We start from the raw sequence: 114,857 nt of genomic DNA, 5'->3' as shown, positions 1-114,857 counted from the left end.
TGCGAGGGGCGACGGGACGAACCGTCGCACCCACGTCCCTCTTCCGCGCGCCGCCTCGCCGCCGATCACGGCCGATGGTCATGGCAGGCGGTCATGGCAGGCGGTCGGAGATCGGTAGGTCCCACAGCACGCCAGGCGCGACGCCCTCCACGGCGTCGATGCCTCCGCGTTCCGGCAGCGCCTTTGGCGGGTGCGGTCCTTGCATCGCCTCCGGTCAGCGCTTACGTGGAGGTCTCCACGCAACAGGACACGCTTTCGCCATGGACCAGCCCCTCGCCGCCCTTCCCCTTTCGGTTTCGCCGCGAGACGTGCTGCCCCATGCCCTCCTCCGTGTCCCTCTCCGGCCTGTCCTGGTCCACGCCTGACGGCACGCCGCTTTTCACCGATCTCGATCTGACCTTCGGGTGCGAACGCACCGGCCTTGTCGGGCGCAACGGCGCGGGCAAGAGCACCCTGCTGCGCCTGATCTCCGGCGACCTGCACCCGTCGGCGGGCACGGTCACCGTGTCCGGCAGCCTCGCGATGGTCCGCCAGGATGCAATTCAGGGGCCCGACGACACGGTCGCGGACCTGTTCGGCATCCGCTCCGCGCTCGATCTGCTTGCGCGTGCCGAAAGCGGTCTTGCCAGTGCCGAAGACCTGGCCGACGCGGACTGGACCCTGCCCGCCCGGGTCGAGACCGCGCTGCAGCGCTGCGGTCTGTCCGTCGATCCGCGGGCGCGGCTGGCGACGCTGTCCGGCGGGCAGCGCAGCCGGGCGGCTTTCGCCGCGTCGATCCTTGCCGATCCGGATATCCTGCTCCTCGACGAACCCACGAACAACCTCGACCGCGACGGACGCCGGGCGGTGACCGACCTCCTGCGGGGCTGGACCGGCGGCGCGATCGTCGTCAGCCACGACCGGGAGCTGCTGGAAGACATGGCCGCCATCGTCGAGCTGACCTCGCTCGGCGTGGCGCGATACGGCGGGAATTACAGCGCGTTCCGGCAACACAGGGACGCGCAGCTGCGCGCGGCCGAACGCGACCTCGCGCATGCGGAAAAGTCCCGCGACGAGGCGGCTCGCCGCGCGCGACAGGCGGCCGAGCGAAAGGCACGCAAGGACGCCGCCGGACACAGGGCGCGCGCGAAAGGCGACCAGCCGAAAATCCTGATGGACGCCGCAAGGGAGCGGGCCGAGGCATCGGGCGGCGCGGGCGCGCGTCTGCGCGATGCCCGACGCGATGCGGCCGAGGCGGAGTTGTCGGCCGCGCGCGAAAAGCTCGAGACGGTGCAGCCCCTGCGCATGACCATACAAGCGACCGGCCTCGCCCCGGGCCGAACCGTGCTGCGGGTCGAGGGCCTGACGGGCGGCCATGACCCGCAGCGCCCGCTCATCCGCGATCTGTCGCTGACCCTCACCGGCCCCGAGCGCGTGGTCATCGCCGGACCCAACGGCTGCGGCAAGACCACGCTCCTCAAGCTCATCACCGGCCAGATCGCGCCGCACCGCGGCCGCATCGACCTCATGGTCCCCTTCGCCTTGCTCGACCAGCCTGTGGGGCTGCTCGATCCGGCGCGCACGCTGCACGAGAATTTCCAGCGCCTCGCCCCGTCGGCGACCGCCCGCATGGCCCATGCGGCGCTGGCCCGCTTCGGCTTTCGCGCGGGTGACGCCCTGCGGCGCGCGGGCACGCTGAGCGGCGGCGAGCGCCTGCGCGCCGGTCTGGCCTGTGCCCTGGGGGCCGTGCCGCCGCCCATGCTGCTGATCCTGGACGAGCCGACCAATCACCTCGACCTCGACGGTCTCGCGGCACTGGAGGCCGCGCTCGACGCCTATGACGGCGCGCTGCTGGCGATCAGTCACGACGCGGCCTTCATCGCCGCGCTCGCGCCGGACAGGACCCTTCATCTGGAAGGATGAGCGGCTGGAAGGATGACCGGCGCGCGCCGCCTTGCCGCCAGTCACGGCCGGCGGTCGGAGATCGGCAGGTCCGCCAGCTTGCCACGCAGGTAGTCGAGGAAGGCCTTTTCCGCCCGGTTGAACTTGGCGCTCCTGTTCCAGATCAGATGAATGTTGACCGGCGCCACGCCTTCGTAGGGCGGCAACTCCCACAAGAGACCGGCGGCGACATCCTGCGCGGCGATGTGCTCGGGCAGCGGACCGATGCCCAGACCGCACACAATCATGCGCCGCACCTCCTCCAGATTGGCCGAAGACCCGACGATCCGTCCCGCGAAGCCCTCCTTGGCGCGAAACACCGCCAGCGGCGACAGTTCCCCGTCGAGCTGGTCGGAGGTGAAGGACACGAAATCCTCGTGACGCAGATCGCCGACCTCGAGGCCGCTCCTGCCGAAGAACCGGTGCTGCGGACCGCAATAGAGCCGGTAGGTCTGATGGATCAGCACCTCGTTCTCCAGCCCCGGGATCGGCTCGCGCAAAAGGCAGATGCCGACCGAGCCGATCTTCTGCTGCACGGCCACATGCACGTCCGTCGACACCATCACGTCGATGCGGAAGGTCACCTGCGGATGCAGCCGGTGAAACTCGTCCAGCGCCTCGTTGAGGATCCGGGTCTGGATGCGGCTGGTCATCACGACCCGCACATGGCCGGAGATCTCCTCGCGCACGTCGCGCACCAGCACCCCGAATCGCGAGATCGTGCCGAAGATCTCCACCACCTCGCGATAGATGTGGTCGCCCACCTCGGTCACGCGGAAGCGGCCGTGGCCACGCTCGATCAGGCGCCGTCCGAGCCGGTCCTCCAGACGCTTGAGCGCCAGACTGACGGCCGGCTGGGTCAGGAACAGCCGCGCGGCCGCGCCGGTGATGCTGCCCTCCTGCACGATCACCATGTAGGTGCGCAGCAGGTTCCAGTCGAGTTCCCGCCCAAGACGGTCGAGCTCCTTCTCAGACGCCATTCAGCCCCCTTCCCGTCCCTTTTCGCGAGGTTTGCCATAAAACCAGAAAAACACAAATGACCGACGTAATACGAATTAGTTTCCTGTTTCTCCTGGATATTCCCGATTTTTCGCGCCGCTCCGCCGGACGACGGGAGCCGACCATTCTTCCCACCCATTAAATTCATTAATATCACAAATCAGCATTAGCTATTTGCCTCCCGCGCCGTTCCGCGCCCCAATGCGCGCCGTCGGCCCCTGCGCTGCCGCCCCCCCGAGGCCTCCCGAGGCCTCATGCCCGGGGCGGGTCCTCCCGGACCCCGACGCGCGACGACCGACGCAGGACATCCGGTGCCGGGCCCCTCGCAGCGCGACCGCCTGCCGGGCGCATCCGGCTCCCCTTGGGAGGCTGAACAGCAATGACCCGACCCGCCCCGGGCGGCGGTGGCGGCGCGCGCGATGGCGCGCGCACGCCCGATGCTGCCCTTGACGATCCCGTCGGCGATGCCGGCCCGGAGGCGCTGCGCGCCGCGCTGATCGAGGCCGCCGACGCCCGCGCCGGCTGGGCGGTGGACCTGCTCTGCGATCTGGTGCGCAAAGCTTCCGTCCTCGGCGCCGAAGCGGGCGCCCAGGCCCTGATGGCCGAGACCTTCGACGCCCTCGGCCTGGACGTCGACCGCTTCGAGGTGGACGAGGACGCCCTTCGCGGCGAACCCGGCTATTCGCCGTCGATCCTCCCCTACGCGGGCCGCGAGAACGTTGTCGGCGTGCACCGCCCGGCCGCGCACACGGGCCGGTCCCTCATCCTCAACGGACATATCGACGTGGTTCCGGCCGGACCGGCGGAGTTGTGGCGCACACCGCCCTTCGAGCCGACGGTGCGCGATGGCCGGCTCTACGGACGCGGCGCCGGCGACATGAAGGCGGGCATCGTCGCCTATACCGCCGCCTTCGCCGCGCTCGGCGATCTGGGGCTTGCGCCGGCCGCGCCGGTCTATCTGCAATCGGTCATCGAGGAGGAATGCACCGGCAACGGCGCGCTCGCCTGCCTGCATCGCGGCTACACGGCGGATGCGGTGATCATTCCCGAGCCTTTCGATCATAGTCTTCTGGTCGCCCAGCTCGGCGTGCTGTGGCTGCGACTGACGGTGACCGGCACGCCCGCCCATGCGCTGGACACGGCGGCCGGCTGCAACGCCATCGACGCCGCGATGCGTCTCGTCGCCCATCTGCGCGATCTGGAAGCGCGGTGGAACACGGACGCGCACAAGCATCCGGCCTTCGCCGACCATCCGCACCCGGTCAACTTCAACCTCGGCGGCATCCAGGGCGGCGAATGGGCCTCCTCGGTGCCGACCCGCTGCACGCTCGACCTGCGGATCGGTTTTTATCCCGGGATGCGCATCCATGAGGTCAAGGAGGCGGTGGCGCGCGAGATCGCGCGCGCGCGGCGCGAGGATCCGCTGGTCGGCAAGGCGGAGATCGCGATCGACTATCGGGGATTCCAGGCGGAGGGCTGCGTCCTCGAGCGCGACCACGCGATGATGGACCTTCTCGCCGACTGCCACCGGCAGGTGCGCGGCGACACCCCCCGGGATCTGGCCGCCACCTGCACGACCGACGCCCGCTTCTTCCGGCTCTACGGCGACATGCCGGTCACCTGCTACGGACCGCAGGCCTCCGACATCCACGGGATCGACGAATCCGTCTCGCTCGACAGCCTGCGTGACGTCACCCGCGTGCTGGCGCTGTTCATCGCGTCCTGGTGCGGCGTCGAGCGTCGCGCCGCCCCCGCCGACGGGCCCCACTCAGACAATCCTCTTCCAGAAAACGGAGTATCCACGTGACCGCGCCAAGCGACACCGCACCGCCGGCGAAACAGGCAAGCGTCAGCCCCGAGGAATGGGCGACGCGCGTCGACCTCGCCGCCGCCTACCGCCTGTTCCACCTGCTCGGCATGACCGATCTGGTCTACACGCACATGTCGGCCCGGGTTCCCGGCGAGCCGGACCGCTTCCTCATCAATCCCTACGGCCTGATGTTTCACGAGGTGACCGCCTCCAATCTGGTCAAGGTCGATGCCGACGGCAATCTCGCGGAAGAGACGGAGTGGGACTGCAATCCGGCCGGCTTCACCATCCACAGCGCGATCCACGACGCGCGGCCCGATGCCGGCAGCGTCATTCACCTGCACACCACGGCCGGCATGGCGGTCAGCGCCCAGAAGGAGGGGCTGCTGCCGCTGACCCAGCACAGCCTGCGCTGGTACAACCGCCTCGCATATCACACCTATGAAGGCATCGCACTCGACCTTGCGGAGCGCGAGCGTCTCGCCGCCGATCTGGGTCGGCATCACACCATGCTGCTGCGCAATCACGGCTATCTCACCGTCGGCCGCGACGTGCGCGAGGCCGCGATCCTCGCCCATTACTTCGAACAAAGCTGCCGCGAGCAGATCGCCGCCCTGTCCGGCGGGCGGGAGCTCGTGTTCCCCGCCGCAGAGGTCTGCGAACACACGGCGCGTCAGTACGAGGAGAAATACCCGCGCGCCGGCACGCTGGAGTGGGAGCCGCTCCTGCGCTGGATCGAACGCGAGGACGGGGACGGCTACCGCAGCTAGCACCCGCCCGCCGTTCCACCGATGTCCCGCCGCGCATGCCGGCACGCGGGATGGACCGGCCAGGTGGCTCGCCCTTCTCGGCGCCACCCGGGCCGGCCGGCATGCAAACGAACCGATAACCACCAAGCCAGATCAGGGAAAAGCACAGCGACCATGAACAGTCATCCGCGACCCTTCCGAAAGATCCTGGCGGCAGCCCTGCTGTCCGCCGCCCTCGTCCCGACCGGGTTTCTCCCGCACACGGCCCCCGCGCAGGCCGCGGAGCAACCGCAGCGCGGCGGCACCCTCAACATCGTCGTCCAGCCCGAGCCGCCGCTGCTCATTCTGGGCCTCAACCAGCAGGGCCCCACGCAGACCGTCGCCGGCAAGATCTACGAGGGCCTCCTGACCTACGACTTCGATCTCAGCCCGAAGCCGGGCCTCGCCAGGAGCTGGGAGGTGTCGGAGGACGGCAAGACCTACACCTTCCATCTGGAGGAAGGTGTGACCTGGCACGACGGCGAGCCCTTCACCGCCGATGACGTGGTGTTCAGCGCCTCGGAGTTCCTGATGGACACCCACCCGCGCGCCCGCGCCAATTTCTCGCGTGCGGAATCGATCACCGCGCTTGACGACCACACCGTCGAGTTCCGCCTGAAGGAGCCCTTCCCGGCGTTCCTGCTGGCCTTCGAGGTGTCCTCCGCGCCGATGATGCCCGCGCATATCTACCAGGGCACGGACTACCGCAACAATCCGATGAACGGGACGCCGATCGGAACCGGTCCGTTCAAGTTCGCGGAGTGGGTCAAGGGCAGCCACATCCATCTGACGCGCAACGACGCCTACTGGCAGGAGGGCAAGCCGTATCTGGACGAGATCTACTTCAAGGTGATCCCCGACGCCGCCTCGCGCGCCGTGGCGCTGGAAAGCGGCAGCATCCAGCAGACGCAGTACAACGCCATCGAGCCGTTCGACGTCCAGCGGCTGGCCGCGCTGCCGCATGTGGAGCTTGAGCTGAAGGGCTACGAATTCGTCGCCCCGATGGCCTGGATCGAGATGAACCACCGGGTCGAACCGCTCAACGACAAGCGCTTCCGGCAGGCCATCCTCTATGCGCTGGACCGCGAATTCATCCGCGACCGCATCTGGTTCGGGCTCGGCCGCGTGCCGACCGGTCCGGTCAACTCGGTCACCAAGTTCTACGAGCCCGACGTCACGCCCTATGCGCTCGATCGCGACAAGGCCGTCGCCCTGCTCGACGAGATGGGCCTCGAGCCGGACGCCGACGGCGTGCGCGCCACCGTCCGCTTCCTGCCCATGCCCTATGGCGAGACCTGGACCCGGCTGGCGGAATACATCAAGCAGTCGCTCGGCAAGGTCGGCATCGAGGTGGTGCTGGAGAGCACCGACGCGGCCGGATGGGTGCAGCGCGTGTCCAACTGGGACTACGAGATGACCACCAACTTCCTGTACCAGTACGGCGATCCGGCGCTGGGCGTGGCCCGCACCTACATCTCGGACAACATCCGCAAGGGCGTGATGTTCTCCAACACCATGGGCTACGACAACCCGGAGGTGGACCGCCTGTTCGCCGAGGCCGCGCAGGAAACCGATCCGGAGAAGCGCCAGGCGCTCTACAGCGCGGTGCAGAAGATCCTGGTCGAGGACGTCCCCGTCGCCTGGCTGATGGAGATGGAGTTCCCGACCCTGAAGGACACCCGCCTCAAGGGCTCGACCACCACCGCGATCGGCGTCAACGAATCCTACGCCGACGCCTGGCTCGACATGAAGTGACGGTCACGACGTGACGGTTGACGGGGGCGGCGGACCGCGCCGCCCCCTGCCCGGCCGCGCCCCGTTTTCTCACGGCACCCGAACAGGAAGACCCGACCTATGGCCGGATACGCCTCCTTTCTCGGACGACGGCTGGTCAAGGCAGTGTTCATTCTGCTGGCCATCGTCATCCTGAATTTCCTTCTGGTCCATGCCGCGCCCGGCGACCCCGCGATGGTGATGGCGGGCGAGGCCGGCGCCGCCGACGAGGAGTTCGTCGCGCAGCTGCGCGAGCAGTTCGGCCTGGACCGTCCCTTGCACGAACAGCTCGTCTCCTATGTCGGCAATGTCGCGCAGGGCGACCTCGGTTTCTCCTACCGCCAGCAGCGCCCGGTCTGGGACCTGATGATGGAGCGCCTGCCGGCGACGCTCGTGCTGACGCTGAGCGCCTTCGTGCTCGCGCTGGTCGGCGGCGTCCTGATGGGCACGCTCGCGGCCATGAACGTCGGGCGCTGGGGCGACACGGCGATCACGGTGATCGCGCTCCTGTCCTACGCCACGCCGATCTACTGGGTCGGGCTGATGCTCGCCCTGCTGTTCTCGGTCAATCTCGGCTGGCTGCCGGCCTTCGGCTACGAGACCATTGGCGCCAATCTCACCGGGTTCGCCCGCGTATGGGACATCGTCCAGCACATGATCCTGCCGGTCGTCACGCTCGGCCTGTTCTACATGGCCGTCTATACGCGGCTCACCCGCGCCTCGATCCTGGAGGTGCGCGACATGGACTTCGTCAAGACGGCCCGGGCCAAGGGTCTGCGCGAAGGCCCCATCGTCGCCCGCCACATCCTGCGCAACGCCATCCTGCCGGTCATCACCTTCGCCGGCATCCAGGCCGGCCATCTGATCGGCGGCTCGATCCTGATCGAGACCGTGTTCGCCTGGCCGGGCCTCGGACGGCTCGCCTTCGACGCGGTGCTGCAACGCGACTACCAGGTGCTGCTCGGCATCTTCTTCATCACCTCGGTGCTGGTGATCGTCTTCAACATCATCACCGACATCCTCTATTCCCTCGTCGACCCGCGCGTGGAGGTCTCCTGATGAGCCGGGACTTCTGGAAAGCCTTCGCCCGCAACAAGGGCGCCGTCGTGGGGCTCGCGATCCTCATCGCGGTGGTGCTGCTCGCCGCCCTTGCCGACGTGCTCTACCCCTTCAGCCCCTGGGACATGACCGCCATGCCCTTCGCCCCGCCGATGTCGGAGGACGCGCTTTTGGGCGCCGACACGCTCGGCCGCGACGTCGCCGCGGGAATCGCGCACGGCGCGCGCGTCTCGCTGCTCGTCGGCCTGACGTCGACGGCCGTGGCGCTCGTCATCGGCGTCGTGCTGGGCGCCATCGCCGGCTATCACGGCGGCTGGGTGGACGATGCCATCATGCGCTTCACCGAATTGTTCCAGACGGTGCCGAACTTCGTGCTGGCGGTGGTGCTTGTGGCGATCTTCACGCCCAGCCTGGAGAGCATCGTGATCTCCATCGCCATCGTCAGCTGGCCACCGCTGGCGCGGCTGGCGCGCGGCGAGTTCATGGCGCTGCGCTCGCGCGAATTCGTGCAGGCGGCCGTCACCAGCGGCCAGTCGAGCGCCACCATCATCCTGCGCCAGATCCTGCCCAACAGCCTGTCGCCGATCATCGTGTCGGCCTCGCTGATGGTCGCGACCGCGATCCTGCTGGAAAGCTCGCTGAGCTTCCTCGGCCTCGGCGACCCCAACGCCATGAGCTGGGGCTACATGGTCGGCGCGGCGCGCACCGTGATCCGTCAGGCCTGGTGGATGAGCTTCTTCCCCGGCATCGCGATCCTGTTGACCGTGATGGCCCTGAATCTGGTCGGCGAGGGGCTCAACGACGCCCTCAACCCGCGCCTGCGCCGCAAAGGGAAATGACCATGACCGAACCGACGCAACCGCTTCTGGACGTGCGCGGGCTCTCCATCGCCCTGCCCGAGGGCGCCGACCGGCCGCATGCGGTCGAGGACGTGACGCTCGCCCTCAATCCCAACGAGATCCTCTGCGTGGTGGGCGAATCCGGCTCGGGCAAGTCGATGACCGCGCATGCGGTGATGGGCCTGCTGCCCCGCCCGCATGTGCGCGTCGTCGCCGGCGAGGCGCGCTTCAAGGGCCGCGACATCGTGACGATGACGGAGGCCGACCAGCGCGCGCTGCGCGGCAGCCGCATCAGCATGATCTTCCAGGAGCCGATGACCGCCCTCAATCCCCTGATGCGGGTCGGCGAGCAGATCGAGGAAGTGTTGCGGGTGCACAGCCCGATGTCCAAGGCGGAGCGCGGCCAGCGCGTGCTGGAGCTCTTCGAGGACGTCGGCCTGCCCAATCCGGATGAATTGCGCCGCAGCTATCCCTTCCGTCTGTCGGGCGGGCAGCGCCAGCGCGTGATGATCGCCATGGCGCTGGCCCTCAAGCCCGATATCCTGATCGCCGACGAGCCGACCACCGCGCTCGACGTGACGACCCAGAAGCAGATCCTGCAGCTGATCAAGACGATCCAGCACGAGCGCCACATGGGGGTGATGTTCATCACCCACGACATCGGCGTGGTGGCGGAAATCGCCGACCGCGTGGCCGTGATGCAGCAGGGCAGGCTGGTGGAGATCGGCCCCGCTGCGAAGGTCCTCAACGATCCGCAGCACCCCTACACCCGCGGCCTGATCGCCTCGGTGCCGCATTACATCGAGCACCGCGACGATTTCGTCCGCCAGGGCGGCGCGCTGCTCAAGGCGGAGAAGGTCAACAAGCGCTTCCACATCGGCGGCGGGCTGTTCGCCAGGGGGCGCGAGGTGGTCGCCGGCGACGACATCTCGCTGACCATCCATCCCGGCGAGACCGTCGGCCTCGTCGGCGAATCCGGTTCGGGCAAGTCGACGCTGGGGCGCAGCCTCGTCGGCCTGAGCGTGCCCGACAGCGGCGTGATCGACTACAAGGGCACCGACCTGCTGCGCCTCTCCAAGCGACAGTTCCGCCCGTTCCGCCGTGACATCCAGATGATCTTCCAGGATCCCTATGCCTCGCTCAATCCCAGGCACAAGGTGGGCGACATCATCTCGCAGGGGCCGGTGGCCTTCGGCGAGGACCGCGATGCGGCCCTCGCCCGCGCCCGCGAACTGCTGGAACTGGTCGGGCTCGATGCCTCGGCCGCCGACCGCTTCCCGCACGAGTTCTCCGGCGGCCAGCGCCAGCGCATCTCGATCGCCCGCGCGCTCGCCATGGAGCCCAAGCTGATCGTCGCCGACGAGCCCGTCTCGGCGCTCGACGTCTCTGTCCAGACGCAGGTGCTGAACCTGCTCGACGACATCCGCCACCGGCTGAACCTGTCGATGCTCTTCATCACCCACGACCTGCGCGTCGCCGCCCAGGTCTGCGACACCATCGCGGTGATGCGGCTCGGCAAGATCGTGGAAATGGACTCCGCCCGCGCGGTGTTCACCAACCCGAAGCACGAGTACACGCGCACGCTGCTCGACGCGATCCCCGGCCGCGACTGGGAGGTGCCGGCGCATCTGCTCGGCGAGGGCGCGCAACGGTCGACCCGGGCGGCGGCACATGCGGCGGCACACGCCGCGCAACCGGGGGAGGCCCGCTGATGCGCATCGCGATCATCGGCGCCGGCGCGGTGGGCAATCTGCTCGCCGCGCGGCTCACGGCCGCGCAAGCCGACGTCACGCTGGTCGCGCGCGCCGCCACCGCCGCGCAGATCCGGCAAAAGGGGCTGCTCGTCGTCTCCCCCGACAACCGCGTCGGCCACCATGAGGTGCGTGTTACCGACGACCCGGTGGCGGCCGGACCGCAGGACGTGATCATCCTCTGCGTCAAGACCTATGCGCTGCCCGGCGTGCTGGCCACCATGGCCAGCCTGTGCGGCCCGCACACGCGCGTCGTGCCGATGATCAACGGCATTCCCTGGTGGTACCCGCATGCCCAGCCGGCCCCGCTGGCCGACCGGCGCATGACTTCGGTCGACCCGGACGGCACGCTGTCGGAGAGCCTCGACGCGCAGCGCATCGTCGGCGCCTGCACCTATGTGGCGGTGGAGAACGACGGCCCGGGGCGCATCCGCCACATCGACGGCCAGCGCTTCGTGTTCGGCGATCCTGCGGGACGCCCCCTGCCGGAGATCGACGCGCTCGCCGACATCTTCGGCAAGGCCGGTTTTCAGGCCCGCGCCACGACCGACATCCGCGCGGAGGTCTGGACCAAGCTCCTCGGCAACATCTGGTACAACCCGACCAGCGTGCTGACCGGGGCCACGCTCACCACGCTGTGCACCGATCCGGGCCTGCGCGAGATCGGCGTCGCCATGATGAGCGAGGCGCGCGCCGTGGCCGAGAGGCTCGGCGTGACCTTCCAGGAAGACATCGAGCAGCGCATGCAAAGTGCCGCCGCCGTCGGGGATTTCAAGACCTCGATGCTGCAGGACTACGAGGCCGGACGCCGGCTGGAGCTTCCCGCCATCCTCGGATCGGTGATCGAGCTGGCGGAGATGGCCGGCGTCGACACGCCGACGCTGCGGTCCGTGCGCGCGCTCGTCTCCCTGCGCGTGCGCACCCGCAACGCCGCCCGCGCCGCCTGACCGCCCCCCCGCCCTCACCTTCCCGCGTCCCGCGCCGCCACACGCCGGCGCATGTCCTTTGCCAGCGAACGAGACAGCCATGACCGTATCCGCCGACGCACTGCCCGTGTTCACCCCCGATCTGCCGATCAATGCGGCCCGCCTGTGGCGCTCCCTGATGGAGATGGCCGCCATCGGCGCGACGCCGAAAGGCGGCAACCGCCGCCTGGCGCTGAGCGACGAGGACAAGGCCGGGCGCGATCTCTTCGTAACCTGGTGCCGCGCCGCCGGCTGCAGCGTCACCGTCGATGCGGTCGGCAACATCGTCGCGCGCCGCGCCGGCACCGATCCGGCCCTTCCCCCCGTGGTGATCGGCAGCCATCTGGACACCCAGCCGACCGGCGGGCGCTTCGACGGGGTCTTCGGCGTGCTCGCCGGGCTGGAGGTGATCCGCACCCTCAACGACGCCGGGATCGCGACCCGTCATCCCGTCGAGGTCGTGTCCTGGACCAACGAGGAAGGCGCGCGCTTCTCGCCGCCGATGATGGGCTCGGGCGTGTACACCGGCGAGTTCACCTTGCAGGAGATCCTCGACAAGGTCGGGCAGGATGGTGCGCGCCTGGGCGACGAGCTGGAGCGCATCGGCTATCGCGGCACGGCCGATCCGACCGACCACCCGATGGCCGCCTATTTCGAGGCGCATATCGAACAGGGGCCGGTGCTGGAAGACTGCGGCCTGCCCATCGGCGTCGTCACCGGCGCCCAGGGGCAGCGCTGGTACGAGGTCACCGTCACCGGACGCGAGGCGCACGCCGGCCCGACGCCGATGCGCCTGCGCAAGGATGCGCTGGTGGGCGCCGCCCGCCTCGTCGAAGCCGTGCGTCAGGTCGCGCTGGACCATGGCGAGGACGCCTGCGGCACGGTCGGCATCCTCGACGTCAGCCCGCATTCGCGCAATGTGATCCCCGGCCAGTGTTTCCTCACCGCCGACCTGCGTCATCCGGACATGGAAGTGCTCGGGCGCATGGACGCGGCGTTGCGCGCCCGCGCGGGCGACATCGGCACGGCGCTCGGGCTCGACGTGGCCGTGCGCGACTTCTGGCAGTTCCCCTCCACCGCCTTCGACGCGACGCTGATCGGCCGGGTGCGGGCGAGCGCCGAGGCGCGCGGCTTCGCCCATCGCGACATCGTGTCCGGCGCCGGCCACGACGCGGTCTATCTGGCGCGCAAGGTGCCGACCGCCATGATCTTCATCCCCTGCGAGGGCGGCATCAGCCACAACGAGCGCGAGAACATCGTCCCCGACCATGGCGCACAGGGCTGCGCGGTGCTGTTCGATGCCGTGCTCGACACGGCCGGGCGCGCCTGACACCACGCAAGCAAGGGAGTTTCGCGCGATGCGGACCGTCTATCACCCCGACGCCGTGCTGCATGAGCCGCCGCGGTTCCTCGTTCGCGGCGAACCCCGGCCGGTGCCGGAAAAGCCGGAGCGCGCGCGCGCCATCGTGGAGCTTCTGAGCGCGCGGGGCCTCGCGCCCGACCTGCCGCCCGACTATGGGCCGGGTCCGCGCGCCGCCGTGCACAGCCGCGACTATCTGGCGTTCCTGGAGACCGCCTACGAGCGGTGGTCGCGGCTTGAGGACGCAAGCCCCGCCGTCATTCCCAATGTGTTTCGCGGACCCGGAATGCAGTCCTACCCGCGCGACGTGGTCGGTCAGGCCGGCTTTCATCTGTCCGACACCGCCTGCCCCATCGCCGCCGGCACCTGGCGGGCGACGGCCTGGTCGGCCAACAGCGCGGTGCATGCCGCCCGCCTCGTCGCCACCGGCGCGGAGGACACCGCCTATGCCGTGTGCCGCCCGCCCGGGCATCACGCCAGCCGCGACCGGGCCGGCGGCTTCTGTTTTCTGAACCACGCGGCCATCGCCGCGCAGGAGTGCCTGAGCCTGCTCACCGCCCGGGGCCAGCGGCCGCGGGTCGCCATCCTCGACGTCGACGTGCACCACGGCAACGGCACGCAGGAGATCTTTTACGACCGCGACGATGTGCTGTTCGCCTCCGTCCATGCGGATCCGGACGGCTTCTATCCCTTCCTGGCCGGCCACGCGCACGAGCGTGGCGAGGGGCGCGGGCTCGGCTACACGTTGAACCGCCCGCTGCCGCTCGGCACGGACGAGGCGACCTTCCTTGCCGAGACTGAGGCCATCTGCGCGGAGATCGGCCGCTTCGGCCCGGAGATCCTGATCCTGTCGCTCGGCTTCGACACCTACATGCACGATCCGCTGGCGGCCTTCGGCGTCACCACGCCCGGTTTCGCCCGCCTTGCGCGGATCTTGCGCGCCATGCGCCTTCCGACCGTGATCATCCAGGAAGGCGGCTACGCCATCGACGCCCTCAACGCCAACCTCGGGAGCTTCCTCGACGGTTGGACCACCCCCGACGGAGAGACAGCATGACCGAGACCGCCCGCCAGCAGGCCACCAGCGTGCATCATCTGGAAAACGGCCTGACCCGCGTCACCGAATGGCGCTTCGCGCCCGGCGCGGAAACCGGGGACCACGTGCACGACTATTCCTATGTGATCGTGCCGCTCACCGCCGGAACCCTGCGTCTGGAGCATCCCGACGGCAGCGTCACCGAGGCCGACCTCGTGCCCGGGCGCAGCTACTGCCGCGCGGCCGGAACCAGCCACAATGTGATCAACGCCTCCGACACCGATCTGGCCTTCGTGGAGGTCGAGTTCCTCGACGCTCCCATCGGAAACCCGAGGTGCTGAACCTTCCAGCGGGCCGCTTCGCGGCGGTCGCCCTGCTCGGGCTCTTCTGGGGCCTCAACTGGCCGGCGGTGAAGATCGCACTGGCCGAGGTGCCGCCGGTTCCGCTGCGCGCCATCGGCTTTTCGGCCGGCGCGCTGATCCTCTTCGCCCTCGCCGTTCTGCGCCGGCGCGGGTTGCTGCCGCGACGCGGCGAGATCCTGCCGATCCTGATGGCGGGGATGCTGAACATCCTCGCCTTCAACCTGTTCACCGCCTTCGGACAGTTGAACATGGCGACCTCGCGCGCCGCGATCATCGCCTTCACCATGCCGGCCTGGGCGGCTCTTCTGGCGTGGCCGCTGCTCGGCGAACGGCCCGGCCTGCGTCAGGCGGTCGGACTGGCCTGCGGCATGGCGGGGCTCGCGGTGCTGCTCGGGGTCGATGCGCTGCGGGGGGCCGCCCTCAGCCCGCTTGGCGTCGGCTTCATGCTCGGCGCGGCGGTGAGCTGGGCGCTCGGCACGGTTGTCATGAAGCGTACCACCTGGACGTCGAGCATGATCGTGGTGACGGGCTGGCAATACGCGGTGGCGGCCCTCCCGATGATCGTGGCGGCCGCGCTCATCGGCGGTCTTCCGTCGCCGGCCGGCCTGTCGGCCCCGGTGCTCGGCGCGCTTGCCTATCACATCGTGTTTTCCATCGGCCTCGCGCAGACCATGTGGTTCCTGATCGTGCGCCGGCTCAGTGTCGGACAGGCGACGCTCGGCACGCTGCTGACCCCCATCGTCGGGGTGAGCGGTTCGGTGCTGCTGCTCGGCGACGCGCTGACATGGAACATGCTCGCCGCGCTCGCGCTGGTGCTCGCCGCCGTCGCCTGCGTCATGGGCCCGGTGCCGAAACGCGCGAAGAAGCCCGCCGTCGCGTGACGGCGGGCTTCTTCACAGGCCAATCGCGCTACTCGGCGACCGCATCCCCCCAGGCGGACATGATCTCGCTCATGCCGTGGCGCCCGGCGGCGTCTTCCAGCACCGCCACCGGACAGGCGAAGGGATAGGGAAACAGCGAGCGGCGCACGGGCGTGACCTCCGCCACCGCGCGAAGCGCCGCCATCACCGGCTCGGGCAGGGCAGCGTCGGCGACGATGCCGGGTCCGCCCGAGACGTCGATGCGCGGGCGGTGGAAGATCTCCTCAAGATCCAGTCCGAAATCGGCGAAGAAGGAGGCCATCTGCACGACCGCCGAAACGATCTTGCGCCCGCCCGACGCGCCCAGCGCGATGCGGCGATCCCCCGCCGCCCCGATGGCCGGGCAGACGTTCATCAGGCACGGCTTGCCCGGCCCGAGCGAATTGGGCCGCCCCTGAACCGGATCGAACCACATGATGCCGTTGTTCATCAGGAACCCGGTGGAGGGCGAGACCACCCGCGCGCCGAAGAGCGACAGCAGCGTCTGGGTGTGGGCGACCATGTTGCCGTCACGGTCGACGACGGAGAAATGCGTCGTCGAGCCCGGCGCCTCGGGGATTTCGCCATCCGCGCCCATGCCCGACAGGCGCGCGCGATAGGCGGACCGCAGGGCGCGCGCATGCGCCGGGCACGCGTCATCGGGTGTGGTCGGCGTTTCATGCGACAGGCGTTCCATGGCGTGGGCGAAGGTCGGCCCGGCCGTCAGACCGGGAAGGACGTGAAACAGCGCGTCCCGGTAGGGCACCGCGAGCGGCGTTTCGAACCGCGCGCGGGTCGTTTCCAGATCCTCGCGCGTCAGATATCCGCCCTTGTCGCGGATATCGCGCGCCATTGCATCTCCGAGATCGCCGCCGTGCAGGGCCTCGGCGCCGTCCCGGGCCAGACTGTCGAGACTGTCGGCCATGCGCGACTGGTCGAGGCGATCCTCGACCGTGGCCGTCCAGGGACAGGGGCGCGGCCACTGGCCGTCGAGCAGGAACAGCGCCGCCGCGTCGGGGTCGCGCGCCAGATCGCGCGTGGCGCTGGCAATGACCAGCGCCGCATACCAGTCGACCGCCATGCCCTCCCGGGCGTGCGCGATGGCGGGGGCTAGCAGATCGCGCCAGGGCAGACGGCCCCAGCGGCGATGCGCCGCCGCGTGGCCGTCGGTGACGCAAGGAACGGCGACGGCCTTGGCACCGAGCACGTTGCGGTCCTCGACCACCCGCTCCCAGGGAAAGAGGTCGCCGGCGACCCCCTCGCCCGACAGCGGGAAGTCCTCGACCTTCAAGCCATCGGGCGCGCGCATGCCGAAATTGAGCGCATGCGCCTCGCCGGTGTCGGCGCGCCAGTGGATCGCGCCGCCGCCGCCGGCGGGGCCCGACATCCACGGTTCCAGCACGCCGCAGACGAAGCCGCAGGCGACCGCCGCATCCACCGCGTCGCCGCCGGCGCGCAGAACCTCCGCCCCGGCCTCGGCCGCCTGCCGGTGCTGCGCCGCGACCACGCCGTGAGGCGTGGTGACGACATGCTTGCGGATCTCCATCGACCGCGACAGGGCCCGCGACATGTCAGGCCCCCAGCCGGCAGTAGAGACCGGCGGCGAGACGCGCGCGCTCCACCAGACTGTCGACATAGATGTGCTCGCCGAGCGTATGCAGGCCCTTGCCCCGCACGCCGATGCTGTCGAGCGTCGGCAGGCCGAGATGGCCGGTGAAATTGCCGTCCGACCCGCCGCCGGCTGAGGCCGCGCTGATCTCGAAGCCGATCTCGCCGGCGACCTCGCGGGCAAGCGCCAGCATCTCCATCGTGCCGGGCTGATCCGGCTCCCAGACGGGCCGCGTCACGCCCCGGCGCACCTCAAGCGTCACCTCGCCCTCGTCGGTGCCGAGCGCCATCATCCGCGCCACGCCCTCGTCGAGAAGCGCCTGGGTCTTGGCCATGGTCAGCACCTCCGCGTCGCACACGGAGGAGACGCAGTTGACCCATTGCCCGGCATGGAAGACGCCGACGGAGAAGGTGCAATCCTCCGTGGTCATGCCCTCGATCTCGGCGACCTTGCGCGCCATCTCGGCGATCGCCGAGCGGCCTTCCGACAATTGCCAGCCGGCATGGCTCGGCCGTCCGCGCGCCTGGAGATTGAAGCGCGCAATCGCATAGCGGCCGATCACCGCGCCGCCGTCGGGCCGCGCCGGCTCGGGCACGAGAATGTATTTGTGACGCTTCGCCTCCGTCTCGATCAGGTCGCGCGTGGCCGGCGTGCCGATCTCCTCGTCGGGCGTGAACAGCACCGTCACCGGCAGCGGCGTCTCGATGCCGGCGGCGAGGATCTTTCGCAGCGCGTCGAGATAGACGTAGTTGCCGCCCTTCATGTCCATCAGGCCGGGGCCGTAGCAGACGTCGCCCTCGCGGCGGAAGGGCAGAACGTCCAGCGTGCCGAGCGGGTGGACGGTGTCCATGTGGCCGAGCAGCAGAATACCGCCCTCGCCGGCGCGCGGATGCGGCATGGTCGCGCGCACGGAATCGCCGAGCCCCAGCCGGCCCGGAATGCGCTCCACCCGCGCGCCCATCGCCGCCATCTCGTATTGCACCAGATCCATCATCCGGTTGACGGCGGCGGCGTCGAAGGTCGGGCTTTCGGTCTCGATCCAGGGCTTGAGGCCCGCGATCATCTCCTCGGTGTCGAAGGGCAGGGAAAGAACGTCGGTCATGGCAAAAACCTCCCGTGTCCGCCGGGCGGAGTGCCCGGCGGTGTCTGAAAATCCTCGAAGAAGAACAGCGCGACGGCGCCGGCGAAATCAGCCGGCTGTGCCCTCGCGCGGCAGGCGGGTCTCGACGATGCGCGCGTAGACCGAGGCCCCGACCGGCAGGATGTCGTCGTCCAGCACGAAGGCCGGATTGTGCAGCGGCACATTGCCGGCGTGGCCGACCCGGCAATAGGCCCCGGGCACCACCTTGAGCATGTCGGCGAAGTCCTCCGAGCCGGTCATCTGATCGTTCGTCAGAGTGGCGTTGTCGGCGCCGACCACGTCGCGGGCCGCCGCCACATAGGCCTCCGACAGCTCCGGATCGTTCATCAGCACGTCGAAGACGTTGCGCAGGTCGACATCGATCTCCACGCCATGCGCCTGCGCCAGTCCGGCGCAGAGATCGCGCATGCGCTGTTCGGCCATGGCGATCACGTCGTCGTGGAAGTAGCGGATCGTGCCGCTGATCGTCGCGCGGTCCGGCACCACATTGTAGGCGCTGCCCGCGTTGATGGTCGTCACCGAGACGACCAGCGGCTTGGTCGGCGGCGCGTTGCGGCTCACCACCGTCTGGATCTGCTGCACCAGCGCGGTCGCGGCGACGATCGGGTCGCGCGACTGGTGCGGCATGGCGGCATGGCTGCCCGTGCCGCGCACCGTGATGTCGAAGAAGCTCGCTCCCGCCATCGCGGGACCCGGCGTCACGGTGACGGTCCCCGGCTCCGCGTTGGGGTCGTTGTGCATGCCGTAGATCTCGTCGCAGGGGAACTGCTCGAAGAGCCCGTCGGCGATCATCCGCCGGGCGCCGCCAAGCCCCTCTTCCGCCGGCTGGAAGACCAGCACCGCCGTGCCGTCGAAATCGCGCGTCGCGGCCAGATGGCGCGCCGCGCCGAGCAGCATGGTCGTGTGACCGTCGTGGCCGCAGGCGTGCATGCGCCCGGGATTGCGCGAGGCATAGGGCACGCCGGAGGTTTCCTCGATGGGCAGCGCGTCCATGTCGGCGCGCAGGCCGATCCGCCGGTTGCCGCCGCCCTTGCCCTTGATGAGGGCGACGACGCCGGTGCCGCCGAGCCCCTCATGCACCTCGTCGACGCCGTACTCGCGCAGTTTCGCCGCGACGATCCCGGCGGTGCGGGTCTCCTCGAAGCCGAGTTCGGGATGGGCGTGCAGGTCGCGGCGGATCTCCGTGAGATCCTCCGCGAAGGCCTGGATGCTGGGAATGACACTCATGCGACACCTCCTGACACACCGGCCGCCGCCTCGACGGGCCGGAAGTTTGCGAAATCCCAGTGCCGGCCAGGCGCCGCCTCGATCAGGCTGCGCGTATAGGCATGGGAGGGACGGGACAGAACCTCGCCGGCGGGACCCTTCTCGACGACCCGGCCCTTTTGCATCACCACCACCTCGTCGCAGATCTGCGCGGCGACGCGCAGGTCGTGGGTGATGAACAGCATGGCGATGCCGAAGGTCTCCTGCACCTCGTCGAGCAGGTCGAGCACCTGGGCCTGGACGCTGACGTCGAGGGCGGAGACCGCCTCGTCGGCGACGAGCAGGTCGGGCCTCATCGCCACCGCGCGGGCGATGGCGATGCGCTGGCGCTGGCCGCCGGAGAACTGGTGCGGATAGCGCTGCAGCGCATCGCGCGGCAGGCTCACCAGATCCATCAGTTCGGCGGCATGCTCCATCGCCTCCGCCTTCGGCGTGCCGAAGTTGATCGGCCCCTCGCACAGGCTGCGGCCGACGGTCCAGCGCGGATTGAGCGAGCGGTAGGGATCCTGAAACACGATCTGGAAGTGGCGCCGGTGCGGCTGGAGCTGGCGGCGCGACAGGCGGGAGATCTCCGAGCCGGCGATGGTGACCTCGCCGCCGCTCGGGTCGATCAGCCGCATGATGCAGCGCGCCACGGTGGACTTGCCCGAGCCGCTTTCGCCGACGATGCCGAGCGTGCGCCCCGCGTCGATGGCGAAGGTGACGTCGCGGGCCGCCGGCACGCCCTCCCTGCGCCGGAAGATCCCGCCGCCGCCATAGGTCTTGTCGAGTTTCTCCACGTCCAGCACGCGGCGGTCCGCCGTGGACGGGCGCGCCGGCCGCGGCGTGAGATTGGGCACGGCCGTCAGCAGCTTGCGGGTGTAGTCTTCCTTCGGCTGGCTCAAGAGCTCGCGGATCGGGGCGGTTTCCACGATGGTGCCGGCCTGCATGACGCTCACCGTGTCGGCGATCTCCGCCACCACGCCCATGTCGTGGGTGATGAACAGCACCGCCGTGCCATGCGCCTCCTGCATCTCCTCGATCAGCTTGAGGATCTGGAGCTGGGTGGTCACGTCGAGCGCGGTGGTCGGCTCGTCGGCGATCAGCAGCGCGGGATCGAGCACCAGCGCCATGGCGATCATGATGCGCTGCCGCTGCCCGCCCGACAGCTGATAGGGATAGGAGGCATAGATGCGCTTCACGTCGGGAAGATGCACCTGATCCATGATGTCGAGCGTGCGCTCGCGCGTCTCGGCCGGCGACAGATCGGTGTGCATCTTGAGCACTTCCTCGATCTGATCGCCGACACGCAGGACCGGGTTGAGCGCCGTCATCGGTTCCTGGAAGATCATCGACATGCGCCTGGCGCGCAGATCGCGCATCTGGGCCGGCGTTGCCGTGGTGATCTCGAAATCGTCGAGGGCGATGCGCCCGCCCGTCACGGCGAGCGCGCCCTTCGGCAGCAGGCCCATCGCGGCGAGCGAGGTGACGGATTTTCCCGACCCGCTCTCGCCGACGAGGCAATGGGTCTCGCCGGCGCGGATGTCGAGGTCGATGCCGTTCAGCACCGGCTGGGCGTCCGGCCGGCCGACGAGGCCGACCTTCAGGTCGCGGATGGTCAGAACCCGGGGGGCTTGCGCGAAATCGCGTTGCTTGAACTGCATTTCAGCCTTCCCGCTTCTTCATGCGCGGATCGAGCAGATCGCGCGCGGTGTCGCCCAGGAGGTTGATCGACAGGATGCACAGCGACAACAGCAGGCCGGGCCAGAAGATCAGGCCGGGCTTGATCTGGAAGTAGCTGCGCCCCTCGGCCATGATGTTGCCCCAGGTGGGGATCTCCGTGGAGACGCCGGCGCCGAGGAAGCTCAGGATCGCCTCGATCAGGATCGCTGAGGCGCAGATGTAGGTGCCCTGCACGATCAGCGGCGCCAGCGTGTTGGGCAACAGGTGCTGCACCAGGATCTTCGGCATGGAGGAGCCCAGTGCGATGGCCGCCTCCACATAGGGTTCCTCGCGCGCCGACAGCACCACCGAGCGCACCAGACGCACCACGCGCGGCACCTCCGGCACGGTGATGGCGATGATCACCGAGCCGAGGCTCGGCCCGTTGAGCGCGACCAGCGCAATGGCCAGCAGGATCGCCGGAATGGCCATCAGACTGTCCATGATGCGCATGATGATGTCGTCGGCGGTGCGGAAGAAGCCCGCGACAAGACCGATCGCCAGACCGATCACGACGCTGGTCACCGCCGCGCCGATGCCGATCAGCAGCGACACGCGGCCGCCGGTCATGACCCGGCTGAAGATGTCGCGGCCGAAGGGATCGGTGCCCAGCAGATGCGCGTCCGACGGTGGCTTCAGCCGCATCATCGAGTTCATCGACAGCGGATCGTAGGGCACGTAGAGCGGCGCGAACAGCGAGGCCAGGACGATGGCGACGAGCACCGCCGCGGCAATCGCCGGGCCGATGCCGAGCCGCGCCCCGGCGGGCAGCGAGAAGAGGCCAGTGAGGACCTGAAACGCGCTGTGGCGGGAGGGAGTTGTCTCGGCCATGTCAGTAGCGGATCCTCGGGTCGAAAAAGGAATAGGAGATGTCGACCAGCAGGTTCACGACCACGTAGATGCCCGCCGTCAGCAGGATCATCGCCTGGATCACCGGATAGTCGCGGGCCAGGATCGCATCCACGGTCAGCCGGCCGATGCCGGGGATGTTGAACACGCTTTCGGTCACGACGACGCCGGAGATCAGCAGCGCGAAGCCGGTGCCGATGATGGTCAGGATGGGCACGGCGGCATTGCGCAGCGCGTGGCGGAACAGCACCACGTTCTCGCGCACCCCCTTGGCGCGGGCGGTGCGGATGTAGTCCTCGCCGAGCACCTCCAGCATCGAGGCGCGGGTCATGCGCGCGATCAGCGCGACATAGATCGTTGCGAGCGTCAGCGAGGGCAGGATCGCGCGGGAGAAGAAGGCACCGATGCCGTCCGAGGGCGGTCGGTAGCCCTGCACCGGAACCCAGCGCAGATCGATGGCGAAGATCTGGATCAGGATGTAGCCGATGACGAAGACCGGCACAGAGAAGCCCAGCACCGAGAAGGACATCACCAGGAAGTCCACCCAGCTCTTGTGCCGCCAGGCGGCAATCACGCCCATCGGCACGGCCAGCGCCACGGAAATGACGATGGTCATCAGCGCGATGTTGATCGTCGGACCCAGCCTGGCGCCGATCATGCCCGACACGGAGGTGTTGGAGATCAGCGAGGTGCCGAGGTCGCCGCGCAGCAACTGCCCCACCCAGGTGACGAACTGCACATAGAGCGGATCGTTGAGCCCGAGCCGGTCGCGGATCCGCTCCAGCTGGGCGGGCGTCGCGGCGTCGCCGGCGAGGATCGCGGCCGGGTCGCCGGGGGTCAGGCGCAGGAGCAGAAAGACGAAGACGGCGACGATCACCATGACCGGTATCGTCGCGAGCACCCGCTTGAGAATATAGCCGAGCATGGACGTGTGCCTTATCCGGACGGTCTTGGACGCGAAACACGCGCGGGGCGCGCGCGCGCGCGGGACCGGGGGCGCGCTGGCGCGCCCCCGGGTGGCGGATCACTCCGCGCTCTTCGTCACGTTCCAGAACACGGGAACCGGGGTCGGCAGGATGCCCTGGATCGTGTTGCGCCGTGCCTGGGGCATCTTGTATTCGCCCAGATGGATGTAATTGACGTTGTCCATCACATGCTTCTGGATCTCGACGGCGACGGCCTTGCGCCCGGCATCGTCGGCCGCCTTGACGAACTCGGCCCGCAGTTCCTCGATCCGCGGGTCGGTCGGCCAGCCGAACCACGCATCGTCGCCGCGTCCGTTGACCATGACGTTGATCAGCGGGTCGGACACCTCCGGCACCATCCAGTTGGTGAAGAAGATGTTCCAGCCGCCGTCGCTCGGCGGGTTCTGCTGGGCGCGACGCTGGACCACCGACTGCCAGTCCATGGGCTGCATGTCGACGTTGAAGCCGGCCTCGCGCAGCGCCTGGGCCGCGACCACGGGCTGGTTGGTCAGCGACACCACGTCGGTCGGTTGCATCAGCACGATCGGGGTGCCGTCATAGCCCGCCTCCTCGAGCAGCGCCTTCGCCTTGTCCGGCTGCGCACCGGCGGTGATCGGCTCCGCGCCCGACTCGTCGCCGAGCGGCGTGTTGCAGCCGAAGATCGCGCCGCAGATGTTGTAGTACTCCTCGCGGCTCATCATGGTGGCGAGCACATCCTGCTGGCTGAGCGCGTAGAGCGCGGCCTGGCGGATCTTCTTGTTGTCGAAGGGCGGATGCAGGAAGTTCGGCCGGCCGATGGTCACATAGCCGAGCGGATCGCGCTGTTCGACGGTGACGTCGGGCGCGCTGTCGAGAATCGGCAGCAGGTCGATCTGCACCTGCTCGAGATAGTCGATCTCGCCGGCGGCCAGCGCGTTGATCGCGGTCAGGCTGTCGGGCATGGTCGTCCACACCACGCGGTCGACGTTGACGCGCTTGCCGCCGGCCATCCAGGACGGCTCCTCCTCGCGCGGCACGTAGTCGTCGAACTTCTCGTAGGTCACCGAGACGCCGGGCTCATACTCGTCCGTGACGAAGACGAAGGGGCCGGAGCCGATGTATTCGGTGATGGTCTCGTCGGGCGAGGTGGCGGCGACGCGCGCCGGCATGATGAAGGGCGGCACGGCCGACTGCTTGGAGATCACGTTCATCAGCGGCGGGAACGGCTCCGACAGCGTCCACACGACGGTCTTGTCGTCCGTGGCCTCGAGGCTTTCGGTCACGTCGAAGATGAGCTGGCCGCCGGAATCGCGCTTGCCCCAGCGCGTCAGCGAGGCCACCACATCCGCGCCCGTGACCGGCGCGCCGTCATGGAACATCAGCCCGTCGCGCAGGGTGAAGGTGTAGGTCAGACCGTCGTCGGACACCGTCCAGTCCGCCATCTGCGGCTGCGGCTGGAAGTTCTCGTCCACGGCCGTCAGCACGTCGTAGATCATGTAGCCGTGGTTGCGGGTGATGTGGGCGGTGGTGATCACCGGGTCCAGCACCCGCAGACCGGAATGCATGACCGCCGTGACGGTCACGTCCTCCGCCTGCGCCGTCGATACCGGCGCGAAGGCGGCGGCGCATGACAGAAGCGCGGCGGCAAGCGCCCGCTTCGGCATAAACGCTTTCATGTATGTGCTCATCTCGAACCTCTGGTTGGAGTTGATCTTCTTTTTCAGTCTTGGATCGCGACCACGGGATCGCGACCGGTGCGTGCCGGCGCGGCACGCGCGTCCCCGAAAGCGGGGCCGAGCGGGGAAAGCCTGAGACCCGGTCTCAGGCGCGTGAAGGCGAGATCAGCCGGATCGACCGGCACCGGCCCGGGCGCCCGCGCGACGAGGATATGCGCGGCGACGGGCGCGAAATCGGCGCGGAAATGCGTCGCGCTCTTGACCGCGAGAATGGCCTGCGCCTCCGGCTCGATGCCGACCATGCGGAACATCTCCCGGTCGGCCATCTGCGCGATACGGCTTGCGACCGCCACCCGCACGCCGCCGATGCGCAGACAGGCCGACGGCCCGAGATCGAGCCGGGTGCCGCCGTAGTAGGGCCCCGTCGCATGCAGGCGGCCGTCGGCGAGATGCTCGACGCTCGCCTCCACCTCGAGCGGCGGCGCGTCGGCGAGATCCGGATGTCCGCCGAGGGAAAACCGCGCCCGCGCGCCGACGCCCAGCTCATGGGCGCGCCGCGCGGCGCGGGGATCGACGATCAACCCGATGGCCGCACCCTGCGCGTCCGCCGCGATCAGGGCACGCAGGAGTCCGGTGGTGGCGGAGACGCCGCCGGCGCCCGGATTGTCCTGGGGATCGGCGATGACGACGGGCCCGTCGGCTTGCCGCGCCAGCCGGATCGCCTGCGCGACCGCATCGTCGGCCTCGGGCGCGCGGGTCGCGAAGCGGGGTTCCGCCGCCTCATAGGCGGTCGCGATCCGCTCGACGGCCCGCTCCGCCTCGGCCTGCGTCGGGGCCAGCGCCACCGCCACCGGACCGCAATCGGGAATGTCGGCGGCCGGGAACCCCATGAACAGTGACGCGGATTGCGCCCCGGCGGCCTCGACCGCGTCGAGGTCCGCATAGAGCGCGTCGCCGGGGGCCATCATCGTCGACTGAAAGGGGATCGGCACCAGATAGGACATGCGGCGCATCGCCTTGGCCGGGCGGACGCCGCTTGTCATGATCGCATGCAGGAGTTCCGCCGCCCGCGCGCCCGTGTCCGCCATGTCGACATGCGGATAGGTGCGGAAGCCGACGAGCGCATCCACGCCCGCGACGAAGCTCTCTGAAATGTTGCCGTGGAGATCCAGCGCGGCGGCAATCGGCACCTGCGGCCCGACGACCGCGCGGATGCGGCGCACCAGTTCGCCCTCGCCGTCGTCCAGATGCTCGGCGACCATGGCGCCGTGCAGGTCGAGAAAGACGCCGTCGAGCCGGCCCGCCCGGGCGATCCCGTCCACGATCTCGCCGGCGATCTCCTCATAGGCGGCACGCGTGACATGGGCGGAGGGGATCGCCCCGGTCCACAGCACCGGCACCCTGTCCCAGCCGCGCGCCTCCGCCACCGCGAGCGCGCCCGAGATGCCGAGATTCACGCCCCGGGCCGCGGACAGCAGCGCCGCCCCGCGCGTCATCGGGATGTAACCTCCGCCATGGCGAAAGGCCTCCCCGTCCGCCGGGGTCGGGGCAAAGGTATTGGTTTCATGCAGAAAGCCGGCCAAAGCGACTCGCATGGTCCCCTCCGTGTGTTCACGGCACTGGATCTGGAAGGCGATTGTTTTTGTTGTTCGCCAGGTCTTGTCGTTCGTGCGCTGTATCGATATACGATACAATCATATTGATTATCGATCATGCTGACCTGTCTTTCGCGGACCTGTCAAGCGGGGGAAGAAAATTGAAGAGCACACTTCGGGCGGATCCGTCGGAGGCAATCGCCTTTCCATCGGCGGAGGGCGACAGCCTCTTCGTGCGGTCGGCGGCGCGAGCGATGCAGGTTCTGAGCGCCTTTCACCATTGCAACGGTCCGCTCAGCCTGACCGAGATCGCCCGGCGTGCCGGTCTCGACCGCTCCGCCAGCCAGCGGCTGGTCCACACGCTGATGAAGCTGGGTTACATCCGGCGTAGCCTCGATGACCGCGGCTATCTTCCCGGCCTGCGCCTGCTCGATCACACGCTCGACGTGCTGCGTCTCGATCCGGTCGTGCAACGGGCGACGCCGGTGCTTCTGGAACTGCGCAAGACGATCCGCGAGCGCGTCGATCTCAGCCTGTTCGACGGTCACCGGCTGATCTACGCCTTGCGGATGCAGAGCAAGCGCGAGACCTTCTTCGCCACGCTCGTGGGGCACAGCGTTCCGCTGTTCTGCACCGCCGGCGGGCGGGCGGTGCTTTCCGCCCTTACGGACGAGGAGGTCCGCGGGCTGCTCAGCCACGCGGAGCTGCCGGCCTATACGCCGCAGACATTGACAGAGCCCGACACCATCCTGGCGCGGGTGCGCGCCGCCCGCCACGACGGACATGCCGTCGTCGTGGACGAATTCGTGCGCGGCGAGGTGGCGCTGGGTGTCCCCGTCAGATGCGACGGCGTGCCGGTCGCCGCCATTCATATCGGCGCCTCGACCCACGAATGGACGCCGGAAGACTTCACGCGCACCGCCGCTCCGGTCGCGATGGAGGCGGCACGCGAAATCATGCGCAGCCTGTGAGGCGCGACACGGAGAAACACTTGCCACACGACACGCACCGGCATGCGGGCCATGACCACGGGCATCGCGAGCACCACGCGCACCACGGGGGACATGCGCATCTCGACCCGCATAGCGGCGACCGCCGGGTGGCGCTCGCCATCTGGGCCAACGCGCTGCTGACGCTGGCGCAGGTGGTCGGCGGCCTGCTGTCCGGCAGTCTCGCCCTGATCGCCGATGCCCTGCACAATCTCTCCGACATGGCCTCGCTGGTCATCGCCTTCGCGGCCCGCAGGATCGCGCGGCGCCCGCCCGACGCGCGCATGACCTTCGGATACGGACGGATCGAGATCGTCGCGGCCCTGATCAACTACACCACGCTGATCCTGGTCGGGCTCTATCTCGTCTATGAAGGCGCGATGCGGCTTGCGGACCCGCCCGAAGTGGCGGGCTGGACCGTCATCCTGCTCGGTGGCGTGGCGCTCGTCGTGGATGCGCTGACGGCCCTGCTCACCTATTCGATGCAGCGCGACAGCGTGAACATCCGCGCGCTCTTCCTGCACAATCTGTCGGATGCCCTGTCCTCCGTCGCCGTCGTGGCGGGCGGGGCGCTGATCCTGCTGTACGACATGCGCTGGGTCGACCCGGCCCTCACCCTCCTGATCGCGCTCTACATTCTCTATCTCGCGGGCTCCGAGATCGGCGGACCGGTGCGCACGCTGATGCTGGGCAGCCCGCCGCACATCGACAGCGGCGCGGTGATCGCCGCCCTGCGCGCCGTCGACGGCGTCGCCGACGTCCATCAGGTCCGTCTCTGGCAGATGCAGGAACACGCCGTCGCGCTCGACACCCATGTCGTTCTGGACGACGACGCCTGGGAGCGGCTGGAGCCGGTCAAGGCCGAGATCAAGATGCTGCTGGCGCAACGCTTCGGAATTGCCCGGTCGACCCTGGAGTTCGAGCGCCGCACCCACCCGCACGCCGACGCCCCGCTCTACGGCGCGGACCGCTGCGGCGACTGAAGCCGCGTCAGTCGATCCAAACCATGCCGGGGGCCACGCCGGCGCAATAGTCGGCGGCGCTGCGCTTGGCCTGACGCACCACCTGGGCGATGAAGTCCTGCCGCAGGCCCGCCTGATAGGAGGCGATGATCTGCATGGCGGGGAAGCGTTTCGTCACCGACAGCGTCTTGAGAAGCCCCATCTCCAGCTCCCGCCAGATGGTGACGGTCGGCACGGCCCCGACGCCGAAGCCGTCGATCATCAGGTTGATGATCGCGAACAGCGAATTGCAGCTGGTCAGCTTGGACGCCAGCGCCTGTTCGTCGTGAAAATAGGGCGCGACCATCTGATAGGGCGGCGAATTCTTGGGAAAGGAGATGATCGGCAGATCGGCGAGTGCCCGCACCGAATAGACGCGCTCGGGATCGATCAGCGTCGGCGAGCCGGCCCAGCTCATCTGGAAGACGCAGGCGCTGTAGCTGCGAAACCCCTCGTCCAGCACCGGGTGCAGACAGAAGATCAGGTCGAACTCGCCCTTGCGCATGCCGGCGACGAGCGGCTTGGTGCCGTCGACGGTCAGCTCGATCTTCAGTCCCGGAAACTGCTGGTGCAGCGCGTCGATGAGCTGCGGCAGCCAGGTCGAGGACACCGAATCGATGGCCCCGAGGCGCAGCGGTTCCTGGCTGCGGTGGTCGGCGCCGGCCAGCGTTTCCTTAAGACTGTCGATGCCGCTCAGCACCGCCTCGAAATGCCTGAGCACCCGCTCGCCGTCCGCCGTCAGCGTGAACCGGCCATCGCCCCGGTTCACCAGCCGCCCGCCCATCTCGCGCTCGATGGCCGCCAGACGGGAGGAAATCGCCGGCTGGGTGGTGTTGAGCTCCTGCGCCGTGCGCCCGAAGTGCCGGTTGCGCGCCAGCACGACGAAGGTCTTCATGTCCACCAGACGCATGGGGCCGTTCCGCTCAGCTGTCGCTCGGGGTCGGGGCCGCAAGCGCGCGCGCCCCGTCCCCGGGCTTGAGACATACTGGACCCGGGCCCGCCACGGAAGATCTCCGCCCGGCCGTGACGCCCGTCAGGACGCGATCATCACGTGCCGGGCCTGGGTGTAGTCGAGCAGCGACTGCATCGACAGGTCCGAGCCATAGCCGGAGTTCTTGGTGCCGCCATGCGGCATCTCTGTGGCGAACACCCCGTGGGTGTTGATCCAGGTGACGCCATAGTCGAGCGCGTTTGCGATGCGCATCGCCGCCTGCCCGTCGCGCGACCACACCGAGGACGCCAGACCGTATTCGGAGGCATTGGCCCAGCCGAGCGCCTGCTCCGGCGTCTCGAAGGGCGTCAGCGTCACCACCGGGCCGAAGACTTCCTTCTGCACGATTTCCGCGTCAATCGGCGCGCGCACCAGCGTCGGCTCGTGGAAAAAGCCGGCGCCCGTGCCCGTGCTGCCGCCGGCGAGGATCTCGGCACCGCCCGCGCGGGCGCGCTCGACGAAGCCGGCGATGCGTTCCTGCTGGCGGGCGCTGATAACGGGGCCGAACTCCACGTCGTCGCGCTCCGGCTCGCCGTAGACGAGGCTGCCGACCATCTCCGTCAGGCGCTCCGCCAGCGGTTCGGCGGCCTCCGTCGCCACCAGCACACGGCAGGCGGCCGTGCAGTCCTGGCCGGCGTTGTAGAAGCTCGCCTCGCGCAGGGTGGCGGCGACCGCGTCGAGATCCGCGTCCTTGAGCACGATCACCGGCGCCTTGCCGCCGAGCTCCAGATGGGTGCGCTTGATGCGCTCACCGGCGGCGGCCTTCAGGATCGCGCGACCCGTGCGCACGTCGCCGGTAAGCGAAATCATGCGCACAAGGTCATGCGAGATCAGATGCTGGCCGACGTCCGGACCGTTGCCGCACACCACGTTGACCGCGCCGCGCGGCAGCAGCGGCTCGAGCAGGCGGGCGAGCGCGATAAGGCTGAGCGGCGTGTTCTCGGACGGCTTGATCACCACGGTGTTGCCGGCGGCCAGCGCCGGCGCCAGCTTCCATGCGGCCATCAGCAGCGGATAGTTCCACGGTGCGATGGAGGCGACGACGCCGATGGGGTCGCGGCGCAACATGGAGGTCATCGTGTCCGAGCGATAGCCGTTCGCCGCGATGCCCGGCATGTTGCGCACGGCCGTCGCGTAGAAGCGGAAGACATCCGCGACATTGGCGAGTTCTCCGGCCAGCACGAAGCGGCGCGGCTTGCCGGCATTGAGCGATTCCACGCGCGCGAGGGCGTCCGCGTTGGCCTCGATGGTGTCGGCGATGGCCCAGAGGATGCGGCTGCGCTCCTTCGGCGTCGTGCGCCGCCAGTCGGCGAAGGCGCGCGCCGCCGCCTCCACCGCCGCGTCGACCTGCCCGCGCGAGGCGGAGGCGACCTCGGCCAGCGGCGTGCCGCGCGCCGGATCGAAGGCGGTTTCCATCGCGCCTTCACCCGCGACGAAGGCACCGTCGATGAACAGGCGGGTCTCGAAATCGGTCATGGCCGGACACTCCGTAAGGCAAGGAAATACAAAAAAGACGAGGGGCCCGCACGCCCACGACGCGGCGGGAGACAGGACTTCAAGCCGCGACCGCGCCGCGCACGGCCGCGCGGGGTCACTCCGGGGGAAGCAGGCGCAAACGGTCGGGATCGACGCTCAGGCCCACGCGCCGACCGGCGGGGAAGGACCCTTCCGTGCTGGTCAGGACCCGAAGTTCCCGGCCCGCGACTTTCACCACGTAGCGGCTGCGGGCGCCGAGATAGATCTGCGCCACGATCTCGCCGGAGAGCTGACCGCCCCCCTCCTCGACGATGGTCACGTCTTCCTGACGCAGCGACAGCGTGGCCTCGGCGCCGAGCGTGCCGTCGACCGCGTCCGACAGCCGTTCGGGCAGCGGCAGGCTCTGCCCATCCGACAGGCGGGCGAAGGCGGTGCCGTCCTGGCGCACGAGCGCGACGGGAAGCAGGTTGGCCGCGCCGAGGAAGCTCGACGCATAGCCGGTCGCCGGATTGGAGTAGATCTCGCTCGGCGCGCCCTCCTGCTCCACCTTGCCGCCCTTGAGCAGCACCACCCGGTCGGACAGGCTCAGCGCCTCTTCCTGATCGTGGGTGACGAAAATGGAGGTCAGCCCGAGACGACGGTGGATCTCGACCAGTTCCACCTGCATGTCCTCGCGCAGCCGCGCATCGAGGTTCGACAGCGGCTCGTCGAGCAACAGCACCTGCGGGCGCGAGACGATGGCGCGGGCCAGCGCCACGCGCTGCTGCTGCCCGCCCGAAAGCTGCGACGGCTTGCGGTCGCCGAGATGGCCGAGCTGGACCGTCTCCAGCGCCTCGCGCACCTTCTCCGCCTGTTCCTCGCGGCTGCCGATCTTGCGCATGCGCAAGGGAAACCGGACGTTTTCCGACACGCTCAGATGCGGCAGCAGCGCGTAGGACTGGAACATCATCGCGATGTCGCGCTTTTCCGGCGGCAGATTGGTGACGTCGCGGCCCGCCAGTTCGACGGTGCCGGTGGTCACGCCCTCCAGACCGGCGACGATGCGCAGCAAGGTGGTCTTGCCGCAGCCCGAGGCGCCGAGCAGGCTGATGAACTCGCCCGAGGCGATGTCGAGCGTGATGCCGTGCAGGACCTCGACTTGGCCGAAGGACTTCTTGATCTGGGACAGGCGCACATCAGCCATGGGTCAGGAACTCGCGAATTTCTGCACGCCCAGAAGGCGGTCGATGATCAGGATCAGGGTGACGGTCAGGGCGATCATGATCGTCGAGACCGCGGCGACGGAGGGGTCGGGGCTGAACTCGAGCTGGCCGTAGATCTGCACCGGCAGGGTCGTCAGGCCCGGCTTGCGCAGGAACAGCGCCAGCACCGCCTCGTCGAAGGAAATGTTGAAGGCGAAGAAGGCGCCGGCGATCAGGCCAGGGCGGCACTGCGGCACCACCACCAGCCAGAGGCGCTGAAACCGGTTCGCCCCCATGGTCTGCGCCGCTTCCTCCAGGAAGGGATTGGATTCCGACAGCACCGCCAGCGTCGTGCGCACCACATAGGGCAGCGTGATCACCGTGTGGCTGATCCACAGCGTGACGATGGACACGGGCCCGAAGATCGCGCTCCACAGCATCAGCATGCCGATGGCGTAGATGATCGTCGGCAGCACCAGCGGCGACAGGAAGACCGTCGCCAGCGCGCCGGAGAAGGGCAGCGCCCGCCGGTGGATGGCAATCGCCGCCGCACCGCCGATCAGCGTCGAGGTCAGCGTCACCAGCACGGCGACGCGCAGGCTGATCCAGGCCGCGTCGACGAAGGCGTCGGACCCGATCACCGCCTCATACCAGCGCAAGGAGAAATCCTTGGGTGGAAAGGCGATGAACTGGCTCTCGGAGACGGAGACGCCGATCACCACGACGAGCGGGGCCAGCAGGAACACCGCCGTCAGCACGACGAAGACGATGGTCGCGAGGCGCAGCGGCAGCGAGATGGACCTAACCATTGGAGCGGCCTCCGGCGAGACGGGCGTAAGGGACGAGGATCAGCAGCACGCCGACGAAGAGGATCACGGCCTGGGCGGCGGCGAAGGGCCAGTCGAGCGTCTGTGTCACCGAGCGGTAGATCGAGGCGGCCAGCACCTGGATCCTTGCGCCGCCGAGCAGGTTCGGCGTGACGAAGGAACTGGCCGACAGCGTGAAGACCAGCAGCGAGCCGGCGATGATGCCCGGCACGGCGAGCGGCAGCACCACGGTGCGCAGGCTCTTGAGGAAGGAACAGCCCATAGTGCGGGCGGCCTCTTCCAGCCGCGGGTCGATGCGGGTGACGACGCCGAGGATCGACAGCGTCATGAAGGGCAGGAGCACCTGCACCATGCCGATGACGATGGCCGCCTCGGTCTGCATGATCGAGAAGTTGCGCCCGGCGAGCCCGAGGTCGCGCAGAATGTCGGGCACGAGGCCGGAGCGGCTCAGCAGCACCATCCATCCGAAGGTGCGCACCACGACGCTGGTCATCAGCGGCAGGATCACCAGCACGATCAGCCACAGCCGAAGGCGCGGGCCGACGCGGGCCATGATGTAGGCCAGCGGAAAGCCGATCGCCACGCAGATCAGCGTGATCAGAACCGACAGCCGCACGGTGCGCCACAGCACGTTGAGATAATAGGGATCGCCGAGGAAGCGGGCGAAATGTTCCAGCGTGAAGCCGGTCTCGCCCGACACGGAGAGGACCAGCATCTGCGCGATGGGCACGAAGAAGGCAAGCGCCAGAAGCAGCAGCCCGGGCAGGAGCAGAAGGGTATTTTCCGCGCGATCGCTCATCCGGCGTCCCCGTTGTGTCTCGCGGTTGTCTTTCGCGGTTGTTTTTGGGCGCGGCCGTCTCGCGCGGCCGGGTTTCGGTCTCGGCCGCGTCGCGGGGCCGCGTCGCAAGGCACAGATGGATCGCCGCGCGGGCGTGCGCGGCGATCCGGTTCCGCGCGCCGTCAGCGCGCGATGGTGCGGTTCCAGGCGTCGACCCAGGCCGCGCGATTGGCCTCGATCTTCGTCGGGTCGAAGCGCAGCAGACCGGCCACGGCCTCCTCGCCATAGGCGACGTCGGCGGCAACCTCGTCGCTCAGCTCGACCGTCCTGTTGGTCGGCGAGTAGCGCAGGGCTTCCGCGAAACAGGCCTGCGCCTCGGCCGAGATCGACATGTCGATGAACTTCAGCGCCAGATCCTGGTTGTCGCGGCCGGCGACGAGATTGGTGGTGATGAAGCTCGCCGGCGTGCCTTCCGCGCCCGGCACGAAGGCCGCCGGAAGGCCCGCCTTGCGCAGGGTGAAGGCGTAGTCGGAGGCATAGGGCGCCACCCAGGCGTCGTTCTGGGCGAATTCCTGCTGGATCTCGGGCGACGTCGTCACGACGAGCGCGCCGTTATCGAGCAATTCGCTCACCGCGTCGAGCCCCGGCTGGATGTCGTCCAACGTTCCGCCGCGCACCTGGTTGAGCATCAGGAAGCCGAGCATCCCGTAGCCGTTGGAGATGTCGGTCAGCACGATGTGGTCGGCATAGGCCTCGTCGAACAGATCGGTCCAGCTGGCCGGCGCCTTGGGGGCGGTTTCCGTGTTGTAGACCAGCCCGATCGCGGCGATGGAATAGGCCGGCCCCTCGCCCTTCTCCAGGTTGACCTTGGCGAAGTCGTAGAGATCGGCGGCATTGCTCAGGCTGGCCGGGTCGATGGGGTCCAGCAGGCCTTCCTGGGCGCCGACGATCTCCTGACCGCCGGAGAAATGGATCACGTCGAACTGCGGCGCGTCCTTCTGAGCCCGCAGCTGGGCGAAGGCATCGGCCGAATAGGCGGTCACGACCTGAACGGTCGCGCCGGTGGCCTCCTCGAAGGGCGTGATGACGCACTGGCGATGCGCCTTTTCGTAAGCGCCGCCGAAGGAGTTGATGGTCAGCGTTTCGCCGGAGGCAAGCGCGCCGGCGGTCGTCAGCGCGGTCACCCCGGCAAGGGCGCCGGCAAGGGCAAGTGTCTTCTTCGACGTCATTGTCAGATCCTCTCCAAGTCCTGTTCCGGATGGTTGTTCTGTCGGCTCTCTCTGGATAACGGTCTCGAGCGACGGGGACATGCGGCCCTTGGTCCGTGCGCCGGTCTCCCGACAGGGGGGCCGCATGTCGCGCCCTCAGGCGAGCCGGCCGAGCTCGATCGTCTTGATGCCTTCCTTGCGGATCAGCTTGCACTGCTCGGCGATGGCGTCGAGGCCCTCGGTCATCCGCGCGAAGTAGGTGCAGGGGATCCAGCCCGTGGGCCCGAAGGTCCGGCCGCCGACGCCGTAGAACATGCCGATTTCCCAGAACTCGTCCGGGTCGATCTTAAAAAAGTTCTTGGGCTGATAGAACCACAACATGTCGCCCGGCTCGGGCAGCACGGTCTGGTTCTCCGGCGGCAGCGCCTTGGGATCGAAGGTCCGCGCGCTTTCCGGCAGACCCATCATGATTTCCGGACCCGAGAAGATGGCGTGGCTGGCGGGAACCGTGATCGGCGCCTCCAGCGCGCCCCACAGCGCCTTGCAGGTCTCCGGCGCGGTCTCCCAATAAAGGGAAATGATACCCTGGACACCGGATTCGACGAATTTCAGATAAAGCTTCTTGTCTGTCATGGCACCTTCACCGTTCTCGAATACAGGCATTTCAAGGCACGGATGCGGCACTGTCCAATTGTAATGCTAAATTCGGACGATAGATAAATTTTATCGAAGCGGTCCGTCCAACGTCAGATTTTCCGAGGTCGGCCGCACGCCGACTGCGCGCGACAAGGGCGCCCGAGGCGCGATTCCGCCCCTTGCCTCAGACGTTTGCGCGGCTTGAGGAAACGACCGATCTCGCCCTGGCGCGTCGTCCGAACAGCGCAACAGGCCCGGCGCCGGAGGCCCGCGACCGGAGCGTCCCGGCTCCGCACCGGGGCGCTCCCGGGCGGCGCGGCGACGGCCCTACCACAACGCCGGGTCGTTCAGCGCGGCAACGCAGTGCGACGGACCCTTGAGCGGGGCAAGCGGCGTCTCGGTCAGCGACTGCCCGATCCAGCCGATCGGCTGGCTGAGCGGAAGGGGCGCGGCGGCGTCGGTCTCCGCCAGCGGGCGGAAGCCCAGCTTGCCGTAGAAGACGGGATCGCCATAAGTGATCGCTGCGTCGACGCCGGCCGCCTTCAGCGCCGAAAGCGCATGCGCGAGAAGCGCCTGACCGTGCCCTGCGCCCTGACGATCCGGCGCCACCGCCATCGGCGACAGGAGGAATACGACGCGCGGATCCTGCGGGTAAGTGAGCCGGGTAAAGATCGCCGCGGCGATCATTTTTCCCGCTTCGACGCCCATGAAGACGTGCATGTCCCGCGCCGGCGTCTCCCGCAGCAGGCGCTGCACGAAGGCGCCGATCAGCGCCCCTTCCTCCGCGCCCTCGGACGCGGTGAACGTATCCTCGAAGAGAGCGACGATCTCCCGCTCCCGACCCCTGACATCCGTTTCGAACTCCATGACCGCCCCCCGCATCGACCGCCCCGGCATCGCGCGACCGGCGTCCCTGAGCCAACTGTCGAGTCGATAGAATACGCCGCCCTCCCCAAGTCAAGCGCGGCCGAAGCCCCCATTGGCCTCACACGTCGATGAGGCCGAGATAGATCGCCTTGGTGACGGCGTGGGTCTTGTTGGCCGCGTCCAGTTTCGACAGCGCGTTTCGCATGTGCCATTCGACCGTATCCTCCGACAACCCGAGCCTCTCGGCGGTCTCCGGCATGGTGAGCCCACGCGCCGCCCAGGCGAGCACGTCCCGCTCGCGGTCGGTGAGGCGCACCGGCTCTGCCTCGCCGGCGGATGTTTTGATGACTGGCTCCCCGGCGCGCGCATCCACCGCCACCAGGTCGATCGCCCGCTGCGCCCAATAGATCATCACCAGGTGCAGATCGCGGGCCGAGGTACCTGTCATGACGCGGAACCGCTGGAGGGGACCGCTCCAGAAGAAACACGTGCAGGAGGAATGCACGCGCCCGATCGGATCGGTGAAGTGAAACGGCACCACCAACCCGTCGCGAAAGCCGTGGTCGCGGGCGGCCTCCATGGTGCGATGGGCGCCGGACTTGCGCCCCCTACTGGCACGCGGCGACGGCAGATCGCTCCAGCAAAACGGCGTGTTCGTCCGCCGCGCCCTGCGCAACACCGGATCGACAGTGACGAAGCCGTTGGTCACATATTCGCTTTCCCAGCGCGCGCCTGTCGTGCCCATCCAGAATGGCGCATCCAGATCCGGTCGGCCGGCATCGATGAAGTTGAAGCCGGCGAATCCGAGATCGGCAGACACGCGGTCGAGCACGATGCGAAGGTCTTCCAGGGACCTTGCCCGTTCGATCTCCGACAGGACGGCCTCGACATTCATGCATTACCCCCCGGGAATCCGTGGCCCTCAGTTTTGTCGTGCATGTCAAAATTCACCATATCGGCATTTTAACTGGTGCCGTTACGGAAAGTGAGAGGCACGGCATATTCGATGAATGCACCCGCTGCACATTACACCGCTCAGATCACGCAGGAAAACGACAACCAGGAACTGGTGCATCACCTGTTCCGTTTCCGGAAAACGTTGTTCGTCGACCTGCTCTGCTGGGATTTGAGATCCGAGGACGGACTGGAGCGTGACGAGTTCGACCGCCCGGACACCCTACATGTCGCGTTGCATCGCAACGGAACCTTGGTCGGCGGGTTTCGCGCGTTGCGCGCCGATCGCCCCTACCTCGCCTCAGAGGTCTTCCCGGAGCTCGCCGTCACGCGGAGCTATCCACGCCAGTCCGACGTTTGGGAAATCAGTCGCTTTGGGATTTTGCCGTTGGACGATCCGCGCGCGCGGCTGGAGGCGGCTCGGGTCAACTACGCAACGATGATTCGCTTCGCGCAATCCCGCAACGCCCGCTCGCTCGTTGCCATCGCGGACGTTACCTACGAACGCTTCCTGAGCAAATTGGGCATCCGCACCCGGCGCTACGGACCGCCCCGCCCGACCGGACGCGACGCCGCCGGCCAACCGCGGGAGCTGCTCGCCGGCGAAATCCCGCTTGCCGACCAGAGCGGCGTCCGGTTCCAGAGATTGCTCGATCTGGCCCAGACTGTGGAGATCATCGATGAAGCACATGTTCTCGGACGTCACGCCATTCCGGCGTAATCCGCTCGACTTCCTGGCGCAGTTCGAGACATGCGACGAGCCGCTCGTGCCGCTCGCGCTGGGGCCGAGGCCGGTGTTGTTACTCACCGACCCTGCGTTCGTCAAGCGGATCCTCAAGACACCGGAACAGGAGGTCAACAAGGGCCGGTTGATCCGGACGTTGCGCAGCGTGATCGGCGACAGCGTCGTGATCCTCAACGGCGCCGAACATCGTCGGCGACGTAAGGTGCTGCACCCGTTTCTCTCCCGCAGCGGAGCGGAGCGCATGGCCCCGACCTTTCTCGCCGAAATCCGCCGCTCGGCAGCGATGGTCGCACGGGACACAGACTTCGATGCGGATTTATTCGGAGCGGCTCTCGCCCTGCGACTAGTCTCGATCGCCGTCTTCGGGCATCGCGTGCTGAGTTCAGGCGACGAGCAAAGCCTCGTGCAGGCCGTACGCCTCATCGAGGACGACGTAGCCGACGAGATCTTCCGTACCCTTCCCGCCATGCCATGGACGGCTTGGGCCCAGCGCCGACGCCGGCGCGCAGCGCGTGAAGCGATGCAGCTCATCGTGGCACGCGTGCGTGGTTCGACGGGCGAGACCAGCGCTATGCAAGCGCTCGCCGCCCTCGATCTCGACGATACCGCCACCGCGAACGAAGTACTTACGCTGCTTCTGGCTGGTCACCACACAACAGGAGCAGCGGTTGCCTGGATGCTGCACGCGCTCGCGACGCAACCGGGTCTGGCACGCGCGCTCGCGGCCGAGGCGCGCGCGATCACATCTTCGACGGGCGAGCTCGATATCGCCCAGCTTGCCACGGCGGTGAAGAGCCTCGCGGCCGCGCGGGAGATCTTGCGGCTCTATCCATCGAGCTGGTGGTTCAGCCGTGAGGTTCAACAACCGATCGAAATCGGCGGCCGGAAACTCAAGCCGGGCACGTCGATCTTGATTTCGCCGTGGCTGTTCCATCGCAGTGCTCGCCACTGGGATGCGCCCGACGAATTCCGCCTTGATCGCGGCTACAATACGCCCGCCTACTGCCCGTTCGGCGCCGGTCCACGTGCCTGCGTCGGAATGGGGCTCGCCTTGCTCGAACTGCAGCTGATCGCCCTTGAAATGGCGGCAAGCTTCGAGTTGAGCGTGTTGCCGGGCCAAAACCTTCGGCCCAATCCGATGGTGATGCTTATGCCCCCACGTATCCGCATGCGCGCTCGGCCAAGGGACTCGGCGACCGCCAACGGCATCTGCGCCGCCTGACCGGCCATCAACGCCCGCGCACCCGCCCGCCCTTATGACGCAACAGGGGACTCCTGCAATGAACAGAGTTTCTCTCATACAAGACACTACAGAGCCTGCCCCGGATCTGCAGGATCTCGAAGCGCTGACCCATTTCCTGCAGTGGGCACGCGAGGAAGCCCGTCGGCTTGGGCTCCACCGCGCCGCCCTCCACATGGACGAGGCAATCGACGAGATCAGCCGTACCGACGGCAAAATGTAGACGCGCGGTCTCGTCCTACCTCCCAGCCGAGCATCGCGCCCGCGTCCGCGCCCAACTGACCTTGGCGGCTCAACACGTGTACAGGACGCCCATCCGGTGCATCGGCGTCTGTAAAGCAAATCAGCGACGCAAAACACTTCGCGCGTGCCACTCGAAGGGATCGACCGCCGGAGGGACCGGTTGGGGGAAACCGGGACGCGGGAAACGACAGGCGCAGGGAATCAGGCCGAGGCGGCGCGGGCCGTCGGCGCCGGCTTGTTCGCGCGCGTCTTGCGCGGCACATCGCGCAGGAGATCGCGGATGGCCGACTTCACACCCTCGTCGCAATCGCGCAGCATCTGGATAATCTCCAGGTCGATGCGGCTGAAGTGCAGCAGTTCCTCGTCGTCCGGCGGGGCTGCCGCCCGGTCGCCGCTGGTGTCGACGCCGACGAAAAACTCCTGAATGTCGGTTTCCAGGAAGCGGGAGATTTCCCAAAGCTTGCTGGCGGACACCCGGTTGGCCCCCTTCTCGTATTTCTGGACCTGCTGAAAGGTGATGCCGATCCCCTTCGCAAGCGCCGTTTGCGAAATCCCCCGCAAAAGGCGCACGCGCCGCAGGTTGTTTCCGACCAGAATATCGACCGCATGCGGCTGGCTTGTGGTTTGGGACACGTCCGACATCTTGTTCTTGCTCGTCGTCTTGAGACTGGTGTGAAAGCTCGGCGGTTCGTCCCGGCCGGGAACTCAACCCATTTCCGTGGACCGCCGACCGGTGTTGGTCCGTGAACCGCTCACCGGTGGTGGTCCGTGAACCGCCGGGCGGTGCTGGCGGCGCGCTCCTGTCGGCGCGCTGTCGCCACGGCGCATGCGGTACAGGTCCACAATTTGCGGGCAGACAATAGTCGGCAAGGAAAGGCACCGCAACCACCAAGAAATCGACCCAACCTGTCGGAGTTCCCGTCATGGTTAGGTTCACGTTACCGTAGGAATACGTATTAGCCCGCATGACGGCCCGCACGCAGTGCGGCAGGCGGCGCGGGCGTCGCTGGTCTCACACCCTGATCTTGGGATCGTAGTCCAGCGTCCCGACGGCCCGCACGCGTGTCGCGCGCGGGTTCGTCCCGCGTTCGCCGACGGGGACGACCAGCGCCACGCTGTCCTTCGTCTTGAGGTCCTCGAACGCTCCGTCGACGACGGCCGTGCGGTGGAAGGAGATCAGCCGATGATCGGTTGCCAGGATCCGGCCGCACCCACGCTCGTGGTCGATTTCCACGATCTTGCCCTGAACATGGCCCTCGTCGGTTTTCGGTTCGCCGTCCATCCTGCGCTCCCGCTCCCTGCGATATGCGTGTTGCGCGCCCGTTCCCGGCCGCTTGCGCCGCCCCCGTCCCCTGCACGCGTCTCCAGGGGCCATGGCGATGCGCCTTTCCAGGCCACGGCGCGATGCCGATGGCGCTGCGGCCCCATCGCTGCGGCCCCCATCGCTGCGGTTCTTGGGCCCGAGGCGCCAGCGCGCGCTGTAGCGGCCTTTCGCGTCTCATGCGTCGCTCAACCGTCGTCGCGGACCACGTCGGGGACGCCCAGGCGTTCGATCAGTCGGTTGGTCTCGCGCTGCACCAGGGCGATGTTGCTGTCGCGCACGGTCGGCAGCATCGCCCGCGCCTTGCGCGTGTCGGCATAGTCGAGCCGCGCGGTGATCAGTTCCTCCTCGCCGCCGGCCTGGGCGAGCACGCGTCCATGTGCGTCCAGAATGCGCGACCCGCCCCAGAAATTCAACGCGCCCTCCCGCCCGACGCGATTCGTCATGATGACCGGAGCGCCGTACATCATGGCATAGAACTGGATCGTGGTGGCCCAGGAGCGGGGATTGTCGAACTCGTCGCCCACCGCCTCCCGGCCGCTGGAAATCGGCGACACGAGAAACGTCGCGCCATGCAGGAAGGCGAGATGGGCAAGCGCGGGATTGTAGAGATCGGCGCAGATCAGCAGGCCCATGACCCAGTCGTCGCTCAGGCTGTGCGTGTCCACGAAGCGGCCATGGGCGTAGTATTTGGTTTCGATCAGCCGGCCGTAGGAGGGGATGTTGATCTTGCGGTGCAGGTAGCGCAGCCGCCCGCGCTTCAGCACCGCGGCCGTGTTGTAGAACTGCGCCCCGCGCGCTTCCTCGATGAAGCCGACGACGATCTCCATGTCGCCCGCCTCGCGGCTCAGGGCGAGCAGCCGCTCATCCTCGCGCGTCATGACCACATCGAGCAGATCCTCCGCGCCATAGTGGCCGACCAGCGACAGCTCGGGAAAGACCAGCACGTCGACGCCCGCGGCCCGCGCGTGGGCGATGTATTCGCGGTGCTTGTCGAGATTGGCCGCGATGTCTCCGGTCTCGGAGGCGAACTGGGCGGCCGCGACGGTCAGGAAACGCGACATGGGAGATCCTCCCCGAAGGTGTGACGATCCTCAGGCGGCATCGCGCGGAGGCGATCACACCGCGACGCGCGCATCGGTCCAGCTGCCCGCGTTGTTCAGAATGCGCCCGGCGTCCTCGAACCGGTCGCGGAGAATGCGCTCGTAGAGCGCGCCTTCGTCCGCGCGGTCGACCGGTGCGCCGCCGCCGCGCCCGAGCAGGCTGCGCAGCGCGCCCTGCAGCGCCTCCACCGTGCCCGACCCTTCGTCGAACTGCGCCTTCTTGCGCCAGACGAGATCTTGCGGAAGCAGATCGGCGCAGGCCTTGCGCAGGATCCATTTCTCCGTCGTCTCGCCGGTCGATTCCACGCTGTCGGGATCGGTGCGGCACAGCTTCAGCGTCGCCGGGATCGACTGGGCGAAGTCGATCAGGTCGCGGTCGAGGAAGGGCGTGCGCGCCTCCAGGCTCTCCGCCATGGTGATGCGGTCGACGCGCTGGAGATTGATGTTGTGCATCGTGCCCAGCGCCCGGGTGAGCTCGTCGGCGAGCGCGCGCGGATCGTCGACATAGGCGTGGTGATAGGCATAGCCGGCAAACAGCTCGTCAGCGCCCTCGCCGGTGAGCACGGCCTTGACGTCGGCCCGCGCCAGCCGCGCGGCGAAGAGCGTGGGGATCGCGCTGCGCACCAGATCCACGTCGGCCGATTCCAGGTGATAGATCACATGCGCCAGGTTCTCCGCCACGTCCCGCGGCGTGAAGACCCGCTCCGCGTGGGTCGAGCCGATGTGCTCGGCGACGGCGCGCGCGGCGAGCAGATCGGGCGAGCCCTCAAGCCCCACCGCGAAGGTCCGCAAGGGGCCGCGCCCGGTCTCGGCCCGCACTTTCTGGGCGATGGCCGCGATGATGGAACTGTCGAGCCCGCCCGACAGGAACGAGCCCACCTCGACGTCGGCCACCATCCATTTCGCGACCGCTTCCTCCAGCACCAGACGCAGCTCGTGCGCGGTGCGCCCGACATCGAGATCGGCTTCGGCCTCCGCCGCGCCATGCGGGGTGCGATACCATTGCCGCCAGCCGTCGCGGGTGTCGTAGAGGCTGCCGGGCGGGATCGCCTCCACCGAAGCGACCGGGATGCCGTCGAAGGCCTTGAGCTCGGAGGCGAAGGCATAGCCCTCGCCGATGCGCGCCACATAGAGCGGCTTGATGCCGAGCGGATCGCGCGCGGCGACGATGCGGTCTCGAGTGGCCAGCACGAAGGCGAACATGCCGTCGAGCTTCGAAATCCAGCGGCTTTCGCCGGAGCGGAAGAGATGCAGGATCGTCTCGCTGTCGCTCGCCGTCTCGAAGGCGCTTTCGCCCAGGATCGCCCGCAGATCCTCGTGATTGTAGATCTCGCCGTTGGCGACGAGAAGGTCGTCGGTCTGGTGGATCGGCTGGGCACCGTCCTGCGTGCCGATGATGGACAGCCGACAATGCGCCATCACCACTGGCGCGCCGGGCAGCCGCGCCACGGCCACGTCGTCGGGACCGCGATGCGCGATCCTGCGGATCATCCGGTCCGCGAGGTCCTCGCTGCCGACGCGCCACAAACAGACAAAGCCACACATATCGACCCTCCTCGCCTGCCCCATGGGTAGCGCATGGGCCGACGCTGCGGAACCCTTGCGGGTCACGCCGCCGCCCGGGGAGACCGCCGCCGCGCGATTCAAGTGGTTATGCACTTGCATAATTTATGCAGTTGCATAATCCTCCGGGACGACAGCAACCGGGCGAAGGAGGAGAAGGCGATGTCGGGTTCGCGAGCAACGACAGGCACGGTGTCGGATCGGGGTGCATGGGGAGGTGAATGGGGAGATGCTGAGCGCGCGCTCTACGGCTGCCACTCCATGGCGGGGCCCATGACCCGCGTGCTGATGCGCCGGCCGGGCGACAGCCTACGCCGCGCCGATCCCGCAGCGTGGAACTACAGCCCGCATTTCGAGGCGGAGCGCGCGATCGACCAGCATGCCGCCTTCACCGAGATGGTCGCCGCCCATGGCGCGGAGATCGTGTGGATGGAGGATGCCGGCGACGGTCTGGCGGACGCCATGTTCACCCGCGACGCCTCGCTGGTGACCCGGGCCGGCGCGGTGCTGCTCAACATGGGCAAGGCGCTGCGCAAGGCGGAACCGGAGGCGCACGGGCGGGCCTATGCGGCCGCCGGGATCCCCGTCCTCGGCGCGCTGTCCGGCGATGCCCTGATCGAGGGCGGCGACACGATCTGGCTCGATGCGCAAACGCTCGTGGTCGGCATGGGCTTTCGCTCCAACCGCGCCGGCGTGCGCCGGCTCGCGGACCTGCTTGCGCCGCAGGGAATCGAGGTCCTGGACTTCGATCTTCCGGTGTGGTCGGGCGAAGCCGCCTGCCTGCACCTGATGTCGGTGATCTCGCCGCTCGCCGACGATCTCTACCTGGTGTACCCCAGGCTCATTCCGGCCGCCCTGTGGCAGCTGATGCGCGCTCGCGGCATCGCGGTCGTCGAGGCGCCGGAGGACGAGTTCCACGCCTCGCTCGGTCTCAGTCTCAACGTGATGCCGCTTGCGCCGAAGGACTGCGTGATGATCGACGGCTTTCCCGAAACGCGCCGGGCGATGGAGACGGCCGGCGTTCGGGTGACCACCTTCGCCGGCGACGCGCTGTGCATGGGCTGCGAGGGCGGGCCGACCTGCCTGACCAATCCCCTTCACCGTGCGGCCTGATGGGCGGCCTGATGCGCGGCCTGATGCGCGGCCGGCCGACATGACCCACCGCAGCGGCAACACGCGGGAGACGGAGCTGATCGCCGCGACGCTGGAAGCGATCGCGGACGAGGGGATCGCCGGTCTCACGGTGCGCGGCATCGCCGAGCGCGCGGGCGTCACCAACGGTCTGATCCGTTTCTATTTCGGCGGCAAGGACGGGCTGCTGCGCGCCGCCTACCGACACTTTCTCGACGGTCTTCTGGAGACCGCCGACAATGCGCTCGCGCGCCGCGACCTGACGGCGGGCGAGCGGCTCGCCGCCTTCGTCGACGCCAACCTGCGCGCGCCGATCGTCGCGCCGGAGACGGTGCTCGTCTGGGCGCATTTCCTGCCGCTCGCCCATCGCGATCCCGAGATGGCCACGATCCGTGACGACGCCTATTCCCGCACCACCGGCCGGCTCGCCCCGCTGATCGCCGCCGCCCTGGCGGAGGCGGGCCGACCGTGCCCCGAGGCCGATATCCGCCGCCTCGCGATCAGCGTGAACGCCCTGATCGACGGACTGTGGCTGGAGGGAGCGCTGTCGCCTGCACCGAGCGCGCGAGAGCCGGCCGGCGCCCCGGTGCGCGACCTCGGCCTCGCGGCCGCCGGGCGCCTCGTCGGGCTCTCCTTGCAGGTACCGACCGAAAGCGCCCCCTGATCCCCGCGCGCCCGGTGCGCCTCCCGGGCGCGCCCCTTGCAAGGTCCGGGCGGTGCGACCACATGAAACGCCGAAGGTTCGCGGCATCGACGATCGCGGACGCTTTCACCGCAACGGAAAGGACCCTGTCCATGTCCGAACGCGACGCCTTTGTCGAGAAAGCCAAGGCTCAGCTCGACGCCTGGAACGCGGAGATCGACAAGCTCTCCGCCCGCATGGAGAAAGCCGACGCGGACGCGCGGCTGGAGTACAACCGCCAGATCCAGCAGATGCGCGAACAGCGCGACGAAGCCGAGCAGAGGCTGAAGGAAATGCAATCGGCCAGCGAAGACGCCTGGACCGACATGAAGGCCGGGTTCGAAGGTGCCTGGGCCAATCTGCAGGCCGCCTTCGACCGCGCCATGTCACGCTACCAGTAGTCTTCGTCCCCGATACCGCGAACGAACCGCAGGAGGCTTCTTTCATGACCGTGTCCACGGCGCTTCGACGTACGGCTTTCGCCGCCGCCCTCATGCTGGCGAGCGCACCGCTTGCGGCGCAGACGCAGGATCCCGGCGAGACGACCTCGCAGGACGTCCGCACCGAGATCTCCGAGGCGATGGACGCCATCGCCAACTATTCCGCCCAGGAGCGCGACAAGGCGCTCAACGAGGCAAGCAAGGCCATGGAACGGCTCGATGCCGAGATCGAGGAGCGCGCGCAGGCGCTGCGCGGCTCCTGGAACGACATGAGCGAAAGCGCCCGCGAGAGCGCCAGCGAGCAGCTGGAAGCCCTGCGCGCCGCGCGCAACCGGCTCGGGGAACGCTATGGCGCCCTGGAAGCGGGCGCGGCCGACGCCTGGGGCGAACTGACCGAAGGCTTCTCCCGGGCCTGGAACGATCTGTCCGAAGCCTGGAAGGCCGTGGACGAGACGGCCGAGGACAGCGCCGAGCGCGATATCTGATCCCCGGGCACCGCCGGATTTCGCTGAACGATCACCGCAAGGAGCATCCCGCTCCTTGCGGTTTTTTCATGCCGCGACGCGCGCGGACACCTGACCTGCGACGGCACCGCAGGACGTTCGGTTAACCATGTTTCTTATGACCATTTTTATCTTTGGCTGAAAGGAGTGGTTAAGCCTTTCCGGCTCGCAAAACCTTTTGAAAGTAAACGAGATGTCCCTCGTCCGGCTGTACGCGCCGTGGTTGTTTTCGACCGCGATCGTCCTCCTGCTCGTCACCCTGCCGCTTGGAACGGATGCCCAGCTCGCCCTCGGCCTGGCGCTGATCGCCGCGCTGATCGCGGTGTGGCGCTTCTGGCCCGGTCCGACGCAGCGCATGCTGATGCTGTCGCTCGGCACGCTGCTGGTGCTGCGCTATCTCTACTGGCGCGCGACCAGCACGCTGCCGGCGCCCGCCGACACGGCCGACTTCATTCCGGGCCTCATCGTCTTCGGCGCGGAACTCTTCTGCATCGCGATGCTGTTCATCAGCCTGTTCGTGGTCGCCGACCCGCTGGAGCGCGCGGAGCCGGCGCCGGTGGCCGACGACGCCCTGCCGAGCGTCGACGTCTTCGTGCCGAGCTACAACGAGGACACGGACATCCTCAGCGCCACGCTGGCGGCGGCCGTGGCGCTCGACTACCCGTCTGACAAGCTGTCGGTCTATCTGCTCGACGACGGCGGCACCGACCAGAAATGCGCCTCCGACGATCCCCTGGCCGCGCGGGCCGCGCGCCGCCGGCGGGCCGAGCTGACCCAATTGTGCGCCGATCTCGGCGTCACCTATCTGACCCGGGCGCAGAACGTGTCGGCCAAGGCCGGCAACCTCAACAACGGCCTCGCCCACTCCGGCGGCGATCTGGTCGTCGTGTTCGACGCCGACCATGCGCCGGTGAAGGAGTTCCTGCGCCGCACCGTCGGCCACTTCCGCGAAGATCCGCGGCTGTTTCTGGTTCAGACGCCGCATTTCTTTCTCAATCCCGATCCGGTGGAGAAGAACCTGTCGACCTGGCTGCGGATGCCGTCGGAAAACGAGATGTTCTACTCCGTCGTGCAGCGCGGGCTCGACCGCTGGAACGCCGCCTTCTTCTGCGGCTCGGCGGCGGTGTTGCGGCGCGCGGCCCTCGTCGAGGCCGGCGGCTTCTCCGGCATCTCGATCACCGAGGACTGCGAGACGGCGCTGGAGCTGCACGCGCGTGGCTGGACCAGCCGCTATGTCGACACGCCGCTGATCGCCGGCCTGCAGCCGGAAACCTTCGCCACCTTCATCGGCCAGCGCTCGCGCTGGTGTCGCGGCATGATGCAGATCCTGCTGCTCAAGAACCCGCTGTTCAAGCGCGGCCTCACGCCCGCGCAGCGCCTGTGCTACCTGTCGTCGGCGCTGTTCTGGGCCTTTCCGATCCCCCGACTGGTGTTCCTGATCGCGCCGCTTCTCTACATTTTCTTCGATCTGCGCATCTTCATCGCCAACGGCGTGGAATTCGTCGCCTATGCGCTGACCTATCTCGCCGCCAACATGATCCTGCAGAACTACCTGTTCGGCCGGGTGCGCTGGCCCTGGGTGTCCGAGCTCTACGAATACATCCAGTCGTTCTATCTGGCGCCGGCCATGGCCAGCGTGCTTCTCAATCCGCGCAAGCCAACGTTCAACGTCACCGAAAAGGGCGTGACGACCAGCCGCGATTTCCTGTCGTCGCTCGCCCTGCCCTATTTCGCGGTCTTCGGCGTGCTGCTGGCCGCCATGGGCGTGGCCATGTGGCGGCTGTCCTCGCAGACCGTCGACGCCGACCTGCTAATCGTCGTCAGTTGCTGGAACGCGGTCAATCTGGCGCTCGCGGCGGTCGCGCTCGGCGTCGTCTCGGAACGCTCCGAACGCCGGCGCACGCAGCGCCTGGCGATCAACCGCACGGGCCGGCTGACCATCGGCGGACGGGTTCTTACCGTGAAGATCGAGGACGCCTCGACCACCGGAACGCGCGCCAGGATCCTGGAGCCCGACGCCCGCCTGCCGGCCGGCGACGCGCTCGGGATCGGCGACCTGCAGGTCGCCGGCATCGACGGGCACGGCGACGCCGGCACGCTGCCGGTCGTCGTCCGGCGCACCATCGCACAGGCCGACGGGCTGGTCGTCGGTCTGCAGTTCCATCAGCCGTCCGCGGCGCATTACCGGGTCATTGCCGACCTGATGTACGGACAGGCGCAGCCGCTTGCCGACTTCTGGCGCGACCGCCGCGCCGGCAAGGGGCTGGTGGGCGGCACCGCCGGCTTCGTCGGGCTCGGCCTGCGCCAGGCCCTGCGCGGCCTGCGCTTCGCCTGGATGGACCGCGTCAAACGCCCCCCCGTCGTACCGGCGAACGATACCGCGCCATCCGGCGAAACCGCCTCGGCCGGGAGCGCCGCCTGACCATGGTCCCTTCGCTCTCGAGCTCCGCCCCCGTTCTGCCCGGTCGCACGCTGCCACTTCGCGCCCTTCCCGTCCTGGCGCTGGCCGCCACGCTTCTGGCGACGGCGCCGTCGCTCGCCGATCCGCGCGACACCATGCAACCCCCTCTCCCGCCGCCCCCGCTGCCGGCGGCCACCGCGCCCGCCGGGACCGCGCGCGATACGGTGCTGCGGCCGATGCCCGCCCATGCGCAGGGCCTGCGGCTCGCCGGCGAGACGGACCATCGCGAATGGCCCGTCTATCTGACCGAGCATCAGGTGCGTGCCGCGCTCGCCTTCGATCTCGCCCTGACCTCCGCCGTTTCGGTGATGCCGGAGGGCTCGCGGGTGACCGTTCGGCTCAACGATCATGTCGTCGGGATGCGGCCGATCGAGGCCTTCGGACGCCAGCAACGGCTGAGCTTCGAGGTGCCCCCGGACGTGCTGCGCCCCGGTCTGAACGCCGTGCGCATTTCCGTGCGCCAGCGCCACCGCGTGGCCTGCGACGTCGGCGCGACCTATGAGCTGTGGAGCGATATCGACCCGGCGCGCACGGGGCTGCGCCTGACCGACACCGGCAGCGGCCTGTCTTCGCTCGCCGATCTCGCCGCGCTCGCCCCGGACACGCGCGGCGCGGTGCCCCTTCGAGCCATCGTCGGCGATCTGCGCGACACGCGCGCGCTCGACCGGCTGGTGACCGGTCTGTCGCGGATCGCCCGCGATGCGGGCTTCAGCCACTCGGTCGTCGAGCTGCGCGACGCGCCGACGGGCGGACCGGGACTGGAACTGATCGCCGGCACGCCGGAGGATCTCGCCACGCTCGGCGCCCCGGCGACACCCGAGCCCGGGTCGCTCATGCTGGTGGAGAATGCCGCGCACGGCGGCGCGACGCTCATCGTGTCGGGACGCGACGGCGCCGAGCTCGACCGGCTGATCGGCCGCCTCGGCACGGATGGCCTGGCAATCGCGCCGCGCACGGGCACGCCGGCGGGCCTGCGCGCGCGCGACAGCCTCGCGCGCCCCGCCCTGAGTGCCGGCGACCGTCTGACGCTGGCCGATCTCGGCCATCGCAGCGTCGAGTTCAACGGGCGCCTGCATCGCACGCGCTTCGACCTGCGCCTGCCTGCCGACTTCTATCCGGCGGAGACCGGCAGCGTGGATCTGCATCTCGCCGGCGGCTACGCGCCGGGGCTGCTGCCGACCAGCCAGGTGGTGGTGCGGGTCAACGGAAAGGTCGCGGCCGGGCTGCCGCTCAACGATCCCGACGGCGAGGTCTTCACCGACCGTACGATCCGCCTGTCGCTTGCCGCCTTCCGCCCCGGACGCAACCGGGTGGAGATCGCCGCCCAACTCGATACCGCGCGGGACAGCGACTGCGACACGCTGGCCGCGATCGACGCCCCGCCGCGCTTCCTGCTGCTCGATGCGACGGAAATCCGGATCCCGAGCTTTCCGCGCCTCCTGGCGCTGCCGGCGCTGGACGCGAGTTTCGCCGGCGGACTGGCCCGGCTCGGCGGCGGCGCGCTGACGCTTCGGGTGCCCCATGCCAATGCCGACGTGCTCTCGGCGGCGGCAACGCTTGCCGTGCGGCTGAACGCGGATGCCGACCGCGCCCTTCCCGTGCGCCTGCGCTTCGGTCGGCCGTCGGCCGAGGATGGGGACACGGGTGCGGCGCTGGTCGTCGGGGCCTTCGCCGATCTGCCGCCGACGACGCTTGCCAGCGTCGGTCTCGCGCCCGACCGGCTGCGCACCGCGTGGCGCGCGCCCGCCGGCCCCGACACCGGACGGGATCTTGCGCGCGGCACCGATCCGGTCCTGCGCCGCGTCACGACCCTCCAGACCCTCAACGACAGCGATCCGATCACCACCGCTTCGGTGCCGCAGGCCGGCGCGGCCGGCACACGGGCCGTCGCGGACCCCGTCACAGATCCGGAAGGCGGGGCCGATGGCACGCGCGACGAGCTCCTGCGCCGCTGGGAGGACAGCCTGCGCGGCGACGGTCCGGTGACGCGGATCATGACGCGGATCGAGGACGGCGTCGCCGGGCTCTGGCGCGACGGCGATCCGGCGCCGACCACGCTCGCCAGCGGCACCAGCCTGGTGATGGCCCAGGCCCATGCCGAGGGGCTGCGCGGCGGGTTGCGCACCGTCATCACCGCCCCGACCACGGCGGCCCTCGCGATTTCCATGCAGGACCTCGTGGCGCCCGCGCGCTGGCGCGCGGTCGGCGGGGGCGAAACCCGCTACGACATGCTCGCCGGACTGGTCGAGACGACGCCGGCCGCCGCGACCCGCTTCGTCGTGTCGGACCCCACCTCGCTCGCCAACTGGCGTCTGGTGGCCGCCGGCTGGTTCTCGCACAATCCGCTGGCCTATGTGGCGCTGATCCTGTGCACGGCGGCGCTGCTCGCCTTCGCGACCCGCCACGCGCTCGCCGGCAACGCACGGGAGCGGACGTGATGCGCCTCGCTCCCCTGGTCGCGCTCTCCTGCCTCGTCGCCGCCGGCGGCTTCCTGGCCGGACGCCTGATGCTGCCCCTGCCGCTCGCCGACGGCGCGGCCCCGCTTGGCGCGCGCGAGAGTGCACCGGCGCCGCGCGTGGCCACGATCGTCGCCGAGACGCGCCCGGAGGTCGATATGGACCCGCGCCTGGCCGGCAGCCTCGACCTGCCGGAGCTGTGGGCGGATTACCGCAGCCGCTTCGTGAGCGAGGCGGGCCGTGTGATCGACACGGCCAATGGCGACATCTCCCATTCCGAGGGACAGGGCTACGGCCTGGTGATGGCGCTTGCCGCCGGGGACCGCCCCACCTTCGAGCGCATCTGGGCCTGGACCCGGGCCAATCTCGACACCCGCGACGACGGACTGGCCGCCTGGCGCTGGGACCCGGCGAGCGACCCCAACGTCACCGACCCCAACAACGCCAGCGACGGCGATCTGCTGATCGCCTGGGCGTTGGCCGAGGCCGGCGAGCACTGGCGCGCCCCCGCCTTCACCCGGGCGGCCGAGGCGCGCATCGCCGCCCTGATCCCGCTGGTCGGCGAAGCCCCGGACGGGACGCCGGTGCTGTCCCCCGCCGTTCACGGGTTTTCCGCCGCGGATCGGCCGGACGGGCCGGTCGTGAACCTCTCCTATTGGGTGTTCCCGGCGTTGCAGGCGCTCGACCGGGTGGACGGGGACGGCCCCTGGACGGCCCTGATCGCCAGCGGGCTCGAACTTCTCGCGCAAAGCCGCTTCGGGCCGCGCAACCTGCCGCCCGAATGGTTGGCGCTCGCCGGCGAGACGCCCGCCCCGGCCGCCGGCTTCGATCCGGTCTTTGGCTACAATGCGGTGCGCGTGCCGCTGTATCTCGCCTGGGCGGGGATCGGCGCGCGCCATCAGCTCGCGCCCTTCGCCGCCGAATGGGCGCATGCGGCGCCTGCAACGGTGGACCTCACGGGCGGCGCCCGGAAACCGTCGATGGGCGAACCCGGCTATCGGGTCGTCGCCGATCTGGTCGCCTGCGCGATGGAGGGCGTGCCGCTGCCCGCCACCGCGCGCCGGCCGGCGGGGGACTCCTACTATCCCGCAACCTTGCGCATTCTCTCGATCATTGCCGTCAAGCAGAGGTACCCGGAATGCTGGTGACCCCTCGTCTGGCAGGACCCGCCGCACGGCGCGGCAGGGCCCGTGCGCTCGCCGCCGCTCTCGTCCCAACCCTGGCAATGGGACTGCTCGTCTGTCCGCCGGCGGCCACGGCCAATGTGCCGCCCACCCGCACGGTCGACGAAAGCGCCTTGCGCTACTATGCCGCCCAGCAGAACGCGGAGCGGGTGGAGGCGGAAATCCGTCGGCTCAAGACCCTGCATCCGGGCTGGACGCCGCCAGAGGGGCTGTATTCGGGCCAAGGCTGGTCGAACCCGGAGCAGGACCTTTGGGATCTCTTCGCCGCCGATCGGCTCGACGCGCTGCGCCGGGAAATCTCGCGGCGGCAGGCGGAGGATCCAGCCTGGCAGCCGTCCGAGGAGCTGCTCGCCAAGCTCGCGCGCAAGGAAGCCCGGTCGCGGCTGATCGCGGCGTCCGAGGCGGACGACGCGCCGGAAGTCCTCGCCATCGTCGGGGCCGATCCGATGCTGCTGACGGTCGAGGATCTCGACGTTCTGTGGCGGGTCGCGGCGGCCTATGCGCGGACCGGTGACGCACGACGGGCCCGCGAGCTGTTCCAGCTGCCGCTGTCGGGCGACGTGTCGCCGGACCTGAAACGGACCAGCGCGCAAAAGGCCATCGCCGCCCTGCCGCCGCAGGAGGCGGCGGTGCTCATTGCACAGATGCGCGACCGGTCGGCCGATGCGCGCCCGCCCCATCTGGCCGCCGCCGATCCCGATGCCGCCGATCTCGACGACCTGGAGACGGCGCTCGCGCGGCGCTGGATCGGAGCGCGGCTCGACGACGCCGGCACCCCGCCGGTGCCGGCCGCGCTCGTGGAACGGCTGGCGCGCACGGCGGCCGAGACGCCGGCGGACGCGCATCTGCTCGGCTGGCATGCGCGCGCCAACGGCGATCATGCGGCAGCCCTTGCCCGCTTCGAGCGCGCCGACCCCTCCGGCAACGACCCCGAAGCCACGCTCGGACGGGTGCTGTCGCTGAACGATCTGGGGCGCGACGGCGAGGCCATCGCGCTCGCCCATGCCGGGCGCACCGCCTCGCAGCCGCTGGCCGACATTTTCCTCGCGCTGGTCACGGCCCGCCTCACCGAGGACCCGCCGCAACCGATCGGCGACGGCAAACTCGCCGATTTCGCCCAGGCGGTGAAGACCCGGCGCTCGGCCGAGGGAGCGCAGGCGCTCGGGTGGTACGCCTATCGCGCGGGCCAGCCCCGTCCGGCGGCGGCCTGGTTCCGGCTGGCGATGGACTGGCAGGGCGACGCCAAGACCGCGGAAGGCCATGTGCTGGCGACCCTCGCGGCCGGCGATGCCGGGCAAGCCCGGACGCTGATCTCCACCTATGGCGCGAGGTTTCCGCAGGTCGCGAAGCTGGGCCGGCCGACCGCGCCCGCCTCCGCATCCTCCACCGGCACCGCCGGCCCGCTCGCGGCCGCGCATCGCGCCTACAAGAGCGGCGATGCGAGCGGATGCCTCAGGCGGCTCGACGCGGCGGCGCGCCGGTCGTCGGAGGCGGAGCTGCTGCGCGGCTGGTGCCTGATGGATCTCGACCGGCCGCGCGAGGCGGCGCGCGCCTTTGCCCGGGCCGGCGACGCCAAGGGCCGCATCGGGCGCGATGCCGCCTATGGTCGCTCCCTCGCCCTGCTGCGTCTCGGCGACACCTTCGAGGCGGTGGAGGCGGCCCGGCGGCCCGATCTCGAAACCGGGCGTCAAACGGAGATCGCCCGCGCCGCGCTCGCGCAGACGGCGGCGCGCGCCTTTCAGGCCGGCGACTATCGCGCGACGCTTGCCGCGCTGGACAAGCGGCGCACGCTCACCGCCGAGCCGCGCGACCTGATGCTGCTGCGCGGCTGGGCCCTGCTGCGCACGGGCGCGCCGGACGCCGCGCGCGCGGTGTTCACCACGCTCGACCGACAATTGTCGACGCGCGAGACGCGGGCCGGCCTGGCCGCGCTCGCCGATGGCAACCGCACGGCCGCACGGTCGGTGCTGCGCCGATAGGCACGTGGGTCAAGAGAGGCAGACAGGGGCATGCACATGCGCACAAGAACCCGGTTTCCCGCCATCGTGGCGCTGACGCTCACCGCGTCGCTGGCGCTCGCCGGCTGCACGCAGTTCGACCCGGGCCTGAGCGGCACCCATGACACGCTCGACCGGACGCTGTTTTCGGACACGCCGCTGACCGTTTCACCCGACCGGGCGATCGCGCGTCTGCCGGCACAGGCGGGGGACGTCGTCTCGGTGACGCAGGGGCGACGAGCCGGGCAGGCGGGCGAGCGCAGCGTGCTCGCCGGCGACGCCACGACGCGGGGCGAGAACACGCTCGACCTGCGCGTCGTCGAAGGCGAAAACGCGGGCAGACCGCTCGACGCGCGGGCGCTGCGGCGCGAACTGGCACGCCGCTTTCCCGACCGTCGTCTGTCGCTGGTCGACAAGGTGACGGTCAATGCCTACGGCCCCTACGGTCTCGCCCACGACGGGCGGGGGTGCGCCTTCGCCTGGCAGACCATCGCGCTCGCCGATCGCGGCACCGCGTCGTTCTGGACGCCGCAGGCCCGACGTGCGCTGTCGCTGCGCATGCGCCTGTGCCGCAAGGACCTGAGCGCGGACGATGCGATTGCCGCCTTCTCCCGCCTGCGTCTTGCCATGTCGGGGCTGGCGACGGCCACGCCGCCGGCCCTTGCCGGGGTGGAGGCGCTGCTGGACGACACAAGGGCGGCCGCACGCGGGCTCCTGCCCGCCGCCGAACCGGCACGCGCGCCGAAAACGACGCCGACCCGCCGTGCGACACCGGCAAAGGTCGCGAATAGGGCGACGCGCGAGACCACCGGCCGACGGCCCGCCGCGGCGCTGCCCGCGGTGCCCATGCCCGACACGCTCGATGGGCCTGCAGCCGACGCCCCCGAAACCCGGGAGGCGCAACAGGGCGACGACACGACGCCGACCGCTCCGCCGGCCCGATCCACGACGCCGGAGGGCGACGCGGTGCTGGCCCGCTCCGCGACCGCCCCGGACGATCCGGCGACCACCGCGAGCCTGGGTCCGCGCCCGGCGCGCGTCCCCCTTCCCTGAGGGTCGTGCCCGGGCACCGCCTGTCCCCCGGGAAGATTGGGTCTAGGCGGCGCGATGCGTTTCCCTTATGAGGGGCCCACGCTGCGGCGACACGTCGAGACTGCCCAGATGAGGGACGCCCCTTGGACACTTTGGACACCGGAACCGTCATCACGAGCGAGACCCCCTGCCGGATCTGCGAGGGGCGGGAGCGGCGCGTCGTCTCCGGGATCGGCCGGAACTTCGAGAAGCTGACGACGGTGATCTGCACCGGCTGCGGTCTGGTTCATTCGCATCCGATCCCGACGAAGGACGAGCTCGACCGCTTCTATGCGGTGGACTACCGCAAGAAGTACAAGTCGACCTACGAGCCGAAGCTCAAGCACATCTATCGCTACGCGCCCGGCGCCTATCACCGGGTGGCGCAGATCCTGACGCATGTCCGCCCGGGCCAGACCCGCTTTCTCGACATCGGCTCGGGCAGCGGCGAATTCCTCTACATGGCCGGCAAGATGGGCTTCGAGATCTCCGGAATCGAGCCTAACGAGGGCTACGCGCAGTACACCCGGCGCGAGCTCGGCCTGCCGGTGGAGAACTGCACCTATGAGACGGCGGATCTGGCGCCGGGCCACTACGACGTGATCAATCTCAATCACGTGCTGGAGCATCTGCCCGATCCGCTGGCCTCGCTGCGCTTCATCAACACCCTGCTGCGGCCCGACGGCCTGTTCTCGGTCAGCGTCCCCGACATCGAGCAGAACCGGCATGCGCCGTGGACCCGCTTCCATTTCGCGCATATCTACAATTTCTGCGGCGACACGCTGCGCGCCATGCTGGCCAAATCCGGCTTCGAGGTGATCCCGGAGGCCTCCGCCGCGACGGAAGTGCTCGCCCGCAAGGTGTCGGAAACCTTCGACGACGCGCCGCGCGCCATGCCGGAGACCTACGAACGGCTGTGGACCCTGCTCTCCGCGCCGGAGACGGCGAGCCATGTGGTCGGCAAGAAGGGCCTCGGCCGTCTGCTGTCGAAGGCCTACCGCTACCCGCGCGAATATCTGCTGGCCCGCTCGCACGGTTCAGCGAAGCAGATCCTCGATCACGTGCATGCGCGCATGAGCCGCACCGACCCGACCGCCCGGCCCAACGGCCGCTGACGGCCCGCGCATCCCGCGCCGCACAGCCCCGGGATCCGCCGCGATGCCCCGCGACCCCGCCCGCACCGCTTCTCCGCCCGATGGCCCCGGCACCGGTCCGGCCGCAGGCACGGTGGTTCTCTTCGACACCCATCGCGACACGGCGATGTGGTTCGAACGTCCCCGCGACGTGGTGACCGCGACACGGTTGGATGCGGTGGGCGATGCGCTCGCCGCCGCCGAGCGGGCGGTCGCCTCGGGCGCCCATGTGGCGGGCTATCTGGCCTATGAGGCGGGCTTCGCCTTCGAGGCCAAGCTGCGCGCCCGCTCACCCCGCCTCCCCGAGGTTCCGCTCGTCTGGTTCGGCCTCTACGACGCGCCCGAGACGCTCGACGTGCCAAGCGCGCTGGCCCGGCTCGCCCCGCGTGCCGAGGCCAAGGCGGCCGCCGCCGAGGTCGCGCGGTTCGACATGTCGGAGGCGGACTATCTGCGCGCCTTCGAGCGGGTGCGGGCGCATCTCGCGTGCGGCGACATCTATCAGGCCAATGTGACGCTGCGCGCGCGGGGGCACCTCGCCGGCACGCCGGCCGCACTCTTTCGCCGGCTCATGACCGCACAGCCCGTGGGCCATGCCGCCTTTCTGGCACTGGAGAAGCACAGCGTGCTGTCCCTGTCGCCGGAGCTCTTTCTGGAGCGCGAGGGCCCGCGCATCCGCACCCGGCCGATGAAGGGCACTGCGCCGCGCGGGAGCACGCCGCAGGAAGACCGCGAGGCGGCCGCCCTGCTGCGCGAGGACCCGAAGTCGCAGGCCGAAAACGTCATGATCGTCGACCTGATGCGCAACGACCTGTCGCGGATCGCGCGCGCCGGCAGCGTGACCGTGCCCACCCTCTTCGAGGTCGAGCCCTATCAGACCCTCTTCCAGATGACCTCGACGGTGGAGGCCGAGCTGGCCGCCGGCACCGGCTTCGCCGACGCCATGGCGCATCTCTTTCCCTGCGGCTCGATCACCGGCGCGCCGAAACTGCGGGCGATGGAGATCCTGCACGATCTGGAGACCTCCCCGCGCGGGCTCTACACCGGCGCCATCGGTCATCTCGCGCCGGGCGGCGATTTCCGCTTCAACGTGGCGATCCGCACGCTGGTCGCCGGGGCGGACGGGCGTTTCGAGGCCGGCGCCGGGTCCGGCGTCGTCTTCGACAGCGAGCCACGGCCGGAATATGCCGAAACCCGTCTGAAACTCGCCTTTCTGGACCGCCGACCGCCCGATTTCGCGCTGTTCGAGACGATGGCCTGGCACCGCCAAGAGGGCTATCTGCTGCTGGAGCGTCATCTCGCGCGGTTGGCGGCCAGTGCCGCGCGCCTCGGCTTCCTGATGCCGCGCCGGGCGATCGAGGCGATGCTTGCGGCCCGCGCGGAGACGTTTTCCGCGCCGCGCCGCGTGCGGCTGGAACTGGCCGCCGACGGCGCGTTCGAGATCGCCGACGTGGCGCTTTCCGCGACGCCAACCCACTGGCGGATCGGCGTGGCCCCGACGCCGGTCGATGCGCGCGATCCGCTGCTCGCCCACAAGACCACCCGTCGGCAGCTCTACGACGGAACGCGCAAGGCGATGGCCGCCGAACAGGGCTGCGACGAGGTCGTCTTCGTCAACGCAGACGGCTTCGTCACCGAAGGCAGTTTCACCAATGTCTTCGTGTCGAAAGGCGGTCGTCTGCTGACGCCGGCGCTGGCGCACGGCCTGCTGCCCGGCACGCTGCGCGCCGCGCTTCTGGAGACGGGACGCGCGCATGAAGCCGACCTGACGCTCGCCGATCTCGCAACCGCCGACCGGCTCTACTTCGGCAACTCGGTGCGCGGGCTGGTGGACAGCGTGATCCAGTCGCGTGCCGGATCCGCCGGGTCGTGAGATCCCGGCGGGGTCGGCGCGGGTGCGGGTGACGTCGGTGCCGACGGGGCGGTCGCTCCGGGCGCGTCGCCGGCGTCTTTGGCCGGGGTATCGCCCCCGGCGGTCTCCCCGGCCTCGAGCGCGCCGTCCCGGCCCGCCGTCGCGTGCGGCCAGGGCAGGATCTCGATCTCCGGCCAGGTCGCCTTCATCCTGAGCGCCTTTTCGGTGTAGGTGGCGGAATTGTCGAGGACCGGATTGGGCACCAGCCGCATGGCGAAGACGTCCGCCAATCCGAAGGGCGCGGCGATGCTCAGCCGGTTGTCCGCCTCCAGACGCACACCGACGGCATGGGTGCGCGCGGCGTAATAGAGCAGGGCCTCGTCGGTGCAGGCGAGCCGGGGATAGGGCTGGCCGAAGCGCGCCTCGTACCAGCGGTGCACACGCGCCTGATTGCGCACCTCGACCGGCGGCTCGACCCCCGCCATGACGGCCCCGGCCCGCGCAATCGCCGCGTCCTCGGCCTCATAGCCAAGATCGCCGCCGTCGAAATAGACGAGGTCGATGTCCTTGATCCCGTGCCCGGAAGGGCGGCCGGTCAGCGCGTTCCACACGCTTTGATAGACCGCGCCGCTGACGAGCCGCCAATCGGGAAGGGCCAGACACCGGGCGGCGCGCAGCACGGGCATCAGCAGCGGATCGGTGCGGATCAGGAGTTCCAGAACCCGCCGCCGGTCGTCCTCGCTCGTCAGCGAGGGATCGCCAAGCGTCGTGCGCCCGAAGGCGAACCCGCTCTGAAGGTCGGCGACGGCCCTCGGTTTCGGGGTCATCGGGCTTTCGGGGTCATGACGATCCCTCCGCAAGCGGTGGCCGCACGGCGGCCGAAGACACGGGAGGTGCCGATCCCGGCAACTCCCGCCCCCCGGCCGCCATGAAAGCGCGAAACGGCCTAGCCGCGCAAGCTGCCGCCGGTCGCCTTTTCCACCGCCGCGCGGATCTTGGCCGCCACCGCGTCGATTTCCTCGTCGGTGAGCGTCTTGTCGCGCGGTTGAAGCGTCACGTCGATGGCAAGCGACTTCTGCCCCTCGCCAATCCCTGTGCCGCGATAGACATCGAACAGCGTCACGTCCGTGATCAGCTTCTTGTCCGCCCCGCGCGCCGCCTTGAGCAGCTTGTCGGCGCTCACGCCCTCGTCGACCACGAAGGCGAAGTCGCGGCGCACCGGCATCAGGTCGCTGACGTCGAAGGCGCCCTTGGACCGGCCGGCCTTCGCCTTCGGCTCCGGCACCGCATCGAGATAGACCTCGAAGGCGACCATCGGACCGTCGAGATCGAGCGCGCGCAGGGTGCGCGGGTGCAGCTCGCCGAAGCGCGCCAGCACCGTCTTCGGCCCCAGACGCAACTCGCCGGAGCGGCCCGGATGCAGCCAGTCCGGCGCCTCGGCGAAGACCATCAGCTTGTCGACCGGCGCGCCGATCGCCGCCAGAACGGCTTCCGCGTCGGCCTTGGCATCGAACACCGAGACGGGCTGCGCGTTGCCGGTCCAGTGCCGGTCGGCACCGGCGAGACCGGCCGTGCCGCGCCGCACGCCGGCGGCCACCATGCTCTGCCCCTTCGGCGTGTCGTCGGCGAAGACCTGCCCCACCTCGAACTGCGCGCTGTCGGGAAAGCCGCGGTCGGCATTGCGCTGCGCGGCCGCCGCCAGCCCCGGCACGAGGCTCGGGCGCATGTCGGACAGCTCCGGCGAGATCGGATTGGCCAGTTCCAGCACGCGCGCACCGCCGCCGAAGGCCTCCGCCTGCGCCTTGGAGATGAAGGACCAGGTCACGGCTTCCTTCATGCCGCGCACGGCGAGCGTGCGCCGGGCCTGCGAGCGGCGCGACTGCGACACCGTCAGCATCTTGCCGGCGACATGCCGGTTGCGCGGCAGGGGCACGGAGGCGATCTCGTCGAGCCCGACGATGCGCACCACCTCTTCCACCAGATCGGCCTTGCCGTGAACGTCCGGCCGCCAGGACGGGGGCGCGACCTTGGCCGTCTCGCCGGTGCCGGCGACCCAGAAGCCGAGCCGGGAGAGCACGCCCCGGATCTCCGGCGGCGACAGGTCCAGACCGGACAGGCGCTTCACCTCCGACATCGGCAGGTCGATGGTGCGGTCGGTGTCGGGGATCGCGCCCGCGAGCGTCATCTCGCTGGCGCTGCCACCGCACAGGTCGATCACCATCCGGGTCGCGAGATCGAGGCCCGGCACGCAGAACTGCGGGTCGACGCCGCGCTCGAAGCGATAGCGCGCATCGGTGTTGATGCCGAGCGCGCGGCCCGTGCGGGCGATGTTGGTCTCGTCCCACAGCGCCGACTCGATCAGCACGTCGGTGGTCTCTTCGGTGCAGCCGGAATGCTCGCCGCCCATGATGCCGGCGATGGATTCCACACCGGTGTCATCGGCGATCACGCACATCGTGTCGTCGAAGCCGTAGGTCCTGCCGTCGAGGCCGAGCAACTCCTCGCCCTTGCGGCCCCGGCGCACCACGAGATCGCCCTTGACCTTGGCCGCGTCGAAGACGTGCAGCGGACGCCCGCGGTCGAAGGTGATGTAATTGGTGATGTCGACCAGCGCGTTGATCGGGCGCAGGCCGATGGCCACCAGGCGCTTCTGCATCCACTCCGGCGACGGGCCGTTTTTCACGCCGCGCACCAGCCGCAGCGCGAAGGCGGGACACAGCGAGGGCGTGTCGCCGAAGTCGAGCGTGACCCCGACCGGACAGGCGCCCTCGCCGGCGACGGCCGCGGGGCGATTTTCCTTCAGCTTGCCGAGGCCGGCGGCGGCAAGATCGCGGGCAATGCCGGAAACGCCCGCGCAATCGGGCCGGTTCGGCGTCAGGCCGATCTCGATCACCGGGTCGTCGAGGCCCGCGTAGTCGGCGAAGGAGGCACCGACCGGCGCGTCCTCGGGCAGGTCGATGATGCCGCTGTGCGCGTCGGAGAGCTCCAGCTCGCGCTCCGAGCACATCATGCCGAAGCTTTCCACGTCGCGGATCTTGCCGACCGACAACGTCACGTCGATGCCCGGCACATAGTCGCCGGGCCGCGCCAGAACGCCGACGAGCCCGGCCCGCGCATTGGGCGCGCCGCAGACGATCTGCAGCGGCTCGCCGCCGTCGCCGGCATCGACGCTCAAGACCTTCAGCCGGTCGGCGTTGGGATGCGGACGCGCGTCGATCACGCGCGCGATGGTGAAGGCCGTCAGCCGCTCGGCCGGATTGCTGACCTCCTCGACCTCGAGGCCGATCCGCGTCAGCGTCTCGACGATCTCGTCCAGACCGGCATCGGTTTCCAGGTGATCCTTGAGCCAGGACAGGGTGAATTTCATGGCATCGGTCTCTCGTGGTTCGCTCCGGCCCGGTGGACGGGGGAGCGGGCATTCAGATCCTAAGGGCGGGTCCAGCGGGCGGTCCCAAAGCGCGGGTCCAGCGGGCCGGCCTCGCGCCATCGCGCTCAGTCGGAGGGTTGGAACCGGTCCAGGTCCGGGATCGGCGAGGAGCTTCCATAATTCCGGGCGAAGCGCAGGCCGATCTCGTGCAGGCGGTCGTTCCAGCGCCGCAGCAGCGCGGCATCGATCTCGCCGCCGCTGGCGATGACCTGCGCCGCTTCCGTCTCGATCTGGTCGCGCAACAGCCCCAGTTCCAGCATCGCCGCGTCCTCGGCCCGGTACTTCTCCAGCCAGCCCATGGTCATCGTGGCGATGATCACCAGAAGCGCGGCCGTCGCGGTCGCCGACGACCATTTGGCGATGCCCGTGATGCGCCTCTCGCTGACCACCAGGATCATCGTCGCGATCGACAGGAAGGCGACGATGGCCACCGCCGTCAGGAAGCTCTCGTAGTTCTCCGCCGCACTGGCTTCCTGGCTGGCGCGCAGGCTGGTGATGCGGTCGCGCAGATAGAGCACCGGATCGGCCGCCGGACCGAGCGCGTCGCGAAAGTAGTCGTCGCAATAGCGCAGCCGTCCGCGCTCCGCGCTCTTTTCCGCACAGACCTCGAGGAAGGACTGCGGCTGGGCCGGTGTCTGGGCGACGGCCGAGGGCGCGCCCGGCACCGCCAGCAGCGCGAGCAGAAGCGCCCCCAGCAGCACCGCGAGGCCGGACAGCCGCCGGCCCGTGTACGTCGGCCTTGCGCTCATCGCGACAGTCCCCCGAACAGCGTCGGCAGGTCGAGCGGGCGGAAGCCGTAATGCTCGATCCAGCGCACATCGGCGTCGAAGAAGGCGCGCAGGTCCGGCATGCCGTATTTCAGCATGGCGATGCGGTCGATACCCATGCCCCAGGCGAAGCCCTGATAGACGTCCGGGTCGAGCCCACAGTTGCGGATGACGTTGGGATGCACCATGCCGCAGCCGAGGATCTCCAGCCAGTCGTCGCCCTCGCCGATCTTCACCTCGTTGCCGGAGCGGTCGCAGCCGATGTCGACCTCCATCGATGGCTCGGTGAAGGGGAAGAACGACGGGCGGAAGCGCATCTTGATCTCGTCGACCTCGAAGAAGGCCTTGCAGAATTCCTCGAGAATCCACTTCAGATGGCCGATGTGGCTGCCGGTGTCGATCACCAGCCCCTCGACCTGATGGAACATCGGCGTGTGGGTCTGGTCGCTGTCGCAGCGATAGGTGCGGCCCGGCGTGATCACCCGGATCGGCGGCTTCTGGTCCATCATCGCGCGGATCTGCACCGGCGAGGTATGCGTGCGCAGCAGCATGCGCTCGCCGTCGTCCTTCGCGTGCAGGAAGAACGTGTCGTGCATGTCGCGCGCCGGGTGATCCTCGGGGAAGTTCAGCGCCGTGAAATTGAGATAATCCGTCTCGATGTCCGGGCCTTCTGCGATGGAAAAGCCCATGTCGGCGAAGATCGCGGTGAGTTCGTCGATCACCTGGCTGACCGGGTGGATGCGGCCGGTGATCGAGGGCGCGGGGCGCAGCGGCAGCGTCACGTCGACGCGCTCCGCCTCCAGCCGCGCGTTGAGGGCGGCCTCCTGCAGCACCGCCTTGCGGGCCGCGATGGCCTCGCCGACGCGCGTCTTCAGGCCGTTGATCGCCGGGCCCATCTCGCGGCGCTCCTCGGGAGAGAGCTTGCCGAGCGTCTTGAGCTTCTCGGAGATCGAGCCCTTCTTGCCGAGCGCGGCAACGCGCACCTCGTCGAGTTCCGGTTCGGTGGCGGCCGCGTCGATGGCCGCGAGGATCTCGGATTCCAGGGTTTCGAGTTCGGACATGGTACCGTCGCGCTTTTGCGGCGCGCGGCCGGTCGGTCGGCGGCACACCGCGGGGAAGGATCTTGAGGCTCGCAAAAGCCGGGTTCTTTTAGCAGGTTTTCCGCCGGTTTCCAGTCACCGGCCACGCCGGAAGGTCGGCCGGACGGCGGGTCGGACGGCGCGGGGACGGCAGCGCCCGGCGGGCCATGGGGCGACCTCGGATCGCCCGCCCCTAGGCGGCTCTGGCACGGCCGGCCAACGGCCGTCGTGTCAGCGGGTAAATCGTCCGCAGGCCGGGCCTTGCGCGCGCACACGGGCACGCGCGGACGCTCCCGGGCGGGCCGCGGCGGCGGCGGTCATCATATGGTTCGACGGCTCGGTCATGGCCTGATGCGACGCCTGCGGTGACGGCCCCGCGTCACGATGCGCGTGGACGAGGCTTGCGTGAGGTAGGCCCGACCGGTGAGCCGATCGGGGCCTGGGATGGCGCGCGAGGGCCGGCGACGGCCACGGCACGCTCCTGTTTCATGGCAGATCGCGCGCGCCAAGACAAGAGTGCGGCCGGCGGGACACTCACTTGGTCAGCAGCAGCTTCTCGAAACGCGTGATCGACAGGCGGTAGACGCTGTCCTTGTGCCGGATCAGCACTTCGCGCGCGCCCTGGAACAACGCCGTGCTGTCGAGTTCGAGCGGCTCGGGCTCCGCCGCACGCGTCGCGTCCTTCGGGAGATGAAGCCGGGGACGACCGGCCGGGCGGCGCGGGGAGCGGACGGGGCGGGAGAAGGACGCTTCGGACATGGGTCGGACCTCGTGTATGGCGAAGGTGACAAACGGCGCGCGGGGCGCCGGCGGATTGCCGGATTTATCTTGACTCGATTACTCAAGTTTTATACCCAAGGCAATGCCCGTCAACGCCGTCGCTGTGCCCCGACGGTCGGCGGGCGTGGTCCAAGCGCCAGCAAGCCACGCCGGTAACTCCCTCATCGGCCAGCGAGCCACGCCTTGCTGTCCAGCGGTCTCCCGACCGCGCGGGCGGTGTCTTCCAAGCGGCACCGCCCGCGCCCGGGGCCCGCCGGGCTTTCCACGATCTTCGATGAGGTTCCCATGTGCGCCCGCTCCCACACCCTGACCGACGCGATCCGTTCGGCCATCGCGGAGCAGGCGCGCCCCGAGGACCCGGCGCCGCCCGCCGAGCCGGCGCGCCGGCGCATCGCGTTGTGGGAACAGACCGACAGCGTCCACTGCTCGCTGCTCGGCACCTGCGCAAGCGTCGGCGATCTGCGGCGGGTCGCCCGCCGTGTCGGCCTCGAGGTGGCCGACGGCACGCCGGATTACGACGTGCACGGCCATTTCGTCCGGATGTCGACCACCGACACTCCGTTCTCCCGCGCCTTCCAGAAGCTGCTCGACCAGCGCTTCGAAGGCGCCTTGCGCAAGGTTGCGCGCCGGCGCTGCGACAGCGCGCTCGCCGATCTGTGGACCGAAATGTGCGACCGGGGTCAGGTGGCCGGCGCCTATTGGGCTTTCATGACCAGTACGCATGTGCCCGCCGCGCTGCGCGTGCGGATCTTCGGCGAGGTGCATATGTGGTCGCATCTGGCCGGAGCGTCCTTCCGGCAGAAAACCGTGGAAAACGCCACGCTTCACGACCGGCTGCAGGCGCATGAGGAGCGCGCCCGACGGATCGAGAGCGGATTGCGCGACGCGCTTGCCGAGCGCGACCGGGACATCGCCCGCCTTCGGGCGCAGATCGTGGCGCTGCGCGGCCAACGTCCGAGCCGGGACACGACCGAGGAGACCGGCGCATCCGCGCGCGACGCCGCCGCGCTTCGCCGCCGTCTCGCCAAGGCGCAGCGCGCCGTCGCCTCGGCCCGGGCCCGCGCCCGCATGGCGGAAGGCCGCCTCGCGGAGCTTGAGCGACGGCCCGTGCGGGAGAACCACGCGGCCACCCCGTCCGCGCCCGCCCCTTCCGCGCCCACGCCCGATGGCGAAAACGCTCCGGAGCCCGCGCTACAGGTGCCCCGCACCGTGCTCTATGTCGGCGGGCTCAATGCCCAGCGCGCCCGTCTCGGCCGCATTGCCGCGCGCTTCAACGCCACGGTCCTGCATCATGACGGCGGCGTGGAGGACGCGCCGCAGCGCCTCGACCGGCTGCTGCCCTCCGTCGATTGCGTCTTTTGTCCGGTGAGTTGCGTGAGCCACGACGCGTGCCTGCGCGCCAAACGCGGCTGCCACAAGCTCAACAAACCCTTCGTGCCGTTGCGCAGCGCCGGCCAGGGCGCCTTTCAGCGCGCCTTGCGCGACCTTGTCGCGGCGCGGGAGAAAGACCAGATACCGCACGACAGTCACGCAGACGACGCTCGAACGGGCGACACGCCTTCGCACGACGGGCACACGCAGGGGGAGACACATCCATGTACATCGCCATGAACCGGTTTCGCGTGAAGCCCGGCAGCGAGGAGGCCTTCGAAACGGTCTGGCGCAACCGCGAACGCAAGCTCGCCGACGTGGAGGGCTTCGTGGAGTTCCATCTGCTGCGCGGCCCCAGCGGCGAGGAGCACACGCTCTTCGCCTCGCACACGATCTGGGAGAGCGAGGCGGCCTTCATCGCCTGGACCAAGAGCCAGGCGTTCCGCGACGCGCACAAGAATGCCGGCGACAACAAGCCGCTCTATCTCGGCCCGCCGGAGTTCGAGGGCTTCACCGTGGTGCTCGCCGAACGCGCCTGAGCGGCTCGCCCGTGTGAACCGCCAGTGCGCGTGAACCGCCTGTGCAAGCGGGCAGCCCGGGCGGTTCCGCCGCGCCCCCCGGGCGTGATACGCTCAGGCCAAGTGACCGCAACCGGAGCGAGACCTTCCCCATGAAGATCGACGGAACGCCCTATCGCGCCATCTGGCCGAGCGCCGACGGCGCGGCCGCCGGCATCATCGACCAGACGCGCCTGCCGCACGAATTCGTGACGGTGGAGCTGCGCAGTCTGGAGGACGCGGCGACCGCGATCCGCGACATGTGGGTGCGCGGCGCCCCGCTGATCGGGGCGACGGCGGCCTACGGGCTGGCGCTCGCCATGCGGCGCGATCCCGGCGACGCGGCCCTTGCCGACGCCTACGACCGGCTGATCGCCACGCGCCCGACCGCCATCAACCTGAAATGGGCGCTCGATGCCGCCCGCGCCCGCCTCGCGCCGCTGGAGCCGTCGGCGCGCGCGGAGGCCGCCTGGGCGTTCGCCGGCACCCTGTGCGACGAGGATGTCGCGGTCAATCACGCCATCGGCCGGCACGGGCTGGATCTGATCCGCGAGATCGCCGCCGGCAAGGCGCCCGGCGCGCCGGTCAACGTGCTCACCCATTGCAACGCCGGCTGGATCGCCACCGTCGACTGGGGCACGGCGACCTCGCCGATCTATCAGGCGCATGACGCCGGCATTCCCGTGCATGTCTATGTCGACGAAACGCGCCCGCGCAATCAGGGCGCCAGCCTCACCGCCTGGGAGCTTGGCAAGCACGGCGTCCCGCACACGCTGATCGTGGACAATGCCGGCGGTCATCTGATGCAGCACGGCAAGGTCGATCTGGTCATCACCGGCACCGACCGCACCACGGCGCGCGGCGATGTGTGCAACAAGATCGGCACCTATCTGAAGGCGCTCGCGGCCAGGGACAACGGCGTGCCCTTCTATGTCGCGCTGCCGTCCTCCACCATCGACTGGAGCGTGCAGGACGGGGTGAGGGAAATCCCGATCGAGGAACGCGGCGCGGAGGAAGTCATCTGGCTCCAGGGCCGGCGCGCCGACGGAACCCTCGACAAGGTGCTGATCTGCCCGCCCGAGACGCCGGCCGCCAATCCGGCCTTCGACGTGACCCCGGCGCGGCTCGTCACCGGGCTGATCACCGAACGCGGGATCTGCGACGCGAGTGCCGAAGGTCTTGCCGGACTCTTTCCCGAGCGCGCGGTGGCCTGACAGCCGGCGCCGGAGCGCACCGGCCTCTTGCGCGAGACGCTGTGCGGCGGCAACACTTTCGCGCATCCGTTTCGTCAGGAGCCCCGAATGCCCCCTTCCCGCGTTCCCGTTTTCGACGGGCACAATGACACGCTCTTGAAACTCGAACTCGGCGAGGGAACGGCGCGGGCCCGCTCCTTCTTCGACCGCGCCCGGCGCGATCACATCGACCTGCCGCGCGCCCGCGAGGGCGGCTTCGCCGGCGGGCTCTTCGCCATGTTCGTGCCCTCTCAGGCCGATTTCGATCTCAACAGCCGCTACGACCCGAACGATCCGGCGCATTTCGCGCCCGTCGAGCAGCCCCGCGCGCTCGCCATGACCCTGCGCATGGCCGCCCGCGCGCGGCGGATCGAGCGCGCCTCGGACGGCGCCGTGGCGATCTGCCGGAGTGTTTCGGAGATCCGCGCGGCGATGGCGCGCGACGCGCTCGCCCTGGTGCTGCACATCGAGGGCGCGGAGGCGATCGACCCCGATTTCACCGCGCTGGAGGTGCTGCACGCCGCCGGCCTGCGCTCGCTTGGGCCCGTGTGGAGCCGCGACAATATCTTCGGCCACGGCGTGCCGATGGCCTTTCCCTCGGGGCCGGACCTCGGGCCCGGGCTCACCGACGCCGGCAAGGCGCTGGTGCGCGCCTGCAACGGGCTGAAGATCCTCGTCGATCTGTCGCACATCACGGAAAAGGGCTTCTGGGACGTGGCGGCCACGACGGAGGCGCCGCTGGTGGCGAGCCACTCCAACGCCCATGCACTGTGCGCCTCGGCACGCAACCTGACCGACCGCCAGCTCGACGCCATCGCCGAGAGCGGCGGGCTCGTCGGGCTCAACTTCCACACCGCCTTCCTGCGCGAGGACGGGCGGGACCGCAGCGACACGCCGCTGGAGACCATGGTGCGCCATCTCGACCATCTGCTTGCCCGGCTCGGCGAGGACGGCGTGGCGCTCGGCTCGGATTTCGACGGGTGTCTGGTGCCCCGGGCCATCGGCGACGTCGCCGGCCTGCCGCATCTGATCGAGGCGATGCGCGCGGCCGGCTACGGCGAGGCGCTGATCGAGAAGATCGCCTGGCGCAACTGGCTCTCGGTGCTGGAGCGCACCTGGTCCTGAGGTTCGGCGCCCGGCCCGCCCGCGCGTTTCCGCGGCCAGGAGGCCCCGCCGGCGCGTTGCGCGGCTAGGAGGCGACGTCCGGCGCGTTGCGCGGCTAGGAAGCGACGTCCGGCGCCTCGGCCTCGATGCGTTCTTCCAGATAGTGGGCGATGCTCGTCGCCACCGCATGCAGCCGGCGCAACTCCGCCTCGCGCCGCGTGGTGGCCAGCACCTCGCTCGGCCGGCTGCTGCGCGCCCCGTTGCCGAAGCGGCCCGCCCCGCGGACGATGAAGCGGTAGGGCGCCCCGTCCGGCGATTTCGGCGTGTAGAGAATATCGCCGACATGCTGTTCGGCGAAGCGCAGGGAATCGTCCAGCGTGGGAAGGGCGGTCTCGAATCGGGTCATGCGGTGTCCCTGCTCCAAACGTGCCGGCCGCCCCGCATCGGACGGTCCTGAAATGGTTAACAAAAAGTTTGCGCCGATTCGCTCCGGAATCAAATGCCCGGCCGCGCGATGGAAATTGCGCGATTGACCTTGCGCCGGCGCTGCGCTCTTGTCCCCCCATGACGCGCGATGCCGACACAGCGGACGAGGCTCCGTCCCCCACCCTCCTGCAGGCGTTTCGCGCCCGCGTGCGGCGGCTCTACTACGGCATGACGCCGGGCGCGCGGGCCTGGCGGATCGCCCTGCTGTGCTTCGACGTCGCCACGATCGTCTATTTCATCGTGTCGTCGATGCTCGAGCCGGATCGCATCGACCACAGGCTCGACTACGCCATCGCGGCGGTGCTGAGCCTCGATTACGTGCTGCGCCTGTTCGCCGCCCATCGACCGCTGCGGATGGTGTTCGAATTCACCAATATCGCGGATCTGATCGTCATCTTCTCGCTGTTCGCCAGCGCGCTGGTGGAAAACCTCGCCTTCCTGCGGGTGGTGCGCATGCTGCGGCTGCTGCGCTCCTATCACCTGCTGAAGGAGCTCCGCGACATGTCGTTCTTCTTCCGGCGCAACGAGGAGATCATCCAGTCGGCCATCAACCTGATGGTCTTCGTCTTCGTCGTCACCGCGATCGTCTATGTGACCGAAGGGCATCGCAACCCGTCGATCAACACCTATCTCGACGCGCTCTATTTCACCGTGACGACGCTGACGACGACCGGCTTCGGCGACATCACGATGACCGACAGCTTCGGCCGGCTGCTGACCGTGGTGATCATGATCTTCGGCGTCGGCCTGTTCCTGCGGCTCGTGCAGACGATCTTCCGCCCGCAGAAGGTGAGCTACCGCTGTCCCGACTGCGGGCTGTCGAAACACGACACCGACGCCGTCCACTGCAAGCACTGCGGCCGCACGATCAAGATCCCGACCGAGGGCGAATGGGCCTGAGATCTCCGCTGCCGCGCGAAACCGCGCGCGAGGATCAGCCGCGCCCGGCGGGCTCCTTTACCCGGGCCTGCTGCGACGCGGGCGCGCGGCGCTTCCACGGCGTGCTCTTGAACCAGCCGACGGTATAGGCGACCGCGATCAGCGCGGCGAACCCGCCGAGGTTGGCCAGCGCCTCGAGAAACATGTCGCCGCGCCCCCATACCATGTCGCGCAGGATGCCGACGGCCTGGGCGATCACCAGGCTCGCCAGGAACACGGCGAGCGACTGCTGCCCGACCTTCTGCACCACGCGCACGACCGAGCCCCAGAGATTGTCGACCACGAGATAGCGCCCCTGCGCGCCGACCGCGATCCAGGCGAGATAGGCGAGCGCCAGAAAGTGGACGTAGCGCAGGATGCCGAAATGGGTCTTGTCCCACAGCGGGCGGATCGCCTCGCGCGCCCGCTCCAGCGTCTCGAACTCGAGATAGAGGCGGAAATAGGCGAAGGGCACCGACACGAGCACGATGAGGGCGGCGACCACGATCAGGTCGCGGCGCACGGGCGGGGCCGGGATCCAGCCCTTCATCAGCGCGAACCCGGTGAAGAAGACGAGCTGCCAGGCGAAGGGATTGAAGAACCAGGGACGCTGCGACCAAGGTTCGGCCGGCAGGTCGAGCAGCCCGAAGGTGGCCGCGAGCCAGAGCCCGGCCATCGCCGCGAAGACCGCCCGCCGGTCGACGCGCGCCAGCGCCATCATCACCGGCAGGAGCACCAGGATGACGATATACATCGGCAGAATGTCGAAATAGTTGGGCACATAGGTGAGCGTCAGCAGGGCCGGCAGGGTCTGCTCGGTCTTCTCGAAGAAATGCCAGAGGTTGAGCGAGGTCACATAGTCCTGCGTCAGCCCGCAACAGGCCTCCAGATAGCCGCTGCGCTGCACGGCGACGAGGGCGGCGGCGAGCAGCAGGAACTGGCAGATATGAGCCCAGTAGACCTGCCACACACGGTGGCTCACCCGGGCCGCGCCCATGGCCCAGCCGCGCTCCTCGAACACCTTGCCGAAGGCGATCGCCGAGGCCATGCCGGAGCAGAAGACGAACATTTCCGTCGCATCGGAAAAGCCGAAACGGGCCGGAATCCAGAGCGTCCAAGTGTTGTTCGGCAAATGCGCCACGAAAATGATGAACATGCCGATGCCGCGAAAGAAATCGAGACGCGGATCCCGGGGGCGGGCGGGCGGCGAAGGCGGTGCGGAATGCACGGTCACGGGCAAGGGTCCTGCTGGTTGCAACTGCCGGGCCGACCGGTCGCGCGGCGAAACGGAGCCCGCGACGGTCGTGTCCGGCGCCGTTTTGGCACGACGGCTGGGAGAAACGAAGGCCCTTTCGCGGCGTTTTGACAACCGAGCCCGGGAAGCGGGCGCCCAACCGGCTCCCGCGTCAGACCGGCACGGCGCGCAGGCCCTCGTCCTGCATGATGTGCGCGGCGCGTTTCAGGCTCTCCACCTTCTCCAGACGCTCGCAGGCGAAGCGGTCGAGCGCCCCGCGCAGCGCGAGGCGTTCGCGGATCAGCCGCTCCGCCTCGCCGGCGAGCCCGGCGCGCAGCGCGGCGTCGATGGCGAGCCGCTCGAACACATCGCGCTGCGCGTGGCTGCCGCCGACCGAGGCAAGGCGCGGGCGCGCGCGGTTCAGGTGGTGGAAGGCCGAGAAGTAGTTTCCGCGAAAATAGGCGTCGAGCCCGCTCGCCGCCGGCACGCCCGCTTCGGCGGCGACGCGGCCCATGTCGCTTGCCTCCTCGGCGTGAAGCGCGATGGAGGAAATCAGTGCATCCGCCTCAGCCCGGCGTCCGCCGCCGCCGAGCGACAGCATGGAATGCAGATCGGCGAAGACGTTGCAGCGGTCGTCGATCCGCGTCTCGGCGAGGCGGGCCAGCTCTTCCCAGCGTCCGCCGACGTTGACGCCCTCGATCTCCAGCCGCATCAGCAGCGAGGCGGCGTTGGAGATGTCGCGGTAGTCGTCGGTGCGCTCGCGCCGGATCTCCTCGTCATAGAGCGCGATCACCCGGTCGGTGTCGCCCTTGTCGAGATACATCAGCGCCAGATGCCACCAGACGTGAAAGCGGAAGTTGTTGCAATGGGCGAAGGCGGCCGTGTTGCCCTCCAGCCAGACGCGCCCGGCCTCCGCACGGCCGGTCATGTCGTAGACATGGGCCACCGCATGCAGGCCCCAGGCATCGTCCGGGCACAGTTCGACCGCTCGGCGGCCGATGCGCTCGGCCGCGTCATAGGCGCCGGTTTCCTCCAGCGCGAAGGCATGGCAGCCGAGCAGGAACCCGAGCGCGGGATGGTCGGCGTCATAGGCACCGCGCACGGTCTCGATGGAGGCGCGCATGCCGGCCGCATCCCCCAGCACGAAGCGGATGGCGTGGACGAGCTTCATCAGGAAGGCATCGCGCGGATGGTCGGCGAGCGTCGCATCGAGCCGGGCGGCGGCACGCGACGGCGCGCCGTCGAGCCAGTCGCGCAGGGCATCGACGACGGCGGCCTCGCAAGGATGCGCCCCGGCGGCGTGGCGGGCGGCTTCGGCGCGGCGCCAGTCCTCCTCGGCCACGGCGACCAGTTCGCGCCGGGCGAGCAGCAGGCAGAACAGGCCATGCGCCGCATGTCCCATGGCGAAATCCGGGGCGCGCTCCAGCGTGTCCGCAAGCCGTTCTGGCGTCTGCGTGCCATGCGCGAGAAAGGCCCGCACCGTCGCGGACCAGGCAGCCCGCGCCTCAGCGTCCGGCAGAGTCAGGGCATCACCCGCGCGGGCCTCGAGAAGATCGGCATTCGGATCGGGCATTGCATCGGGCATCGCGTCGGTTGGGGGCATTCGGCTCTCTTTCCGCCGGCCGGCGTTCCCGCGGATGTTCTCACCGGGTGCGGCACGTGGCTATCGTGCCACCAGTGTTTTGATCCCCGCGCTGACGTGCAACACACAATAAGGTGTGCCGCATGTGTTCCGCCCCGCCGCCAGAAGGCTGTATTTTTCGAAAATGCCCCGGGCCGGGCAAAGCATTTGCGTGACGGCGCGGTCCGGCGCAATGCAGTGTCTTATGCCCGCAGCATCGAGCCGGTAGACATGACGTCATGACAGCCCTCGTCCAGACCCTGATTGCGTCCAATCGCATCGCGTTGCTGCTCGCGCTTGCGGGCCTCACCGCGACCACGCTGCTCGCCAACCATTTCGGCGGCGCCCGGCTCGGCTATGCCGTTCTCATCGGCGGGCTCGCGGGCCTTGCCCTCTATCACGCGAGCTTCGGTTTCACAGCCGCATGGCGACGCATCGTGACCGAAAAGCGCGGCGGGGGCCTGCGCGCGCAGTTCCTGCTTCTGGGACTGACGGCGGCGATCTCCTTCCCGCTGATCGCCTGGGGCGCCGACTATGGCGTGCCGGCGGGCGGCTTCGTGTTTCCCTTCGGCGTCGCGGCCGCCTTCGGTGCGTTTCTCTTCGGCATCGGCATGCAGCTCGGCGGCGGCTGCGCCTCCGGCACGCTGTTCACCGCCGGCGGCGGCTCGACGCGCATGATGGTGACGCTCGCCGCCTTCATCTTCGGCTCGGTCGCGGCCACGCCGCATATCCACCTGTGGGGGCAACTGCCGAAGCTGCCGGCGGTCTCCTTCGTGACCGAATTCGGCCCCGTCGCCGCCTTCCTCGGCACGGCGGCCGTGCTGGCGCTCATCGGCCTGTGGAGCGTGCGCATCGAAAAACGCGCCCACGGATCGCTCGCGCCGGTCAAGAAGACCGAGTCGCTGCTCACCGGCCCGTGGTCGCTGGTGCTCGGCGCCGTGATGATCGCCGTCGTCTCGATCCTGACGCTGATCGTGCTCGGCCGCCCCTGGGGCATCACCTCCGGCTTCGCGCTGTGGGGCGGCAAGATCTGGCAGGCGCTCGGCGTGCCCGTGACCGACTGGCCCTACTGGCAGTGGCAGACGGAAGCGCTGGAACGGTCCGTCTTCGCCGACGCCACCTCGGTGATGAATTTCGGCCTGCTCTTCGGCGCGATGGGCGCGGCCGCCCTCGCCGGCAAGTTCGCCCCGGTCTGGAAGCTGTCGACGCGCGATCTCGTGACCGCCATCATTGGCGGGCTGCTGATGGGCTATGGCGCGCGGCTCGCCTATGGCTGCAACATCGGCGCCTACCTCGGCGGCATCATCTCCGGCTCGCTGCACGGTTGGCTGTGGCTCGTCTTCGCCTTTGCCGGCAGCCTGCTCGGCACGCGGCTGCGCCTCAAGCTCGGCATGGGCTGAGGCCGCACCTCTTCAAAACTTGCCGTCGTAGGCCCGCCGGCCGATGCGGCAGGCAAGCAGCGTGAAGGTGTCGCGCGCAAGCGCCGCCTTCGCCTCGCGGGCGAGCGTGTCGGCGTCTTCCACCCACACGCCATGTCCGCCGAAGAGGCGGGCGAGGCCCGCGAAATCCGTGCCTGCGAAATCCACGCCGACATTGGCGCGCTGACCGGCGCGCTGCTTGAGCTCGATCAGCGCCAGGCTTTCATCGACCAGCACGCAGACGATCACCGGCAGGCGCAGGTCGCGCAGGGTCGCCAGTTCCCCAAGCCCCATTTCCAGTCCCGCATCGCCGACGAAGACGACGACGGGCCGCCCGGGGTCGGCGAGCCGCTGGCCGATGCCGAGCGGCAGGGCGCAGGCCATGGTGCACAGCGCCGAGGATTGCAACATGCCGCGCGGCACCGCCGTCCGCCAGATCTGCGACACGAGAATGCGATGCGCCCCGCTGTCGGCGGTCGCGACGGTCTCCGCCGGCAGGGCATCGCGCAGGGTGTGAAACACGCAAGACGGCCCCCAGCCCTCAGGCTCCGGCGCGAACTGCCGGGCGAGCGCCGACCGCGCTGCCGCAATCTCGCCATCCGGCCAGGTCGGGCGGGGCGACGCGCCGCCCGCGAGCGCCGATACTCCGGCTGCAACGCCACAGGGCAACAGATGCCGCAGGCCGTGCATGCCATGCCGGCGCTCGGTGGCGGCGATCTCGATCACCGGCGCATCCGGATCCCAGGGATCGCGCCAGTTGATGCGCATTTCGATGGGGTCGTAGCCGAGCAGCAGGATGCAGTCGGAGGCTTTCAGAAGCGGCAGCAGATGGGCGTCGGCGCGCGGCGAGAGGCCCGCCCCGCCGAGCGCCAGCGGATCGTCCTCGTCCAGCAGCCCCTTGGCCTTGTAGGTGGTGATCAGCGGGACATTGTGGCGCCGGCAGAAGGCCGCGATCTGCGCGCCGGCGTCCTCGTTCACCGCATCGACCCCGGCGATGGCAATCGGGCGTTGCGCGCGGGCAAAGAGCGCGCGCGCCGCGTCGAGCTCCGGTCCCGCCGGTGTGACCTTGCCGGGCGCGGGCGGCAGCGGCCGGGCGGTCTCTTCCGTCTCGCCTTCCGCCACGCCGATGGGCACATCGATATGCACCGGGCCCGGCTGACCGTCGAGGGCGGTGCGGATCGCCTTGTCCATCATCCGGTCGAGCGCGCCCGGCGCGGCGCGGAAGCTCGCCTTGACGATGGGGCGCAGGAGCTGCTGATGGTCGAAGACCTGATGCGTGTAGGTCTCCGCCTCGGCCGCGTCGACACAGCCGGTCAGGAAGATCAGCGGCACCCGATCCTGCCAGGCGTTGGCCACGACGTTGACCGCATTGGCCACGCCGGGACCGAGTGTTGCGAGCAAGACGCCGGGCGCGCCCGCGCCCTGCCGCGCCTCGGCGTGCCAGACCCCTTCGGCCATGAAGCCGCCGGCGTTCTCGTGCTTCACCAGATGAAAGGCGATGCCGGCCGCATTCAGCGCGCCCATCAGTGCCAGAACCTCGCCGCCGGGAATGCCGAAGGCGTGCCGGCAGCCGGCCATGGCCAGTTTCTCGGCGATCAGATCGGCACCGCGCGTCATGTCCCGTCTCCGCTTTTTCCCACGTTGCCGGTGGCGATCGTCCCGGCCGCCTCGAGTCGGGCGATCTCGTCGTCGCTCAGGCCCAGCGCCTCGGCGAGCACGGCTTGCGTGTCGGCGGCAAGGCGCGGCGGCGCATGGCGGTAGCTCACCGGCGTTTCGGAGAACTTCAGCGGGTTGCCGATGAGCGCGACCGTGCCCCCAGCGGCCGTCTCATGCGGCATCGCGATCCGCATGCCGCGATGGCGCACCTGCGGATCGTCGAAGACCTGCGCCAGATCGTTGATCGGCCCGCAGGGCACGCCTTCGGCCTCCAGCGCCGCGATCCAGTCGGCGGTGTCGCGTGTCTTCGTCAGCGCGACGATCTCGGGCTCCAGCGCCTCCCGGTTGCGCACCCGCTCGGCATTGGTCGCAAACCGCGGATCGGCGGCGAGATGGTCCGCGCCGGCAACCGCGCAGAAGCGGGCGAATTGCGCGTCGTTGCCAACGGCGAGGATGAAGGCGCCGTCGCGCGCCGGATAGGCGTTATAGGGCACGATGGTCGGATGCGCGTTGCCCCGGCGCGGCGGCACCGCGCCGGAGGTCAGATAGCCGACCCCCTGATTGATCAGCCAGGACACCTGGGTGTCGAGCAGGGCCACGTCGATATGCTGCCCGCGCCCGGTTTGCGTGCGGCGATGCAGCGCCGCGAGGATCGCGTTGGAGGCATACATGCCGCACATCACGTCGGCGATGCCGACGCCGGCCTTGGTCGGCTCGCCGCCGTCCGCGTCCGCACGGCCGGTGAGCGACATCAGCCCGCCCATGCCCTGAATGAGGAAGTCGTAGCCCGCCCGCTTCGCATAGGGTCCGGTCTGGCCGAACCCGGAGATGGAACAATAGATGAGGCCCGGATTGAGCGGCTTCAGGTCGTCGTATCCGAGCCCCTTGCGGGCGAGATCGCCGACCTTGAAATTCTCCACCAGCACATCGGCGCGCTCGGCCAGCGCGCGCACCAGATCGCGGCCTGCCGCGCTGGCAAGATCGATGGCGAGCGAGCGCTTGTTGCGGTTGGCGGAGAGGTAATAGGCGCTTTCGCCCGTCTCGCGGCCTGCGTCGTCGCGCAGGAAGGGCGGTCCCCAGCCGCGCGTGTCGTCGCCGGTGCCCGGCCGCTCGATCTTCCACACGGTGGCGCCGAGATCGCCGAGCAGCTGGGTGGCCGTCGGTCCGGCGAGAATGCGCGACAGGTCCAGCACGACGAGCCCGGCGAGAGGACCGGCCAGAGGACCCGCAACGGGGCCGGGCGACGTCTCGCCTGCCGGACCGGGATCGTGCGCGCTCACCTTGCGCCCCCTGGGGACCGGGTCGGCGGGCGCCTCACGCGTCCGCCTTTTCCGGCTCCGGCTCGAAGAAGCTCGCGACCGGCGCGAAGCTCACGCCGATGGCCGCATGGGCCGGCAGGCGCAGCGGAAGCAGGCATTCGGGCGGACGCAATTCCTCCGGCAGGCGCCACAGCTGCGTTGCCAACGCCAGACGACCGACGCCCCGGCCCGAGGTGCCGACCGCCATGGCGATCGCAATCGCTGGCCCCAGGATCACCGGAAGCAGCGGCCAGATCATGCCCGGCGCGAGGCTCAAGGCCCAGGCGAAGCCGGCGAGGCCGAAGAGCGTCTGCGGCCAGAGCTTGGCCGCCGACAGCGCCAGCGGCAGGCGCCGCGTGTCGCGAATCTGCGCGCCCCAGCCCATCGCCTTGCCGAAGGGCAGGCCGGCGATGAAGAGCGTCACCGCGACCGCGATCACCGGCGCGAGCAGGGCCGCGAAGACGATCTCCGTCAGCGAGCCGAGCACCACGCGCAGCGGACCGCCGAAAGCGCGGCGCAGGCGCCGGTTGGCGAGGATATCCAGAACGGTCGCGATCTTCGGCGCGAAGATCATGGTCAGAATGGCGGCGAACAGGGCGAGCCCCGAGGTCTGTTCGAACTGGATCAGTTCCGATCCGCCGAGGGTCGACAGGCCCGCGCCCAGCACCATGAAGGCCATCCAGGCCGGCGCGGAGACGAACATCAGGATCGCGAGCACCAGCTGGATGCGGCTGACCGGCAGGAGCCCCGGCATGGCCAGCAGCTTGAGGTACTGCAGATTGCCCTGGCACCAGCGCAATTCGCGACGGATGAACTCCAGCAGGTTGGGCGGGTTTTCCTCGAAACTCTCGGTCTCGGCCGGGATCACGCGGACTTCGTAGCCGGCGCGGCGCATCAGCACCGCCTCGACCTGGTCGTGGCTCAGGATCCAGCCCGACAGCGGTCCCTCGCCGGGAAGCTTGGGCAGATGGCAGGCCTCGATGAAGGGCTTGAGACGCAACAGCGCATTGTGACCCCAATAGGGACCGCAATCGCCCTGCCACCAGGTGCTGCCCAGCGTGTAGGAGCGCATGCCGAGCCGCATGCCGAACTGGAAGATGCGGGCGAAGGCGCTGTCGCTCGGCATGCCGACAACCAGCGTCTGCAGGATGCCGAGACGCGGGTTGGCGTCCATCTTCGCGACGAGATCGAGGATCGCGGCGCCCGACATGAAACTGTCGGCGTCGAGCACCAGCGCGTAGTCGTGGCGGTCGCCCCAGCGCAGGCAGAAATCGCGGATGTTGCCCGCCTTGAATCCGGGATTGTCGGTACGGCGGCGGTACACGACCTCCATGAGACCCGACCAGCGGTCGCGCAGCGCCGCGAAGACCGTCTCCTCCTGGCGCGCGATCGTCGCGTCGTTGGTGTCGCTCAGCACATAGAGCGTGAAGCCACCCGTGCGCCGCGCGCGATGCAGATCCGCCAGGATCGCATCGAGATGGGTGCCGACCTGCTCCGCGTCCTCGTTGCGAATGCACGACAGGATCGCGGTCGAGGACGGGCTCGCCCCGGCGGCGTCGCCAGGCGCGAGGGGACAGACCTGTGCCACCGGATCGCGGGTGCCGCGCATCAGCGCAAGGCCGATGACCGCGTTCCAGAAACCGATCACCGTCCACGGCAGCGTCAGCAGGAAGCAGACGACCATGGCCGCCTCGCCCCAGCTGATGCCGTTGGCGGAAAAGCTGACGATGAGCAGGGCGGTCAGAAGCGCCATGGTTGTGGCGACGAGCCCGGCGAAGACCGCGCGACGCCAGGCGAGCCGGCGCGCGTCCACGGGCGTGTGCGCTGCAGCGACCGCCGGGGCCGGATGTCCGAGCCCCGCAGGATCGGGGATGAGAAAGTTCGAATTGTTTCTTTGAAACATGCAACAACCTTCGCATAGAAACGATGGCGCAGGGCCGCTGTCGGCCGATCGTCGGGGATGTCCGTCAACCGCCCTATACGTTCTCCGGCACTAAGGAGGATTTGTGACGCAACGCAACATGAGCGATTTTTTTTCGCGCCCCGCGCAGGCTCTGTGGACGCTCGAAGCGGGCCGGATCGAGCGTCGCAGCGCGCACGTGCCGCCGCCGGGACCGGGCGAGGTGTGCGTGCGCGCGCTTGCAAGCGCCGTCAGCCTCGGCACGGAGCGGCTCGTGTTCTCCGGCAAGGTGCCGGAGAGCGAATGGGCGCGCATGCGCGCGCCGTTTCAGGAGGGCGATTTTCCGTTTCCGGTCAAATACGGCTACGCCTGCGTCGGGGAAATTGTCGCCGGCGATCCCGACCGGCTGGGTGAGATCGTGTTCACGCTGCATCCGCACCAGTCCCTGTTCACGCTTCCCGCCGAAGCCGCCTGCCCCGTGCCGACCGACGTGCCCGTGCGCCGGGCGGTGCTCTCGGCCAACATGGAGACGGCGCTCAACGGGTTATGGGATGCAAACGCCTCACCGGGGGATCACATTGCCGTGGTCGGCGGCGGCGTCGTCGGCCTGTTGATCGCCCGCCTCGCCGCGCGCCTGCCGGCCACCACGGTCACGCTGGTGGACGTGGATCCGGCGCGCGCCGAGGCGGCCGCCGGGCTGGGGCTCGCCTTCGCCACGCCGGACACGGCACCCGGCGAACAGGACATCGTGATCCATGCGAGCGGACACGCCGAAGGGCTCGACACCGCGCTGTCGCTCGCCGGGATGGAAGCGCGGGTGGTGGAAATGAGCTGGTACGGGACCGCTCCGGTGACCGCGCATTTCGGCGGCGCCTTCCACTCCCGCCGGCTCACGCTGGTCTCCAGCCAGGTCGGTCAGCTGCCCCCGGCGCGGCGCAGCCGCTGGACCTATCGTCGTCGGCTCGCGACGGCCCTGTCACTTTTGCGTGATCCGGCACTCGACGCGCTGATTTCCGATCCGATCCCCTTTACCGAGGCGCCCGATACCCTGCCCGCCGTGTTTCAGGCGCCCTCGCAAGGGCAGGCCCCGCTCATCGTCTACGACGCGGCGACCGACTGACCGGCGCCGCCGTTCCGCCTCTCCCTCAGCATCATCCGGAGACCCAAGCCCATGCATTCCGTCGAAGTCCGCGACCACATCATGATTGCCCACTCCTTTCGCGGCGCCGTCTTCGGCCCCGCCCAGAAGCTGCACGGCGCGACCTTCGTGGTCGATGCCGCCTTTCAGGCCGAAACGCTGGACGAGAACGGCATCGTGATCGACATCGGCCGCGCGCATGAGGTGCTCAAGGAGGTGCTCGCGCCCCTCGCCTTCCAGAACCTCGACGACCTGCCAGAGTTCGCCGGCAAGAACACGACGACCGAATTCCTGACCCGGCACATTTTCGACAAGCTGGCGGAGGCCGCGCGCGCCGACCGTCTCGGCCGGCCGGGCGGGGAGCTCGCCTCCATTCGCGTGACGCTGCATGAATCGCATGTCGCCCGCGCCTGGTACGAGGCCGCGATTTGAGCGACGGCGCGATCTCCGGCGACGCGGGACCGCCCGCCCCGCTCGTCTTTCTCTATCCCGGCGACCTCGACGCGCCGACCGGCGGCTATGTCTACGACCGGCTGCTGATCGACGCGCTGCGCCGCGCCGGACGGACGGTCGAGACGCACACGCTCGGCGCGGGCTATCCCGATCCGGCAGCGGACACGCTGCGGCATGCGGAGGCGCTCCTCGCCGGGCTTGCGGACGGCAGCGCGGTGATGATCGACGGGCTTGCCTACGGTGTGCTCGGCGATGTGGTCGCCCCGCATGCCGGACGTCTGCGGCTGATCGCGCTCGTCCATCATCCGCTCGCCGAGGAGGCCGGCCTGTCGCCCGACAGGGCGCAGACCCTGCGCCGCGCCGAACGCGCGGCCCTCTCGCAGGCCCGTCTGGTGGTGACGACCAGCCGGGCGACCGCCGATCTCGTCGCCCGCGACTACGCCGTGCCCCGGGATCGTCTCGCGGTGCTCGAACCCGGTCGCGCGCCGATGCCCTCATCGACCACCGACCGTCCGACCGGTGACACGATGCGTCTGCTGGCCGTCGGCTCGCTGATCCCGCGCAAGGATTATCCGACGCTGCTCGCCGCCCTGGCCCGGCTTGGCGACCGGCGCATCCATCTGGACATCGCCGGCAGCGCCGCCTTCGACCCGCGCCACGCGGATCATCTGGCCTGCGAGGTCGAACGCCTGGGTCTGGCCGACCGCGTGACCTTTCACGGCGCGCTGGCGCGCCGTGATCTCGAGCGACTTTACGCAAGCGCCGATCTCTTCGTGCTGACAACGCTTTACGAGGGCTATGGCATGGCCTTCGTCGAGGCGATGGCGCATGGGCTTCCCGTCGTCGCCACCGGAACCGGCGCCGTCGCCGACACTGTTCCCCAGGCGGCGGGCCTCGGGCACGCGCCGGACAAAGAAGCGGCGGGCTTGAAGCACGCGCCAAACAATGAAGCGGCCGGCGTCGTGCACGCGCCCGGCGATGTGGCGGCGGTCGCCGCCTCCCTTTGCCGGCTGATCGACGATCCCGCCCTGCGCGCGGCTATGGGTCGGGCCGCGCGGGCGCATGTGGTGGCCCTGCCCGACTGGGACGCACAGGCCGCCCGGCTTGGCGCGATGCTTGAGGAGATCTCCCGATGAGCGGTTTCGATGCGGACTGGCTTTCGGCCCGCGAGCCGGTCGATCTGCGCGCGCGCAACGTGGCGGTGCGCGAGGCTTTCGTGGCGTTCCTGGCCCGTCGTCACGGCGCGGGCCCCGTGACCCTGCTCGATCTGGGCGCGGGCACGGGCGCGACCCTGCGCGCGCTCAAACCTCATCTGCCCATGCCCTGCCGCTGGCGGCTCGCCGAATACGATCCCGCGCTGATCGCGGCGGCACGCGCGCATCCGGGCGACGCGGATTCGCAGGTGGAAATCGTCGAGACCGATCTGGCCGGCGGCCTGTCGGACGATCTGCTCGCCGGCGTCGACGCGGTGACGACCTCGGCGTTTCTCGATCTGGTGTCGGCGACCTGGGTCGATGCGCTCGCCGAGCGGCTGGCGGCACACGGTCTGCCGTTTCTCGCCATGCTGAGCTACGACGGGCGCATGACGCTCACGCCCGCGGACCCGCTCGACGCGCCCGTGCGCGCGGCGATGAACGCGCATCAGCGCGGCGACAAGGGGTTCGGTCCCGCGCTCGGGCCCTCGGCCGCCGATCACACCCGCGAGACCTTCGCCCGGCACGGCTTCGGCGTCGAGGACGGCGCCTCCGACTGGATCGCCCGGCCGGAGGAAACCGCGTTTCAGGAGATGCTGGTCGGCGGATGGGTCGAGGCCGCGCGCGACATGGGGGTCGACGCGCAGGCCCTCGAAACCTGGCACACGCTGCGTCGGGCGCAGATCGCGGCGGGCGAGCTCGTCACCCGGGTGGGCCATCGCGATCTGGCCGCCTTGCCAGAGTGAAAAGATCGCCTCGGCTGGCCAATCCGGCCGGTCAACGTCAGGCGCGTCCCACGCGCCTGACGGGGACGTCTCGCGGGATCAGGCGCGTTCGATGGCGCAGGCGATGCCCTGACCGACACCGATGCACATGGTCGCCAGTGCCCGTGTCGCGCCGCGCTCCGCCAGTTCCAGCGCCGCCGTGCCGGCGATGCGCGCGCCCGACATGCCGAGTGGATGGCCGAGCGCGATGGCGCCGCCGTTCGGATTGACGTGCTCCGCGTCGTCGGCAAGACCGAGGTCGCGCATCACCGCCAGCCCCTGCGCGGCGAAGGCCTCGTTGAGTTCCACCACATCGAAATCGGAGATGGTCAGCCCGAGCCGCGCCATCAGCTTGCGCGTGGCGGGTGCCGGACCGATGCCCATGATGCGCGGCGGCACGCCGGCGGTCGCCCCCCCGGTCACCCGCGCGATCGGCGTCAGCCCATAGGCCTTGACCGCCTCTTCCGAGGCAATCAGGAGTGCTGCCGCGCCGTCGTTGACGCCGGACGCGTTGCCGGCGGTCACCGATCCGCCCTCGCGGAAGGGCGTCGGCAGCCTGGCGAGCGTCTCGGCGGTCGTTCCGGCACGCGGATGTTCGTCGCGCTCCACCACGACCGGATCGCCCTTGCGCTGCGGGATGGTGACGGCCACGATCTCCTTCGCCAGCCGGCCGTTTTCCTGCGCGGCAACGGCACGGGCCTGGGAACGCGCCGCGAAGGCATCCTGATCGGCCCGCGCCACGGAAAAGTCCTCGGCGACGTTTTCCGCCGTCTCGGGCATGGAGTCGATGCCATACTGCTTTTTCATCAAGGGATTGACGAAGCGCCAACCGATGGTGGTGTCGTGGATCTCCGCCTTGCGGGAAAAGGCCGCATCGGCCTTCGGCAGGACGAAGGGCGCGCGCGACATGCTTTCCACACCGCCGGCGATCATCAGATCGGCCTCGCCGGTGCGAATGGCGCGCGCCGCCATGATCAGCGCGTCCATGCCCGAGCCGCACAGACGGTTGACGGTGGTGCCCGGCACCTCGACCGGCAGGCCGGCAAGAAGCGCCGCCATGCGCGCGACGTTGCGGTTGTCCTCGCCCGCCTGGTTGGCGCAGCCATAGATCACGTCGTCGACCCGCGCCCAGTCCACCTGCGCGTTGCGCTCCATCAGGGCCTTGAGCGGCACGGCGCCGAGATCATCGGCCCGCACCGCGCTCAGCGCGCCGCCGAAGCGCCCGATTGGCGTGCGGATATAGTCGACAATATAGGCGTGACGCATGACAGCCCCTCCCGCGGGCAATGATTCCTGACACGTTCGACGGCCTTGTCGGCGCGCGCGGGCGCGAGGTCAAGGCACCGCCGCGTTCATATAATAATTGATCGACCGGACGGTCAATTAAAAGAGTCCTTCGGGCCAGGTGCTCGCGGGACACTCCGGGCGGGGCGTCCCGCACGGCAGGGCGAGAGGTCTCGCAAGGCGGCCGCGAAGAGCCGGCCGGCGTGCGATGCGCTGCCGCAAACCCGGTTGGCGAAGGACACCCCTCGTGAAAAGTCCCGATTAACCTTACCGAAAAACAACCGAGGCCTGCAAAAACAACTTCAGATATTGTCAATACACACGTGCAATACCTTCGTTCCAGCACAGTCGGGCGGGAAACCGGCCCGACGCCAAGAAGACACGTTCAAAAAGACACGCTCAACGTCGAACAGGAGATGGGTCATGGCCACGGCAGAGACCATTCGCGATATCGTCGCAAAGCACGGCAAGCTCCCGGTTGAGGTCTCGACGCTCGCCGACGACGGCGACCTTTACGCCGCCGGCCTCTCGTCCTTCGCCTCGGTGCAGCTGATGCTGGCGATCGAGGAGGAATTCGACATCGAGTTCCCCGAAAACCGGCTGAACCGCAAGACCTTCCAGACCATCGCGGCCATCGCCGAGGCCGTCGACGAGCTGACCCGCGATCAGCAGGCCGCATGATGACCATTCACACCCGCACCCCGACGGGCGACCTGAGCGCGCGCATGCGCCGCGTCGCCGATATCGCCGCAGCCCATGCCGACAGCGTCGACCGGGAGGGCCGCTTCCCTCAGGAGGCGGTCGACGCGCTGCGCGCCGAACGGCTGATGGGCATCCAGATCCCGGCCGAGCTGGGGGGCGAGAGCGCCTCGACCGCCGAGATCGCGGAACTGTGCTCGATCCTGGGGCGGGCGTGCTCCGCATCGGCGATGATCTTCGCCATGCATCAGATCAAGGCCTCCAGTCTGGTCACCCACGGCGGCGAGGCGCCGTGGCATCAGGCCTTCATGGCGCGCGTCGCCGGCGAGCAGCTGCTGCTCGGCTCGGCCACCACCGAGGGCGGGATCGGCGGCAACCTGCGCAACTCCATCTGCGCCATCGCGGTCGACGGCGACACCTGCCGGCTGGAGAAGAACGCGACCGTCATCTCCTACGGCGACCAGTCGGACGCGATCCTCATCACCTCGCGCAGTCACGCCGACGCGGCGCCCAGCGATCAGGTGATGACCGTCTTCCTGAAGGACCAGTACACGCTGGAGAAGACCCATACCTGGGACGCGCTCGGCATGCGCGGTACCTGTTCCGACGGTTATGTCTTCAAGGGCGAGGCGCCGGCGGAACAGATCCTGCCGCGTCCCTTCGCCGAGATCGCCGCCCAGTCCATGCTGGCGCATGCCCACATCCTGTGGAGCGCGGTGTGGTACGGGATCGCCGCCGACGCCTTCGCCAAGGCGCAGGCCTTCGTGCGCGCCGCCGCCCGCAAGTCGCCCGAGGCCGCCCCGCCGGGCGCGATCCGCGTGGCGGAAGCCTCCAGCCTGCTGCAGGGCGTCAAGGCGAGCATCGTCGCGGCCCTTGAGGCCTACGAACAGGCGAAGACCGACGACGACAAGCTGTCGTCGATGAGCTTCGCGGTGGCGATGAACAACCTCAAGATCGCCAGTTCCCAGACGATCCTGACGATCATCAACCACTGCATGCTGATCTGCGGCATCCTGGCCTACAAGAACGGCACGCCCTTCAGCCTCGGCCGGCATCTGCGCGACGCCCATTCGGCGCAGCTGATGATCTCCAACGACCGCATTCTCGGCAATACGTCGACCATGCTCCTGATCCACAAGCAGGACACCAGCCTGCTCAGCTGACCGGAGACCGCACGTCATGGACATGCAGACCTCGCTGCTCGACCGGCTGTTCGCCGCCGGGCACCTGATCGACACCGGCGTCGACGGTCTTTACGGCCGCGGCGGCGCCTTCGAGGACGTCATCGCCCGCTTCGAGGCGCTGATCGACGCCCATGCGCCCGCCGACGCCAAGCCCGAGGTGATCCGCTTTCCGCCGGGCATGAACAAGGCCCATTTCGAGGGCTCCGGCTACATGAAGAGCTTTCCGCAGCTCGCCGGCACGGTGCACAGCTTCTGCGGCTGTGAGCTCGACCACATGAACCTGCTGCAATGCATGGCGGAGGGCGAGGACTGGACGAAGGAACAGAAGGCGACCGACGTGGTGCTGACGCCGGCGGCCTGCTATCCGCTCTATCCGACCATCGCTCGGCGCGGACCGCTTGGCGAGGGCGGCGGGCTCTTCGACCTTCAGTCCTACTGCTTCCGCCACGAGCCCTCCAAGGACCCGGCCCGCATGCAGCTCTTCCGCATGCGCGAATTCGTGCGCATCGGCACGCCGGACGAGGTGATGGCGTTTCGCGCCGACTGGATGGAGCGCGGCCAGCGGCTGATCGAGGCCGTCGGGCTCGACGTGGAGCTGGACACGGCGAACGATCCCTTCTTCGGCCGCGCCGGCAAGATGATGGGCAACTCGCAGCGCGAACAGAAGCTCAAGTTCGAGCTTCTGATCCCGGTCACCTCCCAGGCGAAGAAGACCGCCTGCCTGAGCTTCAACTACCACCAGGACCATTTCGGCGAGACCTGGGGACTGCAGACATCCGACGGCGCGGTGGCGCACACGGGCTGCGTCGGTTTCGGGCTGGAACGCATCGCGCTCGCGTTGTTCGCCCGGCACGGACTGGAGACCGCCGACTGGCCGGCGCCGGTGCGCGCCGCCCTGTGGGGCTGACACGTGGAGGCAGGATGTTCGACAAACTCGCGCGCCTGAGCGCCGACGCCCACACGCCGCATGCCCTGCACGCCGCGACGCGCATCTGGCCGGAAACCAATTGCTACGTGGATCTGTGGATCGAGGTGCTCTCGGCCCTCGATCTGGAGCCGCGCGCCATGCTCGGCTTCACGCTGACGCAGGATTTCGAAGGCGACCAGTTCACCTTCTTCAAGGTGCCGCTGGAGGATCTCGAGGCGCTCTACGGCATCCGCGCCACGGAGCTTGCCGTCTACGAGCCGGTCGAGCGCCATGTCGCGACCCAGATCGCGCGCGGACGGCTGTGCCTCGTCGAGGTCGACAGCTACTTCCTGCCCGACACCCACGGCGTGACCTATCGCAGCGAGCACGGCAAGACCACCATCGCGCCGACCGCGCTGGACGCCGAGCGCCGCAGGCTGTCCTACTTCCACAATGGCGGCTTCTTCGCGCTTGAAGGCGAGGATTTCGACGGTGTGTTCCAGCGCGGGGATCACGCACAGGCCCTGCCGTTCCTGCCCTACACGGAATTCGCCAAGTTTCCCGAAACGGCGCCGGACGCGGCAGCGACACGGGAAATGGCTGAGGCGCTGCTCGCCCGCCATTTCGCCCGGCGTCCCGCGTCGAACCCGCTTGCCGCCTTCGCCGCTCACTTCGCCGAGGATGTGGCAGCGCTCGCCGAACGCCCCTTCGAGGCATTTCACGCCTATGCCTTCAACACGCTGCGGCAGGTGGGGGCGAATTTCGAGCTGGCGGGCGACCATCTCGACTGGATCGCCCCGGACGGCCGCTTCGCCGAGGAGGCGGCGGCGGCGCGCGCCATCGCGGAGACGGCAAAGAGCCTGCAGTTCCAGCTCGCTCGTGCGCTGGCGCGCAAGCGCTTTTCCGGGCTCGACGCCGGGCTGACGCCGGCCATGGAGGCCTGGGACAGGCTGATGGACGGCCTCGGGCGCAAGCTCGCGGATCACGCCGGGCGGACCCGCGCCGCCTGAGGGGCATCCGCCCCCCGCCCCTTTCGCCCCTTCGGCCTGCCGTCGTGTCGTCGTGTCGTCCAACCAGCGGTTTGCCCCGATGCTCGATCTCCGCCTTCTCGATCCCCATCACGACCTGCTGGCCGAGGCGGTCTGGGAGATGTGCGTCACCGAGGCCAGCGCCTGGAGCGGGCCACAGGCGTGCAACGACACCGCCGGGTGGATCGCAGCCACGGTGCCCGGCACCGCGGCCGCCGCCCTGGCCGAGGCGGGCCGCTTCGACCCGGCCGCGCCGCAGCCGCTGCACGACCGCGACGTGTGGTATCGCACCCGCCTCGCCCCGCGGGCCAGCGGCGCGCATCGGCTCGTCTCCGGCGGGCTTGCGACCATCTGCGAGGCCTGGCTCGACGGCGCGCCGATCCTGATTTCCGACGACATGTTCGCGACTCATGAGATCGCGCTCGACCTCGACGGTCCGGCCGAGCTGCTCCTGTGCTTTCGCGCGCTGACACCGCATCTCGCCCGCAAGGGGCCGCGCGCGCGCTGGCGCACGCAGCTCGCCGATCATGCGGGCCTGCGGCTGGTGCGTACCACATTGCTCGGGCGCATGCCCGGCTGGTGCCCGTCGATCCACGCCGTCGGCACTTGGCGGCCGCTCGCGCTCGTGCCCGAGACCGTTGTCGAAGTCGAGGACGTGCGGCTCGACAGCGCGCTGGAGGAAGACGGCACCGGCCGGCTGACCGTCTCCCTGCGCCTTGCCGAAAGACCCGCAGGGGGCCAAGCGGAGATCGTTTGCGCCGGCTGGCGCGCGCCGCTGGACCCCGCCGGCGACGGGGTCTGGCGCGCCGAGATGCTGCTGCCCGGCATCGAGGCGTGGTGGCCGCACACCCATGGCACGCCGCATCTGCACGAGGTCACGCTCGATCTCGGCGACCGGACGCTTGCGTTGGGTCGCACCGGCTTTCGCCGTCTGACGGTCGATCGCGGCCCGGACGGCGACGGCTTCGGTCTCCTCGTCAACGGCGTGCCGGTGTTCTGTCGCGGGGCGGTGTGGACCAATGCCGACCTTTTGCGCCTTCCCTGCGACGCCGACGACTACCGGCCCTGGCTCGCGCTCGCCCGCGAGGCGGGCATGAACATGCTGCGCATCGGCGGCACCATGGCACCGGAAGGCCCGGCCTTCTTCGACCTGTGCGATGAACTCGGCCTGCTCGTCTGGCAGGATCTTCCCTTCGCGAATTTCGACTATCCGGTCAAGGACGAGGGTTTCGTCGAGGCGGTTGCGCGCGAGACCCGCGACCTGATGGGACTCGCGGGCGCGGCGCCCTCGCTCGCCGTGGTCTGCGGCGGCAGCGAGATGTATCAGCAGGGCGCCATGACCGGCGTCGGCGAGGACCGCTGGCGGGGCCCACTGACCACCGAAATCCTGCCCGCCACCGTCGCCGAGGTGCGTCCCGACGCGGTCTATGTGGAAAATTCGCCGTCCGGCGGGGCGCTGCCGTTTTCGCCGAATGCCGGCATTGCGCATTACTATGGCGTCGGCGCCTATCGCCGCCCGCTGGAGGACGCGCGCCGCGCCAATGTGCGCTTCGCCGCCGAATGTCTCGCCTTTTCCAACGTGCCCGAGGCCGACGATCTGCCGGGCGCCGCCGCGCCGGGACACGATCCGGCCTGGAAAGGCGGCGTGCCGCGCGACCGGGGCGTGGGCTGGGACTTCGAGGATGTCCGCGACCACTATGTGCAGGTGCTCTACGGCGTGGACCCGCGCGATCTGCGCTATGGCGACCCGCAGGCCTATCTCGACCACGGCCGCGCGGCCGTTGCGGAGGTGATGGACGCGACATTCGCCGAGTGGCGGCGGCCGGGCTCCTCCTGTCGCGGGGCGCTGGTGTGGACCTTTCAGGACCTCGCGCCCGGTGCCGGCTGGGGCGTGGTCGACCATGCGGGTCGCCCGAAATCCGCCTGGTACGCGCTGAAGCGCGCCTTTCGCCCGCTCAAGGTGAGCGTGACCGACGAGGGCACCAACGGGCTCGCCCTTCATCTGGCGAACGACACGGGCGAGGCGAGGCCGGTGCGTGTCGAGATCGCCTGCCTGCGCGAAGGGCGGCTCGCCGTCGCATCCGGAGCGACCGATCTCACGCTCGCGGCCCATGACGCCCGCACGCTGGCGGCGACCGATCTGATCGGCGCCTTCTTCGACGTGACCCATGCCTATCGCTTCGGCCCGCCGTCCCATGACACGGTGCATGTGCGCCTCGCCGATCCCGACACCGACGCAACGCTCGACGAGGCGTTTCACTTCCCGCTCGGCCGGGGTCGGATCGCGCCCGGAGCCGCACTTTCAGTGCAGCTGCGCGATCTGGGCGACGCGGGCTTCGCGCTCGATCTGGAGACCGACCGGGTCGCGCAATCGGTGGCGATCCGCGACGATGCCCTGCGGCCGGAGGACAACTGGTTCCATCTCGCGCCGGGCCGGGTGAAAACGGTGCGCCTGCTGCCGGCGGGCGATGCCACGCCGGGCGGCCATGTGGTCGCGCTCGGCGGAACGCCGGTGTTCTATTCCGCCGCCTGAGCGGCCTGCACCGAGGCCCGCGCGGCAGCCGCGACATGCTCCAGCACCTGAGCGCGCGCCGCGCGCGGCGTCAGATTGTGATCCGTATCGGGAATACGGGTCACGGCAAGGTTGCGATAGTCCGCCATGCGCCGCGCTCCCGAACCGAAAAAGGCCCGCAACTGGGCAAGACCCGGATCGCCCTCGCTGAAGAGCAGGTCCAGCCGCACATCGCGTTGGGCGAGCACCCACAGGTTCGTGTGGACCTCGTTGTACAGCCGGGAAAACGGCGACAGGCCGAACAGCCAGGGCGCCAGGGCGCGCTCGCCCTTGCGCCAGGCGCGCAGCGCGAGGTTGCGGGCGATGCCGAGCGGATCGCTCTTGCCGGCGATCACGCGGCGCCACTTGTCGGCCTCGAACAGCTTGCGCCCGTAGCCTTGCGCCGAGGTATGGCCGAACTTGAGCACCGCCGCGACGTCGTCACGCGGGTCCCACAGGAAGCGCTGAAGGTTCACCGCCACCACATGCGCGATCCGCCGGTCCGCCACCGCGCCGTTGAGCGCCAGATAGGCCCCGCTGCAGGCGCCCACGACCACCGTGCCGCCGCTGGCGCCGGCGCGCAGGCCGATCACGTCGAGCGCGCTGGCGAGATCGGCGATCTGGGCGGCATCGTAATGAACGATCTCCGCCCGTCCCGGCACCGGGCGGGCATCGCCGATGTCGGCGGCATCCATGCGCAGCGACGCGACCCCGCGCGTCGCCAGGGCCCGCGCCATCTCCACGTTGCCGCGCGCCCAACCGACATGCGGCGTCGCGCCGGCATTGAGCAGCAGGACGGGGCGGGCGTAGGGCACGGCGCGCGCCGGCGCGCACCAGACGCCGAACAGCCGGTCCTGCGGGCCGAACAGGATCGGCGTTTCGCGAAAGGCATCGCCGCGCAGATGCAATTCGCCGGCCTCGACGATGCGGGCCTCGGGCCCCGCGCCCTGTCCGCAGGGCACGGCGGCCGATAGCCAGTCGATCAGCCGGTCGAAGGCCAGCTCCGGCGGTTGCGATCCGGTCGGATCGCCCATCATCTCGTCATAGCCCTCGAAGGGGATCGTCGCGTCGCCCGCCTCCGTCGCAAGGCGTCCGGCGAGGCGGTCCTCGCCGGTCTTGCCCGCGCGCGGCATCACCAGGACCGGCCCCGCCTGCGGGCGGGCGAGGGTCGAGAGGTCCTGCGCGCGCATTGTGTCCGCAAGACGCGTCGACATCGCCAGACCCGCGATCTCCAGCGCATCGTCGGAACCGGGTCGGGGCGGCGCACCGGTGATTTCACCGATCAGCGCGGCCCGGGCCTGAAGCTCGCGCAGCCACGTCCGCCCCTTGACCAAGGGCGCCATCAGCACCAGCCCGGCCAGAGGCTCCGGCGCGCGCTCCGCCGCGCGAAGCGCCAACAGGGCGCCGAAGCCGAGGCCGATCAGGACGACCGCCTCGACCCGCGTCTCGCGCCTCAGCCGGGCAATCGCCTCGTCGAGCGCGGCATCGCACAGCCCCAGCGGATCGGCGTCCCCGGGGACATCCAGGGCGTCGCCCGTGCCCGGCCAGTCGAAGCGCAGGCTCGGATAGCCCGCCTCCGCCAGCCGGTCGCCCAGGATGCGCAGGCTGCGGCGCGCGCACAGCGCGTCATAGCCCCAGGCATCGCAGATGACGACGCCGACGCGGCCCCTGCCATGGGTGACGAGGGCCGGTCCGGCGGTCAGCGCAAGCGCGCGGCGGCTGCCGGCGATCAGGGTCATTGCGTGCCCTCCCCGGCGGCGGACGGATCCTCGGGTCGCTGTTCGGGCCGGTCTCCGGGTCTGGCGAGCGCGGGACAGGCCCGCGCGGCCGCGCTGCGGCGCGGGATCTGGCGCTCGATCGCGACCAGCTGCGGCCGGTCCTTGCCGTCGCGCGGCTGGATCGACAGCGGATAGTCCCCCCAGGCATCGCCCGCCGCCCAGATCGCCCAGCCGATCCACACGTCGGGGCGCGAATTGATATGCGCGACCATGGCGTTGAGCCCGCGATAGCAATCGGGGCGGGCGTGTCCGCCGAACTCGCCGAGAAAGCCGCGATTGCCGGTTTCCTCCAGCCAGTCCGTCACACGCGAGACGAAGCCCAGCGCTTCCTCGGCCCGGTCGCAGGCCTCCCAGGTGCCGGAGAAGTTTCCGTCCATATACTGATGGATATCGAAGGCGTAGTGGTCGAGCGGATCCTCCACCCGGGTGAAGACCTCGGCGTTGGAACCGCCGTCTTGCGCCGTGAACCAGTTGACGGCCGCGCTCCACTCGGTGCCCGGCACCATGATCAGATTGTCGGCGCCGGTCTCGCGGATCGCGGCGATCGCGGCGTTGACCGAGCCGAGCCAGTCGCGCGCCGTCACATGGATCGGCTCGTTCATCAGCAGGAAGATCACGTCCTCGCGCCCCGCGTAGAGCGCGGACAGGCGCCGCCAGAGATCGACGAAGGCGGCGCGCGGCACCTGCGGCGATCCGACCACATTGCCGAAGTATTTGGCGTGGTTGTGCGGATCGAGAATGACGGTCAGCCCGAGGCCGGTGGCGGTCTCCACCGCCGTTGTCAGCCGCTCCAGTTCCACCGGCTCGAACGGCCGGTTCAGGGCCGGCTGCAGGTGCTCCCAGCGAAACGGAAGGCGCACGACGTTCATGCCCTTTGAGCGCAGATAGGCAAAGGTCGCGCGCGAGGGCCAGAAATAGGTCCGCCCGTGCTCGCCCGGCACCACGCCGAAATCCGCTCCGGCGGCATTCGCGCCACGCAGGCATTCGGCGGCCGCCGGGGCGAGGACGCCGCTGGCCGCCGTCCAGATCAGGGCCAGCGCGACGAGCCATGCCGCGCCGCGTCCCGTTCGGCGCCGGTCACGAGCGTGCATGGGCGCTCTCCTGCGGGCGGTCTTGTCCTTGCATCCGGTGACGGTTGCGCCACAGCCAAAGCGCCGAGGTCGCCATGTTGTCGACCTGCCAGCGGTTCATCACCCACCGCCGGGACAGGGCATGCACGACCACGAGCTGTGCCCAGCTGGCGATGGCGACGCCGGCCAGACCGAAGGCCACGCCGAGACCGAGCAGCCCGGCCACATAGACCAGGAAGACGACGCTGCGCATCTTCAGCAGGTAGGTCTCGCCGCCGCCGATCATCGCAAGCCAGGTGCCGGGGCCGAAGAAGGCGTGGCTGATCGCGGCGAGCGACAGCAACACCAGAACGTCCTCATGCTCCACGAAGGCCGGATCGAACAGGTGCAGCACGAACGGGCCGACGACGAAGAGGAACACCCCGCCGAGCACGGCGAGCGCGAAACTGCCGGCCGACAGCATCGACACCAGACGCTGCGCGCCGGGCCGGTCGTCCTCCTGGAACTTCGCGGCGATCAGCGGCACGCCGACCGTGTCGATGGCGAGCACCGGCAGGGTCAGGAGCATCGCGATGCGATAGGCCACGAAGTAGAAGGCCGCCGCCTCCAGCCCGATGGCCAGACCGATGACGATCGTCTCGAAATAGACCGCCGCGGCCAGAAAGAAGCCGTTGGCGGAAAACACCATGGTCTCGCGGGTCCACGCCCCCCAGGGGATCGCGGGTTCGCCGGGGCGCGCGCGCAGAAAGGTCATCCCCTCGCGCATGAGGAAACAGGCCGTCTGGAACCCGACGAGCACGAACAGAAGGGCCGTCACCACCTCCATCGCCATCACGCCGCCGCTCAGCAGACCGGCATAGGCGACGGCCGGAAGCGCCAGGGCGCTCAGCGCCCGCCACAGGTTCTCGCGCGGCACGAGCGCCATCACGATCTGGCCGTGGATGCGGAAATAATTCTGCAGATACTCGCCGAGCGTGAAGACCGCCCCGAACACCAGCGCGACCGGCAGCGCGTCATAGGGCGCGGGCAGCCGGTCGGACACCAGCCAGACACCGAGGGCCGCGATCAGTTGCAGTCCGCAGCCGGCGCCGAGCCACAGCGCGTTGACCCGCAGCAGCCGCTGGTTGGTCTTGCCGCGCCGATGGTCCTGCACGCGGAAATGCTTCACCAGCAGGACGTGCTGACCGAAGGTGAAGATCAGGCCGAGCGAGGTGCCGACCGAGAACAGGAAGATGTAGAGGCCATAGTCGGCCGTCTCCAGCGAGCGGCTGGCGGCGAACAGCACGACGAAGCTCAGCACCGTGCTGCCGAGCCGGCTGCCGAGCGACCACGACAGACGCTTGAAGTTCTTTCCCTTGATCAAGGCGCGCACGCGCGTCACAGCGCCACCTCGCGTTCGTCGGTCGTGATCGGACGGGCGTGGTGATGGGTCATCGTATCCTGCAGGAATTGCGTGTAGAGGCCGGCGATCGTCGGCCGGAGGTAGGCATGCGCGGCCGCATGCGCACCGCGCGACAGGGTGTCGTAGAGGTCGGGATCGCGCGCGACGCGGGTCAGACGGTCGGCCAGGGCCGCATCGTCGGCGGCGGGAAACAGCAGGCCGTTGACGCCGTCACGCACCGTTTCGGCGATGCCGCCGAGATCGGAGCCGACCACGGGAACGGCATGGGCGAACGCCTCGACGGCGACCCGCCCGAAGGCTTCGTGACCGACCGACGGGAACACCAGCAGATCGATCTCGGGAAAGAAGTCCTGCGGATCGACCCAGCCCCAGAAGCGGGTGTGATCCCTTGGGAAATCGGCGGTGAGACGGGCTTCGTCCTCCGCGTTGCCGGTGCCGGCGACATGAAACGCGACCGAGGCCTCCGGCAGCGTCTCGACCAGGCGGGCGGCGGCCCGGCCGAACACGTCGAGCCCCTTGAAGCGGGTGTGAACGCCGATGAAGCCGATCCTCAGCGGCCGGTCGCGCGGCGCCGCGCGGGGGCCCTCGGCGACGATGCGCTCGATGGCGCCCGGGATACGGCGCACCAGCGCGTTGGGAAAATAGCCGCGCTCGACATGCCGCGAGATCACGTCGTCGGATTCCCCACAGACGCCGTCGACGAAGCGGCTGAAGAAGCGCTTGCCCAGCGCCGACGTCCAGCAGGTGAGGCACTGGCCGTCGCAGTTCACCCCCTGGCGCTGCATCACCCCGCGCCAGCACAACAGGAAGGCGCTGCGGATCGTGTGCGCCACCGGAACGCCGAGCGACCGGGCGGCGGCCCAGGTGGCGACATTGATGTTCTCGATGCTGTCGGTCAGCAGGATATCCGGCGCAAAGGCGCGGATTTCCCGGCGCATCGCGGAGAAGGCGCGCGGGTTGCCGTTTTCCAGACCGTGCCAGACGAGCTTCTTCCAGGTCGGACGCGGCACCCGGTAATTCCAGTAGACATTGGGCGCGGCGATGCGGCGGACGGGCACGCCTTCGATCATCTCGTCGGCGTCGTGGTCGCCGGCGTTGAGCACGCGCACGTCATGCCCCTCGTCCTGCAGCATGCGGGCGAGCAGAAGGGCGGAGATCGGACCGCCCCCGTCGATGAAGGGCGGAAAGGCGGCACAGGCCATCAGGATGCGCATGCGAAACCGTTTCCTGCGATAGCGTGGCGACCGGATGACCGGCGCCCTGTCAGTGTCTCCGTGTAACGCAAATATCTTAATTCGCGGTGATCCCGATCACACACAGCCGCACCGGGCATCCGCCGCACCGCTGTTAACCACCGAATAACCACGACCTCAAGTAACCGCCGCCGCAGCCGGATTTTCAACCGTGCATTCAGGGACCGCGGTGCAATCTGAACGGGCGCGTCGGCGACATGCGCCCGCGCCCGAAACGCTCACACCGATCGTTCGCGACAATGGCCCGTTGCACGGGCGAGGAAAAGAAGCCAGGACGGATGACACCGCTCCAGACCGTGATACCGCGTACCGGCCTTTTCGGACGCGCCAAACGCAGGATCAAGACGCTCGGCCTGCGGGGCTTGCGCGCGACCGGCGCCTCCGCGCTGATCGGACGCATCTACGGCGGGCGCGGCGTGATCCTGATGTTTCACGATTTCACGCGAGATCCGCACGCGAACCTCGATCAGGGGTGCCACATCGAGGACCTCGACCGCATTCTCGACCGTCTGCGGCGCCGGGGCCGCGACATCGTCACGCTGGACGAGGCGATGGCGCGGCTCGCCGATCCGCGGGCGCGCCCCTTCGCGGTCCTGACCTTCGACGACGGCTATCGGTCGAACCGCGATCTGGCGCTCCCCGTTCTCGAACGGCACGAGGCGCCGGCGACGATCTACGTTCCCACGGGCGCGGTCACGCGGACGCTGAATGCCTGGTGGCTCGGCTTGAGACAGCTTTTCCTGGATTACGACACGGTGGATATCGCGCCCATGGGCCTGCGGTTCCTGTGCCCGGATTTCGACAGCAAGATCGCCGGACTGCGGCGCGCCACCGCCTGGGTGTGGGAAGACTTCCGGCGCGAGGAGCAGTTGCGCGACACATTCTCCGCGCATGGCATTTCGCTGCCCGATCTGGTGGACCGCCACCTGATCGGCGAGGCCGGCATGATCGAACTCGACCGCCATCCCCTGATCGAGATCGGCGCCCACACCACCACGCATCGCGCGCTGGCGCGGCTTGCGCCCGACGAGGTGCGCCGCGACATCGCCGACAACAAGGCCTGGCTGGAGGAAAAACTCGGTCGCGAAGTCCCGCATTTCGCCTACCCTTACGGCGCGCCGTCGATCTCCGGCACGCGGGAGGCGGAGATCGTGCGCGGCCTCGGGTTTCGCACCGGCGTCACCACCACCGAGGGGTGCCTGTTTCCCAATCACCTCTCGACCCCCTTCCTCCTGCCGCGCCAGAACGCGGAATACACCGAGGACGGGGCGGCCTATGCCGCCTGCGGGATCGACGGCGTGTTCCGGGCGCTGGCCACGCGGGGGGGAAACCCGGTTGCGGTCGGCGCGGGAGCGGGCGCATGACACAGGTGGTCCGCATCGATCCGTCCCGCACGACCGTGACGCCGCAAGACCCCGCGGATGCGCCGCCGCTGCGCGACCGGGCGCTCGTCCATGTTGTGCGTCAGTACAAGCCGAGCGTCGGCGGGCTGGAGGATTTCGTCGCCAGCCTGGCCGCCCAGCAGCGCGGCCGCTTCAAGCGCATCCGCGTCGTGACCTGCGACCGCGTGTTTCGCGGCGACGGGGCGAAACTGCCGAAACGCGAGATCATCGACGGCATCGAGGTGGTGCGCCTGCCCTATGTCGGCTCGCCCCGCTATCCCGTCACGCCCGGCGTTCTCTCGGCGATCCGTGACGCGGATCTGGTGCATGTGCATGCCGTCGACTTCTTCTTCGACGCGCTCGCCGCCACCCGCTGGCTGCATCGCAAGCCGCTCATCGCCACCACGCACGGCGGCTTCTTCCACAGCCCCGCCTATCGGCGGATCAAGCAGACCTGGTTCGCCACGCTGACGCGCGCCTCGGCCGCCGGCTATCGGGCGCTCGCCTGCTGCAGCCGGTCCGACTTCGAACGCTTCCGCACCATTGCGCCAACACGCGCGCGGCTGATCGAAAACGGCGTCGACATCGGCAAGCTGGCGGACGCAGGCGCGAAAGACCCGGTCAAGGGTCTCGTCACCGTCGGGCGGCTGGCGCAGAACAAGCGCGTCGACCGGCTGCTCGACGCACTCGCCGTTCTGGTGCGCAACGATCCCGCCTGGCACCTCGACATCATCGGCACGCCCTTCGACTGGAGCGCGGAAGACGTCGCCGCGATGATCGCCGAACGCGGTCTGACGACGCATGCGCGGCTGCATGTCGGTCCTTCCGACGCCGAGATGCGCGAGATTGTCGGCCGCGCGAGCCTCTTCGTCAGCGCCTCGGTCTACGAGGGCTTCGGCATCGCCCTGATCGAGGCGATGAGCGCCGGCCTCGCGCCGGTGGTGGAAGGCAACGCCGCCTTCCGCGCCTTCGCGGACGCGCATGACGGCATCGCGATCACGGATTTCGCGCAAGCCGAAACGGCGGCGCGGGCGATCTCGGAGACCTTCGCCCGCCTGTCGCATGGCGATGTCGCGCGCTTGCGTGCCGAGGCGATGGCGGTGGCTGAAGGCTATTCCTGGCCCGCGACCGCCGCGCGCTACGAGGCGCTGTACCGCGAGGCGCTCGGCGTCTGACGCCGCGCGCGCGGCGGGTGCGTCGCCTGGCGTGCCGACGGGTGCCAGTCGGACGGCTGCCAGCCGGGAGACAGGCGCGCCGCTTTCTTCCCCTTGGCGGGAAATCCCGGCCATACATCCGTCGCTCCGACGCACAGCCACAGGAGCGCGGCCGTCTTGATCGAGTAGAGCGAGTTCGAGACGATCATCAAAAGGCAGATGTAGGTCACGACCAGGGCGCGGAAGCGCCAGGCATCCCAGGAGCGCACCGGCACGAAGATGAAGGCCGTCCAGAGCCCCAGCACGCCGATGAGGCCGAACTGGTGCAGCGTCGCCGCATAGCCGTTGTCGGCCAGAAAGCCGCCGTAGGAGGACACGCCGAACACGGCCGGCAGGTCCAGCTTCAGGAACAGCCGCGCGGCGTGGAACCAGCGCCCGCCGAGATTGTCCTGCCAGGAAAGCTGGCTGGTCCACATGCCGTAGAGCACCAGCGCCAGCGCGATCATGACCGGCACGCACCACCAGATCACCCGGGGCACGACGCGATAGACCAGCACGACGGAGGCCACCGCGAGCGTCACGAACATGCCGAAGCGCGCGTCCGCCATCACGATCACGATGCCGGCGGCGGCGAAGAGCGCCCAGCGGCCCGCCATGTCCTTGCGAAACAGCGCCCACATGGCAAGAAACGCGCCGAAGTTGCCCGTGGAGACCGGCTCGAGAAACACCGAGGACACGCGGTGCTCGCCCAGAAAGGGGAAGAAATTGCGCCCCTCCGGCCGGATGCCGCTGATGAACAGCGACGAATCCTCGTGGAAATTGTCGCCGGCCGAAATCGTGCCGCGCGCCACGTAATAGTCGTTGATGTTGACGAAGGACACGAAGGTGTCGAGCAGGAAGTACTCGAAGGCGCCGATGGCGATCACGATCCCGGCACACAGCAGCACCAGCCGGTCGACGGAGCGGATGTCGCGCACCCCGCGACCCAGGAAGTAGAAGCAGATCGGGATCAGACCGTCGCGCAGCGCCTTCAGGTCGAGTTCCGGGCGCAGCGCCATGATCAGCGCCATATAGGCGAAGAAGAGCGCCAGCACGACATAGAGGTCGACGCGCCGGTCGACCGCGAGCACGAGCCCGGTGCCGAGCAGCACGATCTCCACCAGCATCACGTGCGATTCGGAAATCCCCATGACCCGCGTGTTGACGAAGGCCAACCCGAAATTGAACACCATGGCGCCGAGGACGATCGCGAAGACCGCGCGCAGCCACAGATCGTAGACGGCCGGGCGCGCCGCGAAGGGTGTGAAGCCCGCCGGCGCGGCACGCAGCGGCCCGGCCCGCGCGGGCACGGGGCCGGCGTGCGCGGGCGCCGCCCGGGGGGGATCACGCCGCAAGCGCGACATTTCCGATCATCCGGTCGCGCCAGGGCTGGAGCAGCGTCAGGCTGCGGTCGAGATCCTGCCGGCGGGTGGCGCCGAGGCAGGTGACGAGAACGATGGCGTCGCATTCGCCCAGCAGCATCGGCAGGAAGGGATTGGACAACGCCGACCCGCCATCGACCAGCAGGAACTCGCTGTCGACCGCGCCGAGCCCGTCGACGCCCGTCGCGGGAACCCGCCCGTCCAGCCGCTCGACCCGGAAGCCGGCGGCGGAAATGCCGCCCGCCACGGGAAGGGGGGCCATATCATCCCGCTCCGCCGGACCGCCGCGACGACGGCTCGACAGGCGCGAGCGCGCAGGCGCGGCCGCATCCGACACATCCGGCTCGTCCGCCGCGTCGCGCGGACGCGCCAGCAGCACATCCTCGCCCATGTCATACAGCCCCATGGCGATGGCGCGCACCAGCGGCGACAGCGCCGGCTCCGGCCCGGCCGAGACGACCAGCACCTGCGCCGGGCGCTCGTCGGCGAAGGCATGACGCAGCGCATAGGCGATGCGGGTGATCGCCAGATGACGTTCGCTTGCCTCCGCGCGTGGATCCGCCCCGGGCAACAGGCGGGCAAGGCGCCCGTCGCGCACGCCCGCGGCCCCGGGGGTGGTGACGCGCGCGAGCAAGGGCACGCCGGTGCGCTCGACCAGTTCGCGATCCGAGCCGAGCTTGCCGTTCACCATCTCCCAGGCGATGCCGCCGCCGGCTGCCAGAACGAAGCCGAAGACGCCGGCCGCCGCCAGCACGATCAGCCCCGAGGGACCGCGCGGCTTGAGAGGGGCCACGGCACGCGACAGGATGCGGGAATTGGTGGTGTCGATCCCCTGCTGCTCTTCCAGTTCGTTCGCCCGCGCCAGGAAGGACTTGTAGACGGTGGCAAGCGATTCCGCCTCGCTTTCCAGCTGGCGCAGGCGGATCTGCGCCCGGTTCTGGTCCACATTCGTCGACGACAGCCGCTCCGCCTCGCTCTGAAGCGCGATGACATTGGCTTCCGCGCGCTGCAGGTCGCTGTCCACCGAGCGGCGCACCCGCGCCAGTTCGTCGGCGATCAGGCTGCGGGTGTTGTCGAGCTGGGAGCGCAGCTCGCGCAGCTGCGGATGGTTGGCGCCCAGCGTGGTGGCGGCCTGCGCCTCGCGCTCGGCGGCCCGCGCGAACTGCGCGCGCAGCGAGTCGAGCGTCGAGGTCTGCAGGTTGACGGGCAACGCCCCGGCCTCGATGTCGGTGACGGTCAGGCGTTGCAGCAGATCGGCGTTGCTCTTGGCGCGTTCCAGTTCCACCCGCGCTTCCGTCAGTTGCGTGTTGATCTCCTGAAGCTGCTGGTCGACGACCAGACCGCGTTGCTGGGTGCTGATCAGGCCGTTCTCGGCGCGGAAGTTTTCCACCGCCGCCTCGGCCGTCTCGACGCGCTGCTTGAGATCGGCGGCCTGGCGCTGAAGCGCCACGCTGGCGCGCAACGTCGCATCGGCGCGCACGCGCCGCGCCTCGTCGAGATAGGCCCGCGCCGCCTCGTTGGCGATGGCGGCGGCCTGGAACCGGTCGGGGTGGGTGGCGTAGATGTCGATCACGAAGGCGCGCTCGATGCGTGTCGCCTGAAGCCGCTCGCGCAGGCCTTCGATCGCCGCCGTGCGGATTTCCTCCGCCGTCAGATCGGGGGCCGTCTTGCCGAGCAGCCGGTCGATGAGGCCGACTTTCAGGTCGATGATCGCGGTATCGTTTTCCAGATCGAGCCGTTCCACGACCTCGTCGAGGACGGCCTGCGACAGGATCACGAAGGTCTGGCTGTCGACGGCGAGGCGCTGCAGCGATTCCCCGGCGCGCCGGTCGACGATGTCCTCGCCCACGATCTGCAGGCCCTGCGGCTCGATCAGAAGCTGCGCCTTGGCACGATAGACCGGCGTCTTCGTCGCCAGAAAGCCGAGGGCCAGCATGGCGCAGACGAGCGGCAGCACGATCAGCCAGATCAGGTTCTTCCGCAGGATCCCGGGGATCTGATAAATGTCGATCATTCGCCTTCGCCACCTGTTGTCCAGCCGCGCAACGGATCGGGGCCGGGAATGCCGCCTCTCGCGCGCGACCTGCCTCCCTCATGTGTGCGCGAACATGGTTAATAAATCGCAAGTGGCGGCAAGCGTTGGACGCAAGCTGCACGATGCGCTAACGCTGCATTCACGCTTGGCGCGATTTCCGCGCGCGCCTTAGCCTCCTGTTTGTCCCCGTGTCCGACGATCGCCGGCGATCCCGCGCATCGTTTCCTCAACCCCGACGCCGGTTCTCGCGGACCGGCCAGCAAAAAGGCCCGGCGATGCCGACACCGCCTCCCCCGTCAGGCTCGTCTTTCGTCGACGCGGACATCGCGGCCGAGCACGTGACCATCGGTCCCGTGACGCTCGCGCGGATGACGCTGGGCGAGGCGGTGGCGCGGTTGCTGGAGCGAGTCGCCGCCCGTCGCAAGACCCGGGTCGCCTTCGCCAACGCGCATTGCCTGCTTCTCGCGATGGACGATCCGCGCGTCGCCGACACGCTGTCGCGCTTTCTGGTGCTCAACGACGGCACCGGCGCGGAAATCGGCGCGCGCCTTCTGACCGGGACCGGCTTTCCCAACAATCTGAACGGCACGGATTTCGTGCCCGCCCTGCTGGCCGCCGCCCCCGCCGGCACGCGGCTCTACCTGTTCGGCGCCCGGCCGGAGGTCGTGGCGCGTGCCGCGACCGTCTTCGGCGAGGCCCACCCGCAGATCACCGTCTGCGGCCATCGCGACGGCTATTTCGCTCCGGAAGAAACCGACGACATCGTCGCCGGCATCAATGCCGCGCAACCCGACATCCTGCTGGTCGCCATGGGCAACCCGAAGCAGGAACAGTGGATCGACGCGGTGTCCGACCGGCTCGACGTGCCGCTGGCGCTCGGCGTCGGCGCGCTGTTCGACTTCACCGCCGGCGCCGTGGTGCGCGCCCCGCGCGCGTTTCGGGTCGTGGGGATGGAGTGGGTGTTCCGCTTCCTGCAGGAGCCGCGCCGGCTCGGCAAACGCTACACGCTCGGCGTCGTGCGCTACCTGTGGAAGATCGGCCGCCTGTGGCTGGCGGCGCGCTTCGCCCGCGCCTGAGCACGGACGCGCTCACCTCACTTGCCCGGCGCGATCCGCGATCCAGGCCAGCGCGCCCGCCACATCCGCCACGGTCTCGGCGCGCGGCAAAGACGGTCGGCGCACCAGAATGACCGGCAAGCCCAGGTCACGGGCGGCCACAATCTTGGCCGCGCCCGCCGCGCCACCGCTGTTCTTGGCCACCACATGCGTCGCGCCATGGCCGGCGAGCAGCCGGCGCTCGACGTCGGGGTCGCCCGAGGGACGCGCCAGCACCAGACGTCCGCGCGGCAGGAGCTGATCGGGCGCCGGCGGATCGATCATCCGCATCAGGCAGACGAGATCGGTTCGTCCCGCGAAGGCGCCGATCTCCTGGCGCCCGATGGCGAGAAACGGCCGCGCGCCGGGGGGAAGGGCCGCGACCGCTGCGGCAAGATCCGCAACCTCGATCCAGCGGTCGCCGGTCTCCGCCCGCCAGGGCGGGCGCTCCAGACGCACAAGGGGCACGCACGCGGCCGCGCAAGCCTTCACCGCATTGGCGGAGATGCGCGCGGCGAAAGGATGCGTTGCATCGATCACCGCCTCGATCGCCTCGTCACGCAGAAAGGCGGCCAACCCCTCCGCGCCGCCGAAGCCGCCGATGCGCAGGCGCCCGTCCTGCGGTGCCGGGCGCGCCACCGCGCCCGCGAGCGACACGATCACCGCGTGCGACGTCTCCTCCGCAAGATCGCGGGCCAGCGCCCTCGCCTCGCGCGTACCGGCGAGGATCAGGAGGCGCATCGGGCCGGCCCGTCATCGAAGGGCGCCTCGGCGACGATTGCCCCGGCCCGGTCGACCACCAGAACCTCCACCTCGACCGGCGCGTCGCGCAGCGTCTTGCGGATCGCGCGATGCGCGCCGCGCGCGACCTCGCCGGCGACATCGATGCCTTGCGCATGGGCGCGGTCCAGCACCTCCTTGGCCGTGTTCGCGTCCCGCGCGGCGGCAACGAGATCGGCACTTGCGCCTGTTGCCGCCAGCAGATCGGCGAGCGCCTCGAAATCGACGCGGCTGCGGGCCGAATGCAGGTCGAGCGCCCCTTGCGCCAGTTTCACCAGCTTGGCGAAGCCTCCGGCGAGCGTCAGACGCGGCACGGGATGGGCGCGCAGATATTTCAGCATCCCGCCGGCGAAGTCGCCCATGTCGAGAAGCGCCATATCGGGCAGATGCGGATGGCGCGCCCGCGCCGCCGCCTCCGATGTCGCGCCGGTCGCGCCGATCACATGCGTCAGTTGGGCCGCGCGCGCCACATCGATGCCGCGATGGATGGAGGCGATCCAGGCCGCGCAGGAAAAGGGGCGCACGATGCCGGTCGTGCCGAGGATCGACAGCCCGCCGACAATGCCGAGGCGCGGGTTCATGGTCTTTTCGGCAAGCGCCTCACCGCCGGGGATGGAGATTTCCACCTCCACGTCGCCGCTGGTGCCGAAACGTGTCGCGACCTCCGCGATGGCCTCGCCGATCATCTTCCGCGGAACGGGATTGATCGCCGGTTCGCCGGGCGGGATCGGCAGCCCCTCGCGCGTCACCGTGCCGACGCCCGCGCCGGCCCTGAAGCGCAGGCCCTCCCCCGCGCCCAGATGGCGCACCCGGGCGAGAACCAGCGCGCCGTGGGTCACGTCGGGATCGTCGCCCGCGTCCTTGACGATGCCGGCCAGCGCCGTGTCGCCGTCAAGCGCCTCGCGCGCGAGCGCGAAGGCGGGCCGCTCGCCCTTCGGCAGCGTCACCTCAACCGGATCGGGAAACGCGCCGGTCACCAGCGCCTGATAGGCCGCCTTGGCCGCCGCCGCCGCGCAGGTGCCCGTGGTCCAGCCACGGCGCAGCTTTGTGTGATCCTCGCCCGTCATGGCGCGGATCATAGGGCGGCGCCGGGTCCGCGTCATCCGCCCTCGCCCGTCGACGACGTCGCATTTCCATCGAGACCAGACGCATCTCGACCTTGGCGCGGGCGGGCCTGCGTCGTACAACATTCTCACGATGACCGATGTACCGCCCCTGACGCTCGAGGCGCTCGCGCCGCCGACCATCGCGCTGCCGGAGTTTTCCCCCGGCACGGTGTGGCTTGCCGGCGCCGGCCCCGGCGACCCGGGGCTTTTGACGCTGCACGTCCTGAACGGCCTGCGCCAGGCCGATGTGATCGTCTATGACGCGCTGGTCGACGAGCGCATTCTCGAGCTTGCCAAGCCGGGCGCGCGGATCGACTACGCCGGCAAGCGCGGTGGCAAACCCAGCCCGAAGCAGCGCGACATCTCGCTCAAGCTGATCGAACATGCCCGCGCCGGACACCGCGTGCTGCGGCTCAAGGGCGGCGATCCCTTCGTCTTCGGGCGCGGCGGCGAGGAGGCGCTGACGCTGGTCGCCGCCGGCGTGTCCTTCCGCGTCATCCCCGGCGTCACGGCCGGGATCGGCGGGCTCGCCTATGCCGGCATTCCCGCCACCCACCGCGACACCAATCAGGCGGTCACCTTCCTGACCGGCCACGACCAGACGGGGCTGACGCCGTCGGCCATCGACTGGACGGCGGTGGCGAAGGGCTCGCCCGTCATCGTCATGTATATGGCGATGAAACATCTGGCGCTGATCACCGGCAAGCTGATCGAGGGCGGACGCCGTCCGGAAGAGCCGGTCGCCATCGTGTGCAACGGCTCGCTGCCGCATCAACAGGTGCTGGAAACGACGCTCGGCCGGGCCGCGGAAGACGCGAAGGCGGCGACGCTCGAACCGCCGGCCATCGTCTGCGTCGGCGAGGTCGTGCGGCTGCGCGCCGGGCTCGACTGGCTCGGCGCGGCGGCGGCGGGCCGCGTGCTCGACCCCGATCCGCTGGACCTGCGCGCAACCTCCGAGACCGGATGAGCGACCGCTTGCCCCCCGGTCTGGTGATCGCCGCGCCGGCCTCCGGCAGCGGCAAGACGACGGTGACGCTCGCGCTGCTGCGCGCGCTGCGCCTTCGGGGGCTCGCGGTCGCAAGCGCCAAGGCCGGGCCCGACTATATCGATCCCGGCTTTCATACGGCCGCGAGCGGACGCTCCTGCGTCAATCTCGATCCCTTCGCCATGCGCGGGCCCCTGCTGCATCGGCTCGCCGCCGAGCAGGCGCGCGGCGCGGATCTCCTGGTGGTGGAAGGGGTGATGGGCCTCTTCGACGGGGCGGCCACCGGCGCGGGATCGACGGCCGATCTCGCGGCCGCCCTCGGCCTTCCGGTCGTGCTGGTGGTCGACGCGGCCCGGCAGTCCCAGTCGGTCGCCGCCCTCGTGCGCGGCTTTCGCGATCACCGCGCCGACGTCACCGTCGCCGGCGTGCTGCTCAACCGGGTGGGCAGCGCGCGCCACCGCGCCATGCTCACGGACGCGCTTTCGGAGATCGACATGCCCGTCGTCGGCGCCCTGCCGCGCGACGCGGGCCTCGCCCGGCCCGACCGGCATCTGGGTCTGGTTCAGGCCGGCGAGCACGGCGATCTCGATGCCTTTCTCGACGGCGCCGCGAAAAAACTTGCCGCACACTGCGACCTCGACCGCCTGCGCGCGCTCGCCCGTCCCTTGCGCGCCGGGCCCGCACGGGGGTCCGATGAGGCCGCCCCGCTCCCGCCCCCGGGACAGCGCATCGCGGTGGCCCACGACGTGGCCTTTGCCTTCGCCTATCCGCATCTGCTCGACGGCTGGCGGACGCAAGGGGCGGAACTCCTCCCCTTCTCGCCGCTCGCCGACGAGGCGCCCGCCCCGGACTGCGACGCCATCTATCTGCCGGGCGGCTATCCCGAACTCCATGCGGGACGCATCGCCGGCGCGGCGGCCTTCGTCTCAGGGGTCCGCGCGGCGGCCGCACGCGGCGCGCTGATCTACGGCGAATGCGGCGGCTACATGGTGCTGGGCGACGCCCTGACCGACGCCGACGGCACCGCGCATGCGATGCTGGGCCTGCTGCCGCTGGAGACGAGTTTCGCAGAGCGCCGGCGCCATCTCGGCTACCGCCGGCTCCACGCGTTTGCCGGCGCGCCCTGGCGGGGGGCGCTCACGGGCCACGAGTTCCACTACGCGACGACCCGCTTCGAAGGCGCCGGCCAACGCCTGTTCGAGGTCCGGGACGCGGGCGGCAAACGCCTCGGCGACATGGGCCTGCGGGTCGGCCGCGTCATGGGCTCATTCATGCATGTGATCGACCGGGCGTAGATCGCCCGGATCGGGGCAGGCATGTGATCGACCGGGCGTGAACCGCCCGGCCAGAAAGATCGGTCTCAGGCGGCCTGAAGCACGCACAGCCGGCAGCGGTAGCCGGCCTTTTCGTGGTAGGGCGCCTCGTCGGTCGACAGGACCTTCACCCGGCCGGCCTTCTCCATCGCCGCCAGATGGTCGGCATAGCCGTCCTTGTCCCAGACCTTCTCGTGCACGGTGACGACCACGGGGGCGCCGGGGCGCGCCACGCGGGCCAGTTCGTCGATCGCCTGCGGGCCGACATGGCCGCTGGTGAACACGCCGACGCTGACCACCCCGTCATAGGTGTCGTCGGCGATGTCGAGCGGCTTGGTGAGATCGGCCTCGGCGAGCTTGCGGTAAACGCGCTTTTCCTCGGCCTGCTCCAGCATGCCGGCGCTCAGATCCACCCCGTCGATGTCCACATCGACGTCGCCTTGCCGGCTCAGTTCCAGACCGACGAGCCCGGTGCCGCAGCCCGCGTCGAGAACGGTCCCGGCGGCGTCCAGACGCTCCGCCAGCATCTTCGCCGCGAGAGCGGGCGCGACATAGCCCATGCCGTCAAGCGTGTCGGTGTCGTAGCTTTCTGCCCAGTCCGCGTAGAGCGAGCGGATCTCCTTCCGATCGCCACCAAGGGCATAGGCGCGTTTCAAGAGCGGATTGTCCGTCTCCATGCGTGTCTCCTTCTGGCTTGGTGTGCCGCAAGCCTAGGGGGTTCCACCGGAGATTTCAAATGCCCGCAAGTTTCACGCAGCTTCCAGAACGCAAAGCCGGCAAAAGATCCCCTCGTTGCCGTGATAGGGGCTGTGCGTGATCGCGCGGATGCGGATTCGCCCGTCGGCGTCCAGCTTCGAGATGTAGCTGTCGAAACCGTCCGCCTCCCAGGCCGTATCGCGCACCGTGAGCACGATGGGCGCACCGGGTCTGGCGATGCGGATCACCTCGTCGAGGCCGCCGGGTCCGACGTGCCCATTGGTGAAAACGCCGGCGCTGACGATCCCGTCGTAGCTGTCGTCGGGGATGTCGAGCCTTCCCATGAGGTCGCCCGTCATCAGCCGGCGATAGGCGCCGGTTTCGGCCGCCTCGTCGAGCATGCCCTGCGTCAGGTCGAGACCGTCGATCTGCAGGGTGGCGTTGCGCTTCTTCAGCTCCAGCGCGACGAGACCGGTGCCGCAGCCGGCGTCCAGGATTTCCGCCTTGTCCGAGACCAGAGGGGCCAGGGCCTCGGCGGTGACGACATGCCCGACATAGCCGATGGTCTCGATCATGTCGGCGTCGTAATCCTTTGCCCACTCCCCGTAGAACTCGGTGATCCGGCCCTTGTCTCCCCCCAGAGAGATGGCGCGCACAAGCAGCGGATTTTCCGGCGACATGACAGACCTCCTTGTCGGTTTATGACGAGGAGACCCTAAGTAGCGTCTGTGCGCGATGCAAATCCGGGGCTGTGGACGTCAGGCCGGCGCCTTGCGCTTCGGCCGCAGCACATGGACATGATCGGCGTCGTAGAGCGCGCTGTCGCGGAAGTCCTGATCCGGATCGAGCGCGCGGCCGACGAAGATCAGCGCGGTGCGGGTGAGCTTTGCCTCGCGCACCTTTTCGCGAATGTCGGCGAGCGTCCCGTGAAGGAACGTCTGATCCGGCCAGCCCACCCGATAGGCCACGACGACCGGGCAATCGGCGCCGTAGAGCGGGGTGAGCTGGCGCTCGATCTCGCGCAGGTTGCGGATCGACAGGTGAATGGCGAGCGTCGCGCCGGTGCGCCCGAGCGTTTCCAGATCCTCGCCCTCCGGCATGGCGGAGGACTTCATCGCCGTGCGGGTCAGGATCACCGTCTGGGCAATTTCCGGCACGGTGAGTTCGCGCCCCAGAGCGGCGGCCGCGGCCGCGAAGGCCGGCACGCCCGGCGTCACGTCGAAGGGGATGTCGAGCGCCTTCAGCCGCCGGATCTGTTCGGCGATGGCGCCATAAAGGGACGGATCGCCGGAATGCACGCGGGCGACGTCCTGCCCCTTCTCCTGCGCCGCGACGATCTCCGCCATGATCTCGTCCAGCGTCAGCGGTGCCGTGTCGACGACGCGCGCGCCCTCGGGCGCCGCCGCGACCACCGCCTCGGGCACCAGCGACCCGGCATAGAGACACACGGGGCAGCTCTGGATCAGCTTCAGCCCGCGCACGGTGATCAGGTCCGGATCGCCCGGTCCGGCGCCGATGAAATGGACGGTCATAGCTTTTCCTCGATCCTCTTGGCGTAGCCGCGCGGGGTGTAGACGAAGGGCGTGCCCGCTCCTGTCATGACCGCCCGCGAGGCGCTGGAGCCGACCAGCACGGTGGTCAGCATGTCGACCTCGTCCACGGTCAGCGCCTCGAGCGTCGTCACCCGCACGCTCTCGCCGGGCCGGCCGAGATTGACGCCGAGCACCACGGGCGTGTCGGCCGGGCGGTGGGCGAGCAGGATCTCGCGGGCCGCCGCCAGTTGCGTGCGCCGGCGTTTCGAGACCGGATTGTAGAAGGCGATGACGAAATCGCCCCGCGCCGCCGCCTCAAGGCGCTGCTCGATGGCCTCCCAGGGGGTGAGAAGATCCGACAGCGAGATGGTGCAGAAATCGTGCCCCAAGGGCGCGCCGATCAGCGCCGAGACCGCCTGAAGCGCGGAGATGCCCGGCGCGTTCACCACCTCGATGCGGCGCGCGGCATCCGACACGCCGCCCTCGCCCACGGCCCGGTCGAGCAGTTCGTAGACGAGCGCGCCCATGGCGTAGATGCCGGCATCGCCGGAGGACACGAGCGCCACCGAGCGCCCCTCGCCCGCGCGTTCCAGCGCGAAGCGCACGCGTTCTTCCTCCGCGCCGAGCGGAAAGGAATGACGTGACTTGCCCTGAATGAGCGGCGCGACGAGATCAAGGTAGAGCGAATAGCCGACCACCTCGTCGGCCTCCGCCAGCAGCCGCGAGGCCTGCGGCGTGCGCCAGTCGTCGCGCCCGGGACCGATGCCGATCACCGACAGGCGCCCGCGCGCGCGGCCGATCCCCGTCGGCGAAAGCGGATCGGCAGCGCGGGCCACCGCCACCGTGGCATTGGCGGACTTTCGCTTTTCCACCAGAAGCGCGCCGTCCGGTCCCGCGGCGGCAAGAGCTGCCCCCTCGCTGACCCCGTGACAGCCGACCTCGGCGAAGACCACCTCGGAGGGATTGGCCAGACGCGGGCGTTCTTCCTCCAGCCGCGCGGCCGGGAAGACGCGCACCGGCACGCCGAGCGTTTCGGCCAGCGCATGGACCGCCGGCTCGTCGGCCTTCAGATCGAGGGTGGCGACGAGCGCGACGGCGCCTTCCGCGACATTTGCGTCGGCCAGCGTGTCGCGCACCAGTGTGATCAATTCCTCGGCCGGACAGCCGCGCGCGCAGCCGACCCCGAGGGCCAGGCGCCTGGGGTGATAGACCAGCGTGCCGGAACCGCCCGCGCGGCGGGTCTCGGTCACGGCGATCGTCAGATCGGCCTCGTCGGCCACGGGCAGGCGCGCCCGCGACAGCCAGGGCGCGTCGCCCTCCAGACGCACCGGCTCGCCGGCGAGCAGCCGCGCCATGACGCCCTTGGCATCCTCCAGATTGGCAAGCCACCAGCCGGCTGGCGGCGCGTCGAGCGCGACGCCAAGCGCCGTGTCGCCGGCGGTGGTGACCGCCGCGTGCCCCTCCAGCACCTCGGCGATCTGACGGGCCAGGGAATTCGCGCCGCGATGGCCGCCGAGCAGCGGCACGACACTGGCGCCGTCCTCCGAGACGGCGAGCACCGGCGGTTCCTGACGCTTGTCCTCGATCACGGCGGCGAGCGCGCGAATGAGAATGCCCGACGCGCAAACGCCGACAATCGGCGTGCCCGCCTGATAGAGCGCGCGGATGTGGCTGAGCGTCTCGGCGAAGGCGACGTCGAGCCCGGGCACGCGATGGGCAAGGCCGTGCAGCGTGGCGCCGGGCATCGCCTTGGCGATGCGTCGGGCCGTTTCCTCGGCGGCCGGTGTCAGGACGAGGACTGCGGGGGAAGCATCCACGCTTCGTCTCCCTTGTAGATGAGGATCATGGAAAAATATGGCGCGGCGTCGGCGCTCACCTCGGCAAGCGGCGCGACGCGCTCGCTGTCGAGCGTCGCGCGCTCCACGTAGCCGGCATGGGCCAGAAGCCCCATGTCGGCGATCAGCCGCCTGAGCCTTTCGAGATGGCGGCCGACCTTCATGATCGCCACCGCCTGCGCCGCCCCGATGCGGGCGCGCAGGTCGGCGTCGGGCAGCGGCCCCGGCAGCACCGTGAGCACGTCGTTGCGCGCCGTCAAAGGCCGGGCGAGCCGCGCCGCGCAGGCCGTCAGCGAGGTGACGCCGGGGACGATCTCGGCTCGAAACCGTCCGCCCAGCCGCTCGAAGAGATACATGAAGGAGCCGTAGAAGAACGGATCGCCCTCGCACAGCACGACGACATCCTCGCCCGCCTCCAGCTCCGCGGCGATCTCCGCGCTTGCGCGGTCGTAGACGGCCTTTGCGGGAAAGCGCGCCACGCGCATCGGCACGACGATCGGGATTTCGCGGGCCTGCGCGGGGATCGCGTCGGCGGCGATCGAGCGGGCGAAACTCGCCCCGTCGTCCGGCGCGGGATAGGCGATCACGCGCGCGTTCGAGATCAGGCGATGCGCCTTCAGCGTCATCAACTCCGGATCGCCGGGGCCGAGCCCGACGCCATAAAGGGTTCCGGAGGGCTTTCCGGTCGACGGGCCGGTGGGGAGGTGCGCCGGATCGGCACTCATGGCTTGACGAGGCTCCATTGGGTGACGGGCATCAGGGGGCGCCAGCCGGTGAGGCCGCCGACCGGGCTCGCGCGGGCGATGGACAGCCGGCAAAGCTCGCCGCCGTGGCGGGCGTGCGCGGCAAGCAGCACCGCCTCGCTTTCCAGCGTCACCGCGTTGGCGACCAGCCGGCCGCCGGGCCGAAGCGCGGCCATCACCGCGTCGACGATGCCCGGCGCCGTCAGGCCGCCGCCGAGAAACACCGCATCGGGGTCCTCCAGTCCATCAAGCGCATCCGGCGCGGTGGCGTCGCGCAGATCGAGGTGGGGCGTGCCGAGTGCCGCGGCATTGGCGCGCGCGGTCGTCCGGCGCGCGTCGTTCGGCTCCAGTGCGATGGCCCGCGTCCCGCGCGCGGCGCGCAGCCATTCGATGGAGACCGCACCGGAGCCCGCGCCGATGTCCCACAGGAGCGCGCCGGGCACGGGCGCGAGCCGGGCGAGCGTCACGGCCCGCACCTCGCGCTTGGTGATCTTGCCGTCGTGGCGGAAGGCGTCGTCCGGCAGCCCCGGCACGCGGGCGCGCAAGGGGGTGTCGCGGACCGGCACCGCCTCGATGGCGAGCACATTGAGATCATTGACCGTTTCGCACCAGCCTTCGGCGGTGCCGCTGACGCGCCGTTCGCGAGGGCCGCCGAGATGTTCCAGCACCGTCAGCCGGCTCGCGCCATAGCCCTCATCGGCGAGCAGGTCGGCGATGTCGGAGATCGCCGCGCCGTCCGAGGTCAGACACAGGAGCCGGGCGCCGGGAAAGAGGCACGCGCGCATGGCATCGAGCGGACGCCCATGCAGCGACAGGATCTCCACCTCCTGCAGGGGCCAGCCGAGCCGGGCGGCCGCGAGCGACAGGGACGAGGGCGCGGGAAGCACCAGCATTTCGTCCGCCGCGATATGTCGAGCGAGCGTCGCGCCGATGCCGAACCACATGGGATCGCCGCTGGCGACCACGACCGTCGGCGTGCCGCGCGCGGCCAACAGCGCCTCGAGCCCCGCGCGAAAAGGCGAGGGCCAGGGCGTGACCGCGATCCCGGCGGGGGCGAGCAGGTCACGGTGGCGCGCGCCACCGAAGACGCGGCCCGCCTCGTCAAGCGCCCGGCGCGCCAGCGGCGGCAGTCCCTCGGCCCCGTCATCGCCAAGGCCGACCACGGTGAGCCAGGGGGCCAGGGTCTGCCCGCTCACGGGCGCGCCTCCTCCGGCACGCCGCCGGCCAGCGCGTTGAGCGCGGCCGCGGCCATTGCGGAGCCGCCGCGCCGGCCGCGCAGGACAAGACAGGGAATGGCGAAGGGATTGGCGAGAAGCGCGTCCTTGGATTCCGCCGCGCCGACGAAACCGACGGGAAAGCCGAGGATCGCGGCGGGGCGGGGAAACCCCGCGCCAATGCGCTCCAGCAGATGAAACAGCGCCGTCGGCGCATTGCCGACGACGACGACGGCCCCGTCGAGATCGTCGCGCCACAGATCGACCGCCGCCGCCGAACGCGTGGTGCCAAGTTCCCGGGCAAGGCCAGGGACGCGCGGATCGCCCAGTGTGCAGATCACCCGGTTTCGCGCCGGCAGACGGTCGGCGATGATGCCTTCCGCCACCATGCGCACATCCGTGAGGACCGGGGCGCCGGCGCGCAGGGCCGCGCCCGTACGCTCGGCGATGTCGCCGGTCCAGGCGAGGTCGGCGATCACCTCCGGCATGCCGCAGGCATGGATGAGGCGGATCGCCGCCGGATGCAAGGCGGCCGGCACGGCGTCCAGATCGGCCTCGCCGCGTACGATGGCGAAGGACTGGCGATAGATCGCCGCCGGGTCGCGTTCGTAATCGTAGCGCGGCGGCCCGTCCGCGATCACCCCTCCCGCCTCATGGATTTCGGCCCGAGCGGGTGATCCGCATGGGGATAGGGCGGATGGTGATGGTCGTGATCGTGGGCATGGTCGTGGCCATGCGCGTGCCCGTGGTCGTGATCATGATCGTGGCCATGCCCGTGATGGTGGTGGTGATGATGCCCGCGCGGCTCCTTCTCGCAGGCGCCGGTGCAGGTCACATCGCAAAGCTGGCATTCGGCCTCCGGGCCCAGCCCCTCGACATGGTGGTGATGGCTTTCCTGCGGCCGCCCGACGTCCGCCTCGAATCCGAGCACCTGTTCGCGGTACTTGCACATCTGGCAGTTCATCAGGTTGGCGCCCTGCAGGATCTCCTGCACACGGTCGGCCATCGTGTCGATCACCTGCGGGTGGTCGTTCAGATAGCCGGCCTTGAGGAACTCGATGTCGGGATGGCGCTCTGCCACCTCGTCGGTGCGGTTGTAGATCCGCGAGACCAGGACCCCGGAAAACAGAAAGTACGGGAAGACGACGATGCGCTTGTAGCCGAGCCGTGCGGCATGCTCGAGCCCGGGCTCCACCAGCGGAAAGGTCACGCCAGAATAGCAGGTCTCCGCCCAACCGAAGCCGAAGCCCTCCCACAGCATGCGGGTGATCTTGGCGACGTTGGAATTGGCGTCCGGGTCCGAGGCGCCGCGTCCGACGACCATCAGCAGCGTTTCATGCAGCGGCACGTCGCTTTCGGCGGCGTCCAGCGCCTCCTGGATGCGCGCCCCGGCCGCGCGGATCATGCGCGGATCGACGGCGAGCTCGCGACCGTAGTCGATGGTCACGCCCGGGTTCTGCGCCTGATAGGTGTTGAGCACCGACGGAATATCGTTCTTGGCGTGACCGGCGGCAAAGAGCATGCCCGGAACGGCGAGGATGCGGGTGCATCCGGCCTCGCGCAATTTGTCGAGGCCGTCCTTGATCACCGGATTGGCAAACTCCAGGTAGCCGTATTCGACCGGCCAGCCGGGAAAGCGGCTG

General features: G+C 69.4%; 98 protein-coding genes (1 of these 98 running past the window's edge). 48 read left to right on the top strand and 50 right to left on the bottom strand.

What is annotated here, in order from left to right:
* Nucleotides 1–318: 318 nt before the first annotated feature.
* Nucleotides 319–1,902, top strand: coding sequence for an ABC-F family ATP-binding cassette domain-containing protein (locus ABL312_RS20695; protein ID WP_349359289.1), 1,584 nt, complete (start codon nt 319–321; stop codon nt 1,900–1,902).
* Between the two features lie 41 nt (nt 1,903–1,943).
* Here the strand turns inward: ABL312_RS20695 and ABL312_RS20690 are convergent, their stop codons facing one another.
* Complete coding sequence (locus ABL312_RS20690) at nt 1,944–2,900, bottom strand: LysR family transcriptional regulator (protein ID WP_349359288.1); 957 nt, start codon at nt 2,898–2,900, stop codon at nt 1,944–1,946.
* Nucleotides 2,901–3,298: 398 nt separating this feature from the next.
* Here ABL312_RS20690 and ABL312_RS20685 point away from each other — a divergent pair, with 398 nt between their 5' ends.
* The 11 genes from ABL312_RS20685 (at nt 3,299) to ABL312_RS20635 (ending at nt 15,543) form a co-directional block, all read left to right on the top strand.
* Nucleotides 3,299–4,726, top strand: coding sequence for an ArgE/DapE family deacylase (locus tag ABL312_RS20685; RefSeq protein WP_349359287.1), 1,428 nt, complete (start codon nt 3,299–3,301; stop codon nt 4,724–4,726).
* Nucleotides 4,723–5,499 (top strand): class II aldolase/adducin family protein, encoded by a 777-nt coding sequence (locus ABL312_RS20680; protein WP_349359286.1) that lies wholly within the window; start codon nt 4,723–4,725, stop codon nt 5,497–5,499. The genes ABL312_RS20685 and ABL312_RS20680 overlap by 4 nt, the downstream gene beginning before the upstream one ends.
* A 153-nt stretch (nt 5,500–5,652) precedes the next feature.
* Nucleotides 5,653–7,272 (top strand): ABC transporter substrate-binding protein, encoded by a 1,620-nt coding sequence (locus tag ABL312_RS20675; protein WP_349359285.1) that lies wholly within the window; start codon nt 5,653–5,655, stop codon nt 7,270–7,272.
* Nucleotides 7,273–7,371: 99 nt separating this feature from the next.
* Complete coding sequence (locus tag ABL312_RS20670) at nt 7,372–8,349, top strand: ABC transporter permease (RefSeq protein WP_349359284.1); 978 nt, start codon at nt 7,372–7,374, stop codon at nt 8,347–8,349.
* Nucleotides 8,349–9,188, top strand: coding sequence for an ABC transporter permease (locus ABL312_RS20665; RefSeq protein ID WP_349359283.1), 840 nt, complete (start codon nt 8,349–8,351; stop codon nt 9,186–9,188). Before ABL312_RS20670 ends, ABL312_RS20665 begins: the two co-directional genes overlap by 1 nt.
* A 2-nt stretch (nt 9,189–9,190) precedes the next feature.
* On the top strand, nt 9,191–10,900 hold the full coding sequence (locus ABL312_RS20660) for an ABC transporter ATP-binding protein (RefSeq protein WP_349359282.1): 1,710 nt from the start codon (nt 9,191–9,193) through the stop codon (nt 10,898–10,900).
* Nucleotides 10,900–11,886, top strand: coding sequence for a 2-dehydropantoate 2-reductase (locus tag ABL312_RS20655; RefSeq protein WP_349359281.1), 987 nt, complete (start codon nt 10,900–10,902; stop codon nt 11,884–11,886). The genes ABL312_RS20660 and ABL312_RS20655 overlap by 1 nt, the downstream gene beginning before the upstream one ends.
* Before the next feature lie 79 nt (nt 11,887–11,965).
* Nucleotides 11,966–13,234 carry a Zn-dependent hydrolase gene (locus ABL312_RS20650; protein WP_349359280.1) on the top strand — a complete coding sequence of 423 codons (1,269 nt, stop codon included), beginning with the start codon at nt 11,966–11,968 and terminating at the stop codon, nt 13,232–13,234.
* A gap of 28 nt (nt 13,235–13,262) precedes the next feature.
* Complete coding sequence (locus ABL312_RS20645; RefSeq protein ID WP_349359279.1) at nt 13,263–14,321, top strand: histone deacetylase family protein; 1,059 nt, start codon at nt 13,263–13,265, stop codon at nt 14,319–14,321.
* On the top strand, nt 14,318–14,641 hold the full coding sequence (locus ABL312_RS20640; protein WP_349359278.1) for a cupin domain-containing protein: 324 nt from the start codon (nt 14,318–14,320) through the stop codon (nt 14,639–14,641). Before ABL312_RS20645 ends, ABL312_RS20640 begins: the two co-directional genes overlap by 4 nt.
* Nucleotides 14,635–15,543, top strand: a complete 909-nt coding sequence (locus ABL312_RS20635; RefSeq protein ID WP_349359277.1) for a DMT family transporter — start codon at nt 14,635–14,637, stop codon at nt 15,541–15,543. The genes ABL312_RS20640 and ABL312_RS20635 overlap by 7 nt, the downstream gene beginning before the upstream one ends.
* A 28-nt stretch (nt 15,544–15,571) precedes the next feature.
* Here ABL312_RS20635 and ABL312_RS20630 read toward each other — a convergent pair whose 3' ends face one another.
* From ABL312_RS20630 to ABL312_RS20595, 8 genes are all read right to left on the bottom strand, one after another.
* Complete coding sequence (locus ABL312_RS20630) at nt 15,572–17,197, bottom strand: gamma-glutamyltransferase (RefSeq protein ID WP_349359276.1); 1,626 nt, start codon at nt 17,195–17,197, stop codon at nt 15,572–15,574.
* Nucleotides 17,133–18,272 carry a M20/M25/M40 family metallo-hydrolase gene (locus tag ABL312_RS20625; RefSeq protein ID WP_349359275.1) on the bottom strand — a complete coding sequence of 380 codons (1,140 nt, stop codon included), beginning with the start codon at nt 18,270–18,272 and terminating at the stop codon, nt 17,133–17,135. The genes ABL312_RS20630 and ABL312_RS20625 overlap by 65 nt, the downstream gene beginning before the upstream one ends.
* Before the next feature lie 87 nt (nt 18,273–18,359).
* A complete protein-coding gene (locus ABL312_RS20620; protein ID WP_349359274.1) occupies nt 18,360–19,538 on the bottom strand; it encodes a M20 aminoacylase family protein in 1,179 nt (392 codons plus the stop codon).
* Nucleotides 19,535–21,220 carry an ABC transporter ATP-binding protein gene (locus ABL312_RS20615; protein WP_349359273.1) on the bottom strand — a complete coding sequence of 562 codons (1,686 nt, stop codon included), beginning with the start codon at nt 21,218–21,220 and terminating at the stop codon, nt 19,535–19,537. The genes ABL312_RS20620 and ABL312_RS20615 overlap by 4 nt, the downstream gene beginning before the upstream one ends.
* Nucleotide 21,221: 1 nt before the next feature.
* Complete coding sequence (locus ABL312_RS20610) at nt 21,222–22,109, bottom strand: ABC transporter permease (protein ID WP_349359272.1); 888 nt, start codon at nt 22,107–22,109, stop codon at nt 21,222–21,224.
* A gap of 1 nt (nt 22,110) precedes the next feature.
* Entirely contained in the window at nt 22,111–23,052 is a 942-nt protein-coding gene (locus tag ABL312_RS20605; protein WP_349359271.1) for an ABC transporter permease, read from the bottom strand.
* 99 nt (nt 23,053–23,151) lie between these two features.
* Nucleotides 23,152–24,747 carry an ABC transporter substrate-binding protein gene (locus tag ABL312_RS20600; protein ID WP_349359270.1) on the bottom strand — a complete coding sequence of 532 codons (1,596 nt, stop codon included), beginning with the start codon at nt 24,745–24,747 and terminating at the stop codon, nt 23,152–23,154.
* 44 nt (nt 24,748–24,791) lie between these two features.
* A complete protein-coding gene (locus ABL312_RS20595; RefSeq protein WP_349359269.1) occupies nt 24,792–26,342 on the bottom strand; it encodes a M81 family metallopeptidase in 1,551 nt (516 codons plus the stop codon).
* A gap of 161 nt (nt 26,343–26,503) precedes the next feature.
* On the opposite strand from ABL312_RS20595, the gene ABL312_RS20590 reads away from it, so the two are divergent.
* Both ABL312_RS20590 and ABL312_RS20585 read left to right on the top strand, forming a co-directional pair.
* Nucleotides 26,504–27,313: an IclR family transcriptional regulator gene (locus ABL312_RS20590; RefSeq protein WP_349359268.1), complete on the top strand. Its 810-nt coding sequence runs from the start codon at nt 26,504–26,506 to the stop codon at nt 27,311–27,313.
* A gap of 20 nt (nt 27,314–27,333) precedes the next feature.
* The gene (locus ABL312_RS20585; RefSeq protein WP_374730159.1) at nt 27,334–28,314 is read left to right on the top strand and encodes a cation diffusion facilitator family transporter; all 981 of its coding nucleotides are present in this window, start codon (nt 27,334–27,336) and stop codon (nt 28,312–28,314) included.
* A 7-nt stretch (nt 28,315–28,321) separates the two neighbouring features.
* Here the strand turns inward: ABL312_RS20585 and ABL312_RS20580 are convergent, their stop codons facing one another.
* The 9 genes from ABL312_RS20580 to ABL312_RS20540 form a co-directional block, all read right to left on the bottom strand.
* On the bottom strand, nt 28,322–29,242 hold the full coding sequence (locus ABL312_RS20580) for a LysR family transcriptional regulator (protein WP_349359267.1): 921 nt from the start codon (nt 29,240–29,242) through the stop codon (nt 28,322–28,324).
* 123 nt (nt 29,243–29,365) lie between these two features.
* A complete protein-coding gene (locus tag ABL312_RS20575; protein WP_349359266.1) occupies nt 29,366–30,799 on the bottom strand; it encodes an aminobutyraldehyde dehydrogenase in 1,434 nt (477 codons plus the stop codon).
* A gap of 115 nt (nt 30,800–30,914) precedes the next feature.
* Nucleotides 30,915–31,982, bottom strand: coding sequence for an ABC transporter ATP-binding protein (locus ABL312_RS20570; protein WP_349359265.1), 1,068 nt, complete (start codon nt 31,980–31,982; stop codon nt 30,915–30,917).
* A 3-nt stretch (nt 31,983–31,985) separates the two neighbouring features.
* A complete protein-coding gene (locus ABL312_RS20565; RefSeq protein WP_349359264.1) occupies nt 31,986–32,789 on the bottom strand; it encodes an ABC transporter permease in 804 nt (267 codons plus the stop codon).
* Nucleotides 32,782–33,606, bottom strand: coding sequence for an ABC transporter permease (locus ABL312_RS20560; protein WP_349359263.1), 825 nt, complete (start codon nt 33,604–33,606; stop codon nt 32,782–32,784). Before ABL312_RS20560 ends, ABL312_RS20565 begins: the two co-directional genes overlap by 8 nt.
* A 161-nt stretch (nt 33,607–33,767) precedes the next feature.
* Entirely contained in the window at nt 33,768–34,814 is a 1,047-nt protein-coding gene (locus tag ABL312_RS20555) for an ABC transporter substrate-binding protein (protein ID WP_349359262.1), read from the bottom strand.
* A 135-nt stretch (nt 34,815–34,949) separates the two neighbouring features.
* Nucleotides 34,950–35,426: a DUF3830 family protein gene (locus ABL312_RS20550; protein WP_349359261.1), complete on the bottom strand. Its 477-nt coding sequence runs from the start codon at nt 35,424–35,426 to the stop codon at nt 34,950–34,952.
* A gap of 330 nt (nt 35,427–35,756) precedes the next feature.
* Nucleotides 35,757–36,296, bottom strand: a complete 540-nt coding sequence (locus ABL312_RS20545) for a GNAT family N-acetyltransferase (RefSeq protein ID WP_349359260.1) — start codon at nt 36,294–36,296, stop codon at nt 35,757–35,759.
* 118 nt (nt 36,297–36,414) lie between these two features.
* Nucleotides 36,415–37,191: a LuxR family transcriptional regulator gene (locus ABL312_RS20540; RefSeq protein ID WP_349359259.1), complete on the bottom strand. Its 777-nt coding sequence runs from the start codon at nt 37,189–37,191 to the stop codon at nt 36,415–36,417.
* Nucleotides 37,192–37,302: 111 nt separating this feature from the next.
* Between ABL312_RS20540 and ABL312_RS20535 the strand changes: the two genes are divergently transcribed.
* From ABL312_RS20535 to ABL312_RS20525, 3 genes are read left to right on the top strand one after another with little or no spacing between them, the layout of a single operon-like run.
* Entirely contained in the window at nt 37,303–37,971 is a 669-nt protein-coding gene (locus tag ABL312_RS20535) for an acyl-homoserine-lactone synthase (protein WP_349359258.1), read from the top strand.
* The gene (locus ABL312_RS20530) at nt 37,931–39,217 is read left to right on the top strand and encodes a cytochrome P450 (protein ID WP_349359257.1); all 1,287 of its coding nucleotides are present in this window, start codon (nt 37,931–37,933) and stop codon (nt 39,215–39,217) included. Before ABL312_RS20535 ends, ABL312_RS20530 begins: the two co-directional genes overlap by 41 nt.
* 58 nt (nt 39,218–39,275) lie before the next feature.
* Nucleotides 39,276–39,458 (top strand): hypothetical protein, encoded by a 183-nt coding sequence (locus ABL312_RS20525; RefSeq protein WP_349359256.1) that lies wholly within the window; start codon nt 39,276–39,278, stop codon nt 39,456–39,458.
* Nucleotides 39,459–39,679: 221 nt separating this feature from the next.
* Here the strand turns inward: ABL312_RS20525 and ABL312_RS20520 are convergent, their stop codons facing one another.
* From ABL312_RS20520 to asnB, 4 genes are all read right to left on the bottom strand, one after another.
* Nucleotides 39,680–40,111 (bottom strand): helix-turn-helix transcriptional regulator, encoded by a 432-nt coding sequence (locus tag ABL312_RS20520; RefSeq protein WP_349359255.1) that lies wholly within the window; start codon nt 40,109–40,111, stop codon nt 39,680–39,682.
* 379 nt (nt 40,112–40,490) lie between these two features.
* A complete protein-coding gene (locus tag ABL312_RS20515; RefSeq protein WP_349359254.1) occupies nt 40,491–40,760 on the bottom strand; it encodes a hypothetical protein in 270 nt (89 codons plus the stop codon).
* A gap of 227 nt (nt 40,761–40,987) precedes the next feature.
* Nucleotides 40,988–41,863 carry a nitrilase-related carbon-nitrogen hydrolase gene (locus tag ABL312_RS20510; protein WP_349359253.1) on the bottom strand — a complete coding sequence of 292 codons (876 nt, stop codon included), beginning with the start codon at nt 41,861–41,863 and terminating at the stop codon, nt 40,988–40,990.
* 54 nt (nt 41,864–41,917) lie between these two features.
* Nucleotides 41,918–43,393: an asparagine synthase (glutamine-hydrolyzing) gene (gene asnB, locus ABL312_RS20505; protein ID WP_349359252.1), complete on the bottom strand. Its 1,476-nt coding sequence runs from the start codon at nt 43,391–43,393 to the stop codon at nt 41,918–41,920.
* Nucleotides 43,394–43,738: 345 nt separating this feature from the next.
* On the opposite strand from asnB, the gene ABL312_RS20500 reads away from it, so the two are divergent.
* From ABL312_RS20500 to pabB, 11 genes are all read left to right on the top strand, one after another.
* Nucleotides 43,739–44,578 carry an arginine deiminase family protein gene (locus tag ABL312_RS20500; protein ID WP_349359251.1) on the top strand — a complete coding sequence of 280 codons (840 nt, stop codon included), beginning with the start codon at nt 43,739–43,741 and terminating at the stop codon, nt 44,576–44,578.
* Between the two features lie 40 nt (nt 44,579–44,618).
* Complete coding sequence (locus tag ABL312_RS20495) at nt 44,619–45,260, top strand: TetR family transcriptional regulator C-terminal domain-containing protein (protein ID WP_349359250.1); 642 nt, start codon at nt 44,619–44,621, stop codon at nt 45,258–45,260.
* Nucleotides 45,261–45,391: 131 nt separating this feature from the next.
* The gene (locus ABL312_RS20490) at nt 45,392–45,679 is read left to right on the top strand and encodes a hypothetical protein (protein WP_349359249.1); all 288 of its coding nucleotides are present in this window, start codon (nt 45,392–45,394) and stop codon (nt 45,677–45,679) included.
* Between the two features lie 44 nt (nt 45,680–45,723).
* Nucleotides 45,724–46,203, top strand: a complete 480-nt coding sequence (locus ABL312_RS20485; RefSeq protein ID WP_349359248.1) for a hypothetical protein — start codon at nt 45,724–45,726, stop codon at nt 46,201–46,203.
* A gap of 211 nt (nt 46,204–46,414) precedes the next feature.
* The gene (gene bcsA, locus ABL312_RS20480; protein ID WP_349359247.1) at nt 46,415–48,643 is read left to right on the top strand and encodes a UDP-forming cellulose synthase catalytic subunit; all 2,229 of its coding nucleotides are present in this window, start codon (nt 46,415–46,417) and stop codon (nt 48,641–48,643) included.
* A 2-nt stretch (nt 48,644–48,645) separates the two neighbouring features.
* Complete coding sequence (locus ABL312_RS20475; RefSeq protein ID WP_349359246.1) at nt 48,646–51,120, top strand: cellulose biosynthesis cyclic di-GMP-binding regulatory protein BcsB; 2,475 nt, start codon at nt 48,646–48,648, stop codon at nt 51,118–51,120.
* Nucleotides 51,120–52,286 carry a glycosyl hydrolase family 8 gene (locus tag ABL312_RS20470; protein ID WP_349359245.1) on the top strand — a complete coding sequence of 389 codons (1,167 nt, stop codon included), beginning with the start codon at nt 51,120–51,122 and terminating at the stop codon, nt 52,284–52,286. The genes ABL312_RS20475 and ABL312_RS20470 overlap by 1 nt, the downstream gene beginning before the upstream one ends.
* A 77-nt stretch (nt 52,287–52,363) precedes the next feature.
* Entirely contained in the window at nt 52,364–54,301 is a 1,938-nt protein-coding gene (locus ABL312_RS20465; protein ID WP_349359244.1) for a hypothetical protein, read from the top strand.
* Nucleotides 54,302–54,337: 36 nt separating this feature from the next.
* On the top strand, nt 54,338–55,372 hold the full coding sequence (gene bcsN / locus ABL312_RS20460; RefSeq protein WP_349359243.1) for a cellulose biosynthesis protein BcsN: 1,035 nt from the start codon (nt 54,338–54,340) through the stop codon (nt 55,370–55,372).
* A 122-nt stretch (nt 55,373–55,494) separates the two neighbouring features.
* Nucleotides 55,495–56,505: a class I SAM-dependent methyltransferase gene (locus ABL312_RS20455; protein WP_349359242.1), complete on the top strand. Its 1,011-nt coding sequence runs from the start codon at nt 55,495–55,497 to the stop codon at nt 56,503–56,505.
* A gap of 43 nt (nt 56,506–56,548) precedes the next feature.
* Nucleotides 56,549–58,393 carry an aminodeoxychorismate synthase component I gene (pabB, locus tag ABL312_RS20450; protein ID WP_349359241.1) on the top strand — a complete coding sequence of 615 codons (1,845 nt, stop codon included), beginning with the start codon at nt 56,549–56,551 and terminating at the stop codon, nt 58,391–58,393.
* Here pabB and ABL312_RS20445 read toward each other — a convergent pair.
* The 5 genes from ABL312_RS20445 to hemP form a co-directional block, all read right to left on the bottom strand.
* The gene (locus ABL312_RS20445) at nt 58,321–59,199 is read right to left on the bottom strand and encodes a nucleotidyltransferase family protein (protein WP_349359240.1); all 879 of its coding nucleotides are present in this window, start codon (nt 59,197–59,199) and stop codon (nt 58,321–58,323) included. The genes pabB and ABL312_RS20445 overlap by 73 nt on opposite strands.
* Nucleotides 59,200–59,318: 119 nt before the next feature.
* Nucleotides 59,319–61,739, bottom strand: coding sequence for a phenylalanine--tRNA ligase subunit beta (gene pheT / locus ABL312_RS20440; protein ID WP_349359239.1), 2,421 nt, complete (start codon nt 61,737–61,739; stop codon nt 59,319–59,321).
* Between the two features lie 125 nt (nt 61,740–61,864).
* Complete coding sequence (locus ABL312_RS20435) at nt 61,865–62,548, bottom strand: phenylalanyl-tRNA synthetase subunit alpha (protein ID WP_349359238.1); 684 nt, start codon at nt 62,546–62,548, stop codon at nt 61,865–61,867.
* Nucleotides 62,545–63,627, bottom strand: a complete 1,083-nt coding sequence (pheS, locus tag ABL312_RS20430; RefSeq protein WP_349359237.1) for a phenylalanine--tRNA ligase subunit alpha — start codon at nt 63,625–63,627, stop codon at nt 62,545–62,547. Before pheS ends, ABL312_RS20435 begins: the two co-directional genes overlap by 4 nt.
* A 552-nt stretch (nt 63,628–64,179) precedes the next feature.
* Complete coding sequence (gene hemP / locus ABL312_RS20425; protein WP_349359236.1) at nt 64,180–64,404, bottom strand: hemin uptake protein HemP; 225 nt, start codon at nt 64,402–64,404, stop codon at nt 64,180–64,182.
* Nucleotides 64,405–64,710: 306 nt separating this feature from the next.
* Between hemP and ABL312_RS20420 the strand changes: the two genes are divergently transcribed.
* From ABL312_RS20420 to ABL312_RS20405, 4 genes are all read left to right on the top strand, one after another.
* Nucleotides 64,711–66,036, top strand: a complete 1,326-nt coding sequence (locus ABL312_RS20420) for a DUF2325 domain-containing protein (protein WP_349359235.1) — start codon at nt 64,711–64,713, stop codon at nt 66,034–66,036.
* Nucleotides 66,021–66,335, top strand: coding sequence for an antibiotic biosynthesis monooxygenase (locus ABL312_RS20415; protein ID WP_349359234.1), 315 nt, complete (start codon nt 66,021–66,023; stop codon nt 66,333–66,335). The genes ABL312_RS20420 and ABL312_RS20415 overlap by 16 nt, the downstream gene beginning before the upstream one ends.
* Before the next feature lie 131 nt (nt 66,336–66,466).
* Entirely contained in the window at nt 66,467–67,567 is a 1,101-nt protein-coding gene (mtnA, locus tag ABL312_RS20410) for an S-methyl-5-thioribose-1-phosphate isomerase (protein ID WP_349359233.1), read from the top strand.
* A gap of 87 nt (nt 67,568–67,654) precedes the next feature.
* Nucleotides 67,655–68,710 carry a dipeptidase gene (locus ABL312_RS20405; protein WP_349359232.1) on the top strand — a complete coding sequence of 352 codons (1,056 nt, stop codon included), beginning with the start codon at nt 67,655–67,657 and terminating at the stop codon, nt 68,708–68,710.
* Nucleotides 68,711–68,804: 94 nt separating this feature from the next.
* On the opposite strand, the gene ABL312_RS20400 is transcribed toward ABL312_RS20405, so the two are convergent.
* A complete protein-coding gene (locus ABL312_RS20400; protein ID WP_349359231.1) occupies nt 68,805–69,095 on the bottom strand; it encodes a hypothetical protein in 291 nt (96 codons plus the stop codon).
* Between the two features lie 158 nt (nt 69,096–69,253).
* Here ABL312_RS20400 and ABL312_RS20395 point away from each other — a divergent pair, with 158 nt between their 5' ends.
* Complete coding sequence (locus ABL312_RS20395; protein WP_349359230.1) at nt 69,254–70,075, top strand: ion channel; 822 nt, start codon at nt 69,254–69,256, stop codon at nt 70,073–70,075.
* Nucleotides 70,076–70,109: 34 nt separating this feature from the next.
* Here the strand turns inward: ABL312_RS20395 and ABL312_RS20390 are convergent, their stop codons facing one another.
* Together ABL312_RS20390 and ABL312_RS20385 are read right to left on the bottom strand one after the other, a co-directional pair.
* The gene (locus tag ABL312_RS20390) at nt 70,110–71,249 is read right to left on the bottom strand and encodes an OpgC family protein (protein ID WP_374730217.1); all 1,140 of its coding nucleotides are present in this window, start codon (nt 71,247–71,249) and stop codon (nt 70,110–70,112) included.
* A gap of 250 nt (nt 71,250–71,499) precedes the next feature.
* Nucleotides 71,500–72,930 carry a tetratricopeptide repeat protein gene (locus tag ABL312_RS20385; RefSeq protein WP_349359228.1) on the bottom strand — a complete coding sequence of 477 codons (1,431 nt, stop codon included), beginning with the start codon at nt 72,928–72,930 and terminating at the stop codon, nt 71,500–71,502.
* Nucleotides 72,931–73,187: 257 nt separating this feature from the next.
* Between ABL312_RS20385 and ABL312_RS20380 the strand changes: the two genes are divergently transcribed.
* Entirely contained in the window at nt 73,188–74,348 is a 1,161-nt protein-coding gene (locus tag ABL312_RS20380) for a YeeE/YedE family protein (protein ID WP_349359227.1), read from the top strand.
* A gap of 12 nt (nt 74,349–74,360) precedes the next feature.
* Here ABL312_RS20380 and ABL312_RS20375 read toward each other — a convergent pair whose 3' ends face one another.
* From ABL312_RS20375 to mdoH, 3 genes are all read right to left on the bottom strand, one after another.
* Complete coding sequence (locus ABL312_RS20375) at nt 74,361–75,983, bottom strand: thiamine pyrophosphate-binding protein (protein WP_349359226.1); 1,623 nt, start codon at nt 75,981–75,983, stop codon at nt 74,361–74,363.
* Nucleotides 75,980–77,242 (bottom strand): CaiB/BaiF CoA-transferase family protein, encoded by a 1,263-nt coding sequence (locus ABL312_RS20370; RefSeq protein WP_349361475.1) that lies wholly within the window; start codon nt 77,240–77,242, stop codon nt 75,980–75,982. Before ABL312_RS20370 ends, ABL312_RS20375 begins: the two co-directional genes overlap by 4 nt.
* Nucleotides 77,243–77,336: 94 nt before the next feature.
* Entirely contained in the window at nt 77,337–79,223 is a 1,887-nt protein-coding gene (gene mdoH / locus ABL312_RS20365) for a glucans biosynthesis glucosyltransferase MdoH (protein ID WP_349359225.1), read from the bottom strand.
* A gap of 118 nt (nt 79,224–79,341) precedes the next feature.
* Here mdoH and ABL312_RS20360 point away from each other — a divergent pair, with 118 nt between their 5' ends.
* The 4 genes from ABL312_RS20360 to ABL312_RS20345 are packed head-to-tail and all read left to right on the top strand — an operon-like array spanning nt 79,342 to nt 82,750.
* A complete protein-coding gene (locus tag ABL312_RS20360; RefSeq protein WP_349359224.1) occupies nt 79,342–80,340 on the top strand; it encodes a zinc-binding alcohol dehydrogenase in 999 nt (332 codons plus the stop codon).
* A gap of 51 nt (nt 80,341–80,391) precedes the next feature.
* Nucleotides 80,392–80,790, top strand: a complete 399-nt coding sequence (locus ABL312_RS20355; protein ID WP_349359223.1) for a 6-carboxytetrahydropterin synthase — start codon at nt 80,392–80,394, stop codon at nt 80,788–80,790.
* Entirely contained in the window at nt 80,787–81,947 is a 1,161-nt protein-coding gene (locus ABL312_RS20350) for a glycosyltransferase family 4 protein (protein ID WP_349359222.1), read from the top strand. The genes ABL312_RS20355 and ABL312_RS20350 overlap by 4 nt, the downstream gene beginning before the upstream one ends.
* On the top strand, nt 81,944–82,750 hold the full coding sequence (locus ABL312_RS20345; protein WP_349359221.1) for a class I SAM-dependent methyltransferase: 807 nt from the start codon (nt 81,944–81,946) through the stop codon (nt 82,748–82,750). The genes ABL312_RS20350 and ABL312_RS20345 overlap by 4 nt, the downstream gene beginning before the upstream one ends.
* A 78-nt stretch (nt 82,751–82,828) precedes the next feature.
* Here ABL312_RS20345 and pcaF read toward each other — a convergent pair whose 3' ends face one another.
* Nucleotides 82,829–84,034: a 3-oxoadipyl-CoA thiolase gene (gene pcaF, locus ABL312_RS20340; protein WP_349359220.1), complete on the bottom strand. Its 1,206-nt coding sequence runs from the start codon at nt 84,032–84,034 to the stop codon at nt 82,829–82,831.
* A 441-nt stretch (nt 84,035–84,475) separates the two neighbouring features.
* Here pcaF and ABL312_RS20335 point away from each other — a divergent pair, with 441 nt between their 5' ends.
* The 5 genes from ABL312_RS20335 (at nt 84,476) to ABL312_RS20315 (ending at nt 90,403) form a co-directional block, all read left to right on the top strand.
* A complete protein-coding gene (locus tag ABL312_RS20335) occupies nt 84,476–84,733 on the top strand; it encodes an acyl carrier protein (RefSeq protein WP_349359219.1) in 258 nt (85 codons plus the stop codon).
* Nucleotides 84,733–85,914, top strand: coding sequence for an acyl-CoA dehydrogenase family protein (locus tag ABL312_RS20330; RefSeq protein ID WP_349361474.1), 1,182 nt, complete (start codon nt 84,733–84,735; stop codon nt 85,912–85,914). Before ABL312_RS20335 ends, ABL312_RS20330 begins: the two co-directional genes overlap by 1 nt.
* 16 nt (nt 85,915–85,930) lie before the next feature.
* Nucleotides 85,931–86,842: an amino acid--[acyl-carrier-protein] ligase gene (locus ABL312_RS20325; protein ID WP_349359218.1), complete on the top strand. Its 912-nt coding sequence runs from the start codon at nt 85,931–85,933 to the stop codon at nt 86,840–86,842.
* 14 nt (nt 86,843–86,856) lie between these two features.
* Nucleotides 86,857–87,852 (top strand): DUF1839 family protein, encoded by a 996-nt coding sequence (locus ABL312_RS20320; RefSeq protein WP_349359217.1) that lies wholly within the window; start codon nt 86,857–86,859, stop codon nt 87,850–87,852.
* A gap of 79 nt (nt 87,853–87,931) precedes the next feature.
* Entirely contained in the window at nt 87,932–90,403 is a 2,472-nt protein-coding gene (locus tag ABL312_RS20315) for a glycoside hydrolase family 2 protein (protein WP_349359216.1), read from the top strand.
* Here ABL312_RS20315 and ABL312_RS20310 read toward each other — a convergent pair.
* From ABL312_RS20310 to ABL312_RS20295, 4 genes are read right to left on the bottom strand one after another with little or no spacing between them, the layout of a single operon-like run.
* The gene (locus ABL312_RS20310) at nt 90,388–92,160 is read right to left on the bottom strand and encodes an alpha/beta fold hydrolase (protein ID WP_349359215.1); all 1,773 of its coding nucleotides are present in this window, start codon (nt 92,158–92,160) and stop codon (nt 90,388–90,390) included. The two genes, ABL312_RS20315 and ABL312_RS20310, sit on opposite strands and share 16 nt — an antisense overlap.
* Nucleotides 92,157–93,290, bottom strand: coding sequence for a glycoside hydrolase family 5 protein (locus ABL312_RS20305; RefSeq protein WP_349359214.1), 1,134 nt, complete (start codon nt 93,288–93,290; stop codon nt 92,157–92,159). Before ABL312_RS20305 ends, ABL312_RS20310 begins: the two co-directional genes overlap by 4 nt.
* Nucleotides 93,277–94,650 carry a lipopolysaccharide biosynthesis protein gene (locus tag ABL312_RS20300; protein WP_349359213.1) on the bottom strand — a complete coding sequence of 458 codons (1,374 nt, stop codon included), beginning with the start codon at nt 94,648–94,650 and terminating at the stop codon, nt 93,277–93,279. The genes ABL312_RS20305 and ABL312_RS20300 overlap by 14 nt, the downstream gene beginning before the upstream one ends.
* The gene (locus tag ABL312_RS20295) at nt 94,647–95,885 is read right to left on the bottom strand and encodes a glycosyltransferase (protein WP_349359212.1); all 1,239 of its coding nucleotides are present in this window, start codon (nt 95,883–95,885) and stop codon (nt 94,647–94,649) included. The genes ABL312_RS20300 and ABL312_RS20295 overlap by 4 nt, the downstream gene beginning before the upstream one ends.
* A gap of 317 nt (nt 95,886–96,202) precedes the next feature.
* Between ABL312_RS20295 and ABL312_RS20290 the strand changes: the two genes are divergently transcribed.
* Both ABL312_RS20290 and ABL312_RS20285 read left to right on the top strand, forming a co-directional pair.
* On the top strand, nt 96,203–97,288 hold the full coding sequence (locus ABL312_RS20290; RefSeq protein WP_349359211.1) for a polysaccharide deacetylase family protein: 1,086 nt from the start codon (nt 96,203–96,205) through the stop codon (nt 97,286–97,288).
* Nucleotides 97,285–98,481 carry a glycosyltransferase family 4 protein gene (locus ABL312_RS20285; RefSeq protein WP_349359210.1) on the top strand — a complete coding sequence of 399 codons (1,197 nt, stop codon included), beginning with the start codon at nt 97,285–97,287 and terminating at the stop codon, nt 98,479–98,481. The genes ABL312_RS20290 and ABL312_RS20285 overlap by 4 nt, the downstream gene beginning before the upstream one ends.
* On the opposite strand, the gene ABL312_RS20280 is transcribed toward ABL312_RS20285, so the two are convergent.
* The gene (locus ABL312_RS20280; RefSeq protein ID WP_349359209.1) at nt 98,445–99,809 is read right to left on the bottom strand and encodes a UDP-phosphate alpha N-acetylglucosaminyltransferase; all 1,365 of its coding nucleotides are present in this window, start codon (nt 99,807–99,809) and stop codon (nt 98,445–98,447) included. The genes ABL312_RS20285 and ABL312_RS20280 overlap by 37 nt on opposite strands.
* Nucleotides 99,810–99,843: 34 nt before the next feature.
* On the bottom strand, nt 99,844–101,895 hold the full coding sequence (locus tag ABL312_RS20275) for a GumC family protein (RefSeq protein WP_349359208.1): 2,052 nt from the start codon (nt 101,893–101,895) through the stop codon (nt 99,844–99,846).
* A 296-nt stretch (nt 101,896–102,191) separates the two neighbouring features.
* Here ABL312_RS20275 and ABL312_RS20270 point away from each other — a divergent pair, with 296 nt between their 5' ends.
* On the top strand, nt 102,192–102,992 hold the full coding sequence (locus tag ABL312_RS20270; protein WP_349359207.1) for a WecB/TagA/CpsF family glycosyltransferase: 801 nt from the start codon (nt 102,192–102,194) through the stop codon (nt 102,990–102,992).
* A 12-nt stretch (nt 102,993–103,004) separates the two neighbouring features.
* Here ABL312_RS20270 and ABL312_RS20265 read toward each other — a convergent pair whose 3' ends face one another.
* Together ABL312_RS20265 and ABL312_RS20260 are read right to left on the bottom strand one after the other, a co-directional pair.
* Nucleotides 103,005–103,751, bottom strand: coding sequence for a cobalt-precorrin-6A reductase (locus ABL312_RS20265; protein WP_349359206.1), 747 nt, complete (start codon nt 103,749–103,751; stop codon nt 103,005–103,007).
* Nucleotides 103,739–104,857 carry a cobalt-precorrin-5B (C(1))-methyltransferase gene (locus ABL312_RS20260; protein ID WP_349359205.1) on the bottom strand — a complete coding sequence of 373 codons (1,119 nt, stop codon included), beginning with the start codon at nt 104,855–104,857 and terminating at the stop codon, nt 103,739–103,741. The genes ABL312_RS20265 and ABL312_RS20260 overlap by 13 nt, the downstream gene beginning before the upstream one ends.
* 130 nt (nt 104,858–104,987) lie before the next feature.
* Here ABL312_RS20260 and cobA point away from each other — a divergent pair, with 130 nt between their 5' ends.
* Together cobA and ABL312_RS20250 are read left to right on the top strand one after the other, a co-directional pair.
* On the top strand, nt 104,988–105,863 hold the full coding sequence (gene cobA, locus ABL312_RS20255; RefSeq protein ID WP_349359204.1) for a uroporphyrinogen-III C-methyltransferase: 876 nt from the start codon (nt 104,988–104,990) through the stop codon (nt 105,861–105,863).
* The gene (locus ABL312_RS20250) at nt 105,860–107,176 is read left to right on the top strand and encodes a cobyrinate a,c-diamide synthase (RefSeq protein WP_349359203.1); all 1,317 of its coding nucleotides are present in this window, start codon (nt 105,860–105,862) and stop codon (nt 107,174–107,176) included. The genes cobA and ABL312_RS20250 overlap by 4 nt, the downstream gene beginning before the upstream one ends.
* Nucleotides 107,177–107,241: 65 nt before the next feature.
* Here the strand turns inward: ABL312_RS20250 and ABL312_RS20245 are convergent, their stop codons facing one another.
* From ABL312_RS20245 to ABL312_RS20210, 8 genes are all read right to left on the bottom strand, one after another.
* A complete protein-coding gene (locus ABL312_RS20245; protein WP_349359202.1) occupies nt 107,242–107,871 on the bottom strand; it encodes a class I SAM-dependent methyltransferase in 630 nt (209 codons plus the stop codon).
* Between the two features lie 72 nt (nt 107,872–107,943).
* On the bottom strand, nt 107,944–108,570 hold the full coding sequence (locus tag ABL312_RS20240) for a methyltransferase domain-containing protein (RefSeq protein ID WP_349359201.1): 627 nt from the start codon (nt 108,568–108,570) through the stop codon (nt 107,944–107,946).
* 78 nt (nt 108,571–108,648) lie between these two features.
* Nucleotides 108,649–109,422: a precorrin-4 C(11)-methyltransferase gene (gene cobM, locus ABL312_RS20235; RefSeq protein WP_349359200.1), complete on the bottom strand. Its 774-nt coding sequence runs from the start codon at nt 109,420–109,422 to the stop codon at nt 108,649–108,651.
* The gene (cobJ, locus tag ABL312_RS20230; protein ID WP_349359199.1) at nt 109,419–111,239 is read right to left on the bottom strand and encodes a precorrin-3B C(17)-methyltransferase; all 1,821 of its coding nucleotides are present in this window, start codon (nt 111,237–111,239) and stop codon (nt 109,419–109,421) included. Before cobJ ends, cobM begins: the two co-directional genes overlap by 4 nt.
* Complete coding sequence (gene cobI, locus ABL312_RS20225) at nt 111,209–111,982, bottom strand: precorrin-2 C(20)-methyltransferase (RefSeq protein ID WP_349359198.1); 774 nt, start codon at nt 111,980–111,982, stop codon at nt 111,209–111,211. The genes cobJ and cobI overlap by 31 nt, the downstream gene beginning before the upstream one ends.
* A complete protein-coding gene (gene cbiE, locus ABL312_RS20220; RefSeq protein ID WP_349359197.1) occupies nt 111,979–113,196 on the bottom strand; it encodes a precorrin-6y C5,15-methyltransferase (decarboxylating) subunit CbiE in 1,218 nt (405 codons plus the stop codon). Before cbiE ends, cobI begins: the two co-directional genes overlap by 4 nt.
* Nucleotides 113,193–113,855, bottom strand: coding sequence for a precorrin-8X methylmutase (locus tag ABL312_RS20215; RefSeq protein WP_349359196.1), 663 nt, complete (start codon nt 113,853–113,855; stop codon nt 113,193–113,195). The genes cbiE and ABL312_RS20215 overlap by 4 nt, the downstream gene beginning before the upstream one ends.
* Nucleotides 113,852–114,857: the 3' portion of a sirohydrochlorin chelatase gene (locus tag ABL312_RS20210; RefSeq protein ID WP_349359195.1), read on the bottom strand. 119 nt of this gene lie beyond the right edge of the window; 1,006 of the gene's 1,125 nt are visible here — the last part of the coding sequence; its start codon lies off the right edge, out of view — the gene reads right to left on this strand; its stop codon occupies nt 113,852–113,854. Before ABL312_RS20210 ends, ABL312_RS20215 begins: the two co-directional genes overlap by 4 nt.

Origin of the sequence: Stappia sp. (assembly GCF_040110915.1) — a bacterium.
Taxonomy (GTDB): Bacteria; Pseudomonadota; Alphaproteobacteria; order Rhizobiales; family Stappiaceae; genus Stappia.
This window is presented reverse-complemented; position numbering and strand designations above follow the sequence as displayed.

Excerpts from the sequence above, each read along its gene's own strand:
- ABL312_RS20470 (WP_349359245.1), top strand. The coding sequence starts at position 51,120 with ATGCGCCTCGCTCCCCTGGTCGCGCTCTCCTGCCTCGTCGCCGCCGGC.
- ABL312_RS20510 (WP_349359253.1), bottom strand. The coding sequence starts at position 41,863 with ATGTCGCGTTTCCTGACCGTCGCGGCCGCCCAGTTCGCCTCCGAGACC.
- hemP (WP_349359236.1), bottom strand. The coding sequence starts at position 64,404 with ATGTCCGAAGCGTCCTTCTCCCGCCCCGTCCGCTCCCCGCGCCGCCCG.
- ABL312_RS20540 (WP_349359259.1), bottom strand. The coding sequence starts at position 37,191 with ATGAATGTCGAGGCCGTCCTGTCGGAGATCGAACGGGCAAGGTCCCTG.
- ABL312_RS20315 (WP_349359216.1), top strand. The coding sequence starts at position 87,932 with ATGCTCGATCTCCGCCTTCTCGATCCCCATCACGACCTGCTGGCCGAG.
- ABL312_RS20310 (WP_349359215.1), bottom strand. The coding sequence starts at position 92,160 with ATGACCCTGATCGCCGGCAGCCGCCGCGCGCTTGCGCTGACCGCCGGA.
- ABL312_RS20620 (WP_349359274.1), bottom strand. The coding sequence starts at position 19,538 with ATGAGTGTCATTCCCAGCATCCAGGCCTTCGCGGAGGATCTCACGGAG.
- ABL312_RS20555 (WP_349359262.1), bottom strand. The coding sequence starts at position 34,814 with ATGACGTCGAAGAAGACACTTGCCCTTGCCGGCGCCCTTGCCGGGGTG.
- ABL312_RS20405 (WP_349359232.1), top strand. The coding sequence starts at position 67,655 with ATGCCCCCTTCCCGCGTTCCCGTTTTCGACGGGCACAATGACACGCTC.
- cobM (WP_349359200.1), bottom strand. The coding sequence starts at position 109,422 with ATGACCGTCCATTTCATCGGCGCCGGACCGGGCGATCCGGACCTGATC.
- asnB (WP_349359252.1), bottom strand. The coding sequence starts at position 43,393 with ATGATCCGCAGGATCGCGCATCGCGGTCCCGACGACGTGGCCGTGGCG.
- ABL312_RS20570 (WP_349359265.1), bottom strand. The coding sequence starts at position 31,982 with ATGGCTGATGTGCGCCTGTCCCAGATCAAGAAGTCCTTCGGCCAAGTC.
- ABL312_RS20695 (WP_349359289.1), top strand. The coding sequence starts at position 319 with ATGCCCTCCTCCGTGTCCCTCTCCGGCCTGTCCTGGTCCACGCCTGAC.
- ABL312_RS20260 (WP_349359205.1), bottom strand. The coding sequence starts at position 104,857 with ATGACGGGCGAGGATCACACAAAGCTGCGCCGTGGCTGGACCACGGGC.
- ABL312_RS20535 (WP_349359258.1), top strand. The coding sequence starts at position 37,303 with ATGAATGCACCCGCTGCACATTACACCGCTCAGATCACGCAGGAAAAC.
- ABL312_RS20265 (WP_349359206.1), bottom strand. The coding sequence starts at position 103,751 with ATGCGCCTCCTGATCCTCGCCGGTACGCGCGAGGCGAGGGCGCTGGCC.
- ABL312_RS20645 (WP_349359279.1), top strand. The coding sequence starts at position 13,263 with ATGCGGACCGTCTATCACCCCGACGCCGTGCTGCATGAGCCGCCGCGG.
- ABL312_RS20385 (WP_349359228.1), bottom strand. The coding sequence starts at position 72,930 with ATGCCCCCAACCGACGCGATGCCCGATGCAATGCCCGATCCGAATGCC.
- ABL312_RS20530 (WP_349359257.1), top strand. The coding sequence starts at position 37,931 with ATGAAGCACATGTTCTCGGACGTCACGCCATTCCGGCGTAATCCGCTC.
- ABL312_RS20625 (WP_349359275.1), bottom strand. The coding sequence starts at position 18,272 with ATGACCGACGTTCTTTCCCTGCCCTTCGACACCGAGGAGATGATCGCG.
- mdoH (WP_349359225.1), bottom strand. The coding sequence starts at position 79,223 with ATGTTTCAAAGAAACAATTCGAACTTTCTCATCCCCGATCCTGCGGGG.
- ABL312_RS20475 (WP_349359246.1), top strand. The coding sequence starts at position 48,646 with ATGGTCCCTTCGCTCTCGAGCTCCGCCCCCGTTCTGCCCGGTCGCACG.
- ABL312_RS20580 (WP_349359267.1), bottom strand. The coding sequence starts at position 29,242 with ATGCGTCTGGTGGACATGAAGACCTTCGTCGTGCTGGCGCGCAACCGG.
- pcaF (WP_349359220.1), bottom strand. The coding sequence starts at position 84,034 with ATGCGTCACGCCTATATTGTCGACTATATCCGCACGCCAATCGGGCGC.
- ABL312_RS20670 (WP_349359284.1), top strand. The coding sequence starts at position 7,372 with ATGGCCGGATACGCCTCCTTTCTCGGACGACGGCTGGTCAAGGCAGTG.
- ABL312_RS20325 (WP_349359218.1), top strand. The coding sequence starts at position 85,931 with ATGGACATGCAGACCTCGCTGCTCGACCGGCTGTTCGCCGCCGGGCAC.
- ABL312_RS20270 (WP_349359207.1), top strand. The coding sequence starts at position 102,192 with ATGCCGACACCGCCTCCCCCGTCAGGCTCGTCTTTCGTCGACGCGGAC.
- ABL312_RS20515 (WP_349359254.1), bottom strand. The coding sequence starts at position 40,760 with ATGGACGGCGAACCGAAAACCGACGAGGGCCATGTTCAGGGCAAGATC.
- ABL312_RS20690 (WP_349359288.1), bottom strand. The coding sequence starts at position 2,900 with ATGGCGTCTGAGAAGGAGCTCGACCGTCTTGGGCGGGAACTCGACTGG.
- mtnA (WP_349359233.1), top strand. The coding sequence starts at position 66,467 with ATGAAGATCGACGGAACGCCCTATCGCGCCATCTGGCCGAGCGCCGAC.
- ABL312_RS20575 (WP_349359266.1), bottom strand. The coding sequence starts at position 30,799 with ATGACCGATTTCGAGACCCGCCTGTTCATCGACGGTGCCTTCGTCGCG.
- ABL312_RS20650 (WP_349359280.1), top strand. The coding sequence starts at position 11,966 with ATGACCGTATCCGCCGACGCACTGCCCGTGTTCACCCCCGATCTGCCG.
- ABL312_RS20245 (WP_349359202.1), bottom strand. The coding sequence starts at position 107,871 with ATGGAGACGGACAATCCGCTCTTGAAACGCGCCTATGCCCTTGGTGGC.
- ABL312_RS20415 (WP_349359234.1), top strand. The coding sequence starts at position 66,021 with ATGTACATCGCCATGAACCGGTTTCGCGTGAAGCCCGGCAGCGAGGAG.
- ABL312_RS20395 (WP_349359230.1), top strand. The coding sequence starts at position 69,254 with ATGACGCGCGATGCCGACACAGCGGACGAGGCTCCGTCCCCCACCCTC.
- ABL312_RS20285 (WP_349359210.1), top strand. The coding sequence starts at position 97,285 with ATGACACAGGTGGTCCGCATCGATCCGTCCCGCACGACCGTGACGCCG.
- cobI (WP_349359198.1), bottom strand. The coding sequence starts at position 111,982 with ATGAGTGCCGATCCGGCGCACCTCCCCACCGGCCCGTCGACCGGAAAG.
- ABL312_RS20390 (WP_374730217.1), bottom strand. The coding sequence starts at position 71,249 with ATGTTCATCATTTTCGTGGCGCATTTGCCGAACAACACTTGGACGCTC.
- ABL312_RS20610 (WP_349359272.1), bottom strand. The coding sequence starts at position 22,109 with ATGGCCGAGACAACTCCCTCCCGCCACAGCGCGTTTCAGGTCCTCACT.
- ABL312_RS20685 (WP_349359287.1), top strand. The coding sequence starts at position 3,299 with ATGACCCGACCCGCCCCGGGCGGCGGTGGCGGCGCGCGCGATGGCGCG.
- ABL312_RS20465 (WP_349359244.1), top strand. The coding sequence starts at position 52,364 with ATGGGACTGCTCGTCTGTCCGCCGGCGGCCACGGCCAATGTGCCGCCC.
- ABL312_RS20435 (WP_349359238.1), bottom strand. The coding sequence starts at position 62,548 with ATGAGCGCAAGGCCGACGTACACGGGCCGGCGGCTGTCCGGCCTCGCG.
- ABL312_RS20330 (WP_349361474.1), top strand. The coding sequence starts at position 84,733 with ATGACCATTCACACCCGCACCCCGACGGGCGACCTGAGCGCGCGCATG.
- pheS (WP_349359237.1), bottom strand. The coding sequence starts at position 63,627 with ATGTCCGAACTCGAAACCCTGGAATCCGAGATCCTCGCGGCCATCGAC.
- ABL312_RS20240 (WP_349359201.1), bottom strand. The coding sequence starts at position 108,570 with ATGTCGCCGGAAAATCCGCTGCTTGTGCGCGCCATCTCTCTGGGGGGA.
- ABL312_RS20545 (WP_349359260.1), bottom strand. The coding sequence starts at position 36,296 with ATGGAGTTCGAAACGGATGTCAGGGGTCGGGAGCGGGAGATCGTCGCT.
- ABL312_RS20490 (WP_349359249.1), top strand. The coding sequence starts at position 45,392 with ATGTCCGAACGCGACGCCTTTGTCGAGAAAGCCAAGGCTCAGCTCGAC.
- ABL312_RS20675 (WP_349359285.1), top strand. The coding sequence starts at position 5,653 with ATGAACAGTCATCCGCGACCCTTCCGAAAGATCCTGGCGGCAGCCCTG.
- pabB (WP_349359241.1), top strand. The coding sequence starts at position 56,549 with ATGCCCCGCGACCCCGCCCGCACCGCTTCTCCGCCCGATGGCCCCGGC.
- ABL312_RS20305 (WP_349359214.1), bottom strand. The coding sequence starts at position 93,290 with ATGCACGCTCGTGACCGGCGCCGAACGGGACGCGGCGCGGCATGGCTC.
- ABL312_RS20295 (WP_349359212.1), bottom strand. The coding sequence starts at position 95,885 with ATGCGCATCCTGATGGCCTGTGCCGCCTTTCCGCCCTTCATCGACGGG.
- ABL312_RS20355 (WP_349359223.1), top strand. The coding sequence starts at position 80,392 with ATGCATTCCGTCGAAGTCCGCGACCACATCATGATTGCCCACTCCTTT.
- ABL312_RS20485 (WP_349359248.1), top strand. The coding sequence starts at position 45,724 with ATGACCGTGTCCACGGCGCTTCGACGTACGGCTTTCGCCGCCGCCCTC.
- ABL312_RS20320 (WP_349359217.1), top strand. The coding sequence starts at position 86,857 with ATGTTCGACAAACTCGCGCGCCTGAGCGCCGACGCCCACACGCCGCAT.
- ABL312_RS20275 (WP_349359208.1), bottom strand. The coding sequence starts at position 101,895 with ATGATCGACATTTATCAGATCCCCGGGATCCTGCGGAAGAACCTGATC.
- ABL312_RS20640 (WP_349359278.1), top strand. The coding sequence starts at position 14,318 with ATGACCGAGACCGCCCGCCAGCAGGCCACCAGCGTGCATCATCTGGAA.
- ABL312_RS20655 (WP_349359281.1), top strand. The coding sequence starts at position 10,900 with ATGCGCATCGCGATCATCGGCGCCGGCGCGGTGGGCAATCTGCTCGCC.
- ABL312_RS20335 (WP_349359219.1), top strand. The coding sequence starts at position 84,476 with ATGGCCACGGCAGAGACCATTCGCGATATCGTCGCAAAGCACGGCAAG.
- ABL312_RS20615 (WP_349359273.1), bottom strand. The coding sequence starts at position 21,220 with ATGCAGTTCAAGCAACGCGATTTCGCGCAAGCCCCCCGGGTTCTGACC.
- ABL312_RS20595 (WP_349359269.1), bottom strand. The coding sequence starts at position 26,342 with ATGCGAGTCGCTTTGGCCGGCTTTCTGCATGAAACCAATACCTTTGCC.
- ABL312_RS20290 (WP_349359211.1), top strand. The coding sequence starts at position 96,203 with ATGACACCGCTCCAGACCGTGATACCGCGTACCGGCCTTTTCGGACGC.
- pheT (WP_349359239.1), bottom strand. The coding sequence starts at position 61,739 with ATGAAATTCACCCTGTCCTGGCTCAAGGATCACCTGGAAACCGATGCC.
- ABL312_RS20250 (WP_349359203.1), top strand. The coding sequence starts at position 105,860 with ATGAGCGACCGCTTGCCCCCCGGTCTGGTGATCGCCGCGCCGGCCTCC.
- ABL312_RS20605 (WP_349359271.1), bottom strand. The coding sequence starts at position 23,052 with ATGCTCGGCTATATTCTCAAGCGGGTGCTCGCGACGATACCGGTCATG.
- ABL312_RS20360 (WP_349359224.1), top strand. The coding sequence starts at position 79,342 with ATGAGCGATTTTTTTTCGCGCCCCGCGCAGGCTCTGTGGACGCTCGAA.
- ABL312_RS20400 (WP_349359231.1), bottom strand. The coding sequence starts at position 69,095 with ATGACCCGATTCGAGACCGCCCTTCCCACGCTGGACGATTCCCTGCGC.
- bcsN (WP_349359243.1), top strand. The coding sequence starts at position 54,338 with ATGCGCACAAGAACCCGGTTTCCCGCCATCGTGGCGCTGACGCTCACC.
- ABL312_RS20495 (WP_349359250.1), top strand. The coding sequence starts at position 44,619 with ATGACCCACCGCAGCGGCAACACGCGGGAGACGGAGCTGATCGCCGCG.
- cobA (WP_349359204.1), top strand. The coding sequence starts at position 104,988 with ATGACCGATGTACCGCCCCTGACGCTCGAGGCGCTCGCGCCGCCGACC.
- ABL312_RS20500 (WP_349359251.1), top strand. The coding sequence starts at position 43,739 with ATGACCCGCGTGCTGATGCGCCGGCCGGGCGACAGCCTACGCCGCGCC.
- ABL312_RS20560 (WP_349359263.1), bottom strand. The coding sequence starts at position 33,606 with ATGAGCGATCGCGCGGAAAATACCCTTCTGCTCCTGCCCGGGCTGCTG.
- ABL312_RS20630 (WP_349359276.1), bottom strand. The coding sequence starts at position 17,197 with ATGTCGACAGTCTGGTGGAGCGCGCGCGTCTCGCCGCCGGTCTCTACT.
- ABL312_RS20665 (WP_349359283.1), top strand. The coding sequence starts at position 8,349 with ATGAGCCGGGACTTCTGGAAAGCCTTCGCCCGCAACAAGGGCGCCGTC.
- ABL312_RS20565 (WP_349359264.1), bottom strand. The coding sequence starts at position 32,789 with ATGGTTAGGTCCATCTCGCTGCCGCTGCGCCTCGCGACCATCGTCTTC.
- ABL312_RS20380 (WP_349359227.1), top strand. The coding sequence starts at position 73,188 with ATGACAGCCCTCGTCCAGACCCTGATTGCGTCCAATCGCATCGCGTTG.
- ABL312_RS20420 (WP_349359235.1), top strand. The coding sequence starts at position 64,711 with ATGTGCGCCCGCTCCCACACCCTGACCGACGCGATCCGTTCGGCCATC.
- ABL312_RS20600 (WP_349359270.1), bottom strand. The coding sequence starts at position 24,747 with ATGAAAGCGTTTATGCCGAAGCGGGCGCTTGCCGCCGCGCTTCTGTCA.
- ABL312_RS20550 (WP_349359261.1), bottom strand. The coding sequence starts at position 35,426 with ATGACAGACAAGAAGCTTTATCTGAAATTCGTCGAATCCGGTGTCCAG.
- ABL312_RS20345 (WP_349359221.1), top strand. The coding sequence starts at position 81,944 with ATGAGCGGTTTCGATGCGGACTGGCTTTCGGCCCGCGAGCCGGTCGAT.
- ABL312_RS20375 (WP_349359226.1), bottom strand. The coding sequence starts at position 75,983 with ATGACGCGCGGTGCCGATCTGATCGCCGAGAAACTGGCCATGGCCGGC.
- ABL312_RS20445 (WP_349359240.1), bottom strand. The coding sequence starts at position 59,199 with ATGACCCCGAAACCGAGGGCCGTCGCCGACCTTCAGAGCGGGTTCGCC.
- ABL312_RS20660 (WP_349359282.1), top strand. The coding sequence starts at position 9,191 with ATGACCGAACCGACGCAACCGCTTCTGGACGTGCGCGGGCTCTCCATC.
- ABL312_RS20525 (WP_349359256.1), top strand. The coding sequence starts at position 39,276 with ATGAACAGAGTTTCTCTCATACAAGACACTACAGAGCCTGCCCCGGAT.
- bcsA (WP_349359247.1), top strand. The coding sequence starts at position 46,415 with ATGTCCCTCGTCCGGCTGTACGCGCCGTGGTTGTTTTCGACCGCGATC.